Genomic DNA, 115,343 nt, shown 5'->3' with positions numbered 1-115,343 from the left:
CTCGATCGATGCGCAGTTGTACACGGTGCTGCACTCGCAGTACGCGGTGCCCGGCGTCGGCGCCAAGTGGGACAACGCTTCCGACTACGTCAATGCGGACGTTGATGCCGCACTGGATGCCGCGCGGGTCGAGTCCGACGCGGCCGTTCGGGACGGGCACTACCGCGACTTCCAGAAGGCCTACGCGGCCGATCCAGGCATGCTGCAGCTCGCCTACCTCGATCACGTGTACGTCTCGCGCAATCAGGGCTGGGATGAGCCCGGTTCGGTGCTCGAGCCGCACTCCCACGGCGTGGAGTTCGGCCCGTGGTACACGATCGCCGAGTGGACGCGCAAGTGACATCGATCACCCGGGCGAATCGGCGGGCGCCGATCGCCCGGGTGATCACCAGGCGGCTGACGTTCATGCTGCCGATCCTCGTGATCGTCAGCATGGGCGTCTTCGCCCTCGCCGCGCTGAGCCCGCTCGATCCACTCGACGCGTATCTGAATGGGCAGTCCGCGAGCCTGACCCCCGAGCAGCGCGAGCAGATGCGCGCTCACCTGGGGCTCGATCAGCCCTGGTGGGGCACATGGTGGTCCTGGGCCAGCGGGACGCTGCACGGCGACTTCGGCCAGTCCCTCGTCTACCGGCAGAGCGTCAGCCAGGTGTTCCTGGAGCGGCTCCCCTGGACCCTGCTGCTCGGCGCCGCGGGCGTCGGCGTCGGCGTGCTCGCCTCGATGGTCATGGGCGTCGCAGCGGCGTTGCGGCCGGGTTCTGCGCTGGATCGGGGGATCTCAATGATCGCGACGCTCCTGCAGGCGCTGCCGCCGTTCGTGATCGGGATGGGTGTCATCGCCGTGTTCGCCGTCACACTGCACCTGAGCCCCACGGGCGGACTGACACGACCGGGCGAGCCCATCACTCCGGGCGGCGTCCTCTCCCACCTCGCGCTCCCCACGATCGTGCTGGCGCTGTCGCAGATGCCGTGGCTGATTCTCGGGCTCAGGCAGACGCTGCGCGACACCCTGCGCGACGATGCGATCGCCTTCGCGCGGCTGCGCGGGATCCGGCGGATCACCGTCATCCTGCACCACCTCCTGCCGCTCGCGCTTCCGCCGTTCATCGCCCTGGTCGCGATGCGACTGCCCGAGCTGGTGGCCGGATCGGCGATCGTTGAGGCGGTGTTCGCCTGGCCCGGCCTCGGATCCGCCATCGTCCAGGCCGCGCAGCGACTCGACTTGGCGCTGCTCGCCACCCTGACCCTCGCGACTACCGCGCTGGTGCTGACCTCCATGCTCATCGCCGACGTACTCTACGTGCGGCTCGACCCGCGGGTGGATGGCGATGTCTGAGCCCCGGATCGCACGGCCCCGGATCGCACGGCCCCGGATCGCACGGCGCGGGATCCCCCGGCCCCGGATCCGCCGCCGCGGCGCGAGCGTGCGCTTGGCTGCGGTGACGCTCGCCCTTCTCGGTGCCTTCGCGCTGCTGACTCCCCTGCTCATCCCGCACGACTCGCGAATCGTCGACTTCGCCGTTGCCGGCCACGCGCCCAGCTGGGAGCATCTCTTCGGCACCGACTCTCAGGGCCGCGACCTCTTCGTTCGCGTGGCGATCGCCCTCCGACTATCGATCGCGATCGCCCTCGTGGTGGCCCTCGTCGCCTCGGCGGCGGGCGTGATCGTCGGGGTCGTCGCCGGATACCTCGGCGGCGCCGTCGACCAGCTCCTCATGCGATTCGCCGACACCGTGAACGCGCTTCCGCACCTCGTGCTGGGCCTCGTGATCGTGGCGATGTTCCGCGGCGAGGTCCTTGCCATCGTGGTCGCCATGGTGATCACCCACTGGGTGACGATCGCCCGCATCGTCCGCGCCCAAACGCTCGCGCTGCGCCACTCCAATCTCGTTGCGTCCGCCTGGCTCAGCGGCATGTCACGTCCCAGGATCATCGCGATCCACCTGCTCCCAGCGGTCGCGGGGCAGGCGGTGATCTCGGCGTTGCTGACCGTGCCACACATCGTCTGGCACGAGTCGACGTTCTCGTTCCTCGGAATCGGATTGCCGCCGCACGAGCCGAGCCTCGGCACGCTGCTCTCGGACGCGCAGGCCGGCATCCTGCTCGGCCAGTGGTGGCTGCTGGTGTTCCCGGCAGGCGCGCTCGTGCTGGTGACGCTCGCCATCGGCGTCCTGGGCCAGGGCTTCGCCCGCCGAATCAACGGAGAAACGCTTTGAATGAGCATCCAGAAATTCCCGCCCGGCGCTCAATCGCGGGCCGGATCGCCGACGGTGTGCGCGTCGATCGCCTTGCCGTGAGCGTGCAGGATGGCGGCGCACTCGTGCCGGTGCTGACCGGGGTCGATCTTCGCCTGGAGCGCGGCCAGGTACACGCCCTGATCGGGGATTCTGGCTCGGGCAAGAGCACCCTCGTGCGCGCCCTGAGCCGCTCGCTGCCCCCGGCGTCCGTGACGTCCGGGCAGGCCCGCCTCTCGACGGGGCGCGAGGACGTCTCGCTGGTGCAGCCCCACGCGTCATCCCCGTTCGCGGCGCTCCCGCCGACCTCTGCGCTCGCGGGGAGAACCGTTGCCGTGGTGCCGCAGTCAGCGGCCACCGCGCTGACGGCTGTGCGCACCCTCGGGTCGCAGCTGGTCGAAACCTGCGACGCCGTGGGCGCCACGCGAGCGCCCGCCGAGTTGCTCGCCGAGGTCGGGCTGGGTCCTGCGACGATGTCCCTGTATCCCCACCAGCTCTCGGGCGGGATGGCCCAGCGCGCCACGCTCGCATTCGCGTTGGCGGGCGATCCGGAGCTGATCCTCGCCGACGAGCCAACGTCAGCGCTGGACTCCGCGCTGAGCGACACGATCCTGCGCCTGCTGCGTGACCACGCGGACTGCGGTCGCACGGTGCTGCTGGTCACGCACGACCTGGCGCAACTGCGCCGGACCGAGCTGGTCGACACCATCACCGTCATGCGCGACGGCGAGGTCGTGGAAAGCGGCAGCGCGCGGGTGATCCTGGACTCCCCCGCGCACGAGCACACGCGCCGCCTCGTCGCCCCGCCGGCCGAAGATCTCCGGCGCGAGGGCGCGGGGCGGATCCCGGTCGCGAGCGACGACCTCCCGCGCGGGCCGGGATCGGGGCTGCGCGCGGAGCATCTTGAGTGCGCAGTCGTCGAGGCGGGTGCGAGCCGACGCGTCATCCTCGAAGACGTCAACCTCACCGTTCGACCGGGCGAGATCGTGGGCATCACTGGCCCCTCGGGATCGGGGAAGACCACGCTCCTGCGGACGCTGAGCGGCCTGCAGCGCCCCAGCGCGGGGAGGGTGCTGCTCGAGAAGGAGCCCGTCGGCAGCTCGACGCGCGGGCGGATCGGCCTGGTGTTCCAATCGCCGCGGACCGCCATGGACCCGCGCATTCGCCTGGAGCGGGCCATTCGGCTCGCGGAGCGGGAGGCTGCGAGGGCCGGGCGCCTGACCGGGGACGACCGTGCGGACGACCGGCTCGAAGCCTTCAGCCTCGAGATCGGTCTCGACGAGAAGCTCCTGACGAGGCGGCCTCAAGCGGTCTCCGACGGGCAGCTGCAGCGCGCGGCTCTCGTCCGGGTGCTGGCGCAGCGACCCGACGTCATCCTCTGCGACGAGCCCACCGCGGCGCTCGATGCTCCCACCGCGCTCGCGGTCATGCGCGGATTGCGGGAGGCCGCCCTGAACTGGGGATGCGGCATCGTGATCGTGAGTCACGACGTCGCAATGCTGACCAGGATCGCCGATCGCATCGAGGACGTCCGGCAGTGGGCCAGGGACAGGGTCGCAGCGGAGTAGCGGGGCGCGGATCGGTGCGCCGATGGGCCGAGCCATCGGCGCACCGATACTCAACGAAAGACCAAGGTCACTTGTCGAGCGCAGTCACGTACGCTGCGTGAATGCCGCCGTCCACCTTGAAATCCGTCGCGTTGATGTACGAAGCACGATCCGACGAGAGGAACGCCACGGCTTCGGCAATTTCGTGTGGCGCTCCGAACCTGCCCCGCGGCACGTGAACGAGCCGGCGCGATTTCTCAGAGGGATCGAACAGGTCGGCCAGAAGCGGGGTCTCCACCGGCCCAGGGCTGACCGCGTTCACGCGCACACCGTGCTTCGCGAACTCCACGCCGAGTTCACGGGAGAGGGCGAGCACGCCACCCTTCGAAGCGGTGTAGGCGATCTGAGATGCCGCCGAGCCGACGCTAGCAACTAGTGAGGCGGTGTTCACGACGCTGCCCCCGCCGCTCTCGATGAGATAGGGGATGCCGTGCTTGCAGCAAAGAAACACACTCGTCATGTTTACTTCAACGACCTTGTTCCACACACCGAGGTCGGTGTCGAGCACGGACTGATCCGCTGGAAGGGCAATTCCCGCGTTGTTGAAGAGAATGTCGATCTTGCCACTGCGCTCTGCGACCGTGCGATACAGTTGCGCAACCTCTTCTTCATTCGTCAGATCGCATTCAATGAAATAGTCAACCGGCGCGTCACTGGCTCTCAGGTCGGTGCCGACAACGGTCGCCCCCTCACGCGAGAACACCTCGCACGCTGCTGTCCCGATCGAGCCGCTGGCTCCGGTGATGACCGCTACTTTTCCATCAAGCATTCCCATTCGCGGGCTCCTTCTCTGTTACTTGCTGATGTTGGTTCGATACGTTCGCTTCGCGCGAGACACGCGCCCGGCATTCGTCGAGAAACACCCGGAAGAGCCCATCGATGTCGGCTGCCTCCGGATGCCATTGCACACCGAGGGCAAACCCTCGTTCGCTCCACTCGACCGCCTCTACGACCCCGTCTTCGGGGCTGACTGCCGTCACCCTTCCGCCCGATCCGACCCGTTTCACCGCCTGGTGATGATGACTATTCACGGTCGTCAGCCCGGCACCGAGTGCGTCGGCCACAAACGAGTTCGCCGCAACATCGGCTTCATGAAAGGTAGGCCCGTCGAGTCGCCCCGGCGCCTTCCTGTGCCGCGCATCGCCCAGCACACCGATGTCTTGCACGAGGGTGCCGCCGGTCGCGACGTTCATGACATGGAGCCCGCGGCACACACCGAACACCGGTACGCCTTGGGCCATTGCCGCGCGTACCAGCGCGATCTCGCTCCGGTCGCGAAGCGGGACCGTCGCCTCGAGCAGCTCATCGGGAGCCTCCCCGTACATCGCCGGATCAACGTCGGCTCCACCGAGCAGCAGTAGCCCGTCGACGGTGCCGACCAGGCGCTCAGCGCTGTCGATCGTGGCTTCGGAGGGAATGAACGCAACGGGGGTCGCCCCGTCATGCGCAAGGTGACTCAGGTACGTGCTCGCAACGATTGCGGCGGGCATATCCCAGAAGCTCCACCGGGCGCGCTCGTACGCTGCGCACACCCCGATCACGAGAGATGTCTTCACCTGTTACTCCTTAGTGCATCTCGTGGCCGCCGGCCACGTTGAGCGATTGGCCGGTGAGAAACTGTGATCCCTCGCCTGCGAAAAAGGTCACGGCGTTCGTGACATCGTTGGGCAGGCAGGCCCGACCCGCGGGCACCTCGGCGACGAATCGCCGCCGCCATTCCTGAACGTCGGCTTCACCGGTCGCGTCAGCCATCTGCCGAGCGAGTTGATCCATCATCGGAGTGTCGACGATGCTTGGGCAGATGGCGTTGACGGTCACGCCGTGCCCCACGAGTTCAAGCGCGAGTGACTGCACCAGCCCGATCACGCCGAACTTCGAAGCCGAGTAATGCGAGAGCCACGGCTCACCCGTTTTCCCGGCGTCGGAAGAGATCGCGATCAGGCGACCCGTCTCGGCCTCCCTCGCTGCCGCAATCATCGAGCGCAGCGTCACGAATGTGCCGGTGAGATTCACCTCGATGACCCGACTCCACTCGGCAAGCGACAGATTCTCGGCGCGTCCGACCGAAATCACTCCTGCAGCGGCCACCACGAGAAAGCGATCGCGAGGCATACGCAAACTTTCGCCGAGTTGCGCGAACCCGGCATCGTCGCGCACGTCAAGCGGCAGGAACACGGTCGGCTGAGCGTAACCAGCGTCCACATCTGCCTCAGGCGAGCGCACGTCGACACGAATCGTGGCCCACCCCTGCTTGTCCAGGTCGGCGGCAATCGCTGCCCCGAGGCCACCGGCCGCGCCAGTGATGACCGCGAGGCGCGGTGCGGCGCGTACCTCGTCAGGCAGATTCAAAGTACAGCCCCACTTCCCAGTCTGAGACGTGCTTCTTCCACTGCGCGATCTCGGCACGTAGCGTGACCACGTAGTGATTCACAAAGTCATCTCCGAACAATTCGCGTGCGACCTGACTGCCGTGAAGCAAGTCGACCGCCTCCTCAAGCGACCCCGGCAGTTTGACGAGCGAAGGATCGGCATATGCGTCTCCCTCTACCGGTCGCGGCAATTCAAGCTTTTGCTCAATGCCGTACGCTCCGCCCGCCAAGGTCGCTGCGATCGCGAGATACGGATTGACATCAGCACCTGGCATCCGGTTCTCAAGGCGCATCGACTGGGGATCTTCGCCGACGACCCTGAGCGCGGTCGAACGGTTGTCCCATCCCCAGCTCACCGTCGTCGCAGACCAGGAGTAGTCACGAGCGCGACGATACGAGTTAATGGTCGGCCAGTAGAGCGCGGCGAACTCCCGAAGCGTCGCCAGCACACCTGCGACATACTGCTGCCCGACTTGTGAGAGCTCGGCAGATGCACCGTGTGCTCCCTTTGCCATGAAGACAGGTTCGCCAGTATCCGTCGAACGCAGTGATTGGTGAATGTGGCAAGAGGATCCGGCCCATTCGCCATTGGGCAGCGCCATGAAGGAGGCGGTGCGGCCCTCAAGGGCTGCGATCTCCTTGATCCCGTTCTTGTAGATGAACGCGTCGTCCGCGGCACGCAGCGCATCGGTGTAGCGGGCGTTCAGCTCGTACTGCCCTGGTCCGGTTTCGGGGTTCAGCGCCTCAATGTGGACACCTGCATCCTGCAGATACCCCCACCACCGGGCCAGAAAGTCCTGATCGAGAGATGAGCGGAATACCTGATATGTATAGGCGCGCGAGGACAGCGGCTTGAGCTCCCATCCGGACTGCCTGAGCGTCTCGGGAGTGCCCTCGCTGACGTAGAACTCGAACTCGCTCGCAACATAGGGTTCGTAGCCGAGTGCGCGAAGGCGGTCCCTCGCCTGCAGCAGCACGCGGCGCGGCGTGAGCGGCACCTCGGCGCTATCCGGCAGATGATAGATGCCGTTCACCATCACAGTGTTCCGATGCCAGGACAGCACGCGAACGCTCGAAAGATCCGGCCTGAAGAAGATGTCCGGGTAGCCGTTTCTGTGGGTCGGGAAATACGTCTCCAGCCCCTCAGGGGCGAACACGTTCTCGTTGCCGTCGCGAGTAATTGCGAAGAGCACATTGCAGTACGGGACGCCCTCGCCCCCGGCCATTCTCACGAAGTCGACAAGCGGCACACGCTTGCCGATCCATGCGCCGTTCGTGTCTGAGGTTCCGGGGATTACGGTGTCAAAACCGTGCTCCTCGCACCAGTCACTGAATACCTCGAGGCTTTCGAAGCCTCCAGCCGGAACTTGTGCAGTCATGCGTTCCATACCTTTCACCACTTGCTCTCGTCTTCGAGCATGCGCTCGAGCACCTTCGGCCGTCGTTTCATCGTCACTACGAGGAGGATCACCCCGACGAGCACCCAGCCGAGGTACACGAACGGGAGCACACCATACTCACCGGGTGGAATCGGCCAGAGCGAGCTGTAGAGGGGGTACGCAAAGATGACCGCGGCCAGGCCCGGGAGCACGCCGTGTCGAATCGGCCTGAAGAATCCCTCGCGCTTCGCGAACACGATGAGCGCCACGTTAGTGATGATGTACGAGACCAGGAAGAAGATGCCCACCAAGAATCCGAAGTATCCCCAGACGTTGAAGGGCCCGACGATAAGTCCAAGCGGAATGCCGAGGATCACGCAGACGAGTCCCATGACCAGTGACGCATTCGCGGGAGTATGCCGCTTCGAGCTGAGACCGACCCACTTCGGCAGAATGTGATCTCGTCCGAGCGTGAAAAGGACCCTTGTGCCTGCCAGGAACCCCGCCTGACTGAACCCCAAGATGCTGATGATCGCAGCAATGACCACCACTCCGAGGCCGAACTCACCCCAGTAGTGGAGGGCGACGGTCTGCAGCGGGGCCGGATCTTGTCCGAACTCCTCGATCCGCGCGATACCGTAGCCATGCACCATCGCGTAGCTCACGAAGATGTAGAACGCCGGCAGGATGATGGCGACTGCCCAGAGCCCGCGGCTGACATTCCGATTGGCATCACGCACCTCCTCCGAGAGCGTTGTTCCTTCCTCGATCCCAGCGTGCGAGAGCACGCCGTAGGTCATCGCGAGCCCGATTCCTGCCCAGCCGAGTGAACCCGCTCCCGCCGGAACCAACGGCTGCGCTGAGAACCCCGCGCCCTGGCTATCGCCGCCGGTGAATACGATCCAGATTGCCAAGACGAGGATCACCGCGACGGAAGCTCCAACGAGAATCAATGAAGTGCGCATGCTCTCGGTGATACCGAACATCGAGAGCGCGGTGACTGCGCCAAGTGCCACGCCGGTCAACAACCACCAGGGGATGAAGATCGAGAACTGGCTACCGAGCCACTCGGACAACCACCCTCCGAACACGGCAAACCCCGCAGCGGCGAGCACCATGTATGCCCCCATGAAGGTCCAGCCATACACGAACCCGAACTTGGCGCCCCAGGTACGAAGGTTGTAGGCGTACAGGCCTCCCGCGCTTTGAATGTGACGGGAGAACTCCGCGAGCGAGTTCATGAACAGCAGGATCGCCGGCCAGACGAGCACGAACGCGAACACGAGTGCGAGACCAGCGAACTGGCCCATGAACTGGAGGTTGAGAGCCACACTGGCGGCAGGCCCGCAACCAGCGAGTGAGAGCAGCGTCACATGCCGCCAGCTCAGCGAATTACGTTGCAGACTCGATCTGTCGGGATCGGCCAGCGGGGCCGTGTGCTGACTTTCGGCCGGTTGGCCATTCGATGGTTGTCTCATTGGAGTTTCCTTTCGTCGCCGTTGACGGAGAAATGGTTTGACGGAGAAATGGAGGGAGGGTCAGATGATGCTGAAGCCCGGGTAAGACGCCGCAGACTCTCGTTCGGCGATCTCGCGATACTTGCCGACGCCCGCGACGTAGGGCATGAACACTCGCGGCTTGCCCGGAATATTCGCCCCCAGGTACCAGGAGTTCCCACTCATGTAGAGCGTGGCGGCGGCCTCGTCATGCACGGTGCGCATCCAGTCGGTCTGCGATTCTCTGTGCGGCTGCACCTCGCGCCGCTGGTTCGCCCTGGCGTACGAGATGAGGTCGCTCACCCACTCCACGTGTTGCTCAATCGAAACGATCATGTTCGAGAGCACGGAGGGGCTGCCCGGTCCGGTGAGGAAGAAGAGGTTTGGGAACCCATGCGAGGCGACTCCGAGGTACGTGTACGGCCCGGCACTCCATGCCTCGCTGAGCGGGATGCCATCAACCCCGACAGGATCGATCGCAAGGATCGACCCGGTCATCGCGTCGAAACCCGTCGCAAGGATGAGATCGTCGAGCTCGTGCACGTCGGCGCCAATCTGAACGCCCTTCGGCACGATCCGGGTGAGGGGGTTCCGCGCAAGATCGTGCAGCACAACGTTCGGCCTGTTGAACATCTCGTAGTACCGGCTGTCGAGGCAGCTGCGTTTCGTGCCGAAATAGTTCCCTCTGGGCTCGACCACGTCAGCAATCTCAGGATCCTGAACAATTGCGCGAACCTTCCGACGGATGAACTCCGCCGCCAGATCGTTCGCAGCGGCGTCGGTGGAGAGGTCGGTGTATGAGGCGAGCAGAGCGCCATAGCGGCCCGAATCCCACGCGGCCTGGAATACCTGCTCACGTTCTTCTTCGGTCACCTCGAACACGCTTTGCGTCGGCACTGGCACGGGCACTCCGGTGAAGGAGTACTTTGCACGCTCTCGGTACTGGGCATACTCGCTCTTGCGTTCGAGCACTTCTGCCGGGTCAAGCGGTCGGTTGTTCGCTGGCAGACTGAAGTTCGGCGTTCGATGGAACACGTGAAGCGTCTCGGCCTCCTCGGCGACCAGGGGAACAATCTGGATGCCTGAGGATCCCGTACCGATCACGCCGACCCGGCGTCCCGTGAAGTCGATGCGCTCCTTCGGCCACTCTGCGCTGTGCAACAAGCGCCCCTCGAAGCTCTCAAGCCCCTCGATCCGGGGCGTGTGAGCGGAAGAAAGGTTGCCCACCGCAAAGATGAGATAGGTGGCGCTGAATGAGACGGGATCGGTGTCCTGACGGGGCCGGCCTGAATCGTCCGAGGTGACGACATCGACGCTCCACCGAGCCGCAGCCTCATCCCACTGCGCGCCAATGACCGCGCTGCCGAAACGAATGTCGTCGCGCAAGGAGAAACGGTCGGCAACGTGCTTGGCGTATTCAAGAATCTCGGGCTGCGTCGCGAACTTCTCGCTCCACTCCCACTCCTGCTGCAGCTGCTCATCGAACGAGTAGGAGTAGTCGAGAGAGGTGATGTCGCAGCGTGCGCCAGGGTATCGATTCCAGTACCACGTGCCGCCGACCTCTGGGCCACGCTCAAACACGAGGGCGTTCAGCCCCATTTCCCGGAGTCTGTGCAGTTGATACATGCCCGCGAATCCGGCACCGATGATGATTGCGTCGAACTCACCTGCGCTTCTTGCTGCGCTCATCTGGATGTTCCTTTCGTGTCTTGTCCCTCGCTCGGGGCCTCGAGTGTGTGCAACGCCGCTGCGATCCAATCGACCGCGTGCGCCGATGCTGCCATGACGTTGTGCAGTTGGAAAAAGCCATGCATCTGGCCGGGGAGCTCAAGGTGCCGTACCGGGATCCCGGCTTCGTCGAGCTTGGCGAGGTACTCCTCGATCTCGCTCTTGAGCACGTCGCTTCCGGCCGATACGACGAAGGTCTGCGGCAGCCCGGCGAACGATTCTGCGCGAACCGGTGAGACTCGGGGGTCTGCCCGATCCTCGTCGGAAGGAACATATTGGTCGAAGAACCACCGCATATGGTCGCGGGTCAACGAAAGCTGACGCTCCGGGTCGAGGTAGCTCGGCCGATCGAAGTCGGAGTCGAGCACCGGGGTGATGAGGATCTGCGCGGCGATGCTTCCGGGTGCCGCCACGCTCAGCCGAGCGGCGATCGCAGCGACAAGATTTCCTCCTGCTGAATCGCCCGCGAGCACGAACTTCTGGTGCGCCGATTCTTCGCCAGAGTTCTCCCCCTGGGCCCCGAGCAGCGATACTGCGAGTGCCAAACATTCGTCGAATCCGATAGGAAACGGGCGCTCGGGCGCCTTGGCATAGTCCGCGACGATGACCCTCCATCCGCTGGCCTTTGCAAGCGACCTGCACACGGCGAGGTAGTCCTCAGGTTCTCCCATAACCCAACCGCCGCCGTGCAAGTACAGCACGGTACCGTCGGGTTGCTCGACCGGCTCGAGAACGAAGTGCCGAGGGCGCCCCTCGGAGGCATCAACCAGGCGTTCGTGCAACATCTGCGGCCCGTGTCCGTAGCGCTCGCGAAGGGAACGCTCTTCACTCCGCAGCGCGCGCGGAGTGAGAGCCTGCGACATGCGACTCGTGCGGCGGCGAAGCGCAAGATACTCTCGCGCGTCCCTATCCAGTGAAACCACGTTCCCCTACCCCGATCAAGGTTCTCCTTCGAACCCGAACTTAATGGTAGGGCATTGCAACCTTTAAAGCAATAGACTCCCGCACTGCTTGAGGGTCAATCATCTCCTCCGGAGAACGTCGTGGTCGCCCAGTATCCGCGCAGAAGCGCCTCCGAGCCGTGCAGGTGCTCGGTCATCGCCCGCACCGCGGCATCGGGCCGCCCCGCAAGGATCGCCGCGACGATCGCGTGATGCTGCTCATCAGAGTTCATAAGGTTCGGCATCAGGTCGGGTACCACCTCAAAGGCAGAGTTGAGACGCGTGCGAAGGTCGGCCACCTGCTCCATGAGGCTCGGCGATCCCGAGAGTTCGGCGATCCGCACATGCAGTCGCGAATCGAGCCTCCTGGCGTCCTCACCTACGACACCGTCACACGCATCTAGAGCCTCGACGAGACCCGCTCGCTCGGCAGCACGCAGTTCGCGCCCCGCGGCCTCTTTGACGGCACCCAGCTCGAGCACTCGGCGCAAGATGATGATGTCGTTGATCTCATGCTCGGTCAGATCCCCCTGAGAAGAATGAGCACGATCCGGGAGGCGCTCGACAACGAACGTCCCCCCGTATCGCCCTCGCTTAGACACGACAAAACCCTGCTCAGTGAGCGTGGATATCGCCTCACGCACCGTATCGCGACTGACCTTGAGCATGCTTGCGAGGTCACGCTCCGGGGGCAGCCGCTCACCAAGCGGGATCATGCCGAGACGAATGGACTGCAGCAGTCGCTGCATTGTCTCCTCGTAAGCGTTGGTAGGCCGCATCGCGCGAAACAAGAGCTGTGACTGGCCTTCAATCGCTACCATTCCACTCCTCCCACCGCGCCTCACAGTTGAGACACCACGCCGCGGCACTCAACGTCCGTTTCCCCGAATGCTACTCCGTGGCCGCGAAGAACACGGTCTTCGTCTCAGTGAACTTCAGCGGCGCGTCAGGGCCCAACTCCCGCCCAAGCCCGGACTGCTTCATGCCGCCGAATGGAGCCGTGTGCCTGACCGACGAGTGCGAGTTCACTGACAGCGTGCCGGACTCAACCGCCCGCGACACCCGAATAGCGCGTGCGAGACTCTCGGTCCAGATAGAGCCGCTCAGGCCGTATTCGGAGTCATTTGCGAGCGCGATCGCCTCCTCCTCAGTGTCAAATGGCAGCACCGAAACGATCGGACCGAAGATCTCTTCGTTCGACGCCCGAGCATCGCGCTCCGGCAGCAACACCGTCGGCGCGAACCAGGCTCCGGGACCATCTGGGCAGCTGCCCCTGAACGCGACAGGATCCCCATCGCTGAGAAACTCGTTGACCCGGTCCCGGTGAGCCAACGTGGTGAGCGGCCCCATCTCCGTCGCGGGGTCCATCGGATCTCCCACCCGCATCGTCCCAACCGCCTGCTCGAATCTCTCGAGAAAACGGTCAAGCACCGAGCGCTGCACAAGTAGGCGGCTTCGGGCGCAGCAGTCCTGCCCGGCATTGTCGAACACCGAGGCGGGCGCCGCCGCCGCCGCGCTCTCGAGATCAGCATCGGCGAAAACGATGTTCGCGCTCTTGCCGCCGAGTTCAAGCGTGACACGCTTCACCTGTTCCGACGCACCCGCCATGATGCGCTTGCCCACTTCAGTGGAGCCCGTAAAGACCAGCTTGCGCACTCCCGGATGCGAAATGAATCGTTTACCCACCACCGAACCGCGACCCGGCAGAACCTGAAATAGCCCCTCCGGCAACCCGGCTTCCAAAGCCAGCTCGCCCAGCCGCAGGCTAGTAAGCGGAGTCCACTCGGCCGGCTTCAGCACCACGGCATTCCCTGCCGCGAGCGCAGGAGCGAAACCCCACGCTCCGATGGTCATCGGAAAATTCCACGGCGTGATCACGCCCACCACGCCGATCGGCTCATGGAAGGTCACGTTCAACCCACCCGGCGCAGGGATCTGCTGCCCGATCAATCGCTCCGGAGCCGCGGCATAGTATTCCAGCACGTCGCGAACGATTGTCGCCTCGCCCCGAGCCTGGCTAATCGGGTGACCTGAGTTCCTTGTCTCGAGCAGCGCCAACTCCTCGGAATGCGCGTCCACGATAGCGGCAAAGCTTCTCATCAGCTTTGCCCGATCCTTCGGCGCCACCCGAGCCCAGTCACTCTGCGCACTGACCGCGCGAGCTATCGCCTCATCTGTCTCTTCGACGCCGATGTGCTCGACCGTGGCGACAAAGGTGTGGTCGGCTGGATTCATGATCGTGTAACTCACGAGGCCTCATCTCTGCATGAAACAGTGTCCTCGTGGGTGCAGCGCTGCCCCCACGAACTCTCCTCAGGCTCAATGCAACGCGGCATTCCATTGGCAGAGTCATCTCAATGGTAGCAGAACCCAACCTTTAAGGCTAGTGACGAATATTGCATTCAACGCCCCAGCGCGCAGCGTCAGCAGCTCCCGCAGTGTCTCGATCTGCGCGCGCGACGTCGCATGATTGGAAAGGCTCGATCGCCCCAACTTCGAGACCAGAACTGTCCCGCAGCTCGGAGCCCGCAGAGGTGACGCGGCCTTTCCCGCCAGAGTTCTGCGCAGGTGCGTTCGCGCATGTCAGCGAGGGCCGGCAAGTCAATCACACCACCGATGATCCCGGCATCATCGAGATCGCTCTGCTTTTGTGGATTCGGCAAGACGATATCAATAGTGGGCGCAGGCTCGGCTGACTAATCAGCGAAGACGCGCACCTCCGAGTTGCCCGGAGCCGAATCAGACCGCTCGAGATGGAACGTGAGGGTGTGAAACGGGCCTCGAGTTGAATCTGCGAGGACGAACACGTCGACCCAACACGGCATACCCGGCGTTCGATCACCTCGTCGGATCCGGGGCACCCGTCGAGACCTCCTGTCGAGTCCTGGGCGTGCCCCACCAGGACTACTTCCAATTTCGGGGACGACCCACGAACGCGACGCAGTTGCGATGCCAGTAGCTCCCCGGGCTGATCTTTGAAGTGCACATCGCCTCCCACAGCGCGTCCAGATACCGAGGTAACCCCGCCGAGCTCTCCACCGGGATGAAGATCCCGTGTTCGAGCCGGCAGGACACGGTACTCAAGTTGAAGCGTGGAATGTATCGGCTTCCTGGCCCGACTCGGGTGAAGCGGGCGAAAGGCTCGGCGCCTGCTGACGATCTGGTGAATCGGGAGTTCGATCGCGAGTCCATGAACGAGCGCTAGGTGATAGCAATCACGGGGCAACCGACGCGGGAAGGAAAAGAGCTCTGAAATTCTGTGATGGACACGTTCAGGAGAAAGAATGTTGGTTAGTTGATTGACGCGCTGCAGTATTCGAACATTGTCGTGAGCGCGCTCGCTCTGGCCTTGGCAAATCGACAGCTTTCCCCTGGCGAGGTGCTGCGCGTAGACGATGACGTGCAATTCAACGCAGGGGCATTCACGAACCAGATTCGTGAGGCGGGGCAGAGGTCCTCGTTCTGGGCTGACGGCAACTGGCTTGATCAAGCGCTGATGGAGTCGATCTAGCTGGCGATGCAGATCGGGCAGCTGGACCGTCGCCGGCAGCTGACGAGGATCGATCGGGCGAACGCGATGTTCGCGTACGTGGAGGGTCCCATACCCGCAAACGCCGCCACTCAAGGCTCGGCTATCGCGCCACGATGGGGCCCGAGGCAGCCCACGAAAGGACACTAGCCCGAGCATGGTCCTCGCCAACAGCAGAGTGCAACGAAATTGTGGGACAGGTCAAAGCATCACTGAAACGTGCGGCAGATCTAGGAGCCCGACGACGCCGCTGGCGACAACTAATGCAAAGACGACGACGGCGATGAGCGCGTAGCGAGCCTGGGACTGGCGGACAAAGTGCTCGGCCATCATCACCAGTCGGATTGCGGGCAATAGGACAAGCAGAGCGCACCCGCCCGCCAGGAACGTCGTGGCGACAACACCCGGCCTCAGCAGGGTGACGACAGAGCCGATCGAGAGCAGGACGCAAGCCACAGACGTTCCGATGCGCATAAGGATGGCGATCCTCCGGTTCAGCGACTGGTCACCCCGTGCAGATTCGGTGGTAGTGCGTTGCGTCATACTGCTCAGATCCCCCAGTTCAGCCCAAATGCGTTCGCGGACATGGGCACGGCCAGCGCCAGCAGCACGATCGTAAACACGACGCGCAGCGAAGAGGCAGAGGCCCGGACGAGGATTTTTGCTCCCAGTATCGACCCGGCCAACGAGCCCAGCACGACGGGCGCGGACAACACCAAGTCGAGCGCCCCGGACAGCAGGTACGCGGCAGCCGCCCCGCAGGCCGTCACACCGATCATGAGGTTCGCGGTACCCGAGGAGACCTTGATCGGAAGCCGCATTGCCGCATCCATGGCCGGGATCTTGAGCACACCGGACCCGATGCCCAGCAAAGCCGAGAGCGTTCCGGCTCCGAACATCAGCGCCGATCCGAGCGGCAGCCGCGACACCACGTAGGAGACGGTGGTGCCGTCGCGCTCCGTAAACTCGCCAGCCAGGCTCGGGTAGCGAGGAGAGGATCCTGCGTGGCGTGCATCGCGCTCGCTGCGGCCGGAAATAATCTGGACCGCCGAAACCAGCAGAATCAGGGCGAAGATCCCGTACAGGACCCCGTCTGGTACGGCACCGACCATCAGGACGCCGACGAGCGCGCCCAGCGTTGTGGCCACCTCTAGAACGATCGCCAGACGCAGGTTCGGCAGGCCGGCGGCCAGAAAGGATGGGGCGCTGGCGCAGGAGCAGGCGATGACCGAGACCAGACTCACCGCCACCGCGGTCGGGAATGGCACGCCTGCCACCAGCGTCAGCAGGGGGACGACGAAAATCCCACCGGCCATCCCGAGCGCGCCGCCCAGCGCAGCCGCAATGAGTGAACCGCCGAACAACACGACGAACAGGGCGGCTGTCACGGCTTCCGTTCCGACGCGGCGCCGGATCGAGGAAGGCGGGTGGTGAAGGTGATGGCGTCACCACGGTAGTGCAGCACCTCGTAATCGACCGGCAGTTGGCCCGTCGTGAAGGAGGTCCGCTCGATGCGGAAGACTGCGCTCCCTTCCGGAACTTCCAGAGCTGCGGCGACGGCGGCGTCGGCGGTGCTCGCCGTCAGCGCGTAGTCGGCTTCGATCAGCGGCGTCCTGTGGCGGGTCTCAAGCAGGGTGAAGATCTGCTCGTTCTCCAAGTCATCTTGGGCGACAAGGCTACCTAAGTGGACGGGCAGGTAGGTGACATCAAAGGAGACCGGCTGTCCGGCCGCCAGGCGCACCCGCTGAATGAGGGTGACCGAGGAACCGAGCGGCAGATCCAGAGCGGCGCGCGCCTCCGGCGGCGCGGAGACCTCCTCGACCCGGAGTACGCGGGCACGTGATTGCAAGCCCTGAGCTTCCATATCCTCAACGAAACCAGTGAGCGCAGTCAAAGGCTGTCGCAGGCGTGGAGCGGTGACGAAGGTGCCCTGACCACGCCGGGTGACAACCAGACCTCGCGCCGCCAATTCCTGGACCGCCCGCCGGACCGTGATCCGGCTGACGCCGAACTCGGCGATCAGCTCGCCCTCAGTGGGCAGCCGGTCGCCTGGACGTAGCTCGTCGCTGATTCGCGCCGCGAGAGCCTGCTCGACCTGCATGTAGAGGGGTGCGCCGGTGGTCATGCGTCCAGTTTACATTATGTTGTTATAATATCAGCGGTTCTGTTTGTCGCTGCGGCGGGACTATCAGCGTCTTCCCCGGCGTATGCATTGCGGTCGCCGCGGCAAGGGGGGCTTTAGCCCTGCCCGTGGAAACCCAGAAGGCGGCGCCGAGTCTCGTCAGCAACTGCTTGAGGCTGCCATCCGGCGAGAGCTCGCTCAGAGGAAAGCCTGCATTGCGCACGCAGCACAGCTCGAGGCCGCGTTCGATAAATGACTCGCCCCCCCTCCACGCCCACACCACGATCCACCGCAATCAGGTGTTCTAGTCCGTCTGAATTGGTGGATCCGCGCGATCCCCGAAGATCAGAAAAGCCCCGCGTTGCGGGGCTTTTCATCAGTGGATCTGAGGGGCGCGGATCTCTCAGAGCGGAAGCGCAGCTTCCGCGAGATCCGCGCGATCCCCGAAGATCAGAAAAGCCCCGCGTTGCGGGGCTTTTCATTGGTGGATCTGAGGGGAATCGCGCGGATGCTCCGCATCCGCACCGCTCGGCACCCCTCCGGGGCACCTCGCGTCGCGGCCGGTTCGAACGCTCCGCGTTCTCTCGCCGCCCGCGCCCTCACGGGTTCGATTCACTCCGCACGCAGAAATGACAGTGGGACCCCGCCGAAGCGGGGTCCCACTGTCATTGGTGGATCTGAGGGGAATCGAACCCCTGACCTTCTCATTGCGAACGAGACGCGCTACCAACTGCGCCACAGACCCTTACAGCGATCCACTGTAGCGCACGATAAACGCACGCGCGAAATCGGGACGCTATCCGGCGTTGCGGCGGCGGCGGAGGACCTCGTCGAGGTTCACCATGTCGTCGCTCGTGTCGCCGATGACGCCCATTCGGCGGAGCCGCTCCTGGGCCGCGAGTCGCGGATCGCGCGGCGCCGGCGCTGGCGCTGGCGCGGGCTTCTTCGCGGCGGGGGCGGCTGGTGCTGCAGGGGCCGCAGGAGCCGCAGATCCGGCAGCCACCGCCCGCTCCGCCGCCAGCGTCTCCCGGCTCACGGCCGAGTCGCGGGCCTGCTGCACCTGCTCGCGCGCCTCGCGCAGCAGCATCGACTCCGGCTGGTTCTCGCGCGCGGGGCGCTCGGCGCGGGCGCGGGCCCTGGCGAGCGCGCGCGCCCGCTCGATCCGCTCAGCCGCTGCGCGCTGCGCCGCGGCGTGTGCCTCTGCGGCCTGCGCGGATCCGTCGACCGAGGTGACGTCCTCGACTGACGGTTCCACCGCCGCAACGATGGGCGCGGAGCTGACCTGCTCGGCGGGGATCGCCTGCACCCGGGCGCGACCGGGGGCGAGGAGCACGAGCAGCGCGGCCGAAGCTGCGAAGACGAGCGAGGAGATTCCGAGCACCGCAAGCCCGGCGCCGGTCATGGCGACGCCGACGCCCACGAGCGCACCCAGGAGGCCGCCGAACGCGGCGAGCGCGGCCACTGCGCGCGTGCGGCGCACGATCGGCCTGCGAAGCTTCGCTGCGCGCTGTGCGGCTGCCTGCTTGCGGCTCATCTCCTGGGCCCGGATCTCGGCCTTCACCTGCTCGGCGCGCGCCTCTGCGAGCCTCGCCGTGCGCTCCGCCTCCTGCCGCTTCTGCGCCGTGCGCAGGAGTTTTTCCTGGGCGAGCGCCTCGCGCGCGGTCGCCTCGTAGCGCACCTCGTCGGGCACCTCAGAGGTCTCCGCGAGCACGCGAAGCGTGCGCTGCAGGCGCAGCGCGTTGCGCTCGGCCGCCTTGAACTCGCGCCGGCGCATCCACACGGGCACCAGCACGGCGGCCCACAGCACGGCCGCAACCACAAAGATCACACCGCCGCCGAGAGTTCCGCCTGTCATGCTGATCACTGTACGGGCTACGCCAGGGGCGAAGGCCCCGGCGCGCCGCTCCGCCTTCGCATTCACCCTGCGAAGTCCATGAGCGCCGGATCCCGACCCCTCGGAGGCAGCAAGTTGTGCACGCGGCCTGAGGGAGCGCGCAGCGCTCACCCAGACTTCTGCACTCAACTTCAGGAACTTCGGCAGACAGTGCCGCTGAGTGCAGAAGTCTCGGCGGGCGCAGAAGAAACACCGCCGCAGCTACGGCAGCTGCGGCAGCCGCGCGAGCAGGCCCTGCGGCGCCTCGTCCCGCGTCACGGCGAAGCACTCGTGATCCCGCCACGCGCCGTCGATGTGGATGTACGCGCTGCGGCGGCCCTCGTAGCGCATCCCGAGCTTCTCGACGACCCGCAGCGACGCGGTGTTCTCTGGCCGGATGCAGATCTCGGCCCGATGCAGCCCGATGCCGAAGAAGAGGTGGTCGATCGCGAGCGCGACGGCGGCGGGCGTGATCCCGCGGCCGGCGACGTGCTCGGAGACCCAGTAGCCGAGCTGCGCCGACTGCAGCGCTCCCCCGCTGATCTCGGAGACGCTGAGCTGCCCGACGAGTTCACCGGCGTACCTGATCACGAACGGGATCCCGGTGCCCGCGCGGAGCTGACGGCGGAGCAGCCGGATCGTCGGCTTCATCGACACCGATCCGGGCACGATCCCGAGCCCGGAGGGGTGCGTCGCCTCCCACCGCGTGAGCCAGCTGCGGTTCGCGGTGAGGAGCTGCCGCAGCGGCTCGGCGTCGCCGCGCTGGATGACTCGCAGCCCCACTCGGCCGGCCCCGAGCTCCCCCGGGTCCGCGATCTCCTGGCCGAGCGGCACGGCGCGTCAGCCTTAGGCGCGCTGCGCGCGGAGCTTCTCCGCGAAGTCGATCACCCAGTCGGAGATCTCGGCGCCAAGCTCGGCGTGGTCGACACCGAGGAGCACGTTCGCCTTGATCCAGTCGGCACGGTCACCTGTGTCGTAGCGGCGGCCGCGGAAGATCACGCCGTAGACGGGCCCCTCGCCCTTGCCCTCGGCGAGGTAGTTGAGCGCGTCGGTGAGCTGGATCTCGCCGCCTCGGCCGGGCTCGAGGTCGTCAATCACGTCGAAGATCTCGGGGCGCAGCACGTAGCGCCCGATCACCGCGAGGTTCGAGGGAGCCTCCTCGGCGGAGGGCTTCTCGACGAGGCCCGTGATGCGGACGACGTCCGGATCCTCGGTCGGCTCGACGGCTGCGCAGCCGTAGAGGTGGATCGACTCGGTGGGCACCTCCATGAGCGCGATCACGGTCGCGTTGCGGGCGTCGTGCTCGGCGACCATGCGATCGAGCAGCGGGTCGCGCGCGTCGATGAGGTCGTCGCCGAGCAGCACGGCGAAGGACTCGTTGCCGACGTGGCGGCGCGCCCGGCCGACGGCGTGGCCGAGGCCGAGGGGCTGCCCCTGGCGCAGGAAGTGCACCTCGGCAACCTCGCTCGATTCATTTACCTTGCCGAGCTTGCCCTCGTCGCCCTTGCGCTCGAGCGTGTACTCGAGCTCCGGCACGCTGTCGAAGTGGTTGAGCAGGTTGTCCTTGTTGCGGCCCGTAATGATGAGCACGTCTCCGAGCCCCGCCCCCGCAGCCTCCTCGACCACGTACTGGATCGCAGGCTTGTCAACGATCGGCAGCATCTCCTTCGGCATGGCCTTCGTCGCGGGAAGGAACCTCGTGCCCAGCCCGGCCGCGGGGATGACCGCCTTCGTAACCGTGCGAGCAGACTGCCGTTGCGTTTCCGTCATAAGGGTCAGCATATCCCCGCCTTTCTGAGCGGTCCAAGCGAGGGCGCCCTGGAGGGCGAAAAGTTCGATGAGGGAACCCGCCCCGTGGCGTGCGGCAATAGGCTATTCCGCATGAACTCAGAGGCCGCGGCACTCAAGTCCGCCGTTCGAGCGGAGGTGCGCGCACGCCGTCGCGCCATGACCCAGGAGGCCAGGGCGGCCGCCCGCACGGCCCTCACCGAGCGGCTGCGCGATCTCGTCACCGAGTCCGGCGCCAGGCGCGTCGCCTGCTATTCGCCCCGCGGCGACGAGCCGGACACCTCGGGCTTCCTCGACTGGGCGCTCGAGAGCGACGTCGAGGTGCTGCTCCCGATCTCCCGCGCGGACCGCCAGCTGGAGTGGGCCCTCGCGGACGGCCGCGCGACCGTCGTCGGCCGCCACGGCATCGCGGAACCCGATGGTGAGCGGCTTCCGCCACAGGCGATCGAGACGGCGGAACTCCTGTTCATCCCGGCCTGCGCGGTCGCCCCCGACGGAACGCGACTCGGCTGGGGCCTCGGCTACTTCGACCGCGCGCTCGCGAACGTCGACCCGGATACCGGAGTCTTCGCCGTGGTGTTCTCGGAGGACGTGCTCCCCGCGCTCCCGTCCGAGCGCCACGACGCTCCGATCACGGGCGCCGTGACCCCGGAGCGGGTCATCACCTTCCCCGCCGGGACCGGGTAAAATCGGAGCGATGCCTACTTACGCCTATCGCTGCGCCGACTGCGGCCACGCCTTCGATATCTACCAGTCCTTCTCGGACGACGCGCTGACCGAGTGCCCCGAGTGCGGCGGCAAGCTGCGCAAGGTGTTCGGCTCCCTCGGCGTCACGTTCAACGGCTCCGGCTTCTACCGCACCGACTCGCGCGCGGCCTCGGGTTCAGCCGGCTCCGGCTCCGGCTCCGGATCGAGCTCCTCGGGATCCGGATCCGGATCGGGCTCCTCGGGATCCGGCTCCGGATCGAGCTCCGGTTCCGGATCCGGCTCCTCCTCAGGCGGCTCGAGCTCCTAGCCCGCCTCCCGGGCTACCCCCAGTGCGGCGGGCGATCGCTCTGCAGCCGCTCGTCGTTCGCGCCACGGCCCTCGCCGGTCTTGGCGCCGGATCCCCAACCCTCTGGTCGGTCCTCAGCCGCGCGCGCGTCGAGCGGGTGCTCCGAGGGTCGCGGATCGACGCCCTCGGGCGCGTTCCGCGTCACCCGGCGGTGCTTGCGGCGAGGTCGCCCGGGCGTCTCCCCTGATCCGACCTCGCCCGTCACTGGCGGTCCGAGTCGGCGGCGCCCTCCTCGGCCTCGTAGCCGACGATCCGCGCGATCCTGAGCGCGACCTCGTCGGGGTTCGCGAAGAGGTCGAAGCTCTGCACCCGGTGGTAGTGCCAGCCGAGCCTGCGGAGCACCGCGGGCCGCAGCCGGAGCGACTCGCGCAGGCTGTCGCCGCTGTCCCCGAGATCGAGGTCGATCGCGATGGCGCGCTCCCCGTAGGAGGCCGCGAGCGGGATCGCGCCGCGGTAGTCGAGGGCGACCGTGAGACCGAGCTCCTCCAGCCGATCGGCGAGCTCCCCGATCATGGGGTCGCGCTCCGCGGGAAGCGAGGGCGGAGCGGGCTCCGGGTGCTCGAGCGAGAGCATCTCGGAGAGCCCGATCACACCGTGCTTGATGCGGGCTGCGTCGAGATCCTCCGGCTTGAAGCAGCTCACGATCGTCATCGCGCGGCGTGCGCGGGTCATCGCGACCGCGAGCAGCCGCTCGCCGCCGGGCCTGCCGAGCGCGCCGAAGTTCGAGAGCACGCGCCCGTGGGGCGTGCGGCCGTAGCCGATCGAGAAGATCACGCGGTCGCGGCTCTGCGCGGTCGCCTGCTCGAGCGTGAGCACGGCGAAGGGCTCGGCCCGCTCGCCGAGCAGGAAGTCACGGTACTGGGGCAGCTTCGAGAACGCCTGCAGCACGGCCTGGTACACCCGCACGGCGTGCCGCTCGCTCGCGGTGATGACCATGAGCGACTCGGCGGAGCGCTCGCTGGCGTGCTCGAGCACGAGCTGCACGACGCGCTCCACCTCGGCGTCGGTGCTCTCGACGGCGCCCGTGTGCTGATCCGGCAGCCCCTGCCCGCCGCGCACGAACTCGTACGTGAGACTCGAGTGGCCGAGGAAGCTTCCGGCCCAGGGCAGCGAGTGGATCGCACCGCCGTAGAAGCGCGTGTTCACGAGCTGCGTGAGATCCTCGCCGCCCGCGCGGTAGCTGCGGGTGAGCGTGAGCGTGGGGAGCACCTCGCTCAATTTGGCAAACGCCGACTGCGCGTAGAGGTCGTCAGAGTCGGTGTCGTCGTGGCTCGTGGCCCCGACGGCGATCTCGAAGCGCGAGGGCGTCTGGGTCATGGTGTCGCCGAAGGCCACGACCTGCTCGGCGCGGCGGATCGCGCCGAGGTTCTCCACGAGCGTCGTCGCGCCGGCGTCGACGAGGATCACCGTGTCGAAGCGCATGGCGTCGGGCAGCTGCGCAACCTCGTAGGGCGACATGGTCCAGACGGGCGCGAGCGTCGAGAGCAGGGTTGGCGCGCGGCGGGCGAGCGTGACCGCCGAGGCGTAGCCACTCCGCAGCGCCTCGCGCAGCGCGAGCGCCTCCTGCTTGTTGTCGAGCACGGCGACGCGCCAGGCGTCGGCGAGCTTCGCCGCGAGGAGGGATCCGTTCGCGCCGGCGTGCGCGTCGTCCACGAGCCGGAAGTCGGCCTCGAGCCGCTCGATCACGCTCGTGCTCGCGCTCAGCAGCGCCGGGTTCGTCTGCAGCATGCGCTCGAGCGCCGATTGCCACCAGGCGAGCTCGAGCTCGCCCGAGACGTCCTCCGCGGGCACGTGGCGCACGGAGAGGTCGGCGAGCAGGGGCTCCAGGTGCGCGGCGCGCATGCGCTCGACGATCGTCGTGCGCTCCTGGATGTTCTGCAGTACCTCGGACTCGCGCGCGAGATCCGAGATCCGTGTCGCGAGGGCCCCGAGCGAGAGGTTCTTCATGCGGTTCGCATCGCCCGAGGTGCCGAGCACCCGATCGAGCTCGTCGAGATCCTGATAGGCCGACTGGTACGCGACGACGACGTCGGCGATCCCGAGCGGCGGAGTCGGCCTGGTGCCCGCGACGGTCGTGTAGCGCTGCCACAGCACCCGCTGCTGCTGAATCTGCACGAGCCGCGCGTACATGTCGGTGATGTGCACGCCGGGGCGCACGTACTCGCGGGCGAGCTTACGCAGGCGGCGCTTGTTGGCCGACGACATCTCGTCGCCGCCGCGGGGCGCGTGCGCCGCGATGACCTCCGTGAGGGAGCGGTCGTAGACCTCGTCCTTGAAGCGGTCGAGCGTCTCGCGGATCCCCATGAGGAGCCGGAGGTAGACGCCGAGCTCCGCGATCGTCTCGTAGGGGCGCATGGGCGTCTGCCCGATGACCTCGTTCGACATCGAGATGAGGCGGGGAAGTTGCGATTCGGCGAGGTCGACGGCGAGCCCGTAGGCCGAGCGCGCCTCCTCCGTCGTCGAGAAGTCGACGCCGTACCAGGGCGAGTCCTCGGGGCCGTACTGGAACTGGCCGAGGCGCGCGACCTCCGTGAGATCCTCGGCGACGGCCGAGCGATCGAGGGTGAGCTGGCCGAGCGCCTGATCGTCGAGGCGGACGGTCGTCGAGGGCGGCCGCTCGCCGAGGGAAAGCACCGTGAGTCTGCGGAGCGCGTCGAGCGGCGAGACGCCAAAGCGCTTGTCGGGCTCGGAGAGCGCCTCCTGGTAGTCGAGCAGCACGCCGCGCAGGCGCGTGAGCGCCTCGTCCACGTCGCGCAGCTGCTCGGGCCGGGCGTTCTCGTTGCGGCTGATCGACTCGACGAGATTGCGGCGGAGCCTGCGCGGGCTCACCGAAAGGCCTGCGAGGCCGGCGCGCGTGAGCCTGTGAGTGATGCCGTCGAGGGTCGCGCGGCGCGGCGACACGACGAGCACGCGCTTGTCGGCGCGCACGAGGCTGCCGATCGCGTTCACCACGGTCTGCGTCCCACCCGTGCCGGGGAGCGCGTGGACCACGACCGAGTGGCCCGCGTCGATCTGGGCGAGCACGTCGTCCTGCTCCGCGTCGGCGTCGTAGAGGTACCGGTCGGTGTCGGGCGAGCGGTCGTCAGGCGGCGTCGCGCTGACGGGTCGATACGCCTGCTCGAGCGCCTTCTTCGCGGGCTCGTTGCCGCAGATCGCGGCGAGGATCGGAGCGTTCAGGTCTTTCGCGTCGGCGACCATGCGCTGCGACACGTTGTGGAACGAGGAGACGACGAGCCGCGGCTGCACCACGAACTCCGGCACCCCGGCGACCATCTGGCGGAGCCGGTCGATCACGGGCTGCGGCTTGAACACGCCCTCGGACTGCGAGAGTTCGATGAGCGAGCGCGCGTCGAGCGTGATCCCGAACTGCTCGCGCAGCACGCGGATCAGCTCGGAGTTCACGACGGGGAACTGCTTGAGCTTGAGCTCGAAGTCGCGGCCGTAGCGGCGGATCGCGAGCGGGCGGAGCAGCACGGGCGCGCAGAACGACTCGCCCTCGAAGCTCCACTTCGCGATCCCGACGCCGAGGTTGACGGTCTCGAGGCCGCGCACGGTCCGCATCTCGATGGCCTTGTCGGTGACGCGGGCCGCGGCCGCGCGCGCGTGGCGCAGCGCGAGATCATCGCGGATCAGCGCCGAGAGCAGGATCTTGTTCCCCGTGATGAACTGCGGCAGGCCGCCGGGGTGGGTGGTCGAGAGCTCGATCCGGTTCGGGGTGCGGTCGTCGAAGTGGAGCAGCGGGTTCGATCCGCCGATCGTGGCGAGCTCACGGCGCCAGTCGGCGTGCTCGTCCGCATAGGCGTCGACGAGCGCGACGGGGCCCGCGATCCGGGACGCGAGGTCCTTCTCCGGGCTGGGCTTCTGCTCCGCCTGCGGGCGCGGTGCGGTCGCGAGCGAGCCCTCGCTGCGGGGCGCACCGCCCGGCTCCGCGGGCTCCTGGGCCTTTGCGGCGCGCTCGGTCGCGGCGTCGGCCGCGCTCGGCCGCGCGGCCGTCGTTTCCGCACCGTTCTCGTCGCGTCCCTTATCCGGACGCCGACGCCGATCTACACTCCACACACCGACACCTTACGTCGCGATCTCAAGAAAAACGGGAATCCGCGCGGCGATTCACGCCGCGCGGATTCCCTGGGATTTTCAGCGCAAGTGCGCTTTTCCGGTTCGGGTTAGTGCCGCTCCCCCGCGGAGACGGCCTCGTTCGTGCCCGTGACGACCGGATCCGCGACGTCCATCTCGCCGCCGCGCAGCTTCGCGAGCACCCGCATGAGGTGGTACACGCAGATGGCCGCGATCGTGCCGAGAGCGATGCCGTTGAACACGACGGCGCCCAGCTGCACCGTGAAGTCTGCGATGCCCACGATGAGCGGGACCGCCGCCGAGAACTGGTTGATCGGCTTCGAGAAGTCGACCTTGTTGTCGATCCAGATCTTCACGCCGATCAGGCCGATGAGTCCGTAGAGTGCGACCGTGACGCCCGCGAGCACGCCGGAGGGCACGGAGAAGATAATCGCGCCGACCTTCGGTGAGAAGCTCAGCAGCATGGCGATGATGCCGGCAACCCAGTAGGCCGCCGTCGAGTAGACGCGGGTCGCGGCCATGACGCCGATGTTCTCGCCGTAGGTCGTCGTGCCGGATCCGCCGCCGAAGCCGGCGAGCATCGTCGAGATGCCGTCGGCGAGCAGGGCGCGGCCCGTCACGGGGTCGAGGTCGCGGCCGACCATGAGGCCGACGCTCTTCACGTGGCCCACGTTCTCAGCGATGAGCACGAGCACGACCGGGAGGAACGCGGGGAGCAGACCCCAGAGCGTCGGGTCGGCGAACGGATTGCCGACCGTGTGGAACGCCGGCAGCCCGACCCAGGCGGCCGACTCGACGGCCGAGAAGTCGACCTCGCCCATGAACACCGCGGCGACGTAGCCGACGACCATGCCGAGCACGATCGAGAGGCGGCCGATGAGACCACGGAAGAGCACCGTGATGAGCAGCACCGCGACGATCGTGATGAGCGCGACCCAGCCGGAGAGCTCCGTCGCGTTCCAGTTGTTCTTCACCGCGGGCGCCAGGTTGAAGCCGATCAGCGCGACGATCGCGCCCATGACCACGGGCGGCATGAGGGCGTTGATCCAGCCCGTGCCGAAGCGGGCGACGATGAGGCCGACGATCGCCATGAGCACGCCGATCGCGAGGATCCCGAACGAGGCGCGGCCGAGGTCGTCACCGCCCGCGAGCGCCGCCATGATGGGCGCGATGAAGGCGAAGGAGGAGCCCAGGTAGCTCGGCAGGCGGTTGCCCGTGAGCACGAGGAACAGCATGGTGCCGAGGCCCGAGAAGAACAGGGTCGCGGTGGGCGGGAAGCCCGTGAGCAGGGGCACGAGGAAGGTCGCGCCGAACATCGCGACGACGTGCTGGGCGCCGAACCCGATCGTGCGGGTCCAGCCCATCCGCTCCTCGGGCAGGACGATCGCGTCGGGTGAGACGTGCTTGCCGTCTCCGTGCAGCTTCCAGGGCAGCGCCATCGTGGCTCCTTCGGGGTGTACCGAGTGTCACCTCGCGTTCACCCCCTCAAGCGCGCGGCCAATCAGCCATTGTAGCGCTCAGCGGGCTCTCAGGAAGCAGCTTTGGAGACGACGACGGCGCGGGATCCGGATCCGGATCCCGCGCCGTGCGTATTCGAGAGGAGTGATCGGGTCGCCCCGGATCAGGACTCCGCGATGTAGACCTTGCGAATGTGGTCCTCGACGGTCCAGCGCGTGCGGGATCCTGCGACGAGCCGCACGACGTCGCCCGGGCCGACCTCGATCGTGCGGTCCTCCTCGACGAACTCGATGAGGGCGCTGCCCGAGAGCACGACGAAGATCTCGTCGATCTCCGTGTCGGTCACGGTGCCGCCGCGCAGCTCCCAGATGCCGACCTCTGCCCCGGCGATTGAGCCGAGCTCGAGCGTGCCGTGGCTCGGGGCGCCCGTGACGACGTCGTCCTCGGTCACGGCCTCCAGCTCGACCTCGACGTTCGTTCCGGTGATCATTCCGTTCGCGTCCGAGGGAAGCGATGCCTGCGTGCTCATGAGTCGAACCCCAATCCGAGTGCGTCGAGTGTCTTCAGCAGCGCGTTGCGCTTGCCGCCGTTGTGATCCGCGCGGTCGAGGGCCCAGCGGGTGAGGTTGATCCCGATCGACGCCGCGGGCTCGGGCGGGAACGGGAGCGGGATGTCCTGCACCATCTCGAGTTCCGTGCGCTCGGTGACGCGGCCCTCGAAGCGGTCGACGAGCACGTCTGCGGCGAAGTGGGTCGCCCCGACGCCGAGGCCGGTGAAGCCCGCGACGTACTGGACGCGGCCGCCGTAGGCCTGCCCGAAGAAGGCGCAGAAGCGGGTGCTCGTGTCGATGACGCCGGCCCAGCGGTGCGTGAACTTCAGGCCCGCGAGCTGCGGGAACGTCGTGAAGAAGTGGCTCGCGAGCTTGCGGTGGCTCTCCATCCGGTCCTCGTACTCCGGCTTGATCTTGCCGCCCGAGAAGTAGACCGCGTCGTAGCCGCCCCACAGGATCCGGTTGTCCTTCGTGAGGCGCGAGTAGTGGAACTGGTTCGCCATGTCGGCGAGCCCCTCGCGGCCGTCCCAGCCGATCGAAGCGAGCTGCTCGTCCGTCAGCGGCTCGGTCATGAGCACGTAGTCGTACACGGGCACCGTGTGGAAGCGGTAGCGCTTGAGCAGCGACGGGAAGACGTTCGTGCAGAGCGCGACGCGCTCAGCCGTGACCGCGCCGTGGTCGGTCTCGAGGCGGATCGGCGCATCCGCGCCGCCCTCGAGCCGCTTCACGGGCGTGCGCTCGTGGATTTCGACGCCGATCTCGGCCGCGTGCCGCGCGAGCTCGGCCGCGAGCTTCGCCGGGTGCAGGTTCGCGTTCTCCTTCGGCGAGAACCCGCCGCCGAGGAACGTGGGTGATTTGATGCGCGCCTGCACCTCGGCCTGGTCGAGGGTCACGACGTGCGGATCCGCGCTCTCCCCCAGCCACTCGACCTGGTACGGCTCGTTCGCGACCGACAGCTGGCCCGTGCGTTCGAAGTCGACGTCGAGCTTGTGCTCCTCGAAGAAGGCCTCCATGGCGTCGAGGTTCTCGTAGCCGAGCCTGCGCAGCGTGCCGGTCTGATCGGGCCAGCGGGACTCGGCGTTGGGCTCGCCGTGGGTGATGCTGGCCTCGCAGAAGCCGCCGTTGCGGCCGGAGGCCGCCCAGCCGATGCGCACGGCCTCGAGCAGCACGACGCGGCGCTCGGGGTGCTCCGTCTTCAGCTTGATCGCGGTCCAGAGCCCGGCGAAGCCGCCGCCGACGACGGCGTCGTCAACGCGGGTGTCGCCCGCGAGCGGGGGGTACTTCGCCGCGGAGTCTGCGACGTCGTCGATCCAGAAGCAGCCGAGCTTCGTGCCGGCGAGCGACTCGTCGACGATCTTCGCGGCGGGTCGGTTCGTTTCAAAAATGGTGGAGTGCATGTGGTCCTCGTCCTCGGTTTCCACTTCGATCTTCGCACACGAGCGTCGGAATGTAAATGTCAATGTCAATGCCGTTGACACGCGCGGAAGCCCCCGATCCGGCGATGGATCCGGAGCGAAGCCGGTGCCAGCAGCTACTCCGCGGGCGGCTTCATGATGGCGCCGGTTCCGAGGCCCATCGCGAGCCCTGCGGGCACCCACAGCCAGAACTGCGTGAGCGCACCGAGGATGACGCCCATCACGAGGCCGATCACGAGCGCGACGATCATCTGCTTGCGGCGCGCCTCGGGCGAGACCTCGTCGCCCTTGCCGCGGTTGGCGCCGTTTGAGTTCTTTCCGCCGCCTGCGCCGTTCCCGCCGCCGGTCTTGCGCACGTTCCCCGGCCCCGAACCCTTGCTCATGAGTCCAGCCTACGCGCCCTCGCCTGATCAGCGCGTTCGAGTTCACCGAGCTCGGAGACGAGCGCGGCGTCCGCGCCCTTCGCACGCGCGAGCCCCGCGAGCTGGCCCGTGGCGCGCGCGATCTTCGCGATGCTCGGCGACGGGGACGCCCCCGCGGCGAGCAGCACGGGCTCGAGCCGGTCGAGCCAGGCGCGATCCGCTCCCCCGAGCATCTCCGCCTCCCACTCGCGCCAGGCGCGGCGCACCTCATCGGCCGCGCTTTCGGCCTGGCGATCGATCGCGAAGACCTCGTCGTCGGCGATCTCGATGAGGCCGCCCGATTCGGCGCCGGATCCGGATCCGGGCTCCCGGTCGCGCAGCACGACGACGGTGCGGGTCGTGCGGAGCTCTGCAACGGCGCGGAGACGCGCGAGCCCCTCCTCACCGATGCGATCCCGGATCTCCGCGGCGAGCGCCTCCGGCATCTCGGGCGAGGATGGCCAGCCCGTCTCATGCACGCCGTCGGCGCCGCGGCGCTTCAGGTGCCAGCCGGCGTCCGTGCCTCCTGCGCGCGAGCGCACGGCAAGCCCCTGCGCGGCGAGCGCGCGATCCGGAGTGTCGAAATAGCTCGCGACCAGGTGATGCACCTCGGGGGCTTCGGCCGAGAGGCCGATCGCCGCGAAGGCCTCAGCGCCGGGAAGCGTCGCCCCCTCGCGCACCTCGTACTTGCGCTCGACCTCTTCGGACTCGATCCCCGTCTGCTGTGCCACGGGACCAGCATACGGCCGCGGCCCCGGATCGCCGCGCCTGCCCGCGAGCCACACGATCCCCGCGCCGGCGACGACCACGAGCAGCACGCCGAGGAACGCGGCCGGCGTGAGCACCTGGCCCAGCACGAGCGCCCCGACGATCGTGCCGAGCGCCGGGTCGAAGGCGAAGAACACGCCCAGCACGCGGGCGGTCGTGAAGCGGCCGGCGAGCGTGTCGACCGAGAAGGCGAGCGCCGTGCCGAGGAGCGCCGAGGCCACGAGCGGGAGCAGGTGCTCCACTCGGATGTGCGGCACCGTGGGCGCCGAGAACGGGAGGGTCAGGATCGCGGCGACGGCGACGGAGAGCGCGATGCTCGGCAGGCCGCCCTCCGACTGGCCGATCCGGGCCGCGAGCAGGGTGTAGAGCCCGAAGCCCGCGCCGGCGAGCGCCGCGAAGAGCACGCCGAGCGGGTCGAGCGGGCCGCCGAACCCCGCGATCAGCACGACGCCGCCGAGTGCGACGAGCGCGAGCAAGCCCTCGCGGATCCGACGCGAGGCGGCGAGCGCCACGGCGCACGGGCCGAGGAAGTCGATCGTCGTCGCGATCCCGAGCGGCAGCCGGTCGACCGCGAGGAACAGGAAGGCGTTCATCGCGGCCATCGCGACGCCGTAGAGCACGATCCCGGCCCACTCGCGGCCAGTGCGGCCGCGCAGCCGCGGCCGGAAGATCGCGAGTAGGAAGATCGCGGCGATGGCCATGCGCGTCGCGCTCGTGCCGAGCACGCCGAGTTCGGGGAAGAGCCCGAGCGCGAGCACCGCGGAGAACTGCATGCCGGCCGAGCCGACGAGCACGAGCAGCATCGCCCTGATGGTGTTCGCCCGCGTCGACGGAAGAGTGCTCATCAGGCCCATGGTAGCCCGGACTAGACTTGCCGCATGACCGGGCAGGAGGGGCGCGAGGCTGCGCGCGAGGCCGCCGTTGCTCGAGCCGCCGCCGCCTGCTCCTCCGCGGCCGCTTGGCTCGCGTCGGCCGGGGTGCCGAGCGAGGCGCTCGCGCAGTACGTTCCCGCGCGGCGGAAGCTCCTCGTGACCCGCAAGCCGACCATGCAGCCGCTCGGCAGGGTGTGGCGGATCGGGACCCTGCTGCTCGCCGAGGACGGGCGGCTCTTCGCGCACGGCCGCTCGACGCGGGCGGCGGAGCGCGGGCGGCCGGGGTATCAGTCGCTGTCGCGCGAGGAGCGGCGCGAGATCGCAGCGGCGGCGCTGCGCGGCGGCTTCGCGGAGGGCGAGCCCGTGAACTTCGACGCGGTGCCGCTCGGCTTCCCGCCTGCACCTGCCCCCACGGACGACGACCCCGCGCTCCCGGTCGGCTACGCCGACGGCGACTTCCGGGTGCGCTGGCGCGCGGGCGCTCCGCTCGCGGGCGCCCCGCCGCTCGCCGCCTTCTTCAACGACCGCCTCCCCCTCCTCGCTCCGTAACCTCGGGTACAGCGGGCGCGATCGGGGCGGCGAGGTGCGCTAGACTTCCAGGGTCGCGGCAGCGCCGCGTCCCCGCCTTGGTAGCTCAGTGGATAGAGCACTTCTCTCCTAAAGAAGGTGTCGGAGGTTCGATTCCTCTCCAGGGCACTCACTCTTCTACTCGCAGGGCCTCAGGGCCTCCGGGTCGCCGGGCCGCCGCAAGGCGCCCGATCGGCGCACCCTCTTCTGCGCGCCCGATCGCGAGCGCCCTCGGCGACTCCGGATCCGGGCCACGCAGTCATGTCAGCGCGCATTCGACATACTGCACTTGAAAGTTCGACAGGGCGAACATTAGTATCTTGGTACTCGAACCAGCGCCACACCCACGGAAATGAGGACCGCCCATGTCTCCAAGCGTCCGCACGATCAGCCCGCGCCCGCACCCGCACTTCGCCCGCGCCGCCTCCCTGGTCGCGATCGCGGCCCTCGGCCTCGGGCTTTCGGCCTGCTCAGGCTCCGCGCCGGAGTCACCGCAGGGGTCCGTGCAGGCCGACGACCGGCCGGTGGTGCTGACCACTTTCACGGTGCTCGAGGACATCGCGGAGAACGTGGCGGGCGACAAGCTGCGCGTCGAGTCGATCACGAAGCCCGGCGCCGAGATCCACGGCTACGAGCCCACGCCGGGCGACATCAAGCGGGCGGCCGACGCCGACCTGATCCTCGACAACGGCATGAACCTCGAGGCGTGGTTCGAGAAGTTCGTGCAGGATCTCGACGTGCCGCACGTCGTGGTCAGCGAGGGCGTCGAGACCATAGACATCGCTGAGGATGCCTATCAGGGGCTCCCGAATCCGCACGCCTGGATGAGCCCGCTCAACGTGCAGCAGTACGCAGACAACATGGCGAAGGCCTTCGCGAAGCTCGCTCCCGAGCACGCCGACGAGTTCACGGCGAACGCCGAGGCATACAACGCCGGGCTCCAGCAGGTCCAGGATGAGCTCGTATCCGAACTCTCCGCGCTTCCCGCGAGCCAGCGGGCGCTCGTCACCTGCGAGGGGGCCTTCTCCTACCTCGCGCGCGACGCCGGGCTCTCGGAGAAGTACATCTGGGCGGTCAACGCCGAGCAGCAGGCCACCCCGCAACAGATCGCGTCGGCCATCGAGTTCGTCAAGCAGAACGAGGTTCCGGCCGTCTTCTGCGAGTCGACCGTGTCCGACGCGCCGATGCAGCAGGTCGTTGACGCAACCAGCGCGAAGTTCGGCGGCACGCTCTACGTCGACTCGCTCTCGGAGGCCGGCGGTCCGGTCCCAAGCTATCTCGAGCTCATTCGGCACGACGCACACACGATCATCGAAGGGCTGACGGAGAAGTAAGAATGAATAGCGCAGCAATCCGCGTCGACGGGATCACCGTGCGATACGGAGCAGTCACGGCACTCGACCGGGCGAGCCTTACGGTTCGCCCGGCTCGGGTGTGCGGACTCATCGGGATGAACGGCTCCGGCAAGTCGACGCTCTTCAAGTCGATCATGGGGATGCTCCGCCCCGAGTGCGGGCGGATCCTGCTCGACGGGGTGGATCCCGCGGTCGCGCGGAAGGCGGGCTCGATCGGCTACGTCCCCCAGAGCGAGGACGTCGACTGGACCTTCCCACTCTCAGTCCGCGACGTGGTGATGACCGGTCGATACGGGCGGATGGGCCCGGCTCGCAGGCCGCGTCGGGAGGATCGCGCCGCCGTCGCCGGCGCGCTGGAACGCGTCGAGCTCGAGTCTTTCGCTGATCGCCAGATCGGCGAGCTCTCAGGCGGCCAGCGCAAGCGGGCCTTCGTAGCCCGCGGGATCGCGCAGGGCGCAGACATCCTCCTGCTTGACGAGCCGTTCGCCGGGGTCGACAAGCGCTCAGAATCGACCATCACGCGGCTGCTGCGCGAACTGGCGGACGGCGGTGCCACCGTTCTCGTCTCCACGCACGACCTCCACGCACTGCCCGGCCTCGCGGACGAGGCCGTCCTGCTCCGCCGGACCGTGCTGCTGCATGACACCCCGCAGGAGGTGCTGCGGCCCGAAAACCTCGCGCGGGCCTTCGGCCTGGATCCCGTCGCGCAGGAGGCCGCCGCATGAACCCGCTCGACCTCGTCTTCGACCCCCTCGCCTATGACTTCATGACCCGCGCGCTCGCGACCGCCGCGGTCGCGTCGATCGTCTGCGCCGTCCTCTCCTGCTGGCTCGTGCTCGTCGGCTGGTCGCTCATGGGGGACGCCGTGTCGCACGCGGTGCTCCCCGGGGTAGTACTGGCCTACGTTGTGGGCGCCCCCTTCGCTCTCGGCGCGCTCGTCTTCGGGATCCTCGCCGTCGCACTCATCGGGACCGTGCGCGACCGCAGCCGGGTGAAGGAGGACGCCGCGATCGGCATCGTCTTCACGACGCTCTTCGCGCTCGGACTCGTCCTGATCTCGGTCACCCCGTCGCAGACGGACCTCAACCACATCATCTTCGGCAACCTCCTCGGCGTCTCCTGGGGTGATTTCCTGCAGGTCGCGATCCTCGCGGCCGTCGCCTTCACGATCCTCATCGCGAAGCGCCACGACTTCACGCTCTACGCCTTTGACCCCGCACACGCGCACGCCATCGGCCTCAACCCGCGACTTCTCGGCGCGGCGCTGCTCGGGATCCTGGCGCTCACGGCGGTCGTCGCGCTCCAGGCCGTCGGCGTGATCCTCGTCGTCGCGATGCTCATCATCCCTGGTGCCACGGCGTACCTGCTGACCGACCGCTTCGGCCGGATGCTCGTGATCTCCCCCACGATCGCCGTGACCTGCGCCGTCGCGGGCGTGTACCTGAGCTACTACCTCGACACCGCCACGGGCGGCACGATCGTGCTCGCCCAGGGCGCTGCGTTCGCCCTCGCGTTCCTGTTCGCGCCTCGGCGCGGGATCGTGACCCAGCTCGTCGCCGCGAGGCGCAGGTCCGCTGAGGCTATGGCCTCCGCACCCTCCGCCGGCTCCGCCGAGCCGCGGAACGCCTCGACGGTGGTCTGACTCCCCGCGCGGCCGAGATGCGGGCAGCCCTCGGCCGCGCGGGCGGGAAACGCAAGAGCGGGTGGGACCGAAGTCCCACCCGCTCTTGTCGTCTGCGGAGCGTCAGAGGATCCGACGCTCCGAGCACGTCTTCATCGAAGTCTTAGCCGAAGCGAACAACGCCGCTGGGCTGCCCGTCGAGGAACGCGCTCGCGACGACGGTCTGGTTTCCACCGTATCCGCCGTGCACGGCCTGTCCGTTGCCGATGTACACGGCAACGTGGCGACCCGACCAGACGAGGATGTCGCCCGGGGCGTAAGCGCCGTTGGTCACCTGCGTGCCGCCGAGAGCGGTGTACTCACCGATCTGGGTGCCGAGGTCACCGGCGGGAACGCCGATCGCGCGGAGCGAGCGCTCGACGAGCGCCGTGCAGTCCTGGAACTGGCCGAGCTGAGCGAGCGCAGCGCTCACGATGCCCTGCGCGCCCGAGCCGGCGGGAACGTCAGCGCCCTGCTGCTGCGACTGGGTGTTCGCCTGCCCGTTGTTCTGCTGGTTGGTCTCGGTGTTGGCGTTGCGCTGCGCCTCGGCGGCCTTCTTCTCGGCCTCGGCGGCAGCCTTCGCTGCGGCCTCCTCAGCGAGGATGTCCTCGCCGACCGCCCCATCAGGAGCGGAGAGCGGCAGCACCTCAGCGTCGACGTTGACCGTCTTGAGGGTCTGAGTCTGGGTGAAGCCGTCGGGAGCGCCCTCGGGATCCGGGGTCACCGCGTAAGCGGGGAGACCGAAGGTGCCAACCATGCCGAGGCTGAGAGCCGCGGCCCCTGCCATCTGAGCGAAACGCTTCGTCTTCGTGGATGCCGGCTTGGCGGCGTCCTCCGCCAGTGCGATATCCGTGGTGGGGTTCTGAGTCACGTGACTAATCTGCCTAACCTTTGATTGCCTGGTTTTCTTCATGCTCGAGGATGGTCCTCGGCCACAACGCGTTCAAGGCTAACCGAAGATCACGGGAATGTCACGCTCAGGTCACGAAACCCTCAATGCGACTTGAAACTTCGCGCATTCCAGGCCCCGGATCGGGCCCTCCGACAGTACAACTGTCTCGACGCCGAGCGATCCGCCCCGCCCCGCTCTGCCCCGCCCCGCTCCGCCCCGCCCCGCTCCCGGCTGAGTTGACCCAAAGTATCCCCTGGAACGCAGAAGCGCACAGTTTGGGTCAACTCAGCGGGAGGTGCGGGCCGATCCCGCCCCAGCTCCCGGTTGAGTTGACCCAAACTCTCTCCTGGAACGCAGAAGCGCACAGTTTGGGTCAACTCAGCGGGAAGTGCGGGCCGATCCCGCCCCAGCTCCAGGTTGAGTTGACCCAAACTCTCTCCTGGAACGCAGAAGCGCACAGTTTGGGTCAACTCAAGCCGCCAAGCCGCCGAGCCGCCGAGCCGCCAAGCCGCCAAGCCGCCGGATCAGATGACGCCCTGCTCCAGCACCGCCTGGGCGACCGTCACGAAGGCGGCAGAGTTCGCCCCAACGACATAGTCGCCGGGCCGGCCGTAGCGTTCCGACGCCTGGTACGTCGCCTCGTGCACGTCGCGCATGATGCCGTGCAACCGCGACTCGCTCTTGTCGCGGTCCCACCGGGAGCGGGCCGCGTTCTGGCTCATCTCGAGCGCGGAGGTCGCGACGCCGCCGGCGTTCGCCGCCTTGCCCGGCGCAAACAGCACCCCGGCTTCCTGGAAGATCTCGACGGCCTCGGGGGTCGTCGGCATGTTGGCGCCCTCGGTGACGGCGCGCACCCCGTTCTTGACGAGCGAGCGCGCGGCGTCGGCGTCGAGCTCGTTCTGGGTCGCGCACGGGAAGGCCAGTTCACCCGGCACGTCCCAGACCGATCCCCCGGCGACGTATCGCGCGCCGGGCCGGCGGGCGGCGTACTCGGAGATGCGGGCGCGCTCGACGCCCTTCACCTGCTTCAGGAGGTCGAGGTCGATCCCGGCCTCGTCCACGATGTATCCGGCCGAGTCGGAGGCCGTGATGGCGCGGCCGCCGAGCTGCCCGATCTTCTCGATCGCATAGGTCGCCACGTTTCCGGATCCGGAGACGACCGCGCTGCGGCCCTCGATGCCCTGGCCCGCGCGCTGCAGCATCTCGTCGGCGAAGAACACGGCGCCGTATCCGGTCGCCTCGGTGCGCACCTCCGCACCGCCCCAGCCGACGCCCTTGCCCGTGAGCACGCCAGCCTCGTAGCGCTGCGTGATCCGGCGGTACTGCCCGAAGAGGTAGCCGATCTCGCGGGCGCCGACGCCGATGTCGCCCGCGGGAATGTCGGTGTGCTCGCCGATGTGGTGCACGAGCTCGGTCATGAAGGACTGGCAGAAGCGCATGACCTCCGCGTCGCTCTTGCCCGTCGGGTCGAAGTCGGATCCGCCCTTGCCGCCGCCGATCCGCTGCGACGTGAGCGCGTTCTTGAAGATCTGCTCGAAGCCGAGGAACTTGATGACCGACAGGTTCACGGTGGGGTGGAACCGCAGTCCCCCCTTATAGGGGCCGAGCGCCGAGTTGAACTGCACGCGGAAGCCACGGTTCACCTGCACCCGGTTCTGATCGTCGGTCCACGGGACGCGGAAGATCAGCTGGCGCTCCGGCTCGACGAGCCGCTCGAGAATGCCGGCCTCGATGAAGGCCGGGTGCTCCGCGAGCACGGGCTCGAGCGACTCGAGCACCTCCTGTACGGCCTGCAGAAACTCCGGCTCACCCGCACTCCTCCGCGCGACGACTTCTGCGACGGCGGCGAGGTGGGCTTCAGGTGTGGGCAGTGTCAACGTGCAACTCCTCGGTGTATCAACTCCATTGGGATAGCCCGGGATCGGGCGGGTGATTCGAAACGCGACCGCGCGGAACCCCGCGCAGCCGCGGGAACCCGCGGGTGCTACTGCGAAACGAAGATGTGCAGGGCGACCTCGACCGGCAGGTCGAGCGCCTCGCTGGAACCCTCGACCTCAACATGGACCATGTCACCGCGCTTGGTGAACGTGGCCCTACCACCGGGGAGCACCCCGGCTGAGGCGAGCTGTTCAAGAAGTTCAGGATCCGTCTGGACTGGCTCCGCAAGCCTGCGGATCCGCGCCGTGACGGGCTCATCGGGGTCGGTGAGCAGTTCACCGAGGCCGACGACGCCGGCCTGGAAGGAGCCGGCGCGCTGCGCGCCGAGCTCATCGAGGCCCGGGATCGGGTTGCCGTACGGGGACTCCGTGGGGTGGCCCAGGATCCCGAGCAGCTTGCGCTCGACGCGCTCGCTCATGACGTGCTCCCAGCGGCAGGCCTCCTCGTGGACGTAGGCCCACTCGAGCCCGATCACGTCGGCGAGGAGTCGCTCGGCGAGGCGGTGCTTGCGCATGACGTGCACGGCCTTGGTGCGACCCGCGGTCGTGAGTTCGAGCCTGCGGTCGTCCGTGACGACGACGAGACCGTCGCGCTCCATCCGGCCGACCGTCTGCGAGACCGTGGGACCGGAGTGGCTGAGGCGCTCGGAAATGCGCGCACGCAGAGGAACGATGCCCTCCTCCTCGAGCTCGAGGATCGTGCGCAGGTACATCTCCGTCGTGTCGATCAGGTCCGTCATCGCCGTCCTCTCTCGCGTCCAACGTCCAGCTTAGAGCATGCGGGGCCACGGCTGTCGCTTGCCGTCACGCTCACGGCGGACTGTCAAGCGCCGGTAGAATCGAGCCATGGCCGACATTACGATCCCCACCGAACTCCTGCCCGCCGACGGTCGCTTCGGTTGCGGCCCCTCGAAGGTGCGCAGCGAGCAGCTCGCGTTCCTGTCCACACTGCAGCCCGGCGTGCTCGGCACCTCGCACCGCCAGGCCCCCGTGAAGGACCTCGTCGGCAGCGTCCGCGAGGGGCTCGCGGAGCTGTTCCGCGCCCCCGAGGGCTACGAGATCCTCCTCGCCAATGGCGGCGCGACCACGTTCTGGGATTCGGCCGTCCACTCGCTCATCGAGCGCCGCAGCCAGCACCTCGCGTTCGGCGAGTTCGGGGCGAAGTTCGGCAAGGCGGCGGCCGCCGCCCCGTTCCTCGAGGCGCCGGATGTGCGCCAGGCGGATCCGGGATCCCGCTCCGCGACGGAGCCCGTCGAGGGCGTCGACGTCTACGCCTACCCGCACAACGAGACCTCGACCGGTGTCATGGCGCCGGTGCGGCGCGTCACCGGTGATCCGGGCGCGCTCACGGTCGTCGACGCGACGAGCGGCGCGGGCGGCATCGACTTCGACGCGAGCGAGGCCGACGTCTACTACTTCTCGCCGCAGAAGAACTTCGCCTCCGACGGCGGGATCTGGTTCGCGCTCGTCTCGCCCGCGGCGATCGAGCGCATCGAGCGGGTGACGGCCTCGGGCCGGTACATCCCCGAGACGCTGAATCTCGCTGGCGCGATCGAGAACTCGCGCAAGAACCAGACGCTCAACACCCCCGCGCTCGCGACGCTCGGGATGATGGATGAGCAGGTGCGCTGGATCAACGCGCAGGGCGGGCTCGCGTGGGCCGCGGCCCGCACGGCCGAGTCGTCTGGCGTGCTCTACGACTGGGCCGAGAATACCCAGGTCGCGACCCCATTCGTCGCGGATCCGGATCACCGCTCGCAGGTCGTCGTCACGATCGACTTCGACGACAGCATCGATGCGGCTGCGATCTCGCAGGCGCTCCGCGCGAACGGGATCGTCGACACGGAGCCCTACCGCAAGCTCGGCCGCAACCAGCTCCGCATCGCGACGTTCACCGCGATCGATCCGGACGACGTGCGGGCGCTCACGGCCTCGATCGACTACGTCCTGGAGCGCCTGGCCTAACGCCCCACCTCGCCGGTTCTGCGCTGCATGTGCGAATTATCACGGATAAATCACACATCGGGCGCAGAACCGGCAAGGGGCGTTGGGGGGCGGCCCGCCCAGGCGACGTAGGAACCGAGGCCGACGAGCGCGCCCCCGAGCGCGACCGCCCACCAGGGGAAGCCCGGGATGTCCGGCGCCTTCCCTGCGTTGTCGATGTCGGCCTGTGGCGTCGGCAGGATACGCTCCCCGGTGACGAGGATCCGGTGGCTATTGATGCCGAGCGGCGTGCAGGTCACGAGCGTCACGAGGTCCTCGCCCGCGACCGGGAACAGCGTCTCTGTGTCCTCGGGCTCAACCACGCGGGTGTCGGTGACCTGGTAGCTCAGCACCTCGCCGAACACCTCGATGGAGAAGCGGTCCCCGACGCGCACGCGGTCGAGGTTCGAGAACAGCTCGGCGCTCGCGAGACCCCGGTGGGCGGTCAGCACGGAGTGCTGCGATCCGCCCCCGACGGGAAGCGAGGTGCCCTTGAGGTGCCCGACGCCCTTTTCAAGCGTCGCGTCCGACGTGCCGTGATAGATCGGCAGGTCCAGCTGGATCCCGGGCACGCGGAGCCGCCCCATCGCCCCAGCCGCGTCTCCCCGCAGCAGCCCCTCGTACTCTGCGTCGGCGCTCGAGGCGCCCTCCGAGGTGGGCGCGTTCGCCCCCGCCTTCAGCTGCGCACCGCTCACGAGCTGATCGTTGTAGGCGCGCGCCCTGGCGAGCTCGGCCTGCCGGTCGCCACCCGGCTCGGCTGAGACGGCGCTCGAGACCTCACGGATCACCCTCGACTGGTGGTACTGCGACCACCAGGACGCGGTTGCCGGGTAGAGGAAGAGCAGCAGACCGATGAGCGCCACGAGCGCCGTGATGAACGCCGCCCAGGGAAAACGCCACCGGCGCCCGTCCCCCGCCTGCTGCGACGGGGGGCGAACGCCGGTGAGCGTGTCCATTCCTGAGGCGTCCCTCTGATTACAGCTGCGCTGCTGCGCGGCGCTTGCGTGCCACGAGCGCGCCGCCGCCTGCGACCAGGATCAGCGCGAGGCCGCCAGCGAGGAACATCGCGGTGCCGGTCGAGCCGGTGAGCGGCAGCTCAGGGCCGTCGGCCTGCGTGTTCGTGATGGAGACCGAGACGGCCGTGCCCTCGGCGTTCGACGTGACGTCGACACAGGTCCACGGATCCGTCGGCAGGACGTACCCGGCGGGCGCCTTCGTCTCCTTGAGGCAGTAGTTCTCGGTCTTGTCCGTGCCGTCACCGACCCAGACCGCGTCAAAGTTGATCTCGCCGTTCGCGTTGGTCGCAACCGCCGGGTACACGAGCGTGGTCTTGTCCGCCTTGTAGAGCTCGAACTCCGCGCCCGCGAGGGTCGCGTCGTTCTTCGCGCTCGTCTTCACGACCGTGATCTTGCCCCAGTTGGTCTGCACGGGGCCGACCTCGGTGTTTACGCCGTTCGTGTTGCGGAGCGCGGTGTTGACGATCTCTCCCGCGCCGTTCACCTTGGTGACGAGCTCGATCGTGTAGGTCTGGCCGACCGCGACATCCGCGAGCGTCGGCGTGACCGTGACCGTGTTGTTGTTCGCGGTCGTCGGCGGATCGAGCACGTAGTCGGTGCCCGCGGTCAACGTGACGCCGTTCCGCTTCACCGTCGTCGTGGTCAGCTCGAGCCGGGGATCCAGCTGGTCGGTGATAGTGAAGGCGGTGATGACGTTGCCGACGGCCGGGCGCGGCACGACCGCGTTGATCGTCCACTTCACGGTGTCGCCCTGCTTCACTGCACCGTTCGAGTCCAGCGTCTTCGTTGGCTCATCCTTCAGCTGGTTCTTCGGGTAGACGTGGACGTCGTAGATCCACTCGCCCGTCGTTGCGTTCGGGTACGGCACGGAGACGAGGAACGGCTGCGCCGCCGCAGCGATGTTGTTCGGCCCCGGGGCGGTCTCCGTTACGAGGTACAGCCCGAAGGGCAGGCTCGGGATCGCGATCTGACCGTTCGCGTCGGTCGTGAACGGCGAACCTGCGATCGGCACGCCCGTGTAGTCGCCGCCGAGCGCGGGGGTCGCGCCCGCCGCCTGATCCCAGCCGGCCGAGGTCGTGAGGTCGATCGGCGTGCCGGCGAACGACACGCGCTGGACCGAGAACTCTACCCCGGCAAGCGTGGCGCCGAGCGCGGAGGTATCGGCGATCTGGGTGCCGTCTCCCGCGGTGCCCGCGTTACCCGCGTGCTTGTGGATGGTGAGCGTCCCGCTTGTGCCCTCGATGTTGCCGACCACGGGGGTCGGTTCGGCGGCGTTCGCGGTGCTCGCGAACGACCCCGCGCCGAACAAAGCCAGCGCTGTGGCGGCGAGTGCCGCGAGGGCTCTGCGCCCGGGTCCTCTGCGCTCGTTTCGAATCATGTTCTCGTTCCTCCTCGTTCGGGCTGATCCGTGGATCGCCCGGGTTGGCCTTTCGATAGGTGCGTTGTGTTCTTTCCCTGGACGGAGCTGCCGGTTTCCTCCCCGATTCACAGCAGCATCCGAGCTCTCTGCATCCTGCGACGCTGCAGGATGAAGCCTCCGCCGACGGCGAGCACGGCTACGATCCCGCCGCCGATCCAGAGCGCCTCGGCGCTCACCCCTCCCGTGAGGGGAAGTGTCGGACCCGTCGCCGGGGTGTTCACGAAGCGGTAGAAGTCGTGCTCCCCCGCGCCGACCTGCACGTTGAGCGTGCCGTCCGAGGCGAAGCCGACGTCCTCCCAGGAGGTCCCGTTCCACTTCTGCACCGAGGTCAGGAAGTAGGCGAGGGAGGTCCCGCCGGCCACGGACTCCGACAGCTTGTAGCTGTGACCTGGGCGGACCTCAACGACGGTCTGCGCGCCCGTGCTCGGGTTCCCGGAGGCGGATCCGGCCCACGTCGCGGTCGTCAGGCCGGCGATCCCGCTCGCTGGGGCGCCCGTGAGCGTCCACTGCGACGGCGCCTGGGTGCCGCCCTCGACGTCCTTGAACACCGTGAGCTTTGCCGTCTCGTTGTGTACGACACAGGTCACGTTCTGGCCGATCGGGACTGCGATCTTGGCATCACCGTCGAGGGCGATGGGAACGTCGCTGCCGCCGCGACGCGTACTGCACTCCCAGTCGCCGCTCTGCGTGTAGGTGTTGAAGCTCGCCGCGGCGGACTCCCCGAGGCCGTAGGCCGCGCCCGCGGTCACGCTCTTCTTCACCGAGCCCGTTCCGGTGTAGTTGCCCTGCGGGCCCGTCGCGGCGCCGGAGGGCGCGGTCGCCGTGAGCTGCCAGGACGACGCGGGGGCGGATCCGAAGTCCACGACCTTCTTCAGTTCGAGCGTCTGATCGCACGTGACGGTGTTCGTGATCTCGAAGGTGTTCGCGCCGACCTGCAGCGTGGAGGTGGCGGGCACGTCCTGCGACACCGTCTGCCCGTTCTGCTTCGTGAGCTTCTTCGACACGAGCATGCAGCCGGGCAGCTTGGCGCTGTCGACGGCGGCCGTCTCGCCGATCTTCACGGAGTCGACGGACTTGTAGTCCGAGCGGGCGATCCCCCACGCCTGGCTGGTGTCGCCTGCGCCGTTCGGTCCGCTCAGTGTGAGTTGCGAGGTCAGGCCGTCCGGCAGCTGCCCCTCGTCCCCCGGCAGGTGATACGTGCCGGTCACCGTGCCGCCCGCGTCCTTCACCACCCAGGTCTTCGTCACCTCGACTGTGGCGCTCTGGTCGGGCGCCCGGTTGTACACCGTGCAGTTCACCGTCTCCGTGCTGGGGGCCTGGATCCTGAAGCCGTTCGCAGGATCACCGATCGGCACGACGTTCGCGCCAGTGTTCAGGTTCGTGCATACGGCGTTGTGTCCGTTGACCGGCACGATCGTGTACCCCGCTTGCTGGGTCTCTGTGATCGTGAGCGGCGCGCTCGTCGTGCCGCCGATGAAGCCGAGCGGGAAGGCGACGGTGCCGGTGTGGTCGCCGGTCGTGGTCTGCGCTGGCGGTGTGGGCAGCGTCAGTCCGGGACCCGCGTCCGAGGCCGTGAAGGTCCAGCCTTCCCCAGCGGGCTGCGCCCCCGCGATCGAACCGGCGGGGGCCGTGTTCGGAACGATCATCTTCGTGACCGTGACCTGGCCAGCGCAGGCACCGAGCGCAAGATTGCGCAGCGTCTGCCCGACGGCGGCGTAGTCGGTCGTCTGATAGTAGTCGGATCCGGCCGCCTGGCCCGAGATCGCCCGAAGATTGAGTGCGTTCGCCGCCCCCGTTGCGCCGTCGCCGACGCCGAAGGCGATGACGCGGGTCCCCGAGGACTTCAGGAGATTCGCCGAGAAGATGCCGTTCTCGGTGTGGATGAAGCTCGTGGAGCTCCCGCTGCCGCCGGCCCCGAAGGTCGTCGGGTTGCCGTCGGTGATGACGACAGCAATCTCATAGTGGTTCGCCGCCGTGTTGGCGGCCGCGGGAACCGAAAGTCCCAGATCCCAGTTGGTGCTGCCGCCCGTGGCCCAGCCCGAGTACTGTGCCATGAACGCGTCAGCCTGCGCCTGCGTCGACACGGAGGTGAGCGCCGGGAAGTTCGCGGTGGCGCCGGAGGCCGGGCTCGTGCTCGCGAAGGAAAAGAGCGACATGCGTGAGGGGGTGCCCACGAGCGCGTTCGTGAAGGCGTTCGCCGCCTGCTTCAGTTGCGGGAGCGAATCCGCGACCGAGCCGGAGAGGTCCATGATGAGCGCGACGTCGACCCCGCAGCCCTGCACGAGCGAGGGGTTGGTGCGCGACTGCTGCCACGTGCCGCCGGAGGTCGTGTAGTTGCTCCCCGACGCCATGAAACTGCTGCCCGAGGTGTAGGTCGCCCCGGAACGGAGCTGCGAACCCGTGAGGAAGCGGTAGTTGCTCGCGGATCCAGCGCCGCCGGACCCGCCCGTGCGCAGTTGCGGGTTCATGAACCAGCCGGCCGGCACGGACTGCTGGACGACCCAGAATCGCTGGTCGTAGTTCGCGCCGCCCGCGCGAGTGTCCGGGACGCTGAAGGTGCAGAGTCCCGTCGCGTCGGAGACGCAGCGTGCCCACCCCGCGCCGTCGCCCGCGACACCGTCCGGCCTGGTGCCGCTCGGCGCGCTGTTGGCGTTCGTGTTCAGATGGAGGACGACGCCGGCGAGGCTCGTCAGCCCGGAGGTGCCGACCCGGTCGCCGCCCGTGCGCACCACGATCTGCGCGGGCGGTGGGACCGAGAAGTCGAAGGCGCCGAAGTCGTGCGTCTGCGGGCCAGCGCCGTTGTTCCACGCGCCGCCGCTCGGGATCTCGCGGGAGTCGGTCGAGACCGGAACGTAGCCTGCGGGGCCGGTCGCTGCGGACACCCGGTACCGCGTTCCCGGGGCGACCGGAGTGCCGGACGGAACGTCCAGGTACTTCACTTTGAACGTGCCGGGAGCCGGATCGATGTCAAGACCCGCGCAGGGCCCGGACGTGCAGTCGGCGACCTCTCTGATCGTCCCCCAGCCCACCATGCTCCTGGGTTGCACGTTGAATGTCGCCCCGCCGAGCGGCGCACCCGCGTCGTCGGTCGCGGTCCAGACGAGCCACGGCGGCGTGGGACTCGCGAGGGCGAAGTCTCCGAAGTTGAAGCCGTTGTTCGCCCATGCGCCCGGTGCGGGAACGCGGATGTTCGAGCTCTGCGCGGGGATGGCCCGCCAGTCCACGTCGGTGAAGGTGTACCCACTCGGCGCTGCGGTCAGCCGCAGTTGGTAGCGGCTGCTGGTGGAGAGCGATGTCGCCGTGGCGGTCCGCTGAACGACGAACTCCCCCGGGTCGGGGTCCAGGTCGGCAGCGGTGTACCCGGGCTGCCCGGTGTTGTCGGGAACGGTGAGTGTGCTCCCGCTCGTCCAGCTGTTGGTATTGCTGTCGCTCTGGCCCGAAGACTTCGGCCCCCGGAACTCGAAGGTCGTGCCGGGCACGAGCGCCCCGTTCTCGTCCTTCGCGGACCAGGAGACGTAGGCGCCGCTCGGCGGCACGTCAGGCCCGACCGCGAAAAGTGACACTCCGGGGCCAGCGACGCTCGAATCGCCCGTAGGATCCTGCGTCGTTGCGTGCCCGGCACCCTCAGAACCGCCAGAACCGTCGGCGCCGCTCTCCCCGGCTCCAGTTTTCCCGCGGCCGGGATCCTCGGTCACCGGATCCGTGGCCTCGCCGGCCGGATCCTGCACCGGCTCCGTCACGAGCGACTCGATCGGATCGGAGTCCGCGCCGGCGACCGGGAGCGACCTCGGCCCGACCCCCTCGACCGGGGAGCCGTCGCCGAGCGCGACCGTCGTGACGCGGAAGACCTGCGCGGCAGCCACATCGTGCTCGGTTGCGCCGTCGGCGGCATCGAGCAGCTGCTTCACAACGATCGATCCGGCCGCCGGATCGAGATCCGCGCCCGCGTAGTCCGCCTGGCCGACGTTGTCGACGACGAGCGCCGTGAAGGCCCCGGCCCACTCGACGTCGCTCCCGACCGCCGACTCGTCGCGCGGCCCCTCCACCCGGAAGGTCGCGCCGGGCGCGACCCCTCCGTCGGCTGACAGGGCACTCCACCGCAGCACTGGCGGCTCGGGCGCTCCGTCCGCGGTCGCGGCAGGAGCCGGCGCGGGATCCACATCCGGAGCAGCTGGTGAGACAGGATCCGGGGTCCCAGACGCGGCCTCGGCGTCAGCCGAGGCACCTGCGGCAACCTGTCCCGGAGCGACGGGCTCTGGGGCGGCCGACTGCGCTGCGGGAGTGGGCTGCGTTACGGGCGTCTCGGCAGCGGGACTCTGTGCCCCGGCCGTCGACCCCGGATCCTGAATCGTGGGCGCCTCCGCGAGCGCGGGAGGCGATCCGAGGAGCACCAGCACGCAGGCGGCGAGGCCCGCGACGAGCTGCTTCGCTCCTCGCAGTCGCTCTCCCCCGGGTGTGTTCCCCATCCGGGATCGCCGAGGCACGCCGTGCGCCCCATCGCCCGATCCACCTGCAGACCTCTTCGCCAGCCCCATGGCGTTTCCCCTCGCGTCGCGGGGCCCTCAATAGCGAAATCACGAGAATCACTTGAACTCTCGAGTTCCCCCGCCCCACGGATGAACCTAGGGATCCGAGGCCTGGCGCGGGATCCGGGAAAACTACCTATTTTGAACGGAGTGCAAGTTCCGTTTTCGCCCGAAAATACGAAAACGCCCGCGCACTCGATGTGCGCGGGCGTCCTCCAGGAGGTTATTCCTCCTCGTCAGCGGCCCGTTCCGGATCCGACTCGGCGTCGTCGTCTTCGTCGTCTTCGTCCTCGTCTTCGTCGTCCGAGTCATCGAGGTCGAACTCGTCGTCACCGGCGAGGTCATCCTCGTCGTCCTCGTCCTCGTCCTCGTCGTCTTCGACGTCCTCTTCGTCGCCGTCGAGATCGTCGACGTCATCGTCGTCGACGTCTTCGTCGTCCGAGTCATCGTCGTCCGAATCGTCGTCGTCATCGTCGTCGTCGTCGCTCTCGATGTCGACTCCGTCGAGCTCGTCGTCGTAGTCGCTGAAGTCGTTCTCCATGAGGTCATCCTCGGGATCGACCTCGTCCTCATCGCTCAGCTCCTCCGCGGCGGCTTCCGCGGCCGCGGCCTCCTCCGCGGCCTGCCGCGCCTGGGCCTCGCGATACTGCGCGAGACGCTCCGACCACGGCACCCAGTCGGGGGCGACGACCGCACCCTCGCCCGGCAGCAGCTCGACCTCGAGCACCGTCACCGGCGCGTCCTCGTCCACCTTCGCGAGCGTCGCGGCCCAACGCCAGCCGGGGTATCCGCGCAGCCTGCACTCGAAGAACAGTGTGACCACGCGCTCCTCGTGCGCCTCGAACCCGTCATCCGAGCCGATCGACTGTGCGTCGGTGATCTCGGCGAGCGCGGCGCGGGCCTGATCCCGGGCCGCAAGCAGCGCCGGGTCGGGATCCGGGGCCACGATCGGCTCGGCGGCCTCAGTGGCCTCAGCAACCTCGGCATCCTCAGTGACTTCCGTCACAGCACCCTCCTCGGGCTCAGTGGCCTCGGACTCAGTCGCCTCGGGCTCAGTCGCCTCGGGCATCGTCGGATCAGACATCGAAGTCGTCCGCAACGCGGCGGAGCATCGTCGCGACCTGGCGCGACTGGTTCCGCTCGGGGTACTGGCCGTTCTTCAGGCGTCCGCCGAGCCCGTCGAGGAGCTTCACCAGGTCCTCGATGATGATCGACATCTCATCCGCCGACTTGCGGTTGCGCTTGGCGAGCCGCGGCGTGTCGATGATCCTGACCGACAGCGCCTGCGGGCCCTTGCGCCCGTCGGCGACGCTGTACTCCAGCCGCGTCCCCGTCTGCACATCGGCGCCCTCGGGAATCACCGAGGCGTGCAGGTACACCTGAGCACCGTCATCACCCTGGATGAAGCCGAAGCCCTTCGCCTCGTCATAGAACCTGACCTTGCCGTTCGGCATGCCTCGTCCCTCTCCGTTCCGGCGGCGCGCTGGCCGCCCGCGCGTGCCGGCGGTACAGATGTCCCGCCTATCTCGCCAAGTCTAGTGGCTGGGCCTCCGTGGCCGGGCAGGCACGAACGCGGTAAAATGGAGAGGATGTCCACAGAACCCAGCACCCCATCGCTCCTCGAGCGGATCCTCGCCTACGCGTCGTTGTCCATCATCGTCGTGGCGCTCCTCTCGTTCTTTGCGACGCTGATCATCGGGCTGAACGATCGCGAGGCCATGGCCGAGGGGCTGTGGCCTTTCGTCTACGGCATCTCCCTCATCGGCCTCCCGATCGGGTTTGTCCTCTTGATCACCCTGCTGATCGTCAGCCAGGCCCGCCGTCGCGCCGAGTTCAGGCGGAACTCGGGCGACTGAGCCCAGGCCCATGATGAGCGGCACGCTCGCACTCGCCTCCGCCATCGCCGAGATGGATCGGAGCGAGCTGCGCGCCCTGGTGCTCGCCCGACTCACGCAGGCGCCGGCCTCGGTGCAGGACCCAATCGGGCTCGCAACCGAGCTGCTGCGCGCCGAGTCGATCCAGCGCGCTATCGCACGCCTCGACAGCGACGATCTGCTCGCGCTCGCCAGCCCGGCGTCCGCGGCATCGCGCCTCCCTTCGCTGCGCAACCTCGGCCTCGTCGGGCTCGCCGACGGGGGTGCGGTCGCGCTCCCGGAGGTCGTCGCGGCGATCACCGAGGGGCTCGGGCGAGCGGGCCGCGATCTCGATTCCCTGCGCACCCGGCGCGGCCCGCTGCCCGGCAGGTCCGTCGCCCGGGATCCCGGCACCTGGTACGACACGGCGCTCACGGCCGTCGGGCAGTGCGCCGAGTGCCTGCGGGCCGCCCTCGCCCAGCCCGTGAGACTCAACCGCTCCGGCGCGATCGCCGTCGCGGGTGCGCGCATCGTCGCGGAGGCCACCGGCATCGACCCTGAGCGGGTACCCGAGGCCTTCTCCGCACTCGGCGCCGCCGGTCTCACTGTCAAGATCCCGGATCAGCAACTGCTCGTTCCGTCGGCGACGGCGCACGAGTGGCTCAATGCCGGTCGCGTGGAGCGCTGGGTCGCCCTCGCGCACGGCCTGCTCCAGCGCCTGCATGGCCCCGTCATGGCGGCCCTCGAGGAGACTTCCGCGCGAGGGGCCGCTGGCGATCCGGCGTTCGACCTGCGACTCGCGGTCGAGCTGCTGCCGAGCAGGTTTCCCCTGCTCCCGGAGGAAGAACTCACGGCGGCGGCGGCGCTCGAGGCCGAGGCCGAGACCCTCGGCCTCACGGTCGACGGGATGCTCGCAGAGCCCGCCCGCCTGCTCCTCGAAGGCCGGGAACCTGAGGCCCGCGCGGCGGCGGAGCGGGACATGCCCGGCCTCGCGCCCGGAGTCTACGTGCAGCCCGACCTCAGCGTGATCGTGCCCGGCCCGCTCGCCCCCGCAGATGAGGCGGCACTCGCCGCGCTCACGAGCCCCGAGCACATCGGGATCGCCTCGACGCTCCGCGTCACGGAGGGCGCGGTTGCCGACGCATTCGAGCGCGGGATCTCGCTCGACGAGGCCCGCGCGACCTTCGAACGGCTCTCCCTCACGGGCATCCCGCAGCCGCTCGAATACCTGCTCGGCAACCTCGCGGAGCGAGTCGGCAGCATCGTCGTGAGCGAGCATCACGGCGAGGCGGGACGCACCCGCATCGCCGTCTCGCGGCCGGCGCTCGCGCAGACCCTGCTCGTCGACCGGGCGCTGCAGCACCTGCAGTTGCACCTCGTCCCCGAGCTCGACGACGCGATCTACACCCGGCTGCGGGCCGACCACGTGCTCGCGGCGCTCGCGGACGCGAGATACCACGCCTCGGCAGCACTCTCCCCGGCGCTCTCCGCGGCGACCGCGGGCGGATCCGAGTCGGGATCCGGGTCGGGATCAGGATCCGGCACCGGATCAGGCGCCGTCGCCACGGGCAGCATCGACCCAGCCGTCTCCGACACGGCCCCCGTCGCGGCGGACACGATCCCGCTCACGAGCCTCAGCGGCGCGCGTGAGCCGCGCCGCCGCACCGCGGCGCAACTCGAGGCGCTCGAGCAGCTCGCAGACCGGGTGCACACGGCAGCCCGCTCCGAGCCGGGCACCGGCGACTTCACCCGCCGGATCGAGCTCGCGATCCGAGAGCGCAGGCCCATCCTCGTGACGGCCGAGGCCGCGGGGCAGACCCGAGAATTCACCCTCCTGCCGCTTTCGGTGACCGCAGGCAGGCTTCGGGCCTCGGATCAGGCGGCCGGGGTCGAGCGCACGCTTCCCATCGGGATGATCACGGCGGTCGAGGCCGTCTGAGCGCGCGCGCCCGGGGGCGACCTCACCCCCTCCACGCAGGGATGCGACGGTAGAATTGGCAGTTATGACTCTCGGCCCGCTTATCGTCCAGAGCGACCACACTGTCCTCCTCGAGGTCGCGCACCCCGAGGCGGAGGAGGCGCGCCACGCGCTCGCCGTGTTCGCGGAGCTCGAGCGCGCCCCCGAGCACATCCACACCTACCGCGTGACGCGGCTCGGCCTGTGGAACGCGCGGGCCGCAGGGCACACCTCCGAGGAGATCCTCGACACCCTGAACCGCTACGCGAAGTTCCCGGTCCCCTCGGGTGTCGCGAGCGAGATCGAAGACACCATGCGACGCTACGGGCGCCTCACCATCGAGCGGGACGACGAGGGTGCGCTCGTGCTCCGCTCCGATGATCCCGCGGTGCTCCGCGAGGTGTCGAGCGCGAAGAAGATCGCGCCGCTCCTCGGCAACCGGAGCGACGAGCGCAGCTACCCCGTCGAGGCGTGGGCCCGTGGCGAGCTCAAGCAGCAGCTCGTCGCGCGCGGCTGGCCGGCCGAGGACCTCGCGGGCTACACCCCCGGCGAGCCCTACGAGATCGCGCTCGAGGAGAAGGGCTGGAGTCTCCGCGACTACCAGGCGAAGGCGGTCGAGGCGTTCGAGCGCAGCGGATCCGGGGTCGTCGTGCTCCCCTGCGGAGCGGGCAAGACGATCGTCGGCGCGGCCTCGATGGCGGCGGTCGGGGCGAAGGCCCTGATCCTGGTCACGAACGCGGTCTCCGCGCGGCAGTGGCGCGACGAGTTGCTCCGGCGCACGAACCTCACCGAGGAGGAGATCGGCGAGTACTCGGGCCAGGTCAAGGAGATCAAGCCGGTCACGATCGCGACCTACCAGATCCTCACGAGCCGCAGGAAGGGCGAGTACGCGCACCTGTCGCTGCTCGACGCGCAGGACTGGGGCGTCATCGTCTACGACGAGGTGCACCTGCTGCCGGCGCCCGTGTTCAAGCTCACCGCGGACCTGCAGGCGCGCAGGCGCCTCGGGCTGACGGCAACCCTCGTGCGCGAGGACGGCCGCGAGGGCGACGTCTTTAGCCTCATCGGGCCGAAGCGCTACGACGCTGCGTGGAAGGACCTCGAGACGCAGGGCTTCATCGCGCCAGCGAGCTGCTTCGAGGTCCGCATCGACCTCACGGAGTCGGAGCGCATGGACTACGCGGTCGCCGAGGATCAGGATCGATACCGGATCGCCTCCTCCACGATCGTGAAGCAGCCCATCGCGAAGCGGATCATCGAGAAGCATCCCGACGAGAGCGTGCTCGTGATCGGCCAGTACATCGACCAGCTCGAGTCGATGGCGGAGGCGCTCGGCGCCCCGCTCATCACGGGCCAGACCCCGGTCGACGAGCGCGAGCAGCTCTTCCAGGCGTTCCGCGAGGGCACTGAGCGCATCCTCGTCGTCTCGAAGGTGGCAAACTTCTCGGTCGACCTGCCGGACGCCTCCGTCGCGATCCAGATCTCGGGCTCCTTCGGCTCGCGCCAGGAGGAGGCGCAGCGCCTCGGCCGCCTGCTCCGCCCGAAGTCGAACGGCCAGACCGCTTCGTTCTACACCCTCATCGCGCGCGACACCGTCGACCAGGACTTCGCCCAGAACCGCCAGCGCTTCCTCGCCGAGCAGGGCTACTCCTACTCGATCCTCGACGCCGACGAGATCTGAGCTGGGCCGCTGGGGGTTCCTGCCACGCGCTGGAAACGCGACCCAACACACCCCTCACATTTCCAGCAGGTTCATAGCAAACGATCAGAGACTGAGGACATGAACACACAGCACAAGGGACCCAGGATCCTCATCGTCGACGACGAGCCCAGCATCCGCGAGCTGCTCAGCACGAGCCTGCGTTTCGCGGGCTTCGGTGTTCGTGCCGTCGCGAATGGGGCGCAGACCATTTCGGCCGTCCTCGAGGAGGAGCCCGACCTCATCATCCTCGACGTCATGCTTCCCGACATGAACGGGTTCAGCGTGACGAAGCGGCTACGCACGGCGGGCTACACGGCGCCCATCATCTTCCTCACCGCAAAAGACGATACCGAGGACAAGGTCGAGGGCCTGACAGTCGGCGGCGACGACTACGTGACGAAGCCGTTCAGCCTCGACGAGATCATTGCCCGGATCAAGGCGGTCCTGCGGCGCACCATCCAGGAGGACGAGGACTCGGTCCTCACAGTCGGCCCCATCACGATGGATCAGGACACCCACGAGGTGACGGTCGACAACACCTCGGTCGAGCTTTCGCCCACCGAGTTCAAGCTGCTCCGCTACCTCATGCAGAACGCCAACCGGGTGCTCTCAAAGGCGCAGATCCTGGATCACGTGTGGGAGTACGACTTCAACGGGGACGCCGGCATCGTCGAGTCCTACATCTCCTACCTGCGCCGCAAGCTGGACCCACTGACCGAGGAATCGCTGATCCAGACGAAGCGCGGCTTTGGCTACATGCTGAAGACTGAAGCGAAGTAGGGTGGCTCGCTTCGCGGATCGCTGGGCCGACGTCTCGCTCCGCACCAAGATCACCGGGGTTACCGTATTCATCCTGTTCCTCGGCTTGGTCGTAGCGGGCGTCGGCACGCTCTCCGTGCTGCGCCCCACGCTCGTCCAAAACCTCGACACCACGCTCAACCAGCTGCGGAAGAACCCCTCGCCCGCGCTCGCCTCCGACGTGTCGAACGGCACGCTGACCAGGGACGCAGTGCTCTACGCGAGCTCGCAATACTACGTGGCGATGCTCGACGCGGACGGCAACCTCCTCTACGACAACTTCGACAACGCCGCCGACCGCGCAAACCTCGCGCTCCCCGTGGTCCCGAAGCTCGCGCTCGACGGCAGCGCGACGCGATCCCAACCGTTCAGCCTCCGCGGATCCGACGGGGTCGAGTGGCGCGCGGCAACGACCCTCGTCGTCATCGAGGGCCAGCCGAGCGGCTCGCTGCTCATCGCAACCACAACGGCCGGCGTGAACCTCGTGGTCGCACGCTATGTGATCATCTTCACCGGGTTCGGGATCGCCGTGATCCTGCTCGGCGCAGCCCTCACGCGACTCCTGGTCACCGCCACGTTCCTTCCGCTCGCAGAGGTCGAGAAAACCGCACTCGAGATCTCGCGTGGCGACTACTCGAAGCGCATCCTCGTTTCGAGCCCACACACGGAGGTGGGCCACCTCGGCGAGTCGCTCAACGTCATGCTCGACCGCCTCGACAGTTCGCTCGAGGACCGGGCCCGCACGATCGAGCGCATGCGACGCTTCATCGGCGACGCAAGTCATGAACTGCGCACCCCTCTCGTCTCAGTCCGCGGCTATGCGGAGCTCTACCGTATGGGTGCGCTCCGCGAGGACGAACAGGTCGGCCAGGCCATGGAACGCATCGAGAAGGAGGCCATACGGATGACCTCGCTCGTCGAGGACCTCCTCGCGCTCGCCAGGCTCGACGAACGCCGACCGATCGAACTCAAGTCACTCCCACTCAACCGTCTCGCCGAAGACGCTGCCCTCGACGCCCGCGCCCAGGCCCCCGACCGGGTCGTCACCGTCGTGGAGGACCCGCGCGCGCCACGCGTTCTGGGCGACGAGCACAAGGTGCGCCAGCTCATGACCAACCTTCTCGGCAACGCGATGCGGCACACCCCCGAGGGTTCCCCGATCGAGATCGTCGTCTCCACCCCGCCCCAGAATCCGGACGCAACGCCCGGCACCGCGGCACGGCCCGCCGGGGAACGACGCTCCGCTCCCGCGAACACCGATGCCGCGCCTCCGTCTTCGCCCGACGACCCCCCGGTCGCCTCCACGAGCGCCACAGCGGGCGCTGCCGAGGCCGCAGCCCCGCAGACAAGCCCACTTCCCGCCGTGCGGCTCGCCGACGGAGTGCCGTTCGCGCGGTTCGAGATCGTCGACCACGGCGAGGGCGTGCCCGAGCAGATCAGAGACAAGATCTTCGGCCGGTTCTGGCGGGCGGACTCCTCCCGCAACCGGGAGACTGGCGGCTCCGGTCTCGGTCTCGCGATCGTGAAGTCGATTGTCGACGCTCACGGAGGCAAGGTGAGCGTGCACGAGACGCCAGGCGGTGGGGCGACCTTCCGCATCGATCTGCCAGCGGCGTTCTCAGAGCCCGCCGGACAGACCACGCACGAATCATGACGCGCCCCGCTCTCGCGGGCGAGCGGCCGGGCCGCGCGCGAGAGCGTTCATGATGAGCTCCTGAGCTCTCTGCCAGTCGTGCACGAGCTGGCGGTAACCGAGCCGAATGACACTCATCCCCCGTGCGAGCAGCTCGGCATCATGGGTCACATCTGATTCGCGCTGCGCACCGACGTGGTGCGACCCATCAACCTGCAGCACGAGCCACCCGTCGATCAGGAAATCCACGCGCCGACCGTGCACCCAGGCCTGCGCGACGACCGGAAGCTGGAGCCACCTGAGCCGAGCCCGCAGCATCGACTCGAGCCCCGAGTCCGAGTACGGGTGAGCCTCGTGCAACAGCCGTCGCGCGGCGGGCTTCAGCGGAAGCTGCCTCAGAAATTCGATATCGACGAGCCCCTTGTTGAGCGCCGACTCCCACACGGCGAGGGCGGCCTCGAAGGGCTGACACGCCGCCACATAGCCCAACACGTTTTCGATGGGGTCGACGAGCTGATCCGGGACTCTCTGCACGAGCGGCTCGCCCCAGTGCACCCTGCAGGCAGCGGCCGTCGCGTTTGCGCTCCACGCGCGGGCCCCGACGTGGGGCTCAGTCTCCTCGAGCACCCACAGGCCGAGACGCCTCGCCTGGGTGATGCAGCTCAGAACGTAGCCGTCTCGCGCCGCGGCGACGAGCTCGGGATCCGCCTGGGGCAGGGCCACCCAGCCTCGCGCCGGCCGCACGAGTGATCCCGCCGCGACCGCGCGCGAGACGAAGTATCTGCTGTATCCACGATCCGACAGCGTGCTCGTGCGGGCAACCCCGCCGAGTCGTGCGACCTCAAGTTCTGGATTCATGCACTCAGTGTGCGCTCCGATCCGGCCCCGTGGGGAGGCCATGGCCAGAATGTGGAGAACTCTTCCGAACGGGCCGGATCGGCAGGGCTGTGGACAAAAATCGGCGTCGCGCTCGCCGGCATTTCTGCGTTCAAAGGCAAGAATTTGGGCATCCAGGCGCGCTGAGCGCAGAATTCCCTCGGAGTGCAGCACCGCCGCGGCGGCACCCACAGACGACAAGGGGGCCGCGCCCGAAGGCGCGACCCCCTGCACTGCGCAGCGGACTTAGAAGTCCATGCCGCCCGTCGGGTCAGCCGGAGCGGCGGAAGCCGGCTCGGGCTTGTCGGCGACGACGGCCTCGGTGGTGAGGAAGAGGCCGGCAATCGACGCGGCGTTCTGCAGCGCCGAGCGGGTCACCTTGGCGGGATCCAGGATGCCCTGGGCCGCGAGGTCGCCGTACTCCCCGGTCGCGGCGTTGAGGCCGTGGCCGAGCGGGAGGCCCGCGACGCGATCCGCGACGACGCCGGGCTCGAGGCCGGCGTTGAGCGCGATCTGGCGCAGCGGCGCCTCGATGGCTGCCTGGACGATCTTGGCGCCGACTGCCTCGTCACCCTTGAGGTCGAGGCCGTCGAAGACGTCCTTGCCCGCCTGGATGAGCGCGACGCCGCCGCCGGGCAGCACGCCCTCTTCGACGGCCGCCTTCGCGTTGCGAACGGCGTCCTCGATGCGGTGCTTGCGCTCCTTGAGCTCGACCTCGGTCGCGGCGCCAGCCTTGATGACGGCCACGCCACCCGCGAGCTTCGCGAGGCGCTCCTGGAGCTTCTCGCGGTCGTAGTCGCTGTCGGTGTTCTCGATCTCGCGGCGGATCTGGGTCACGCGGCCCTGGATCGCCTCCTCTTCGCCACCGCCCTGGACGATGGTGGTCTCGTCCTTGGTGATGATGACCTTGCGCGCGGTGCCGAGCATGTCGAGCGTCGCGTTCTCGAGCTTGAGGCCGACCTCCTCGGAGATGACCTGGCCGCCGGTGAGGATCGCGATGTCCTGCAGCATGGCCTTGCGGCGATCGCCGAAGCCGGGAGCCTTGACGGCGGCCGACTTGAAGATGCCACGGATCTTGTTGAGCACGAGAGTGGCGAGCGCCTCTCCCTCGACGTCCTCAGCGATGATGAGGAGCTGCTTGCCCGACTGGATCACGGGGTCGACGACGGGGAGCAGGTCCTTGATGTTCGAGACCTTGCTGTTGACGATGAGGATGTAGGGATCCTCGAAGACCGCCTCCTGGCGATCCGCGTCGGTGACGAAGTAGGCCGAGAGGTAGCCCTTGTCGAAGCGCATGCCCTCGGTGAGCTCGAGCTCGGTGCCGAAGGTGTTCGACTCCTCGACGGTGACGACGCCCTCCTTGCCGACCTTGTCGATCGCCTCGGCGATGAGCTTGCCGATCTGCTCGTCGGCTGCCGAGATGGACGCGGTTGCCGCGATCTCGTCGGTGGTCTCGATCTCCTTGGCGTTCTCGAGGAGCTTGGCCGAGACAGCCGCGACGGCCTTCTCGATGCCCTTCTTGATCGCGATGGGGTCGCTGCCGGCTGCGACGTTGCGCAGGCCCTCGCGCACGAGCGCCTGGGCGAGAACGGTTGCGGTGGTGGTGCCGTCGCCAGCGACGTCGTCGGTCTTCTTCGCGACCTCCTTGACGAGCTCAGCGCCGATCTTCTCGTAGGGATCGTCGAGCTCGATCTCCTTCGCGATGGAGACACCATCGTTGGTGATCGTGGGGGCGCCCCACTTCTTCTCCAGAACGACGTTGCGGCCGCGCGGGCCGAGCGTCACCTTGACAGCGTCGGCGAGCGTGTTCAGACCCCGCTCAAGCCCACGACGTGCTTCCTCGTCAAACGCAATGATCTTTGCCATGTAATTCGCCCCTCCCGGACGGTCTCAGTGTGATGGGCACCGCGCCCGGGCCGTGGCTCGAACGCGGAGGTTTAGCACTCAGTCGGATCGACTGCTAAGAACAATCTTGGCACTCCCCCACCCCGAGTGCAAGCGATCTCGCTCGCGCTCAGCGAACAGTCGGTGACGCCCCCCGGAACGGGAAGGGCAACCGGTCGCCCCTCCCCCGCGCGCGGACCCGGGCTCCGGAGCTACTGCCCCTCGGTCCCGGATCCCTGCGAGCCTCCTGGGCTCGTTCCCGCGGTGATCTCATTCGCCAGATCAACGCCGGGCCCGGCGTAGTCGACCCCAATCAGCACGATAAGGCGAGCCTGGTAGTCGCCGTAGTCGGTGGTCGCAAACGTCGAAATTCCGCCGAGTTTCGCCGCGAGCCCCTCGGCCGCGGCCGCGTCGGCCTCATCGCGATAGAAGACTGCTGAAATCTGGACATCCGACACTTCAGCACTGCCGGAGAAGAGGATCTGCCCCCACTGCTCCGCCGTGATCGTCTGGTCCAGTGCGGCCGCGAGATTCGGAATCTCGGTGCCATTCAGCACCGCGATGGTCGCCGTCGGGTCGAGCTCTGGCACCTCCTTCGTCGCCGCACTGCTCCGCGTCGGCGACGGCACCTTACCCGTGCTTCCGATGCTCTGGACAGCCAGGATGCCAATGCCGGTGAGCAGGGCAAATCCCAGGAGAGCCGCGATGAGGTACTGCCAGATATAGCGCGGTCTCGGGGTCACGCGGTGCGCCCCCACCCTGCGGGATCGCTCGACCCGGTCGAAGCGGTCCTCCGGGTACTGCTGGCGAGACTGGCGACGTGCCGTCACGTCTTCGCTTTGTCGCGCCACGCGTTTCCCCTCGATCGATTCACAGTGCGGCCACCCCAAGGCCATCCGGCACTAGCGTACAGGCGGTTTCCTGCGGGGGCGATGTGGGCCCGCCGCGTCTGGTTCGCCGCGATCCCTACTTCAGCGAGTCAGGTGCATAGATGGCGCGCGCGAGGCCGTCGATCACGTCGGGGATGCGCGTGCCGCCCGCGAACAGGATCGTATCGTCCACATCCACGATGCGACGGTGCTTCCCCGCCTCAGTCAGAGCGATGCTCGGCTGTGCGGCGAGCAGCCCGTCGACCCCTCCCGCGCTCTCGAGCCCCTTGGTCATGACCAGGATCACGTCGGGGTTCATGCCGATCAGCGCTTCCTCGGTCATGGGCTTCTCCCCGACCCAGCCGACCTCCTTGGCAACATCGACTGCCCCGATCGAACGGATCAGGCTGTCGACCCCGCTCCCCTCACCGAACAGGTAGAAGATGCCCGCGGTGCCGCGAACGTACAGGAAGGCGACGCGGGGCTTCTTCTCCGCATCGGCGGGGACCAGCGCACTGATTTCCTTCTCCTTATCGGCGATCGCCTGCTTCATCGTCGCGATCACATCCTCGGCCGCGGGCCCGACGCCGAGGGCATCGGCGACCTGCTGCGCCGTGCGGAAGCTCGTCTCGGGGTCGATCGCACGATCGACCGTCACGACGGGGATTCCCGCATCTCGCAGCTGCAGCACAACGTCAACGGGACCGATGCTGCCGTCGGTAATGATGAGCGACGGGTTGTGCGAGAGCACGGCCTCCGCGTCGACCGAGTGGCCGTCCTTCGTAACGATCGGGATGTCCTCGGAGCCCGCGAAATTCGTCGAAATGTCTCGGCCCACGATGTTGTCGCTCATCCCAAAGGCGTTCACCAGCTCGCCCACGGATCCGCTCAGCGAGAGCGGGATGATTCGCGTGTTGTCCTCGACCGTGACCTCGGTGTCGCCCGAGTTGTCATGGGAGGTGACCGTGACGGGGAGTTTGGCCTTCGGGGCCTTGGCGAGCGGCGGGATGCTCGGGCCGCCGATCACCGCCGTGGTCGGCCCCTCGTAGGCCGTCGGATCCTCGAGCGGCGTGAGCTCGGCGAGGGGCGGCAGCGCAACCGCCTCAGCACCGTGCACACCGCCGCCGCTATCGACCCCGGTCTGGCACGCTGCCAGCCCGAACCCGAGAACTGCAACGACCCCCACGACAACTGCCCCGCGAACCCGCGCCCACTTCATGTCGTAACCCTTCGTCTGATGAATAACTGTTTAAGCCTAACCCAACGAAGGTATGATGTTCCTCGGGCTTCTCCCATGTTCATCCCGTCGCGCCGGCATGCCCCGGTCCGACCTAGAAAGCGGCCAGCAACGCGAATGACTCCCTCTCCCAAGGCTACGGCCTCGCGGCACGTAGCCGCGAAGACCGTGCTCTACACCTCACTGGCGCTTGCTCTCGCGCTCGCGATCCTCGTATCGGCCGGGACCGGCCAGCTCGCGATCCCGCCGCAGGAGGTGCTCGGATCGCTCCTGCACCGGATCGGGATCGACGTGCTGCCGCTTCCCGCGCACCCCGCAGGCGATCAGACACTGTGGGCGATTCGGTTCCCGCGCGTCGCCATGGCCGCCCTCGTCGGCGCGGCGCTCGCCGTGGCCGGCCTGCTGATGCAGGCGATCTTCGGGAACCCGCTTGCCGAGCCCGGCGTCATCGGTATTTCCTCCGGCGCCGCCGTGGGCGCCGGCCTCGCGATCGTGTTCGGTCTCACCGTCTTTGGCGAATGGACGACCGCGGTCTTCGCGTTCGTCGCCGGCCTGGGCGCGACGATGCTCGTGTACTTCATGAGCCGCGCCGACGGGCGAACCGAGGTCGTCACCCTCGTACTCACGGGCATCGCGGTGAACGCCATCGCGGGCGCCGGGATCGCGCTCCTCACCTTTCTCGGCGACACCCAGTCGCGGGAGCAGATCGTCTTCTGGCAGCTCGGCAGCCTCGCGGGCAGCCGCTGGTCGCAGGTCATGATCATCGCTCCCGTGGTCGCGGTTGGCCTGCTCGCCGCATACTTTGCCGCGCGCAAGCTCGACCTGCTCTCACTCGGCGAGCGCAACGCGCGGCACCTCGGCGTCAATGTCGAGGTGCTCAGGATCACGATGATCTTCATCGTCGCCCTGCTCACGGGAGCCGCCGTCGCGTTCGCCGGCATCATCTCCTTCGTCGGTCTCGTGATCCCGCACCTCATGCGCATGATCCTGGGGCCCGCTCACCTCCCGCTTGTGACGGCTTCGGTGCTCGGCGGCGCGCTGCTCCTCACGCTCGCAGATCTCGCGGCCCGCACTCTCGTGCCGATGGCGGACATGCCGATCGGCATGCTCACCGCGCTCGTTGGCGGGCCCTTCTTCTTCTGGCTGCTGCGACGCACCCGGAAGCGGAGCGGGGGCTGGGGATGAGCGCGCGACACATTGCCATGCCCGAGGCGACGCCGCTCGGTTCGGTCGTCTGCGGCGCGGAGGCCGTCACACTCCGGCGCGGCGGCCGAACGCTGCTCGACCGCGTCTCGCTGGAGCTTCGGGCCGGCGAGGTACTCGCCCTGCTCGGGCCGAACGGCGCGGGCAAGTCGACGCTCCTGAGCCTCCTTTCCGGCGACGTCGCCCCCGACGGCGGCGTCGTGAAGTTCGCGGGCAAACCCATCGCGGAGTGGTCGCTCGTCGACCTCTCGCGCCGGCGCAGCGTGCTGCTCCAGGACAACCAGCTGCTCTTCCCGTTCACGGTGCACCAGGTCGTGGAAATGGGGCGCGCGCCGTGGCGCCGCACCGAGCGCGAGGACGAGGACAACGAGGCCATCGCCGAGGCCATCCACGCCTCCGACATCGGGCACCTCGGCAACCGGCGGGTGCCGTCGCTCTCGGGCGGAGAGCGGGCCCGCACCGCATTCGCGCGCGTCATGGCCGGTCGCACGGGGATACTGATGCTCGACGAGCCGACCGCCGCGCTCGACCTCGGTCACCAGGAGGCCGTGCTCGGCCTCGCCCGGGATCGCGCCCGCGCCGGAGACGCGGTGCTCGTGGTGCTGCACGACCTCAACCTGGCCAGCGCCTACGCCGACCGCATCGCGCTTCTGCGCGACGGCGCGATCTTCGCGTGCGACACCCCAGAGCGGGTGCTGACGGCAGAAACCGTGAGCGAGGTCTACCGCACGCCCGTCGAGGTCATCCCGCACCCGGTCACGGGCCAGGGCATCGTCATGCCGCGCCGCGGCTAGCGTTGCTGCTCCGGATCCCCCGCGGGATCCTGCTCCGGATCGTTCTCGCCGGCTGCCGCCTCTGCATCGCCCCCGGGCCCGCGCTTGCGGCCCGCGAGCAGCATGCCGCCCGTGACCCCGATGACGAGGATCGCGACACCACCGAGGATGATCGGCAACCATGGGATCTGCGGCTCGGGCTGGATGAGCACGCCCTGGTCGCCACCTGGCACTTCGGTCTGCTCGTCGGTGGGCTCGCTCGGGGCCGTGGCCTCATGGGTCGTGAGTTCGCAGCCCGTGACCGCCGCGGTCATCGAAATCGGATCGAGCTCTTCGCCCGAGACGTAGCTACCGTACTCCCCGTTCAGGGCTTTCGCGCCGTCCGCGGTGAGGCGCACCGCTGCGTCCGTGAGTGCAATCTTGCCGTCGCCTGCGCTGAGCGCGGCCGCGTCGATCTTCGCCGCTCGCACCTGGGTCGCCTCGACCGTACCCTCAGCGCCCGCGGTCAGGTCCGACGACCCCACGCGGAGGAGCAGCGAGACGTCGTCGCCCGCGATGTCGATCACGGGATCCGAGACGTCCAGCTTCATCGCACCATCGTGCCCGGTGAATCGGATCGCACCCGCGAAGGCGAAGCTGCCCGAGTCGAGGGAGGGGTCCACAGTCGCGGTGACCTTGCTCCAGATGAAGCTCGGGGTCTCGTACCTCATGTCATCGCTCACCTCCCAAGTGCCGTTCGCGATGCTGCCGCTGATGTAGGACCGGAAGCTCTCCTTCACCCCCCAGGTCAGTTGCGCGTTCTCGACGATGCAGCCGGCCGTGTCCTGCATTTGGGCGGGAACCGTGGCGAGCGCGGGGGTCGGCACGAGCAGCGCCCCGGCCGCGACGATTGCGGCCGCGGCGATCCGGGACGCCCCGCGAGAAGTGTGAATGCCCTGGGCCATGATCCTGCTCTCCCTGCGAGTCCGTCGTGCGAACTCATCGTTCCTGATGCGTCTGGCCGTCGCCGGCGGCCGGGGCTGTCGCGGCCCCCGGCAACCGAGCCTAGCCGTTACGCCGCTGCCTCACGACGAGCCCCGAGAGAACGCCAGCGACGAGGAGCAGTGCCGCGGCGCCGCCCCAGAGGAGGAGCTGCGCGCCGTCTCCCGCGATCCCGGCCGCACTGACCCCTCGCACGTTGTCGGCGGTGAGCAGCTTGGCCTTCGCATCTCGCGAAGCTGCCTGCTTCTCCCCCGCGGGGGCCACGACCGTGAGCGGCGCACCGGTATCAGTGCTGCCCTGGATCGTGATCGTGTGGTCGCCGAGAGCGATGTCATCCGGTAGGTTCCCGATCCAGCGCACCGTGCCGCTCGCGTCGGCACCCGCCGCCTCGTCGAGGACGATCGGCTCGGAATAGAGGACCACGAGAATGTCCCGTTCCCCCGGCTCGTAACCGGATGCCGCGATCTCGATCTCGCCGCCGGGAACGAGCTCGTCGCTCGGGGTCAGCACCGTGACGCCCGTCGTCGCGGGCGGCGCGGGCGCGGGCGTGCGCTTCTTCGCGTCGGCCCCGACCGAGGTCGCGCCGAAGCGCGCGCCGTTTGCGGCGCCGACCGTGAAGGTCACGGGATCTGCGCCGAAGGATCCACCGCCGGATCCAGCCGCACCGCTCCCGCCTCCCGTGATGCCGCCGCTGAGCGGGACCCCGCTCCAGGTGACCTCTCCGTTCGGTCCGACGGACTTCGCCCCGGACGCCAGGTCCAGGCCGAAGGTGCGGCCGCCGGCCGAGATCGTGCCGCTCGTCGCGCTCGTCACCGAGATCACGGGGTTGCCGAAGCTCTCCGACAGGAGACCCTTGTGTCCCGTGAACGTGACGACGCCCGAGAACTGCACGGTGCCGGTCTGCGTCGCCGCGTTCCACGAGCTCCCGGACTGCGGGAAGACGTAGCCGCCCGGGCCGCCGCCGACGCCGTTCGTCGTCACGCCGCCCTTCGCGATCGGCCCGGTCGCGTACGAGGCGAAGGCGGAAGAGACACCCCAGGTGAGCGAGCCCGCCAGCTGTCCGCCGCCCGCGACGGGCGCGGGATCCGGGTTCGGCCGAGGCTTGGGCTTCTCCTGCTCTGGCTTCTTCGGCGGGTTCACGGGCTTCTCGTCACTCGCCTGGCCGATCGTGAACGCGGCGCGGTCCATCGTCGCCGCCGCGTCGAAGTACTCCTCGAAGTACTGCTTCGCACCCGCCTCGGTAAGTCGCACCGGCACCGACTCGTAGCGGACCGCTCCGCCCTCGAGCTCGCCTCGCTTCGCGCTCGAGAGATCGAGCTTCGCGATCTCGAGCAACGCACCCGAGGCGCCGTGTGGTGCGAGCAGGGAGGCGCTCCTCGCGCTCGTCACCTTGATGACGGGGTTCGCGAGGTTCAGGTTCAGCGCACCGTGGTGGCCCGAGAAGTTCACGAGTCCCGCGTAGCGCACCGTCCCGGTGCCCTTCGCAGCGTCCCAATCCCCGCCCGCGATCTGCGGGAACTCGAACACGTCCGTCCCCGTCGCCGGGCTCTGCACCGTGATCTTGCCGCCCGCGATCGGGCCGCGCACGTACTCGCGGAACGCCTGGCGCACACCCCAGGAGAAGCTGCCGTCCGCAGCCTCGACCACGGGCGGAAACACCCGATCCCAGGTCGCTGCTGAGATCTCGAGCGGGAGCACGAGCACGTTGTTCGTCGCGCTGGGCAGCGATTGCCCCTTCCACACGAGCACCTCGTAGCGCTTCGAGCGGTCCAGCTGGTCACTCGACACCTTGAACGCGTGCGAGAAGGCCCCGTTCTCAGGGATCGTGCGGATCCAGCCTGCGCCGAGCACCGTCTGCTTCGTTGCAGTCTCTGCCGTCCCGGCCTCGATGAGGCCGACGTAGACGCCGTTCGGGAACTCCTGCGGTGCGAGCCCGCGCAGTGCGGCGCTGAGGCCGAGCCCCGCCTCGGTCGCGGACATCACCTTCGCCTCACCCTCTGGCGCATCGGGGCCGCCGAGCACGGCGTCCCACTGCTCGTCCGTGACGACGACTTCGCCGCGGCCCAGGATCCGCTCAGGAGACGCGTTCCCGTGGGCTCGCCACACGATCACCTCGTACTGCTTCGCTCGATCGAGACTCCCCGCGGCGGCGGAAAGCTTCGCCGCGACCGCACCGTCGGTGATCGTGCCGCGAGGGAGGAAGTTGGAGTCGAGCCCCATGTTGCCCTGCGTGAGCTCGGCCTCGGTGCCGCGCTCGATGAGTGCGAGGTAGACTCCGGCGTCGCCCGGCTGGAGCGCGATCCTGGAAATCTGCACACCGAGGTCGAGGCCCTGCTCGCTCGCCGCGGAGACGTCGACCTCGACGTGGGCGCCCTGCGCGCTCGTTCCGTGGATGCGGTCCCAGTCGGCCGGGGTGAGCGTAAGACGTTCCCGGAGATACGTCGACCCCGCGTTTGCGACGCCGTGCGCCTTCCAGACCAGGACTTCGTAGCTCTTCGCACGATCAAGCTTGGCTGGCGCGGCCGTGATGTCTGCGTCGAGCACGCCCTCGGTGAGGGAGCCGGCCGGCACGTAAGTGACCGCGGCCACCTCGGGCTGGCGCGCGCTCGTGATCTCGGCATCCGCCTCGACGATCGCGACGTAGACGCCCATCGGCGCCACCTCGGCTGTGAACCCGGATCCCGACACGCTCGCCGTGAGGCCCGTGGCGGCGGCCTCGAAGCCGTCGAGCTGAGCCGCACCCACGGGACGTGGGGTGTCCGAGTAGTTCAGCGGGACGCCGATTTCCTGGGCGGCGTTCGTCACGCCGCCCGCGCCGTAGGAGTAGATTCCGTAGCGTCCGCCCTCGACCTCGCCTGTGGTGCCGAGCGTCACCGTCCAGCTGAACGCGCCGTCGTCGCCGAGCGATACCCACTGCTGCTCGATCGTCGGGCGGAATCGATCCGGCACCTGATCCAGCACCGATTTCGCGAGCACCCAACCCTGCGGGCCTGCCTTCCGCGACGAGGACGGCGCGCCCTGCGACGGCTGCCACTTCTCAGCGAAGTTGCCGAACACCACGTAGCTGCCCTGCGGGAGGGTGTTCGGGATCGGAACCCCGCGCCCACCGACGTTAGCCGCAGGATCGAAGCCTGCGCCCGTCACGACGAGCTTGTCGCCGCGGTAGAGCTTCGTTTCCGAGGTCACGGGCGTGCCGCCCTCGAGTGTGACCTCGAGCTTGGGTGCCCAGCTCTGCTCCGGGGGCACGGGGGCTGCAGGCGTTGAGAGGGTGAAGGGGTCCGTCGCCTGACCCGCGTAGCGGGCGATACCGCTGGGGGCCAGCGCGGGCGAAAATGTGCCCGCCGCGCTCGTCCAGCTCAGTTGGCCGTCGGCCGAGGTCGGGGCCCCGAGCGCCGCGATCGTGGCGACGGGGATCCTGGCGACGCCGCTTGCGCCGGCCGTGTCGCTCGTGCTGGTCTCAGCGGTGACGGTGGCGCTGCCGTCCGCGGCGACCTCGACCCTCGGGTTTTGCAGCACGATCGCGAAGCCGTGGGCCTCGCTCTGCCAGAGCACGCCGCCGGTGTAGGCGATGACACCGGTGCCTGCAGCGGGGTCGTAGCTGCTTTCAATCGACTCGGGGAAGCTGACGGTGCCGTCCGCGTTCGGCGAGGCGCCGCCGAAGGTGCGCTGCGTGCCGGCCGCCCACTTCGAGACGTAGCTGCGCCACCCCTCCTTGAATCCCCAGTTCAACGTGCCGCCTTGCTCGCGCACCGACTCGAGCGTCGCGGGAAGCTCGGCCGTGAGCGGTGGTGCCGCCGGCTCCGCAGCGGAGATCGCGCGTGGCGCGTCCGAGCCTACGCTTGGCGTCTCGGCGTCCACGGGCGTCTCGGCGTCCACGGGCGTCTCGGTCGGTTCCGCGTTCGAGCCGTCGCCCGGGGCCGCGGAGGGGCCCGTCTCGGCACCTGCATCCGGTGCGGCCCCGGCGTTCGACCCCTGGCCCGCAGCCGTACCGTCCGGATCCCCTGCCCCGCCCGCGATGGCGCCAGTGGATGCTGCGCTCGCCTCGCTCGCGGGGTCCACGGCCGAGGCTGCTGGAGCCGTGAGTGTGAGCCCCCCGAATGCGAGTGCGGCGGCGAGCGATGCGGCGAGCGCACCCCGGATCCTTCGAGTGGCGAGCATGCGCGGACTCCTCATTGCGAACGGCTCTGACCGTACGCATCTTGAGGGGCGTCGAGCAGGGCACAGACCAGAACTGACGGGAAAACCCGATCAGGAACTAAGTCTGATGAATTTCATCTGATGTTGCAAATCGAGGATCCCTCAGGGGCCACGCCTGGGCGCCCTGCTCAGCTCCGCACGCTTCCGGCGCGCGCTCGCGCTCCGCGCTACTCGAGCGACTCGGAGAGCTCAGCGCTCGGCGGAGTCTGCCGCTGGCGAGCGCCGACGAGCACTCCCACGGTGAAGCCGATCGCGAGCAGGGCGACGCCGCCGATCGAGATGGGCAGCCACGGCACCTGGCTCCCCTCGGCTGGCGTGGTCTCGGGGGCGACGTCCGCCTCCTGGTCTCCGCTCGATGAGTCGGCGTCGCCCGCATCGGCCGCGCTGGCGCCGTCGCAGTCGGCGAGCGTGAGGTCGAGGGAGACGGGGTCGAGTTTGACCCCGGCCTCGTAGAAACCGGCGAACGCCTTGGCGCCGGAGTTCGTGAGGGTCGTCTCGGCCCGTTCAAGCTTCAGCGCACCGTCGGCAACCTTGAGTGGGTCTGCGAGCGCGATATCGGCGACCCATTCCTGGGTCGCGTCGATGGCCAGCTCTCCCTGCGCGTTGGTGCTCTTTGTGTCGAGGAGGAGCACCGACTTTCCCTCGCCGTCGAACTCAATGGTGGGGTTGGCGAGAGTCAGGTCGAGGACCCCGCCGTGCCCCGTGAAGTGCACAACCCCGGTGAACGAGACGCTCCCCTCACCGGTTTCCGGATCAAACTCACCCGAGGCGTCGCTCCAAGTGAAGTCCGGCGTCTCATACACCGCGCCCCCGCTCGGTTCCCACGCACCGTTGGCGATGGAGCCGCTGATGTACGCACGGAAGCTCTCCTTGACTCCCCACTTGAACGTGCCCCCGGTCACCTCGCATCCGCCGCCCTCGCTTTCGGCGCGCAGCGGAGCGGCCTGAGCCGCCGTCGGCGCGAGGAAGATTGCCGCCATCAGTGCGAGTGCTGCCGCTCCCGCGCCCGTGCGGATACTCGTGCGAGTGTTCAAGGTGTGGCCTCCTAGGAATGGGTGTTCGGTGTCAACTGCGGTGGTGGGCCCGGCTGTCCGAGCCTCAGACTCAGCGGGAGTGAGGAACTCAGCGGGAGTGAAGAAGTCGGCCGTCGCGGCAGTCAGGCTGCACCAGCCGTGGGGCTGGCGATCGGCCGCTCAGTCCCTCAGCGGTTCGGCGGACTCAGGCTGAAGAGCGTTCCGCCCGCCAGGCGGCGCTGGCGCTCTGCCAGGAGCGTCGAGCAGGCCGCGATTACGACGAGTCCCGCGGCGCTTGCCCACCACTGCCAGTCTCCGATCCCGCCCTGCGCCAGGGCCCCGGCTGCGGCGAGCTTCTCTGCCTCGATCTCGGCCCGCTCCTGGGCGGCCTTCTTCTTCGCCTTCGCTGACTCCTCTTTCGACTTCTTCTCGTCGAGGATGTCGATGACCGCACCAGCGTTGACGCTTCCTTGGAACGTAATCGTGTGTTTGCCGCTCATGTCCTTCGGAAGACTGCCCGACCAGGTCACCTTGCCACTCTTGTCCGCGCTTGCCTCGCGGTCGAGCACGACCGGGTCGGAGTACAGGACGACAAGGACGCCCGTGTCTTCTTTGTCGAAGCCCGACGCTTCGAGCTCGATACGGCCGCCCGCGGTGATTTTCTCGGCGGGTGTCAGCACGGTGATTCCCGTCGTCGCGGGGGGCGATGCCGCGGGCTCACGCTTCTTCTTCGTGGCTGCGCCGGCGCTCGTGTTGCCGTAGCTGACCGCGCTCACCGAACCAACGGTGAAGGTGAGCGGGTCAAAGCCGATCGTCTGCCCGCCACCGCCACCGCTTGTCATGACCCCGGAGACGGGGACGCCCGACCAGGTCACCTCACCACCCGGCCCAACCTCCTTGTGCGCTGAGCCGAGGTCGAGCGCGTAGCTCGCCGCCCCGTACGAGGTGCTGTTCCCGGTGTTCAGGGTCGCCGAGCTGGGCCCGGTGACGGTGATCGATGGGTTGGTGACGTTGAACATGGTCTGCCCGTATCCGTGGAAGGCGACCGAGCCGGAGAACTGCACGGTGCCCGTCTGGGCAGCCTGATCCCAGGAGGAGCCGTCCGACTGCGGGAAGAGGTACCCGGCACCGACCCCCTGGGTCACGATGCTGCCCTTTGCACAGTGGGACATGCCGAAGCGCTCTTTCCCTTCGCAGGTCGTGTAGGCGACGAACTGCGATGAGACCGGCCAGCTCAGTGAGCCCGCGCGCGCGCCACCAGCGGACGCCGCGGGAGCGGGCGCGGGCGGCTTGGACTGCGACATCACCGTGACTTGCGTCGATGCGTAGGACGAACCGTACGCCGGATCCTCAGGCGTGAAAGTCGCCGTGACGGAGTGGATGCCAACGGGAAGGGTCGACGTCGAGAGACTTGCCTGGCCGCCTCGCAGCGTCACTGGAGCGCCGAGACTCGTGCCACCAGCACTGAAGACGACCTCGCCCGCGATCCTCGGCGTCACCTTCGCCGTCGCGGTCACTCGCTGCCCCTGCTCGATTTTCTCGGGCGTAACGCTGATCTCGGTCTGGGTCGGCTTCTTCGCGGTGACGTCGAGTTCCGTGGTGAGCGAGAACGTGACCGGGTCGAGCTCGATTCCGGCCTCATAAAACCCGCCGAATGCTCGCGCACCCTCGGAGGTCAGGGTTGCCTGCGCCTCCGACCAGACCATCGTCACGGCTGTGCCGGTTCCTTCCTTCGTCGTGAAGGCGGGAAGGCGCAGGTCCGCGAGCAGGACGTCTTCAATGTGGAACTCTTCGCCGACGGTTCCCATGTCCTTGAATTCACGGCCGGAGACGTCGAAAAACAGCTGGCCGGTCGTGACCGATGTCAGTGAGACCCGTGGATTCGTGAAGGTCAGGTCGAGCGCGTAGGCCTTTCCAGCGGGGGTCTGCATCGGGTGCGATTCGAAGTGGATGCCGTTGCCTTCGCCGAAGGCGATCTCCCCCTTCGCGCCATCGCTCATGATCTTCCCGCGCCCCTCGGGCCACTCGTAGACGCCCTTCAGCGCGGGCTGCACCGCGTTTCCGAGCATTGTGGTGCGCCCTTCGAACGCGGCAAAGTTGTAGATGTAGTTTCGGAATGAGGCCTTAACGCCCCAGCTGAGCTTGGCACCGGTGATGGTGCCCTCGGTGACGGCATCGCCGCCCACCGTGACCGCGTGTGTGGCCTCAGCACCGGCGTAGGCGACTGCATCCTTCGGAGCAAACACCGCAGTGAACTCATGCGCCCCTTCCGTGATGGCCGGAACTCGGTATCGCGCGACGCCGTCGGCGTCAACGGCGCTTTCGCCAAGGAGCCGGTCGCCCGCGTGGAAGGCGACGTTCCCCTCGACCCCGGCCGGGCTGACGGTGGCAGCGAGGTCGAGCGGCTCCCCGGCCTTCGGCGCAGCGGGCGTCGAGGTCAGTTCGAGACGAGTGACGACCGCGGTCTCGGCACGAGTCGCCGAGACCGCACCGCCCTCGTGGACCCGGTAGCGGAGCTCAAGCGCGTCGAGGGCGCTGCCCGGCTCGAGCACCCCTCCCAGTGCGCGTGCCCCCTCCTCCGTGAGGCGCGCGTCGGCGAGCACGACCCGCCGCCCGTCTGCCTCGGGCGTTGAAGCAGCGAACGTCACATCGGCGAGGGGAACCTCCGCCGGAGCAGCGTCCTCCGCGAGGCCGGGGCCGCTCACATCAAAGACGAGGCGTCCTGACCCGTGTGCCCCGTTGTCGATCCGTGGCGACATCAGGGTGCGTTCGAGGCCAAAGCCGCCGTCCGCAGGAAGCGCACGCAACCGGATGCCGGAGTCCCGCGCGAAAGCCAGTTCGCCCGGCATCGCGTCAGCGCGTGCGGTGCCGGCGCCGGCATCCCACACGGCGGCGCCGTCGACGATCGCCGGCGCCGTCTCGCCGAGCGGTTCGAGGACAAGCCCGTCAATGCCGCCAGCGGCGCGTTCGGGGGCCGCGACCGCCCAGCTGAGTTCGGCATCCGTGATCGCAGCCGAGCCGGGTGCCGTAGCCTCCGCCGCGGGAGGCCTCACCTGCACCAGCATCACTCCGAAGACCACCATGAGCCAAGCGAGCCCCACACTCATCAGCCGCGGCAGTACCCTGCGGGTGTCACGAATCATGGTTCGGGCTCCAAACTTCAGAATGTCACAGTGGTCTTGACCGTCCGGTCGACGGTCTCCCCCGGTGCGACGCCTGCGCCCCGACGAGTGCGGGGCGCAGGCTCGCTACTCAGCGCCCCTCGTGGCGGTGCGCAGTGGTACGGTGCGCGCTTTCGCGGCGACGGAGCATCAGGACCGCTCCCGCGAGCAGAGCGACTGCGCCGACCGCCATCGCGCCGAACAGCTCCTCACCGCCGGTTTTTGCGAGCGTGGATCCGGTGTTGTCCTTCTTGGCCGCCGACTTCGCAGGCTCGGGCTTCTTCGTATCCGTCACGCTCGGGGCCGTGGGCGCAGGCTTGGGCTCCGGCTTGACGGGGACGACGACCTCCGGCTTCGCCTCCGTTACGGTGATCTGGGTCTCGACCTTCGCGGCCCCGGAGGTGAACACCGCCGTGTGCTTGCCCGGCTCGAACCCGCTCGGCACGGTCCACTCGAAGGTAGCCATCCCGTCCTCGCCCGCCGTGGCCTTGCCGATGCTGACCGGGGCAGAGTGCACCTCGCCCGTAACCTCCGAGCCGCGCTTGAAGGGCCCGGCTGTGAACACGACCTTCTGGCCCTGCGCCGCTGTAGCGCCGGACGCCCCCTCGACGGAGACGTCGACCCTCTGTCCGACCGGCGCCCACTCCCGCTGGATCCTGATGGGCTCGGGGACCTTCTGTGCGTCGCTCTTCGCATCCGAGGCAAAGTAGAACGCGCGGATCGCGCTCGGCACCTTGAGGATGAAGGCGTTGCCCCACGCCGCGTCTTTCGCCTCTGCCCACGTTCCCGTAGCGACGCTGCCCGCGTAATCGAGGGAGACCCGCGCATCGACCGTGTCCACCGCGAAGTTCGGCACGGTCGCACCCGTGACGGTCGCCACGACAACGCGTTCAGCCGCGCTCTGGTTGAGCTCGCCCGTGCCCGATCGAACGTCAGCACTCCAGGAGCCCGACCCCTGTGCATCCAGCGTAAGCACCGGGTCGATCAGCTCAACCCACTGGCCATGGGTGGGGAAGTACGACTGGTATGCCTCGACGCGCATACTTCCCGTGAAGCTCACGGTCGTGCAGCCCTGAGAAACCCTCGCTACTCCATTCTTCAACGCGAAGTCCTTGTCCGCGACGGAGATATTCCCGCTCGCGAACTTCGGCATCTGGTAGCCCTCGGCACCGTGTGCAGCCGCGTTCGTGTAGGCGCTGTAAGCCCACTGGGCCGAAACGCCGCGGTACTCGGTCGCGTTGGGTGCGGGCGCGCAGACCGTTGGTTCACTCGCATCGACCACACCGAAGTTCTTCGTTGCCTCGCTCTCGCTGCCCGCGAAACCCTCCGCGCCGGTGAACACCGCCTTGAAGCTGTGACCGCCCGCCGCGAGCGACGTCGTGGTGCTCTGTGCGGCCCCGTCCTTCACCGCGACGGGCTCACCGATCGCTGTCGGGCCGTCGAAGAAGGTCACCGCGCCGGCGGCATTCGCCGGAGCGACCTTCGCGCTCAGCACGACCTCCGTGCCGGTGACCACGGGGGAAGCGGGCGACACCGAGAGTTCGACCGTCGTCTTCTCGGCCGGAATGACGCGGGCCACGTCCATCGAGAAGGTCACTGGATCAAGGACCTCTCCTGCAGGATAGAACCCTCCGAAGGCCTTTGCCCCGTCGACGGTAAGCTTGGCCGGCGCACTCGCGAAGGTCACATTCTGACCCTTCACCACCGGATCGGGGAGCGTCAGATCCAGCATCTGCACGTTGGTGAGCTCAAACGGCTCCCCGACCGACGCCATGCTCTCGAACTTGCGCGCGACCACGTCGAAGTGCACCTTGGCGCTCTTCGGCCCGTCGATGACGACGCGCGGGTTCGTAAATTTCATGTCGAGCGCGTAGGCCGCACCCTCGCCAGCACTCATGGGGTGGGACTGGAAGTGCACCCCGTTGCCCGCGCCAAAGCTCACGTTCGCGGCGCTGCCGTCGGCCTTGCCCGTGCCACTGCCGCCAGACCAGGTGAAGGGGCCGCCCGCGGTCTTCTGGACGACCGTGCCGAGCAGCGTGGTCTTGCCCTTGAACACCGGGTTCGCGATGTACCCACGGAAAGAGGTTTTGACTCCCCACTCGAATGTCGACGACGACACCTTGTCCGAGGTGTCCGCGTGAGCGGCGGGCGGCATGACCACCATCATTCCGAGGGCGACGAGCGTCGCGGTCAGTATTCCCATCGGCGTGTGCTTGCGAGATCGCGTACTGGCCTTCCGGCCCGGCTTCGAGAGTTGTCGCATGTGACTCTGTTCCTTCGTCAGGTAGAATCAGCGCGGCCGCAGGGCCTCGCTGTGTACAGGCGCGCCAGAGGCGCGTGCAGCTCGAGGTCTCCGGCCGGGAGCGGGCGTGCTTCTTGGTAGGGAGAGCGCCCGCTCCGTCTTCTCGCTCTGGCGTGAAACGGCCGCGATAGTCGAGAGCAGCCGGTCACGGTGCGACATCCGTCCGAGAACTCCGGAGTCGCACCGCGACCGTACCAAAAGTAAACCTAACCTACATCTGATGATTTTGACAAGCACCGTTTGCTCACCGGCGACAGTCAACATGTTCACCGCTCGGGCGTTGCACCCGTTCAGGGCCTACACTGGGCACGTCAACCGAGCGAAGGAGGCCACATGGGCAAGCCAATCGACTCCCCCGATTACCCGCTGCAGCGCTCCGAGAGCGAGTGGCGCGAGCGACTCGACCCCGAGGAGTACGCCGTTCTTCGCCAGGCCGGCACCGAGCGCGCCGGCACCGGGGAGCTTCTGCACGAGGAGCGCGACGGCCTGTACCGCTGCCGTGCCTGCGGAAACGAGCTGTTCATTGCAGGGACGAAGTTCGACTCGGGATGCGGCTGGCCGAGCTTCTACGAAAGCGTCCGGCCCGGTGCCGTGGAGCTCCTCGAAGATCGCAGCCTCGGAATGGTGCGCACGGAGGTGCGCTGCGCAGCATGCGGATCGCACCTCGGCCACGTGTTCCCAGACGGCTTCGGCACCCCGACCGGTGACCGCTACTGCATGAACTCGCTCTCCCTCACGTTCGAGGCGGGGGCCGTTCCGGAGGCAGGAAGCGGCGCGGAGCCCGGAGCGTGAGCCGCACGCGAGCAGCACTCGACGCCGTCAGACGCAGACGGTCCTATTCCCGGGTGACCGATGCCGCTCCGAGCGACGCCGAGCTTGCAGAGTACGTCTCGGCGCTCTCCGCGATTGCGGATCACTCCGGGCTTCGGCCCTGGCGCCTCATCGCCCTGCGCGGCGACGCCCGCGACCGCCTCGGAGACGGCCTCGCGCAGGCCGCCGGCGGCGATGCCGCGAAGTACCGCGCGAAGGCGCGACGCGCTCCGCTTGTCCTCGCGATCGTGGTTTCTCCGCGGAAGAGCGGGAAGGTGCCGATCTGGGAGCAGGAAGCCGTCGCGAGCGGAGTCGCCCACACGCTCGGGCTCCTCCTGCACGAGGGCGGCTGGGGCACGATCTGGCGCACGGGCGAATTGACGAGGAAGAAGTCAGTGCGGAAGGCGCTCGGCGTCGCGAAGCCGGAGTACCTTCTCGGCTGGCTCTACGTTGGCGGGATCCCGGATCGCAACAAGAAACCGAAGCCGAGGAAGCCCCTCGACCTCACACGCCATCTCAGCGCGCTCTGACGCTCCGAGCGGGGAGCGCCGCAACGACGACGGCGAGCAGCGCGACAGCGGATCCCGCGATCATCCCCTGGGTGAGGCCGCCTGCGAGCGGCAGACCCGCCTCGAAAGCGACCGCTGCAAGCAGTTGCCCCGCAACGTTCGACATGCTGAGCAGCAGCACCCCGGCAGCGCGCACGAGCATCGCCGCGATCGCGATGAAGACGGTGCCCACCGCGCCACCGAGGTAGAACAGCGGATTCGCCGGCCAGTTCGTCGGCCAGCCGTCGAACCACACCGACACCCCCGCAATCACGACGAGAAGCCCGGTGCCGACAACGAAATTCACGAACGTCGACGTGATCGCGCTTCGAGCCGACGCGCGCACGAGCCCGTTCACCATCGACTGCCCCGCGACGCACACGCCCACGAGGATGGGGATCAGGACGAGCAGCGTCGCCCGTCCCGCCCCGCTTCCGAGGCCCGCCGAGAGCACCACGGCGAGGACCGCGAGGCCCGTTCCGATGAGCCGGGTGGGCGTGGGGTCCATCCGGCCGCCGGGCCCGAGTCCCACGCGGTCGAGCACGAGCCCTCCGAGCACCTGCCCTGCCACGATCCCGACAGTGAAGAGCGCAAGACCGGTCAGCGGGGCCACGAGTCCCTGACAGAGCACGAAAAACGCGCCCCCGGCACCCCCGAGAAGGGTCCACGCCGGAAGTTTGCGCGAACGCACGTCCGCAAGCACCGACCTGATCCCGTCGCGCCCGCGGCGCGAGACGAGCATCGCGACACACATGATGACGAGCCCGAAGGAAAAGGAGAAGGCCGCCGCGACGAAGCCGTTGCCGAGTTCCTGGCTCAGCCCACCATTGATCCTGGACTGAGCGGCCACGAGCACCCCGGCGAGGCCGGATCCGATGAGGGCCGCCCACACGGGGACGCTGGTACTGCGATTCACTCGTCTACCCTACCGGCATGGCACCGACCCGGCACGGAACGCAGGAGAGGGTCCCGCTCACGCGGGACCCTCGCTGGAGCCGCCTGTCGGACTCGAACCGACCACCTGCGCTTTACAAGGGCGCTGCTCTACCAGATGAGCTAAGGCGGCGTGCGGGGCGGCCAGCGGCCGCCCCATGAAGTCTACTCGGACTTCGTTGCCGTCTCGGACTTCTTGTCCTTGTTCGAGTTCTGCTCGATCTCGCCCTTGACCTTGAGGAGGTAGGCCTCGAGGTCCCCGTCGCGGTTCGACACCCACTGCTGACCGTTCACGATCACGGTCGGCGTGCTGCGGAGCAGCTGCGGACCGCCGGCAGCCTGGAGCTCGCCCGTCTGCGGGTTGTTGACGACCTGCGCGCCCTTCGCGAGGCCCTGGATCCCCACCTCGCTCACGGTCTTGTAGTTCGCCGAGATGAAGCTGCCGAAGCGCACGTCCTTGACGCACTGCTTGATCTCGTCGTTCACGTCGACGCCGGAGTCCTTGGCCTGCTCGAGCAGCTGCTCGTTCGAGAGCCCCGAGGTTCCCTCCTGCGGCTGGACCTCCTTGCTCAGGAGCCGGTTATGCAGGGTGAAGGCCTTGTCGGGCTGGTCCTCAACGACGCACGCGAAGAGATTCGCCGCGCGGGTCGAGTACTTCGAGCCGAGCGACTGCCCGTCGAGGAAGTTCAGGGGGTAGACCTGGAGGTCGACGTCACCGGAGCCGACGTAGTTCTCGAGCATGGATCCGTACTGCTGCTCGAAAGCGCCGCACGCGGGGCACATGTAGTCGACGTATACGGTGACGTCGAGCGGCAGCGACTTGCGGTCCACCTCCGGGGCGACGCGATCGGCGCCCGACTCCAGCGCGGGCGTCGGGATGACCTGAAGGTCCTTCGTGAAGATAGCGCCGCCCGACGCCATATTCTCCGGCCCAGGGCCGGCCGGCTTCATCGTCTGGGTCAGGATCAGTGCGATCACCGCGAGGACCGCGAGGACGCCGACGGCGATGCCGCCTTGCAGGAACAGGCGGTTGCGCTTCTCGCGCTTCTTCTCCTGCTCGCGCGCGAGTCGCGCCTGTTCACGGGCGAGGTTGCGGCGCTCGTTCTTCGACGGGCGGCCTGTCGTCTCGTTTGCCATTGAGTCTTGTCTCCCATTCCATCTCGCGGTCCGAGATGGGTCTGTCTGCGGGGGCTACTACTTCTTCTTGTTCGCGCGGCGCTCCGCACGGTTGGCCGCGGCACCGTCTGCTGGCACCGACTGGCCGAATGCACCGCGCTGCTCAGCAGCCGGCGCCTGGGAGCCCTGCTGGGCCCGCTGCGGTGCAACGCGCGCGCCCGGCTTCTGATTCCCGCCAGGGGCCCCACTCACAGCTGGCGCGCCGTCCTCGTCAGGCGCGCTGTAGCTCAGCTTCGAGGCGTCCGGAGCCTCCTTGTCCTCGAGCCCGCCACCCTCGAGGTGCACGTGATCCTGCGGGCCCTCGGCCGGGCGGACCTTCACCTCGAGGTTGTAGAGCAGCCCCATGGACTCCTCCTTGATCTGCCCCATCATGCCCTCGAACATGTTGAAGCCCTCGCGCTGGTACTCAACGAGCGGGTCACGCTGGGCCATCGCGCGAAGCCCGATGCCCTCCTTGAGGTACTCCATCTCGTAGAGGTGATCGCGCCAGCGGCGGTCGATGGTCGCGAGCACGACGCGGCGCTCGAGCTCGCGCATGCCCTCCTCGCCGAGCAGCTTCTCGCGGTTCTTGTAGGCGACCTCCGCGTCGGAGAGGATCTCGCGGCGCAGGAAGGCCTGATCGACCTTCTTGCTCCCGGCCTCGGACAGCAGCTCGTCCACCGTGATGCCGACGGGATAGACCTGGCGCAGATCGTTCCACAGCGCGTCGAAGTCCCAGTCGCCGTCCAGGCCGTGCGAGGACAGGATGGCGTCGATCGTCTGCTCGCGGAAGGCCTCGATCCGGGGCTCGATCTCCTCGCCGTCCAGGATCTGCTGACGGTCGCTGTAGATCGCCTTACGCTGGCGATCCAGCACGTCGTCGTACTTCAGCACGTTCTTGCGGATCTCGGCGTTGCGCTGCTCGACCTGGCTCTGCGCGCTCTGGATCGCGCGGCTCACGACCTTCGACTCGATCGCGAGATCGTCGGGGAAGCTGTCGCGGTTCATGAGCGCGGCTGCCGCGCCCGAGTTGAAGAGGCGCATGAGGTCGTCCGCCAGGGAGAGGTAGAAGCGGCTCTCGCCGGGATCGCCCTGACGGCCGGAGCGACCGCGCAGCTGGTTGTCGATGCGGCGGGACTCGTGGCGCTCCGTGCCGAGCACGTAGAGGCCGCCGGCGGCGATCACCTTCTCGGCTTCCCCGGACACCGCCTCCTTGACGGCGGCGAAGACGTCGTCCCACGCCTCCTCGTACTCGTCGGGGGTCTCGCTGGTCGACAGCCCGCGCGACGCCATCTCCTGCACGGCCAGGAACTCGGCGTTGCCGCCGAGCATGATGTCGGTGCCGCGACCGGCCATGTTCGTCGCAACCGTCACCGCGCCCAGGCGACCGGCCTGCGCGATGATCGCCGCCTCACGAGCGTGGTTCTTCGCGTTCAGCACCTCGTGGCGGACGCCGGCCTTCGCGAGCAGGCGAGATAGGTACTCGCTCTTCTCGACGCTCGTGGTGCCGACGAGGACGGGCTGGCCCTTCTCGTGGCGGGCGGCGATATCCTTCACGACCTCGGCGAACTTGGCCTCCTCGTTCTTGTAGACGAGGTCAGGCTGATCCTTGCGCTGCATCGGCTTGTTCGTCGGGATCGGCACGACGCCAAGCTTGTAGGTCGACATGAACTCGCCGGCCTCGGTCTCGGCGGTGCCGGTCATGCCGGACAGCTTCTCGTAGAGACGGAAGTAGTTCTGCAGGGTGACCGTGGCGAGCATCTGGTTCTCGGCCTTGACCTGCACGCCCTCCTTCGCCTCGATCGCCTGGTGCATGCCCTCGTTGTAGCGGCGGCCGGCGAGGATACGACCGGTGTGCTCGTCGACGATGAGCACCTCCCCGTTCAGCACGACGTAGTCCTTGTCGCGCGTGAACAGTGCGTTCGCCTTGATCGAGTTGTTCAGGAACGAGATCAGCGGGGTGTTCACCGACTCGTAGAGGTTCGTGATGCCGAGGTGATCCTCGACCTTCTCGATGCCGGGCTCCAGCACGCCGATCGTGCGCTTCTTCTCGTCGACCTCGTAGTCGATGCCCGCCTTGAGCTTGCGGGCGATCCGCGCGAACTCGGCGAACCAGCGGTTCGCCTCGCCCGAGGACGGGCCCGAGATGATGAGCGGGGTGCGCGCCTCGTCGATGAGGATCGAGTCGACCTCGTCGATGATGGCGAAGAAGTGGCCGCGCTGCACGCGCTCCGAGGCGTCGGATGCCATGTTGTCGCGCAGGTAGTCGAAGCCGAACTCGTTGTTCGTGCCGTAGGTGATGTCAGCGTTGTACTGCTCGCGGCGGACGGAGGGCTCCTGGCCCGACACGATGCAGCCGGTCGTCATGCCGAGCGCGCGGAAGACGCGCCCCATGAGGTCGCTCTGGTAGCTCGCGAGGAAGTCGTTGACCGTGACGATGTGCACGCCCTTGCCCGCGAGCGCGTTGAGGTAGGCGGGGAGTGTCGCGACGAGGGTCTTGCCCTCACCGGTCTTCATCTCGGAGATGTTGCCGAGGTGGAGGTTCGCGCCGCCCATGACCTGCACGTCGAAGGGGCGGAGGCCGATCGTGCGCTTCGCGGCCTCGCGAACGGCCGCGAACGCCTCGGGCAGCAGGTCGTCGAGCGTCTCGCCCTTCTCGAGCCTGGCGCGGAACTCGTCGGTCTCGCCGCGGAGCTCCTCGTCAGTCAGATCTGAGAACGAGTCCTCAAGGTCAGCGACGAGCTTCGCCTGCCGCTCGAGCTTCTTGAGGGTGCGTCCCTCGCCGACGCGAAGGAGCTTTTCGAGAACTGTCGCCACGTTGTCTCTCCTGTAGGGTTCTGCACGGTGGGCCGAGCCGCCAAGCCGGGTCACCGGCGTTGCCAAATTGTGACAACTCCTCAGCTTAGCAAGGCCTTGCCATGGCCCACCTGGATACGAGCCAAGTAGCTGCCAACGCGGAAAGGGGCGCGATGCGGGATCGCGAGCGCAAGATCCTCGTGGTGCTGCCCACGTACAACGAGCGAGCGACCCTCCCCCGCGTCATTGCCGACATCCATGCAGCGCTCCCCGAGGCCGACATCCTCGTCGTCGACGACGGCAGCCCTGACGGCACGGGCCCCCTCGCGGACACCCTCGCGGACACCCGTCCGTGGCTTACCGTGCACCACCGCGCCGGCAAGCTCGGGCTCGGCACCGCATACGTCCACGGCTTCCGGATCGCGATCGCCGGTGGCTACCGCTTCGTCGCCGAGATGGACTCGGACGGCTCGCACCTCGCCCGCGAGCTTCCCACCCTGCTCGCGGCGGCCGAGGGCGGCGCGGGCCTCGCCATCGGCACGCGCTGGATCCCGGGCGGCAGTATCGAAAACTGGCCATGGATCCGCCGCGCGATCTCGCGCACGGGCACCGCGATCGCACGGATCGCGCTGCGCTCGTCGCTCCGCGACCTCACGAGCGGCTTCCGCGTGCTCGACACGGACTGGCTGCGGCGACTCGACCTCGGCGGCCTCGACTCGCACGGCTACGCGTTCCAGGTGGAGACCGCCTGGCAGCTCGAGCGGCTCGGCTGCCCCGTCGCCGAGGTGCCCATCCGCTTCGTCGAGCGCGCCGGCGGCCACTCGAAGATGTCGCTCGGGATCGTGCTCGAGGCGCTCGCCAACGTGATCCGCTGGGGCGTCGAACTGCGGCTGGGCCGTGGCGGCGCGCCTGCACACCAAGGGCGGGCCCCGAAGGACCCGCCCACTCAGCGTTCCTAGCTCTCGGCCAGCGAGATCACGCCGTAATTCCAGCCCTTGCGCCGGTAGACGACGCTCGGTCGGTCGGATCCCGCTTCGACGAACAGGAAGAAGTCATGGCCGACGAGTTCCATCTGGTCGACCGCGTCCTCCACCGAGAACCGCTCGGCCGGGAACTCCTTCGAGCGGATGACGACGGGCGAGTACTGCTCCTCAGCGTCCTCACCCATGACCGGGACGCTCCCCGTCGCCACCGATTCGAGCACCTCGAGCGGGGCGGGCGTGATGTCGACCGAGTCGAAATCGTTCGCTGCAGCGTCTCCGAGCGACACGCGCCCGCGGCCGCGGCGATCCTTGCGCCGGTCCTTCATTCGCCTGATGCGCTCGAGCACCCGGCCGTACGCGATGTCGAATGCCGTGTACTTGTCTCCACCCGCGGACTCCGCGCGAATCACGGGCCCCGGGCCGATGATCGTGATCTCGACGAGATCGCCGTTCTTCGGGCTGCGGTCGCTCTGCCGAGCGACCCTGACCTCGAAGGACTGGGCCCTCGGAAGCAGCCCCGCCACCTTTTCCGTCTTCGATTCGACATAGCTCTCGAACCGATCGGTGATCCCGACGTTCTTGCCGCGGATGTTCACATCCATGGTGACCTCCCAGGTGGTGACTCAGGCGGGTGGGCCAGTGTGGCGCACCGTCACGCCTTTCCGGCACTCTACTCCACACGCGGAAGCGGTTTCCACTCTCTCGTGCCGGTCAGACGAGAACTCTGCCGCTGCACCACACAGAGCGCCGCGATGCCGACAACCTGTGCACCCGCGGCCCGCAGCGCGGCCTGGGCCGCGGACACCGTCGCCCCGGTGGTGACGACGTCGTCGACCAGAATCACGCGCCGACCCGCGAGCACATTCCTGCGAGTTCGCCGGGTTTCCACGAGCCCGGCGTTGCTGACCCGTTCGGCGCCCCCGAGGCCCTGCTGCGAGCGCCGCCCGCGCACGGCCCTCAGCGCGTCGACTCTGAGTGCGGCGATCCGGCGCTCCCGCATCGCGCGCGAGATGAGCACCTCGATGTGGTGAAACCCCCGCTCGCGCACGCGAGCCGGGCGCGAAGGCGCCGACACGACGATGGGCGGATCTCGGGCAATGCCGGCCGGGTCGGCCGCGGCGATCGCTCCCGCGAGGGAGTCGCCCAGGAGCGCGGAAAGCTCGCCGGCGAACCCCGTTCGTCCCCCGTGTTTGAAGGCGACGAGCACGGCGCGCAGCGGCCCGTCATAGTCGCCGCACGCGACCACGGGCACCCCTCCGATCTCGCCGCGTGGCGCAGCGGCGTGGGAGCGCAGTTCGACTCGGCACGGCATGCAGCAGTCGCGATCCGGCAGCCCGCAGCTCACGCACTGCGTCGGCCAAACCAGCGCGCAGAGATCGAGCCAGAATTCGCGGATGCTCGTGACGAGTGGCATGGTTGCAGCGTGCCAGCCCAGTGCCGTCGCCGTGCTGGCGCCGGGGCGATCTGTGGATATCTCGGCTCACCCGGCACATCTTCGCGGCCTGTGGACGAGCCTCCCTATCCGCGCTTCGCGAGCAGTTGGATGTCCCCCTTGCTCCGCTGCCATGCGCTCGTGAGCTGGGAGAACAGCCCGCCGTTCTCGCCGAGCACGCGCAGCTGCGCGCGCACGCCTCCGCCCGAGAGGCTGAGCCCGCCCGGCACCGAGCCCTGCTCCACGGCGAAGTAGCCGGGTCCGCCCGCCGTGATGGCGGCCACCGAGTCGGCCTTCGTGAGCGTTCCGATCCGGAGCGTGCCGATCCAGTCGAAGTCGATGGGGTGCCCGTCCGCCCACATGACGACGTTCGCCTCCGGGCTCGTGCGCAGCGGCACCCCGGCGTCGTCGCGGACGATGCCCGCGAGGTAGACGGCGCTCCTGCCGTCCTCGGCGACCAGAGCGGCGATCCGGCTCCCCTCCGGCGAGACGCGGATCCCGATGACGCTGCGTCCCTTCAACCACGGCGCGGCGACGGCGATGGCCGTCCCGTCCGGGGCGTAGGCCGCGAGCACCTGGGGCGCGTCGGTCTGCGCGGTCCAGACGTAGCCGAAGATGTCGAAGCTCGGCGCGACGAGCCCCGGGCGCGCGTCGAGCAGCGCGGTCCCGTTGGCGTCAGTGAGGCTGATCCCGGAGGCATTCTGCACGGCCGCGGCGTGCTCGTCGGGCGCGAGGGTGACCGCGGTCGGGTGTAGCGCGGCGATCCCCTGCGCGAACCCCTCCATCTCACGGAACTCCCCTGAGACGACCGTCCCGAATCTGCCGCCGGAGATCACGGCCGGGTTCGTCGCCTCGCCCGGCACCCTCACCTCGGGCGACGCGCTGGAGCCCTCCCTGATCGGCGTGCCCGAAGCGAGGAGATCGAACCCCCGGACCTCATCGATGTACTGGAGGCTGTTCTTGAGCTGCTGGCGCACCTGCTCGATGTCCTGAGGGCCAGCGTTCAGCATCTCGTTGGACAGGTCGATCTGGGCGCGCCCGTCGACGATCGGCACCGAGCTTCCGACGAGCGTCGTGCCCGAGGGGAACGCGGTGTGCACGGAGTCGCGCAGCAGCTCGCTCGGCCCGGCGATCAGCGCGCCAACGATCTCCGTTGCGAGCGCCGTGCGCTTCAGGAACCATCTCGTTTCGGGCACGAGCGTGGAGTCGGGGCCGATGAAGTAGAGCTGGAAGGGCGACCAGATCGTCGAGAACGTCGAGGAGTCGAGCACGATCCCGCTCGGCGCCGACGCGATCCGCCACTCGTTGTCGATGCGCTCGAACTCGAAGCGGAGCTGGATCTTCGGCCCCGGCTCCACCGGGAGCATCGTGCCGTCGGCGGACACCTTCGCCGTCGCGTCGATTTCGAGCACCCCGAGCCCGTCACCGCTCGCCGTGTACGGGCGGGCGCCCTCGTACACGAGCACTCCAGCACGCGGATCCCACTGCTTCGCGTAGTCGGGCGTCAGGAACTCACGGGCGACCGAGTAGTCCTCCGCGCTCGAACTCCCCGCGCGCAGGAACGCCCGCACCAGGTCCTCCTGGCTCGCGCCTGCGGTTGGACCGTTCGGGTTGAACTGGTAGGTCTGCTCCGACTGTTCGAGATCCGTGAGCCCGACCTGCACGTCGCCTGAGCTCGGGATCGTGGTGCACCCGGCGAGCAGAACGAGGGCGGCGGCGGCGAGCGCCGTGCTGAGCCTGCGAAGCCTCATTTGCGGCCCTCCTTCCGGATCCGGCGCCCGGGCCTGCGCAGCCAGCCGCCCGTCGCCTTCGGGTCACCCTCGGTGGTGACGCCCTCCGGCACGAGCGGGAGCGGGGACATGTAGCTCGTCACGCCGTCTCCGCGCGGCAGCGTGAGGCGGAAGTTGGATCCCTCCCCCGGTCGTGACCACGCCTCCAGGATGCCGCCGTGCACCGCCGCGTCCTCCTGGGCGATGGCGAGCCCGAGGCCCGTGCCGCCGAGCGTGCGCTTGCGCGAGGGGTCCGCGCGCCAGAAGCGGTCGAACACGTGCTCGACGTTCTCCTCCTCCATGCCGACACCCCAGTCGCGCACGGACAGTGCTATGGCGGCGGCGTTCGAGTCGATCGTGACGACAATGGCCTGCCCCTCCCCGTGCTCGATCGCGTTGCCCACCAGATTCGAGACGATCCGCCTGATCCGGCGCGCATCGACGTCGACGGGAACGTAACCTCCGAGGGCGCGCACCTCGATGAGCCCCTTCGAGAGCGGCTGGAGACTCGCGACCACCTCGTTCGCCAGACTCACGAGGTTCGTCGGCTCGGTCTCGAGCGTGACCCGCCCGGCGTCATAACGGGAAATCTCGAGCAGATCGGTGAGCAGCGACTCGAATCGCTCCACCTGCGCCCCGAGCACCTCGACCGCGCGCTGCTTGCCAGGGTCGAGTCCCGTCGGCGACGCCTGCAGCACCTCGCTCGCGAGCCGGATCGTGGTGAGTGGGGTGCGGAGCTCGTGCGAGACGTCGGATACGAATCGCTGCTGCATCTCCGAGAGCTGGTCCAGCTCGTCGATCCGGGCCTGCAGCGTGTCGGCCATGTCGTTGAAGCCATCGGAGAGCACGTCGAAGTGTTCATCGTTCATGCGCGGCATGCGGGCCTCCGCCTGTCCTGCCGCGATCCTGCGGCTCGTGTCGGCCGCGGCACGGATCGGGTGGAACGCGATCCGGGACATAATCCAGACGAGGATCCCGATGAACGCCATCATGGCCGCCGCCGTGATGAGCAGGGTGCGCTGCACGAACGACAGCGAGTCCTGCGTGTCTGCGAGGTCGTAGCCGATGAAGAGGTCGTAGGTGCCAGCGTCGGTCGGGAAGGTGAGGCGGGAGGCGACGATGATCCCGGGCGACGGAGTGCCGTCCTCGGAGGTGAAGGAGACGGCCTGCCAGTGCTGGGGGTTCTCGGCCGCCGCGACGGCGTCTGAGAGCTCGGTGCTCACGGCGTCCGCGAGCATCGGGTTCGTCGTCGTCGACTCCGGCGCCTCCGAGAAGGGCGCCTGGCCCGGCTGCCGCCTGAGGTACACGAGCTGGCTCGACGAGGTGTCCTGCACCGTCCGTCGTACGGAGGCCGCGAGCGAGGAGAGACCGCCGCGATTCGTGACGTCGCTCGCATCGATCTGCCGCTGGGCGGCGTTCGTCGCGCGCGCCGAGTCCAGCAGGGCCTGATCCTTGCGAGAGGAATACAGGTCATCGCCGATGCTCGTCAGGATGAAGACCCCGGCGACGAGCACGATGAAGCCGGTCACAAGGCCCGTGATCGTCATGGTGCGCACCATGAGCGAGCGCCGCCAGCGGGCGCGGAACGGGCCGAGCACCGGCTGCGTCAGGCGCAGCCAGCGCAGGCGGAGTCGACGCAGCGTCGTGATGAGGCGCGATCGACCCCGTGTGGGAGACATCCCCTACTCGACCGGCGCGCCGGCCCGATAGCCGACGCCCCGGACCGTCGTCACGATCGTCGGATGGTCGGGATCCTTCTCGATCTTCGCCCGCAGGCGCTGGACGTGGACGTTGACGAGGCGGGTGTCGGCCTTGTACTGGTAGCCCCAAACCTTCTCGAGCAGCACCTCGCGCGTGAACACCTGCTGGGGCTTCCTGGCGAGAAGGGCCAGGAGGTCGAACTCGAGCGGCGTGAGCCCGATCGCCTGCGTGCCCCGGCGCACCTCGTGCGCGGCGACGTCGATCGTGAGGTCGCCGATCCGGAGCGTCTCGCTCACCTCCTGCTGCGGCTCGCGCAACCGGGCCCGCACACGGGCGATGAGCTCAGCGGGGTTGAACGGCTTCACCACGTAGTCGTCGGCGCCGGCCTCGAGGCCGCGAACCACGTCACGCGTGTCGGTGCGCGCCGTCAGCATGATGATCGGGACGCCGGACTCCGCGCGGATCCGCTCGCACACCTCGATGCCGTCGAGGCCGGGGAGCATGACGTCGAGCAGCACGAGATCCGGCCGGAACTCGCGAAACTTCTCCAGTGCCTCTGCGCCGTCTGCGGAGGTCTCCGTGGCGAAGCCCTCGCCCTGGAGCACCATTCCCAACATCTCAGCCAGGGCCCTGTCGTCGTCAACTACCAGGATGCTCGCGCTCATGTGTCCCATTATGGCCGCAACGACGGAGAACTTGGCGTGTCGCGCCTCCGTGAACTCACCTCACGCCTTTGCCATAATGGCCGCAGCTGAGAAATTCCCCAATGATCCTAGAAAGAGGACTGACATGACTGGTACCGTCCGCAATGCGGTGACAGAACTCATCGCCACATTCCTGTTTGTGTTCGGCATTATCGCCGCCGTCAACTCCGAGGTGAACGCGGCGTTCGCCATCGGGTTCATGCTCATGGTGCTCGTCTATGCGACCGGCCACATCTCGGGCGGCCACCTGAACCCCGCCGTCTCGCTCGGCGCCCTCATCCGCGGCGCGATGACGCCCGGCGACTTCATCGCGTACGTCATCGCGCAGATCGTCGGCGGCGTGCTCGGCGCCCTCGCGAGCTTCTCCGTGTTCGGGCCGGCTGACGCCCCCGCGAAGATCGAGACCGGGCCCGCGTTCATCGTCGAGGCCTTCTTCACCTTCGTCCTCGTCTTCGTCGTGCTGAACGTCGCGACCTCGAAGGATCACCCGAACAACTCGTTCTACGGCCTCGCGATCGGCGCGACCGTGTTCGTCGGCGCGACCACCGTCGGCGGCATCTCGGGCGGCGGCTTCAACCCCGCCGTCGCGATCGGCCTGGGCGTGAGCGGCCAGTTCGACTGGGCCAACATGTGGCTCTACGTCGTCGCCCCGCTCGTCGGCGCGGCCATCGCGGCACTCGTGTTCCGCCTGCTCAACGCGCACGACCTGGAGAAGGCCGAGGCCTAAGCCAGTCGCGCGAGGGGCCCGGGCGGAGTGATCCGTCCGGGCCCCTCGTCGTTCCGCGCGGCAGCGGAATCAGAAGTGGTCGAAGCGGCCAGGGAGCAGCTCCCACGGCTCGCGCCCGAGATACTCGCACACGGCGAGATACACGCAGTGCTCGACGAAGTAGCGGCGGTGCTCGTCGTCGTTCACGTGCAGCCCGCGGGCACGCTGGATCGGCATCCTGAAGAGCTGGATCGAGCGGGCCCTCCGGTCGATCGTGTAGAGCAGCGGGAGGGAAGACTGCCCGCGCCCCGTTGGCGCGGTCTGGAAGCCGATCCGCACACCCTTCAGCTCCTCGGGGAACTCCGCCTGCAGCACCTCTACGGCGCCGCGCGCGTCCGCTTCGAAGCGCGCGATCCTGCTGTGGGGATCGGGCAGCGTCGGCCCAGCGAGCGAGGAGCGGATCGGGCGCCGCGCGTGCCTGCGTGCGACCCGCTCGGGGGCGCGCCTCGAGGCGCGTTGACGACCGAACATGCGCCCAGTCTACGCGGGCCGGCGCACTGTCGCTCCGGCCCGGCAGGCTAGCGGGTGTGGACCGTCAGCTCGCCGTCGCGCGGGTCTGCCGGCAGCACCGGGTATCCGGCGAGCCCACCGTCGTCGAGCACCCGAACGCCCGCGTACACGGGCTGGTCGCTCTTCAGCAGGGCGCGCGCCGGCGCGGAGACCACGACCGAGGAGCCCGGGCCGACCGTGACCTTCTTCGGGTCCTTATCGTCGTCCTGATCGGCGACCGTGATGACCGCGCTCGCCTCGCCCGGGTTCGCGACGACGAGCTTGCCGCCGGCCACGAGCGGGACCGCGGTCGCCGCTCCCGGAAGGATCTCGGGCGCCGGCGAGAACCACTGGTTATCGTGGTGCTTGCCCTGCTGCACCGAGCCGAGCACGCCGCCGATGATCGGCGCGTCAGACTCGATCACCACCGTGCTCGCGCCCTTCGGCCACTTCTGCACGAGGAGTTCCCCGACAGCACCGGCGAGCAGGTCGATCTGGCCGAGGTCGGTGCTGCGGCCCTCCGCGTCAAGCGCACGCACGGTGGCGACACCGATCTCGCCGCCCGGCGCGAGCGCGCGAACGGTCACGGGGTACTGGTCACCCTCGCCCGCGTCGCTCGGACCGGCCTCGCGGTCGCTCTCGTTCGTGACACCGGGGATGAGGAGCTGGGTCTTCGGCTCCGCCTGTCGCGTGACCGAGCTCACCGCGAACGGGTTGATACCCTCCACCTGCGCCACGCCGAGCGATGCCGTGACGGGGGCGCCCGTGCTCACGACGCGCACGCCGAGGCGGCCCCGCTCGGTGGCGTAGCCATTCACCGACACAATCTGCTCTGCGCCAGGCGGTACGATCACGCCCGCGGACTGGACGGCTTCGATCGGGCCCTTCTCGTCAAACAGGGAGATCTGCACCGTGGCGGCGACCGAGCCCGGGTTGCCGAGCGACAGCGTTGTCGAGGTGCCGACCGCGGTCGCGCCTCCGAGCAGCCACTGCTCGTTCAGCGGTTCGGCGCAGGAACTCGCCGCGAGCCCCTTGAGGTCGGTCGTCTCGACGCGCTGCGCCTGCGCAACGCCCAGGGTCTGCTGCGCCGGAGCGCGGTGCACGGAGGCTGCCCCGTCGCCGATCCCCATCCTCGCGAGCACGCCGCTTTCGGACGGCTCCCCGGCGATCGTGAGCGAGGGCGAGCCGACGGGGATCGCGACGGACGGCCGATCCGGATCGAGGCCGAGCTCCGCGAACGATCCCGCGCAGACGAGGGTGCGTGCCGTGTCCTGCGTCGTGTCGACGGTGATCGCCGTCGGCCGGGTCTTGACCGCGGGAACGTCGACCGTGGCGAGCGCCACGACGCCGGCAGCGGCCGCCGCGATCACGACGAGGCCGGTGAGCGCACGGGCACCGCCCGTCAGCATGCGGTTTCGTTCGCTCATCGCTCGCCTCCCTCGCGCTCGGTGGTCGTGTCCTCCGTGGGAGCAGCGTCAGTCGGCTGCTCGGGGGCGGGATCCGGTTCCGGATCAGGATCCGGTGCCGGTTTCGGCTCTGGATCAGGATCCGGGCCCGGTGCGGGCTCGAGCTCGCTCGCCGCGTGACCGTCGACGGCGATCGGGGCGACGACGGTCGAGCGCGGCGCCGCCTTCCTGCGACGTGAGGGGCGCTTGCGCCGCTCGGGCCGGTAGGTGACCTCGCCGGTCGGCAGCGCGAGCAGCAGGACCCCGAGGAGCACCGCGAGCTGGATGATCCAGATCGTGCTGCCCGTGAGGGAGATGCCGTCGACCTCGCGGTTCGCGTCGCCGGGGGTCTCCTTGTTGCCCTGCGGCTCAGCGACCCGCCAGAGCAGGCCCTGGTCGGTCTGGCCCGTCGCGACGAGCGCGACGTGCTGGTCGAACAGCCGCTGGAGATCCGCGCGCTCGCGGTCGTCCCCACCGGCCGGAAGCAGCACGAATCCGATGCGCTCTGCGCTGAGCTTCTCGGCAACGTCCTCGCCACCGGTGCTCGCGAGGCCGCCGACGAGCTGCGCGAGCGCCTCGTCGTCGCCCGTCGCGACGGGCGAGTCGAGCGAGGTGCGCAGCTGGTCGAGGCGCAGTCCGGTGCCCGTGACGAGCGTGGCGCGCACGCTGTGCGCCTGCTCTGCGGTCACCACGAGGGTCCGCACGCCGGGGTCTGACTCGCCGGCGGCGCGCACGAGCGCCGGCATCTGCGTCTTCCCCGACTGGAACGGCACCTGCCCGAGCACGAGCCGCGCGCCCAGCGGCGCGATCGCGACGATCGCCGTGATGAGCGCAACGGCGACGACGGGAGCCGCACCGCGCCGCAGCGCGCCGGCGCCGGTGGCAGCGAGCCCGAGGACCGCGATCCAATACACCGCGAGGCCAGAGCCCGTCCACAGCGCGACGCTCTGATCGCCGATTGCGGTGAGCTGGAGCTGGGCGGCACCGACAGCGCTCGCCATGCCCAGGCCGCCGATGAGCGACAAGAGCAGGGTCCTGCCGACGCGGCCGGTGAAGAGCCCGAGCAGCGCGAGCAGCGCGATCGGAAGCATCAGGATCCCGACGAGGAGGGTCGCGGGGGGACCGCCGAGTCCGATTCCGTCAAGGATCCCGGCCCAGCCCTCGAGCCCGAACTCGGGGAAGCCCAGCAGCATATGCCAGGCGTTGCCCGGCGCGTACGGCGTCACGACACCCGGATCCATCAGGATCTCCAGGGGACGCCCAGCCGCGAAGCTGGTGACGATCTTGGGCGCGAAGAGCACGACCGTGACGAGCCCGGTGGTGAGCACCCTGGCCGATCCACGCAGCGTGGTGAACAGGCCGACCACGAGGAGGATCACCGCCGCGGGAAGCAGAATGGGCGCCGCGGCGAGCGCGATCGCCGCGAGGATCGAGGCGGTTCCCGCCCAGCTCCAGGACTCGCGGCAGCGGGAGGCGGCGAGCAGGAGCCACGGCAGCACGACCGCGAGCACGAGCGTCGGCAGCCGCCCGCTGTCGAGCGAGCCGAGGAGCACCGGGCTGAGCGCGAAGCCCACGCCCGTGAGCGCGCGGCCGGCCCGCGAGTCGGTGAGCTGCGCCGCCCAGATCCAGCCGCCGAGCGCGGCGAGCGGGATCGACAGCACCATGAAGAGGACGACCGCGTGCGACGGGTTCCAGAACGTGAGCGTACCGAGGAGCGCGAGCACCCAGGCGAAGGGGTCGGCGGGCACGCCGTCGAGGCTGCGCGTGTTCCACCACAGCTCGCCGATCGGGCTGAGCGGCGCGAGGCCGCCGCCCGCGAGGCTGGTCTGCGGGAGCGCCCACCACGTGAACGCGATCGCGGCGACCACCGTGCCGACGAGCACGGCGAGGCCGCCCGTCGAGATGAAGTGCAGTTCCGCGCGCTGCTGGCCGGTGGAGGCGAGGATCGCCTCGCGGTCGATCATCCGGGCGGTCCGCACGGTCTTTGGATCGATCCGGAGCGGCCGGATCGCAGCCCACCCGGCGGTCGAGTTGCGCCTGATCCGGCGACGAGAGGCGAGAATCGCGTGCGGCCGGAAGAACACGGTGAACGCCGAAACGAACTCGCCGAGCATGTTGCCCGGCTGCTCACGAATGAGGGCCCAGAGCACCCGGCCAACGGCGTAGAGGGGAAGCCCGAGCCACTCGAAGAACGCGATCAGTGCGGGCGCGTAGGAGATCCGCCGGTGCAGGTGCGCGGTGCGCGCCTGGCGGTGCGCCGTACGCAACACAGAGCGCCTGCGGTCGATCCGCGGACCCGCGACGCCGCTCTGCGCGAAGCGCACCCGCGACTGCGGCGCGACCTCGACCCGGTGCCCCGCGAGGCGGGCGCGCACGCAGAAGTCGAGTCCGTCGTCGTAGACGGGCAGCGCGGGGTCAAACCCGCCGAGCTGCTCCCACACGTCGCGGCGCACGAGCATGCCGACGGGGCCGACGCCCAGCACGTCCTGCATGTGGTCGTACTGCTGCTGATCCAGTTCCTGCCGGCGGAGCGCCCAGCGTGCCCCGTAGCGCGTGAGGCTCTGGCCGAGCTCAATGATCCGCTCGGGATGATCCCAGTCGACGAGCTTCGGGCCGGCCACGGCGACCGAGGGCGCGCGGCGCACCGTGCCGACGATGCGCTCGAGCGCCTGGGGCTCGGGGCACGAGTCCTCGCTGAGCAGCCAGATCCAGTCCTCGGCAGGCTCCTCGGGCGCTGGAATCGCCTGCAGGGCCTGGTCGACGGCGCGGCCGAAGGGCACGCGCGTCTGCAGGCCGACGATGCGCTCGGCCCCGCTCTCGAGGAGCTGGTCGCCGACGCCGTCTGGGCCGCCGTTGTTCACGGCAATGATCGCGGAGGGTGCGAGCGACTGCGCCGCGATCCCCGCGATCGTCTGGTCGAGCCATTCGCCGCCGCGCTCGGCGACCAGAATGGCTGTTATTCTCGTGCGCATATGGCGCTCAGTCTAGGGTCGGAAGCTGCGCTCAGACCGCAGCCGTGCGGCGAGGCGCGGACTTGCGAACGGCTACATCGCCTCGCGGCGCAGCTTGCGGCGCTCACGCTCGGAGAGCCCGCCCCAGATGCCGAACCGCTCGTCGTTCTCGAGCGCGTAATCGAGGCACTCCGACCGGACCTCACAGCCCTCGCAGATGCGCTTGGCCTCGCGGGTCGAGCCGCCCTTCTCCGGAAAGAAGGCCTCGGGGTCGGTCTGCGCGCAGAGCGCGTCGGCCTGCCACGAGAGCGCCTCATTTTCCTGGCGAACGCCCGGAACTCCGAGGAATACGGGATCGACGAACCAGTTACCGGGTACCGGAGTCTGCGTCGAATCATTCACGTCCGCGCTCCTTCCTCGTACTCCTCGTGCCGCTTGTGGCGGCGATACCTCACAATTACACCGTTGTGATTCGTTCAAGTCAAGCCGGGAAGTCTAAACCCTCAAGTGGCGCTTGAGGGTCTAAGACACGCTGGCGTGTCGGAATCGCGATGCTCAGCCCCAGATGACGAGCATGCGGTACGTCATCACTGCGGCGGAAAGGTGCACCACAGCAAGTACCAAGTTCGCCCATCGGGTTCGATCCACGAGCGCCCAGAAACCCGCGCCGAATGGCAGCAGGGTTGCGACGATGAGATACATCCAGAACTCCAGTGGATCCCCCGTCGCCGGGTTACCGGCCAGCGGCTGCACGATCGCAATCACGATCTGCGCCACGAGCAGGAGGCCGACCAGGAGCGTCGCGCCCATCGTGAAGTCGTCCGGCCCGCGCTTTCGGAGCGCCCACACGAGACACAGCACGGCAGCCGCGAGCGCGATCGCGATGAGGCCGAACGCGAACCAGGTGATCATGCTGCGCCTCCGTCGGGGGTCGGGAAGTTCGTGACGACGCGGCTCCGGCCCCGCCGCACCTCGATGAGGCCGATGAGCATGCCGTCAGGCGCGATCGCCGCGACGAGCGGGGCATCCGGCACGAGATCCTGATCGAACTCGAGGCGCTTGCCGTGGCCGAGATCGACCGTCTGCTGCGCGCTCAGCTCGACCGCGGGAAAGAGCGCGGTGGCGACCGATGCCGGGGTCAGGAGCTCGCCCGGCCCACCGTCCACAAGCTCAGCGAGCGGGGTCGCGTCGCCGACCGCAAACGGGCCGACCTCGGTGCGGCGGAGCGCGGTCAGGTGCCCGCCGACGCCGAGCGCTGCCCCGAGATCCCGCGCCAGCGCGCGCACGTAAGTGCCCGTCGAGCAGCGGATCGTGGCGTCGATATCGAGCGCGGGCGCGCCGTCGGCCTCCCTCGCCTCGCGCGGCTCGGCACTCTCGAAGGCGTGGATCGTGACCGGTCGCCGCTTCAGCTCCACCTGCTCGCCGGCGCGGACCCGATCGTAGGCGCGCTTCCCGTCGACCTTGATCGCGCTCACGGCGCTCGGCGCCTGCTCGATGGGGCCCGTGAGGTCGCGCACGGCCGCGGCGATCCTCGCGGGGTCTGCGGCGAGCGCGGCGAGCGCCGCCGGATCCGCCGCCGCGACGCGGTCTCCCTCGCGGTCATCCGTCACGGTCGAGGTCCCGAGCCGGATCGTGGTGGTGTAGGTCTTGTCGAGCCCGACGAGGTGCGTGAGCAGCCGGGTGGCCGGGCCCGCGCCGAGCACGAGCAGGCCGGTGGCCATCGGGTCGAGGGTGCCGGCGTGACCGACCTTGCGGGTGCCGAGCGCCCGCCTCGACTTCGCGACCACGTCGTGGCTGGTCCAGCCTTCCGCTTTGTCGACCAGGAGGATTCCACCCTGCGGAGGCAGGGGCACGGGCGCGTTCGTCACCCCACAAGGATAGCGGCGGGCCGCCTGACCGGCCGCACCCGCCGCGACCGCGGGGGTCCATAGACTGGCCTGATGGATCAGCGGGAGATGGCGCGGGCCCTCGCGGAGTGGTTCGGCCGGGAGGCCAGGGATCTTCCCTGGCGCGACCCCGCCGCGACACCCTGGGCGGTGCTGGTTTCGGAGTTCATGCTGCAGCAGACCCAGGTCGAGCGGGTGATCCCACGCTGGAGCGCGTGGCTCGAGCGGTGGCCGACCCCCGCGGCGCTCGCCGCGGCCGAGCCGGGCGACGCCGTGCGCGCCTGGGATCGGCTCGGCTACCCGCGGCGCGCCCTCTGGCTGCACCGCGCGGCGGCGGAGATCACCGCGCGGCACGGCGGCGAGGTGCCGCGCGCCGTCGAGGACCTGCTCGCGCTCACCGGGATCGGCCCCTACACGGCGCGGGCCGTCGCGGCCTTCGCCTACGGGGAGCGGCACCCCGTCGTCGACACGAACACCAGGCGCGTTATCGCGCGGGCCGTGCACGGGCGCGCGGCCGCCGGGATGCCCGCGGCACGGGATCTCGACGACATGGCCGCGCTGCTGCCCGCGGATCCGGGCGCCGCCGCCGTCTTCAACGCGGCGGCCATGGAGCTCGGCGCCACCGTCTGCACGGCGCGCGCGCCGCGCTGCGACGACTGCCCCATCGCGGGGCTCTGCGAGTGGCGCGGCGCCGGCTATCCGGCGAACGCCCCCGAGAAGCGACCGCGGCAGGCGCGCTTCGAGGGCAGCGACCGGCAGGCGCGCGGCAGGATCATGGCCGTGCTGCGGGCAGCGCACGCCGCCGTGCCCGTCGCGCGGGCGGTCGCGGCCGCCGAGGGCGGCGCGGATCCGGAGCAGGCCAGGCGCGCGTTCGACTCGCTCGTCGCGGACGGGCTCGTCGTGCTGCGCGACGACGCGGCCTCGCTCCCCTAACGGGGGCCGTGCCGGACCCTACTCGGCGTCTTCCTCGCGGGGCTTCACGTAGGGATCCTCATCCCCCGCATACCGGGCGTTCGCGGCGAGCTTTGCCGATTCCTCGTCGCGGCGCTGCGCCTCAGCGAGGAGCTCGTTCATGTGCTGCGCCGTCTCGGGGAGCTCGTCGTGGATGAACTCGAGCGTCGGCGTGAGCCTGGTGCCGAGCTGCTTGCCCACCTCGCTGCGGAGCATGCCGGTCGCCGCGCGGAGCGCGTCGGCCGTGTCCGACTGCGACTGCTCGTCGCCGTAGACCGTGTAGAAGACGCTCGCATGCTGCAAATCCCCCGTGACCCGCACGTCCGTGATCGTCACGAACCCGAGCCGGGGATCGCGCAGGCCCTTCTCGAGCCGCCGCGCGATGATCTGCTGAATTCGCTCGGCAACCTTGCCTGCCCGTGGATTACTCATGCCATCAGAATAGCGCTCCCCCGGGTGGAGCGGCCCACCCGGCGCGCTGTCCTCCCCGCGGCCGGACGGGGCTGGCAAGTCGTCATGTAAGCGCCGAGAATCGCCCTCTCGTAGTTCGGGATCATGCTATGCAACTACGATGAGTGAGGATAGATCAATCGTGGCAGGAGCCATGGAGGAGGAATAGCCCATGACGAACCCGCCGTTCCCGGAAGAGCCCCGGAACACCGAAGGAACCCCCGGTCAGGACGACGCCACCGCGGACGCCCCGGCCACACCGGAGGCCCCCGCCGCGCCGGACGCCCCTGCCGCGCCACCGAGCGCGCCGCGCTACGCTCCTCCGGCCGCGCCGCAGACGCCCCAGTCCCCCCAGGCTCCGCAGGCTCCCCAGGCCTCGCAGCAGCCGAGCTACGGCCCGCCGCAGACGCCCGGCTACGGGCAGCCGAGCTACGGGCAGCCCGGCTACGGGCAGCCGAGCTACGGGCAGCAGGCCCCCGGCGGCTACCAGAACCCGCAGTACGTGGCGCCGCAGGGCCAGCCGGGCGCCTACGCCTCGCCCGCGGGCCCGTACCCGCCCGCCGGTCCCGGCGAGCCGTTCAACGGCGCGAGCGATCCTGAGGATCTGACGCGGCCGCTCTACGGCGCGACCTTCTCGCAGGCCGTCAAGCGCTTCTTCAAGTCCTACGCACGCTTCTCGGGCCGCGCCTCTCGCAGCGAGTACTGGTGGGTCGCGCTCTTCTCGTTCCTCGTGATGCTGCTGCCGCTCATCCTCTACATCGCGGGGGCCATCGTGATGGGCGTGACCTCCTCGCCGTCGAGCTACGACTACGCGACCGATAGCTACAGCTATTCGTCAGGCCCGAGCCCGGCCGGCATCGCGCTCCTCCTCATCGGTGCCGGGCTCTTGCTCCTGATCACTCTCGGGATCCTGGTGCCGAGCATCGCGATCACGTGGCGCCGACTGCACGACGCGAACTTCGCAGGGCCCTTCTATTTCCTGTCGCTCATCCCCTACGTTGGCGGGCTGATCCTGATCGTCTTCACGGTGATGTCGTCGAATCCCGCGGGGCGTCGCTTCGACGTCTGACGCGCTGGCGGCGATCCGGCCCCGTGTCTCCTCACCCGAGATGCGGGGCCTTTTCGTTTCCGAGGAGTACCGTGGCGCCATGAGTATCCAGATCACCACCTCGTTCCTCCCGCACATCGACGCCGATGCGTCGCTCGCCTTCTACCGCGACGCCCTCGGCTTCGAGCTCCGGCTCGACGTCGGGGAGGGCCGCATGCGCTGGCTCACCCTCGGCGCGCCCGGCCAGGACGACACGAGCATCGTGCTCGAGCCGTCCGCCCTCGACCCGAACCTCAGCGACGAGGAGAAGGCGGTCATCGCCGGTCTCATCGCGAAGGGCGCATGGGCCCGGATCCTGCTCACGAGCGACGACGTCGAGGGGGTGCTCGAGCGCGCTCGTGCTGCTGGCGCAGAGATCGTGCAGGAGGTCGTCGAGCAGCCCTGGGGCGCCCGCGACTGCGCGTTCCGGGATCCTGCGCAGAATCTCATTCGCGTGCAGCAGGGCTAGCCGCCCGCCGTCGGGGAGCGCACAGAAAACGGGCCGGAAGCTTCTGCTCCCGGCCCGTTTCTCTGCCTATCCGCTAGTCGCGGGGCTTCTCGACCATCTCGGTCGTCTCGATCTCGTCACCGATCTGGATGTCGTTGAACTTGCCGAGGCCGATGCCACACTCGAAGTCGGTCTTGACTTCGGTGACGTCGTCCTTGAACCGGCGCAGCGACTCGATCGCGAGCCCGTCGGCGAGCACCACACCCTCGCGGATGACGCGCGCCTTGGCGTTGCGCGTGATCGTGCCGCTGCGGACGATGACACCGGCGATGTTGCCGAACTTGGAGGAACGGAACACCTCGCGGATCTCCGCCACACCCGACTGGACCTCCTCGTACTCGGGCTTGAGCATGCCCTTGAGCGAGTTCTCGATGTCGTCGAGCGCGTTGTAGATGACGTTGTAGAAGCGGATGTCGATTCCCTCGCGGGCGGCGCGCTCGCGCGCCTTGACATCGGGGCGCACGTTGAAGCCGATGACGATCGCGTTGTCGATCGTCGCGAGATCCACGTCGCTCTCCGTGATCGCGCCGACGCCGCGGTGCAGGATCCGGAGCTGGACCGAGTCGTCGACCTCGATCTTCATCAGCGACTCCTCGAGCGCCTCAACGGCACCCGACACGTCACCCTTGATGATGAGGTTGAGCGACTCGACCTTGCCATCCTCGAGCGCCTTCGTGAACTCCTCCAGGCTGATGCGCTTGCGAGCCTTGGCGAGCTGAGCGTTGCGCTCCGCCGCCTCGCGCTTCTCGGCGATCTGGCGGGCCGTGCGGTCCTCGGTGGTGACGATGAAGTTGTCGCCCGCGCGCGGAACGCTCGAGAGACCCTGCACCTGCACCGGACGCGAGGGCAGCGCCTCGGCGACCGCATCACCGTTCTCGTCGCTCATCGCACGCACGCGGCCATAGGCCGTGCCCGCGACGATCGCGTCACCGACGCGGAGCGTACCCGACTGGATGAGCACGGTCGCGACCGAGCCGCGACCCTTGTCGAGCTTCGCCTCGATGGCGACGCCACGAGCCTCCTTGTCGGGGTTCGCACGCAGGTCCAGACCCGCGTCCGCCGTGAGGAGCACCGCGTCGAGCAGATCGTTGATGCCGATGTTGTTCTTCGCGGAGACGTCGACAAACATGACGTCGCCGCCCCACTCCTCGGCGACCAGGCCGAACTCGGTGAGCTGCTGACGCACCTTCTCCGGGTTCGCGCCCTCCTTGTCGATCTTGTTGACCGCGACCACGATCGGCACGTTCGCCGACTGCGCGTGGTTCAGCGCCTCAATCGTCTGCGGCATGATGCCGTCGTCGGCCGCGACCACGAGGATCGCGATGTCGGTCACCTGCGCACCACGGGCACGCATCGCGGTGAACGCCTCGTGACCCGGGGTATCGATGAAGGTCAGCGCGCGCTCGACGCCGTCGTGCTCGGTGTGCACCTGGTACGCACCGATGTGCTGCGTGATGCCACCGGCCTCGCCGCCGCCCACGTTCGCCTGGCGGATCGCGTCGAGCAGCCGGGTCTTACCGTGGTCGACGTGGCCCATGACCGTGACGACGGGCGGACGGGCCTGGAGCACGTCGTCGCCCTCTGCCTCGAGCTCGGCATCGATGTCGATGTCGAAGCCCTCGAGCAGCTCGCGGTCCTCGTCCTCCGGCGAAACGACCTGGATCTTGTAGCCCAGCTCCTCGCCGAGGATCTCGAACGTCGCCTCGTCGAGCGACTCCGTCGCCGTCGCCATTTCACCGAGGTGGAACAGGATGGTGACGAGGTTCGAAGCGCTCGTGTTGATCTTGTCCGCGAAGTCGGAGAGCGATGCGCCGCGGCGCAGACGGATCGGGGTTGAGCCGTTTCCGCGGGGTACGCTCACGCCGCCGAGCGACGGGGCCTCCCGCATCTCGAACTCTTGCCGCTTCGCCCGCTTCGACTTGCGCGCCTTGCTCTTGGAGCCGCCGCGGCCGAACGCGCCGGCCGTGCCAGCGCCGCGGCCACCGCGGCCACGGCCCGCGAAGCCGCCACCGGGGCGGGGACCGAAGCCAGTGCCCGCTCCGCCTGCGCCACCGCCGGGGCCGCCGCCGGGACGGTTGAAGCCGCCGCCACCACCCGGACGACCGCCGCCACCCGGACGACCGGGGCCGCCGGGACGACCTGCGCCTGCGCCTGCGCCCTGGGGGCGCGGAGCGGGCCGCGGGATGTTGCCGGGGTTCGGGCGGTTGCCGCCACGCCCCATGCCCTGGTTCGGGGCGAACGGGTTGTTGCCCGGGCGAGGGGGACGGGGAATGCCCATGCCCTGGCTCGAGGCGAACGGGTTGTTGCCCGGGCGGGGCCCGGAGGGCTTGGGGGCGCCGGGCTTCGGCGCGCCGGGCTTGCTGCCTGGCTTCGCCTGATCCGCGGGCTTGCCTGCCGCTGGCTTCGCGGCGGGAGCACCGGGCTTCGCGCCGGCGGGCTTCGCCGCGGGAGCACCGGGCTTCGACGCGGCCGGCTTCGCCGGCGCGGGCTTCGAGTCGGCGGCGGGCTTCTGCTCCGCCTGCGCGGGCTCTGCTGCCTTCGGCGCTGCCGGCTTGGGCCCGGGCTTCGGGCCGGGCTTCGAGCCCGCTGCCTTCGGGGCGGAATCGCCCTGCGCCTTGGCCACGCCCTCGGACTCGAGGGCCGCCTTGACCTTGCGCGCCACCGGGGGCGCGACGCTGGACGAGGACGCCTTGACGAACTCGCCCATTTCCTTCAGCTTGGCCAGGACGACCTTGCTATCGACACCGATCTCCGCAGCGATCTCGTGTACGCGTGGGTTTGCCACTTTTCTCCTGTCTGGGTTCACGCCAGACAGGCGAGAACCATAATTATCGGACGGGCCTCATCGTGAGCCGCTCATTAGATGTCCATGAGTAATTTCAGCCTGTTCTCTAGGGGGCTGGTATCGGGCTTCCCCGATACCTTCAGTGCGCGCAGAAATGCTCTGCGCGACACCGCAAGATCCAGACAGCGAGCCGTGGGATGAACCCAGGCTCCCCGCCCCGGAAGAATCGCGCGATCATCGACAACAAGCCGGTCTCCGTGCAACACGATCCGAAGCAGATCTGCGCGCGAGGCACGTGTGCGACACGCAACACAGGTCCGAACCGCATCCATCCTACCAGCTTCCGCCTTCCTGTTCCTCTTCAGGGGAATCCTCACAGCCGGATTCCCGGGAGGCGGGCTGGCGCGCTGCGCTTCCCGCGTCCCGGGCCGGCCGGGTGTGTCAGTCGTTCGCGATCAATCGTTCATGATCGAGTCGGGCTGAATGTCGATCTTTGCGCCGGTGAGTTTCGCCGCGAGGCGCGCGTTCTGGCCCTCCTTGCCGATCGCGAGGGAGAGCTGGAAGTCCGGCACGAGGGCCCGCACCTGCTTGAGCGAGGCGTTGAGCATGAAAACGTCGGTCACCTTCGCCGGCGAGAGCGCGTTCGCCACAAACGTCGGCAGCTCGGGCGAGTAATCGACGATGTCGATCTTCTCCTCGCCCAGCTCGCTCATGACGGCGCGGACGCGGCTTCCCATCTCGCCGATGCAGGTGCCCTTGGCGTTGATTCCGGCCTGCTTCGCGCGGACGGCGACCTTGGTGCGGTGGCCGGCCTCGCGCGCGAGCGACACGATTTCGACGAGTCCTTCGGCGAGCTCGGGCACCTCCCGCTCGAAGAGCTTACGGACGAGGCCCGGGTGGGTGCGCGAGACCACGACCTGCGGGCCCTTCGTGCCCTTCGAGACGCTCGTCACGTAGACGCGCATGCGCGTGCCGTGGGCGTACTTCTCGCCGGGTACCTGCTCTTCGGGGGGCAGGATCGCCTCGAGTTCGCCGAGGTCGACGTGCACCATGCGGGGGTTCGGGCCCTGCTGCACGACGCCGGAGACGATTTGGCCCTCCTTGTCCTTGAAGGTGCCGAGCACGGCGTCGTCGGTCAGGTCGCGCAGGCGCTGGTTGATGACCTGCTTCGCGGCGCTGGAGGCGACGCGGCCGAACTCGTCGGTCGTGATGTAGGCCTCGCCGATCACGCGGCCCTCGTCGTCGACCTCGGGCACGAGCACGGAGATCTCGCCGGACTTCCGGTCGAGCGTGACGCGGACCTCGTCCTCCTTGGGCACCGGGATGTTCTGGTTCTCTGCGTGGCGCAGGTAGGCAGACTGGATCGCCTGCTCAATGATTTCCACCAGTTCGTCGAAGGGGATCTCCTTCTCGCGCTCAATCTGTCGCAGCGTGACGAGCTCGATCTTCACAGCGGGCCTCCTCGGGTATTGAGATGTCTATTCAGCTATGCATCCGCACACGGATGAAGCGTTGAGTCTACCTCAGTCGGCTCGACTCGGCCCCAGCTCCTGGTGCTGGAGGCGCGGGCCAACCGCCTGCGCGCCGTCCTCGTCGGGCGGGGTCCCCGGCAGAAACACGATGGGGTCCTCCCAATCGGGGAAGCGCATGTAGACGCCGGGCCGTGAGTGCTCGACCGCGAGCTGTTCGTCCGGCAGCCTGCCGACGATGTCGCGCAGCAGGCGAGGCGCATCGCCCCAGTAGGTCTCGCTCATGATTTCCACGAGCAGGCCCCCGTCAGGAAACATCTCGCACCGCAGGCGAACCCCCTCCCCGGTGTCGATGTGCAGCGTGTGGAGTGACCGGCCGTCGCCCTCAGCGTCGCTGCGCCATCCCTCGGCCTCCGCGAGTTCCAGCACCGGCCCGAGACTGCGGCGCTGCACCGGCGCTTCGGCCGGGATCCCGGCCGGGAGCATCCGCTGCATCATGAGGAAGTAGCTGTTCTCCTCCGTCATTTCCGGGAACGCGTATGCGTTCCGGCCACCGATCGGCCCCACCCCTTTCTGCCCCCACTCCCACTCGACGTCCTTCCCTGAGAGCGCGAGCTGCACGTCGCGGAGGATTTCGCGCATGCGCTCGTCGCGCTGCCGCACGAGCTCGAACTGCTCGCGGAGTGGCCGCCCGAGCGCCTCACCCCGGGGCATCCCACCCGCGTCCACCTCAGCCGTGGCGGGACCGGAGCAGGCGTTGAGGAGGAGGGCCGCGATCGCCGCGACGGCGATCGCGAGGGTGCCGGCGGTGATGGCGCGGCGATCCCGCGCCCGAATCATCGCGGCACCCCATCCAGGAGAATGCCACCCATGGCGGCTGCGGAGCGCGTGCCCTGGGTGAGGTATCCGGTCTTACCGCCCCAGTTGAGCGGGCTCGGCGCGACGCCCTCCGTGTGCATGTCGTGCGACGATACACGCAGGAAGCCGTCACCGCCCTCGGCAGAGAGCACGGTCACCCCCTCAAGTCGTCTCGGATCGATCGGGTGAGATCCGAGGCGCCCGAACCCGGCGGTCTGATCCCCCGGGGCGTGCGTGGCAAAGACCCGGTCCGCGTGCAGCGCGCCGGGCGCGACCCCCGTGGGGAACCCCGCTGAGCCGTAGGTGACGAACGCGTCGACGCGGGATCCGGAGTGCTGAAGCGCGACTGCGGCGGTCGTGGAACCGTAGGAGTGCGCGAATACGCTGAGTCGCTCGATCGGCGGTTCTCCCGGCCCACGGCTTGCGCGCAGGCCGTCGAGAAACGCGGCAAGCTCCCGCCCGCCCGCCTCCGCTCTCGCCATGCCGTTCACCTCCGTCGCGTCGGGCGCGCGGTAGCCGATCCACGTGACGGTCGCGACCCCCGATGCTCCCGGGTGCGCCTGCGCCGCACGAAAGAGCGCGGCCCCGCCCCCCGCGTCGGAGCCGATGCTCGACGCGCCGGAGTTCATTCCTGAGACGTTGACCCCGACGCGCGTCGCGCGATCGAGGTCGCCGAAGACGATTGCGGCAGTAAGCGCGCCGTCGTGGTTGCCGAGGCCGACGAGCTGGACCGGCGGCCGCCCTTTCAGGAGGCGCGCCTCGTCGTGCGCGGCGCGCCAGGCTTCGTGGACCCGCAGGGCGTCAGCGCGGAGCTCTGCGACACCGATTCCGCTGCCGACGAATCCCAGCTCACCGTGCACGGCAGCCGGTGAGGAGATCGCCAGGTGCAGCAGTTCGAGCGATGCCGCCTCGCGCGCCCACGCGGGCAGCGCGGTGGCGCGCGCGATCGCGACCATTTGCCGCACCGGGAGCGTCGCGACGTCGGCCGCCCCCAGTCCGAGCTGCCTCCACGCCTGCGCGCGCCCGGCCGCCGACAACGCTCCGGGCCCGAGCACGGCGTTCAGCCCCGCGGGCGCCGCGCGCCGAGAAGCTGGTCCTCGTCCGTGGTGAGTGCCCGTCAGGGCGAACGCCAGGAACGGGGCGGCGCCCGCAGCCGCCGTCTCCGCCGCACCGAGCAGCCTGCCGAGCGAGGTCACGGCGAGGGCCGAGAGCACCCTGCGTTCCGCCTCCGCACGGACCTCCTGCAGCCGCCGCCACTCGGCAGCATCGGCGGCGAGCCCGTCCAACGCCCGCTGCCAGGCCACGGCTGCGAGCGCCCAAGCGGCCTCCCAGCGGGCAGCCATGGCGCCTCCCATTCCCTCGGACCCCCAACTGCCGGCACCCGGCGCGGGCAGTCGGGCCTGCGGCGCCTCTCGCCAGGTGCTGGGGCCGGTGACCCCGATCGCGTCCGCCATCGCGCACACGCGCGATGCCGTCGCGCCGATCGTCCGGAGTCGCCCGTCTGCCCGCAGCAGAATCCCGCGCCCGCGTCTGCCCCAGCCTTCGGCAGCTTCGGCGAAGACCCGGACCGCGCGCTCCGCCTCGCCGACGCTTCCCGACACCAGTGCGGCCCCCGGCAGCAGGTCCGAATCGAGCCCCCGCCCGATCCGCTCGACCGCGCGCCCGCTCAGCCCGCTCAGCGTGCGGAGCGCGAACTGGACCTGCCAGGTGTAATCGAGCAGGTGGCCGCCCACCGAGCGGAGGTGATCGGCCCAGGCTGCCGCTTCGGCGGGGTCGCCCTGCAGCGGAGAGGGAGGCGGGAAGTCGCCGGTACTTTCGGCTGAGGCGGGCGGCCAGATCACCGCTGGCCGCCGCGGCTGCCGCCACCGAGTGCTGCCGCAGCACGCGCATCCAGCTCCGAGCTCTCCCCCGCCAGGTCGAGCAGCGCCGAGCGGCCGGTGTGTGCCCCGGCTGCGAGCGCGCGCAGCGCGATCCCGAGCCCATTCAGGTAGTCCGCAACTCCGGAGCCCAGTGCGGCGCCACCCAGCAGCGGCCCTGGTCTCGGCGGATTCCCGCAGTGCCCGAGCGCGGAAGCCGCGTCCCCGAGCGCCGCTCCCACCGCGAGCAGTTCTTGGTCTTCCCAGCGCAGTCGGTCCACCACATGCATCCCTCACGCCGAGCTCATGCGATCCGCGCGGCGATCTGCGCGTCCATGTCACGCATCGCGTTCGCCGTCTGCAGCAGGAAGTCCTGGATCTCCGCGAGCCTCGCGATCACGGTGTTCGCGCTCGCCGTGTACTCCAGAAACGCGGAACTGAACCTCCCCGAGGCCTGGTCCGTTACGAAGCCGCCCGAGACGAGGGCTTCGATCTGCGAACGCAGCGAGCTGAGCTGATCCGTGATCTCGTCCCGACCGACCCCCAGCCGGGCAGCAGACTCCTCCATTTCGGCATAGGAGATCCTGATGTTTGCCATGTTTCGCTCCTTCGATCCGCGCGAAGCGCCCCCACGGTTCGCGATCCTGTCGGTGAATGCGACGGGAACCCGCCGACGCCTCGAAGCTATGTCGCGCGGCCGAGCCCTGGGGCCGCGCGGCCCAAAGTGTGGATTACTCGGGCGGCGCCCCGGCGATCCGGCCTCCTGTGAGCGAGCATCCTCGCCAGCGTCCCTCGCGGTCAGCGGCACCCGGCCAGAACGAGAAAACGGGGCGCCGCCCGAAGGCGGCACCCCGTTCACAGACGCTCAGGACGCGATCGACCGCGTCAGCGCCGCACCCCGAACAGCTCGGGAACGTCGACAATCGCGACCTTCTCCTTCGTGCCAGCGGCGCGGTCCCACACCTCGGCGAAGCCCTCGGCGGCGTCGCGACCGATCACGACGACCTTGGGCACCCCGAGGAGCTCGGCGTCACCGAACTTCACGCCGGGAGACACCTTCGGACGGTCGTCGAAGATGACCTCGACACCTGCCTCGTCAAGCGTCGACGCCAGGAGGCCGGCGATCTCGTAGACCGCCTCGTCCTTGCCGGTCGCAACGACGTGCACGTCGAACGGCGCGATCGCCGCGGGCCAGATCAGCCCCCGATCGTCGTGGTGCAGCTCGGCGAGGATGGCCATGATCCGGGTCACGCCGATCCCGTAGGAGCCCATCGTCACCGTCACAAGCTTGCCGTTCTCGTCGAGCACCTTGAGCCCGAGCGCCTCGGCATACTTGCGACCAAGCTGGAAGACGTGGCCGATCTCCATGCCGCGGGCGGTCTCGATCGGGCCCGATCCGTCGGGCGCCGGATCCCCATCGCGCACCGAAGCAATGTCGGCGATGCCGTCACCGACGAAGTCGCGACCGGCGACGAGGTGCGCGACGTGCTTCTCGTCGATGTTCGCCCCGGTCACCCACTCGGTGCCCGCGACGACTCGCGGGTCGAGGAGGTACCGGATCCCGGTCGATCCCGCCTCGCCCAGCACGACCTCATCGCCCTTCACCGGGCCGATGTAGCCCTTGACCAGGCCGGGATGCTTTGCGAAGTCGGCGGCCGTCGCGGCCTCGACCTCGAAGCCACCGAACGCGACCTCGGCGCGCTTCATGTCGGCGTCGCGGTCGCCGGGGATGCCAACGACGACGATCTCGCGCTCCCCCGCGGGCGACGTAATGGCGAGCACGACGTTCTTGAGCGTGTCGGCTGCCTCCCATGAGCGGCCGTCCGCACGGGGCAGCGTGGCGTTCGCGTGCGCCACGAGCGTCTCGATCGTGGGGGTGTCGGGAGAGTCGAACACGACGGCCTCGGGCAGCCCCTCGATCGGGAGCGCCTCGGGGATCGGGGTCTGGTAGGCCTCGACGTTCGCGGCGTACCCGCCAGCGGAGCGCACGAAGGTGTCCTCGCCGATCGCGGTGGGCAGCAGGAACTCCTCACTGCGCGAGCCGCCCATGGCGCCGGCATCCGCCGACACGATGACGTACTCGAGACCGAGCCGCGTGAAGATCCGCTCGTAGGCGTCGCGCTGCTTCTCGTAGCTCTCCGCGAGCCCCGCATCAGTCGCGTCGAAGGAGTAGGCGTCCTTCATCGTGAACTCGCGACCGCGCAGCAGCCCGGCGCGCGGCCTGGCCTCGTCGCGGTACTTGTCCTGGATCTGGAACAGCGACAGCGGAAGATCCTTGTACGACGACACGATGTCCTTCACCATCAGGGTGAAGGCCTCCTCGTGCGTGGGCGCGAGGAGGTAGTCGGCGCCGTGGCGATCCTGCAGCCGGAAGAGCGCGTCGCCGTACTCATCCCAGCGGCCGGTGGCCTCGTAGGGCTCGCGCGGCAGCAGCGCGGGGAAGTGCACCTCGTGGGCACCGGCGGCCTGCATCTCCTCGCGGATGATCTGCTCGAGCTTGCCCTTGACCTTGAGACCGAGCGGCATCCAGCCGAACACTCCCGGCGCCTGTCGGCGAATATATCCCGCCCGGACCAGCAGCTTGTGGCTGGCGACCTCGGCGTCTGCGGGATCCTCACGGAGGGTCTTCAGGAAGTAGTTGCTGAGCCGTGTAATCACCCCACTATCGTAGCCTCCTCCGCAGCAGGCCTCGGTAGCCTGGGATCATGCTCGCGAGCAGGCACCTGCGCTGGATCGGGCCGACCCTCGTGCTCGGCATCGCCGTGCTGCTCCGTTTCTGGGCGCTCGACCGCCCGAACACGCTCGTGTTCGACGAGCTCTTCTACGTGCGCGACGCGATCAGCCAGCTCGCGCACGGATTCCCGACGACCTGGCCTGACGACGAGCCGTCACTGGCGGGCGAGCGCGCCTCGGCCTTCTCCGCGATCGCATCGCAGGCGGTGCACCCGCCCCTCGGCAAGTGGCTGATTGGGCTCGGGATCCTGGTGTTCGGACCCGACAACGGCTGGGGCTGGCGCAGCGCCTCGGCGCTGTGTGGGGTGCTCACGGTAGGGATCGTGATGCGCCTCGGCTGGCTCCTCTCGCGAAGCATGATCATTGCCTGCTTCGCCGGCCTCATCCTGGCGCTCGATGGCGTCCATGTCACTCTCTCCCGAGTGAGCATCCTCGACGGCTTCCTCGCGTTCTTCGTCGCGCTCGGGGCGCTGCTCGTGTGGAAGGATCTCGAGTGGACTGCGGAGCGCGCCGTGGCCGAGCCGGTGAGCGACCGGATCCCGATCCTGTGGGGCCGCCCTTGGCTGTTCGTCGCAGGGGCCGTCTTCGGCTTGGCGGCCGCCGTCAAGTGGTCGGGTCTGTATCCGCTCGCAGCCTTCCTGATCCTCGTGACCGCCGCCGACCTGGCCCGCAGACTCCGGGTGGGTGAGCGCCTCGCGGCGCTCCGGGCGCTCGCGCAGGCCTGCGTCGCGGGCGCCGTCGCGCTGCCCGCCGCCGCCATCGCCTACCTCGCCTCGTGGACCGGCTGGATCGTCTCCCCCGGCGCGTGGGGCAGGTCGGACAGCGACTCCTGGTTCACGCAGCTGCTCGCGTATCACTCGAGCATGTTCACCTGGCACAGCACGCTGAGCGCGCCCCACCCGTATCAGGCGAGCCCGTTCGGCTGGCCTCTCGGGCTCAGGCCGACCGGCATGTACGAGGCGCGGTGGTCTGAGGGGTGCCCCTGGTCCGCGTGTATCTCGGCGGTGTCTCCGTTCCCGAACCTGCTCATCACCTGGGGCGGTCTCCTCGCGCTCATCGCGTTGGCCTGGCTCGCCGCGCGCGCGGCGTCGCTCAGGCGGCGGGATCCCGTCGTGCTCGTCGCCTCGTTCCTCGCGGTCGGCTTCCTGTCGGGCTGGCTGCCGTGGGTCCTCACCGTCTCCCGCTCCGCGGTCTTCCAGTTCTACGCGGTCGTGCTCACCCCGTTCACGGCGCTCGCGCTCGCGATCGCGCTCGGCATGCTGTGCGGGATCCGGATCGCGCCGCGGCTCGGGATCCAGGACTCGGCCTCGACTGCGTCGCTTCGGCCCGTCGACTCCGACACCCTGCTCGGCCGGCGTGCGGCCGTCGGCCTGTTCCTCGCCTTCGCGCTTGCACTCTCCATCTGGTTCTTCCCGGTGTGGTCGGGTGCGCCCGTCGCGGAGTGGTTCTGGCGCATGCACCTGTGGCTGCCCGGGTGGGACTGAGCCGGGTTGCAGCCCGGCCGGGTCTCCCGCCTGCTAGAGGAGCCTTCGCGAGAGTGCCCAGGCCGTCAGCTCGTGCCGGTTGGAGAGCTGGAGCTTGCGCAGCACCTTCGAGACGTGGGTCTCGACCGTCTTGACCGAGAGGAACAGCTCCGCGGCGACCTCCTTGTAGGCGTAGCCGCGGGCGATCATCCGCATGACCTCCTGCTCGCGCTCGGTGAGGCGGTCGAGCTCGTCGTCGTCGCCCGCGGTTTCTCCGCTGCCCGTGCCGAACGCGTCGAGCACGAAGCCCGCGAGGCGGGGCGAGAACACGGCATCGCCGGAGTGCACGCTCGCGACGGCCGCCGTCACCTCGGCTCCCGAGCTGGCCTTGGTGAGGTAGCCCCTGGCGCCCGCGCGAATCACGCTCACCACGTCGTCCGCGGCGTCGGAGACGCTGAGGGCGAGGAACCGCGTGACGCCCGGGTCGCTGCGACCCGACACGCGCCGGATCACCTCGGCGCCTCCGCCCCCGTCCCCGCCTGGCAGGTGGACATCGAGGAGGACGACCTCAGGCCGCTCCCGCAGGATCGTCTCGACGGCCTCGTCGACGGTCGCGGCCTCGCCCACCACCTCGAGCTCCGGGCCGAGCTCGGCCCGGAGTCCGGTCCTGAAGATCTGGTGGTCGTCCACGATCACGACGCTGATCGTCTTTCCCTCAGTCATGTCATCCGCTCCCCTCGGGTCCAGCCGACGCCGGCACCGACGCAATACTGAGCCGGACTGAGGTGCCGCCGCCCGGTCCAGGCACAATTCTGGCGCTGCCGCCCGCACGCTCCATTCTGCCGAGGATTGACTCCCGGACCCCCATCCGACCCTCCTCGATGCGGTCGAGGACGAGGCCGGGGCCGCGATCGGTCACGTCGATCGCGCACTTTTCTCCCGCGATCTCGATGTAGACGGTGACGGTGCCGCCCGCGTGCCGAGCCGCGTTGAGCATCGCCTCCTTCGCGGCGGCCACGATCGGCTCAGGCACCTGCTCGCGCTCGCCCCCACCCACGGAGATCACGTCAAATCGCACCTCGTGCTGCTCCTCGAGTGCCGCGGCGTGGGCCCTGAGCTCGGTCGCCACCGCCTCGCGCGGCGGCGCAGCCGCGCCGTCCGCAGTGCGGAACAGCCAGTCACGCAGCTCACGCTCCTGGCCCCTCGCGATGCGCGCGACCTCGCTTCCCGGGTCCGAGCGCTGCTGGATGAGCGCGAGGGTTTGGAGCACCGAGTCGTGCAGGTGCGCAGCGATGTCGGAGCGCTCGGCCTCCCTCGCGCGCGCGGCCCGCTCCGCCATCAGCTCGCGGTTCAGCCGCAGCAGCCAGGGCGCGATCGCAAGGGCGACGCCCGCGAGCACCGCGACCGCGGCCGACACCACGGTCCAGGCGTTCGGCTCGTCCGAGGTGATGAAGAACATGAGCACGCCGACCGCCACGAGCGCGAGCGCGCCCAGCACGCGGGGCAGCGGGTTGCGCTCGGGGCGCCCGCGATCTGCGATCTGCCACCAGGTCAGGGCGACCCCGACGAGCACCGCGAGCGTCGGCAGGATCACCTCGAGGTTGAGGTGCAGGCCGAGACGATCCAGCACGAGCGCGAGCCCGACCAGAAGCAGCACTGCACCGAGGAGGAGCTCGGCGACGGGCCACCTGCGCGGTTGACGTGGGGCCGGGATCCCGGGCGGATCCGGGTCTCCGCCCGCGGCACGGGCCGCATCCCCCGCGAACGCCGAGGGCGGACCCTGCGCGGTGGCAAGATCCGGATCCCGATCCGGATCCCGATCCGGATTCGCAGGTCGCGTAAGCGCCTCCCTGAGATGCAGGACCGGCGCCGTCTCGCCCTCTCGCGGCACCAGCATCCACAACCACGCATACAGCATGGCCCCCGCACCGCCCAGCAGTGTCAGCGCAAGCATGCCGATCCTGACCGACGTGACCGGGATGCCGAGATGCGCCGAAAGCCCAGCACAGACGCCGGCGAGCGAGTTCTCCTCGCGGGGGCGTACGAGCGGCGGCCGGGTCATGCCTCAATCAAAGCAGCAACCACCGACATCGGGGTCGACGGACGCCACATCTCAGGGGCGAATGAGGGGAAACCCCGATAGCCCGGCGTGGCGCTGAAAGCCACACTGGAAGCATGAACGAACAGTCTCCCCCTCAGGAATCCCCCGCCCACGGCGGCGACGGATTCTTCGCATGGATCCGGGGCCTCGGCATCATCCGCAGCTCGGATCGCTGGTTCGCGGGCGTGGCAGGCGGGATCGCGGCGCGCGCCGGAATCGACCCGCTCATCGTCCGCGGGCTCTTCGTCGTGCTCGCACTTCTCGGCGGGCCAGGCATTCTGCTCTACATCGCCGGCTGGCTCCTCCTGCCAGACGCCTCCGGCAGGATCCACGTGCAGGAGGTCCTCAGGGGGCGAGCGGAGACCGGGGTCGTCGTCGCGACTGTGATCGGGGCAATCGTCCTGGTCGGCGCGATTCTGACCCCGGTCACCCTCGGGTTCTCGGGGCCACGCTTGGGCCTGCCCTGGTTCGGCGATTGGCCCGGCGGGCTCTTCGCCCTGCTCGGCTTCCCGACCTGGCTCTCCTCCACGCTCACCTGGCTGTTCTGGGTCGCCGTCGTCGTTGCGGGGTTCATCGTCGTGCGCCGCGCGATCATTCGCCGCGGCCGCGAGCGGGGCGCAGGCAGCACGGCTGCCGACCCGAACCCTGTGGACGAGCCGGCGACGGGCGCCGCGACCACGGCGAGCTACGCGGCGGATCGGCCGCAATCGCAGCCGCAGCCTGGACCGATGCCGCAGCCGCAGCCTGACGCGCCGCCGCACCCTCCGAGCTGCGCCGAGCAAGCGGACGACTGGGGCCGCCGCGCCGGCGAGAAGGCCAGCGAATGGGGCGCCGACGCGGGGCGGAAGGCCGACGAGTGGAGCGCACGCTACGCGGAGCACCACGACGCGCGCAGGCTCGGTGCCGCGCACGTCATCCTGACCCTCGCAGGCGCGCTGCTTGCGGCGGCCGCCGGCGCGGCCTGGGCGCTCGGCCCCGGCGGCACTGATCCCGCGCTCCCAGCGCTGCTCGCGGCCGTCGCCGCGCTCGCCGTGTCCCTCATCATCGTTGGGATCCGGGGCAAGAACAGTGGCTGGATCGGGTTCCTCTCGGCGTGCGGTGTGATTGCGATCGCGGTCACGGCGGTCTTCCCGTGGGGCTCGTCCTACCGGCTCTTCGGCAATGTGAGCACGACGGACACGAGCACGCCAGGAATCGTCATGGTCGCGGGGAACATCTCGCTCGACCTGCGCGACCTCGACACTCCCCGGATCGGGGAGAACGCCGAGGGCACCTCAGTCTGGCAGTTCGCGGGCAACGTGCGGATCACCCTGCCGGAGGAGCATCCCACCGTGGTGCAGGTGCGGATCCTCGCGGGTCGTGTCGGCGAGCGGGTTTCTGGGCCGTTCATCTCGGAGACGTTCTCGAACCTTCCCCGGGGTGCGAGCGAGAAGGAGAAGTCGGGCGCCACGCGGATCACCATCTTTCAGTTCGCGGGCAACACGACCGTGCGGACGGCCGATCCCGAATCATCCGGCCGGTCGAGCACGGATTCACTCGAGCGCCAGAGCTCCGAGGCCCAACTCAGTGACGCGAAAGAGGAACTCGAGCGCGTCCAATGGCAGCTGACCGAGCCGGGCATCGATTCGGCCGACCGGAAGGACCTGCGCTCCGAACGGGATGACCTCCGCGACGAGATCGCACAGCTGGAAAAGGAGCTCGCACGATGAACACGACGCCGCTCACACCGGACCCCGCAGAACCGAGGCCCGCAGCTCCGGATCCGGGGCTCACTCCCCCGGACGCACCCACGACGCCGCTTCCCGGTGCCGCGGAGACACCGGCACCTCGGCCGCCTGCGCCCGACGAGCACGCTCGGGAATCCGAGGTCAGCGACCGCACCGGGCCGCGGACGAGCCCCATCGTCTGGGGCGCGCTGATCCTCGCGTTCTGCGCGTTCATCGCGCAGTTGCGCTTCAGCGGGTCGACCCTCGACGCCAACACCTGGCTGATCCTCACGACGATCGGGCTCGGCGTGCTGCTCCTCGTCGTGGGCGCCGTGGTCCTGATCCGGAACCGCTCGCCGCGCCCCTGACCCACCTTGCCGGTTCTGCCCCACCCGAGCCATTTATCAGGGAGAAACCGCACATCGAGCGCAGAACCGGCAAGGCACAGCCAGAACGAACCCCGCGGCCGCGCGGCTCAGGGCTGGATGCGGGGGATCTCGCGTGTCTGGGCCGAGATCCAGTGCAGCGGGATCTGAACGGCCACGCGGGTGCCCCCGCGTTCGTCCGGCCCCCAGGTGATGCTGCCGCCGAGCTCGCCCTCGATGAGCGTGCGCACGATCTGCGTGCCGAGCCCGTCGCCCACGGTGCCGCCGGGGAGCCCCGTGCCCGTGTCGATGACCTCTACGCTCAGTCGCTCATCGGTGCGGTCGGCGCGGATGAAGACCTCGCCCTCCCGCCCCGCAAGCCCGTGCTCGACGGCGTTCGTCACGATCTCCGTGAGCGCGAGCGCGAGCGGCGTCGCGTACTCCGAGGGCAGCTCGCCGAACTCGCCCTCCTTGCGCGGGTGCACGGTCGTGCTGTGGAGGCTCGCGACCTCGGCCGCGAGCCCGAGCACGCGGTCGAATACCACGTCGAAGTCGACGATCTGCGACAGCCCGGTCGAGAGCGTGTCGTGCACGACCGCGATCGCTGCCACGCGGCGCATCGCCTGCCCGAGCACCTGCTTCGCCTCTTCGCTGCGCGCGCGGCGAGCCTGCACGCGCAGGAGGGAGGCGACCGTCTGCAGGTTGTTCTTCACACGGTGGTGGATCTCGCGGATCGTCGCGTCCTTGGTAATGAGCTCCTGGGCCTGCTGCCTGAGCTCGGTGACGTCGCGCGTGAGCACGATCCCGCCGACCCGCGCGCCGTCGCGCACGACCGGGATCGAGCGGAGGGCGACCGTGCGGCCGCGCGCGTCGATCTCGGTACGCTTCGCGATCTTGCCCTGCGCGACGAGCGGAAGCGACTCGTCGGTGTCGAACTGCCCCTTCACGACCTCGGCGATGACCTCGGCGAAGTTCTCGCCCTCGATCTCGTCGCGGTAGCCCAGCGAGTTGAAGATGCTCTGCGTGTTGGGGCTCGCGAACGTCGCGATCCCGTCGAGGTTGATCCGGACCAGCCCGTCCGAGGCGCGCGGCGATCCCTGCTCACCGCCGCGACCGTTGCTCGGCGAGGGGAAGAGCCCGCACTGGATCATGGAGAGCAGGTCGACGGCGACCTCGCGGAACGCCGCGCCCATGCGCGACGCGTTCTGCGTGTCGGCGATGCTCGTGTGCACCGTGACGACCGCGAACGGCCCCCGCAGTTCGCCGTTCGCCTCGCACTTGCTCACCGAGAACGCCGAGAGCCGCATCGGGTTCTCCTCGTACCAGGCGGGCGAGGTCGACACGGCCGGCTGCCCCGTCGCCATGGCCTCGTCGACGAGCTCGCGCCAGTCCGGGCGCAGATACTCCCCGATCACGTCACGGTAGAAGAGCGTGACTGAGCCAGCGGGTCGGGCGTGCGCGACCGCGAGGTAGCCGCCCTCATCGGTCGGCACCCACAGCACGACGTCGCTCAGCGCGAGGTCCGCGATCAGCTGCCAGTCGAGGGCGAGCAGCTCGAGCCACTCGATCTCCTCTTCGTCGAGGGATGAGTATTTCGTCGCGAGGTTCCGCAGAGTTGCCACCCGTCAAGCCTAGGGCACTCCGGTGAGGCGAGCGGCCCAAACCGTCGCCCGGGTCACCTCAGACGCCTTGTGCGAGCACGCACTGGGTGCAGGCGCCACTTGACCCGGCAGAGTGTTTGCTTTCTAAATTGAAAACGGAAACCATTTCCCGCGGGACGATCCGCGGGCACGCCGGGGGGATCGGGCCGGAGTGCCCGGTTTCTCGAAGGGAACCCGCAGTGTCGCCAGCCTCCCTCCCCGCTCCCAGCAGTATTCTCGACGACCTCGAGGAGGAGCGCGACGACGGCCGCTTCACTCCGCGCCGGGATCTCCGCGTTGTCTCCGACGCTGGGCCGCGTCGGGCGGAGCCGAAGTTGCCGCCGCTCCTCGACACCCAGACCATCCGCTGTCTGGCGCTCGCGGCCTTCGAGGTGCTCGAGGGCGTGCGGGCCGTGGCCCAGCTCGGCGCCTGGATCACGCCGCCCGTCGCCGAGGTGCTTTCCGAGCGCCGGGCGCTCCGCACCGAGCGTCGTTCGATCCTGCACGACGATCGGCGCGTCGTCGCGCAGCCCGGCCCGGTGCACGCGCAGATGCCGCGGCCCGGCATCATCGAGGCGACGGTGATCCTGCACGCGAAGCCGCGCGCAGTGGCCGTGTCGATCCGGTTCGAGCACTCGGGCGGGCGCTGGCGCGCGACCGAGCTGGTCGTCTTGTAGTCCGCGGGAACGGCTCGGGATCAGGACCGCTCCCGCGGGTCCGCAGACTACTCGCCGCGCTCGGCGCGCAGCTTTGACACCTCATAGAGCGCGACGCTTGCCGCGATGCCCGCGTTCAGCGACTCGGTCGCGGTGTGGATCGGGATCGACACGATCGCGTCGCAGTGCTCCGTGACGAGACGGGACAGGCCCTTGCCCTCGCTCCCGATCACGAGCACGAGCGGCCGGTCGGCGAGTTCGAGGCCTGGGAGCTCCTGGTCGCCGCCCCCGTCGAGGCCGATCACGAAGACGCCCTGCTTCTTCAGCTCCTTGAGCGTCTGGGTCAGGTTCGAGGCCATCGCGACGGGGATGCGCGCTGCGGCGCCAGCCGACGTCTTCCACGCAGCCGAGTTGAGCGCGGCCGAGCGGCGCTGCGGCACGATGACGCCCTGCCCGCCGAAGGCGGCCACCGAGCGGATGATCGCGCCGAGGTTGCGCGGATCCGTGACGCCGTCGAGGGCCACGAACAGCGGGGTCTGGTCGCGGTCGATCACCTCGTCGAGCATCTCGAGCGGGTGCGCGTACTCCATGGGCGGCACCTTGAGCACGATGCCCTGGTGCACGGTGTCCCGATCCGTCATGCGGTCGAGCTCGGGGCGCATGACCTCGAGCACCGCGATGCCGCGATTCGTCGCGAGACGCAGGATCTCGCGTACCCGGTCGTCCATCTCGATCTTTGCCGCGATGTAGAGCACGGTCGCGGGGATCTTCGCGCGCAGCGCCTCGAGCACCGCGTTCCGCCCGGTCACGAGCTCGTGCTCGTCCTGCTTCTTCCCCTTCTGCCCGCCGCGGGCGCCGCCGCGCTCGGGGGCGCGCCCCGTGCGGGCGGCGTGGC

96 protein-coding genes and 3 tRNA genes (2 of these 99 only partly in view) are annotated in these 115,343 nt (G+C 68.8%); 31 read left to right on the top strand and 68 right to left on the bottom strand.

The window, feature by feature from the left end; all coding sequences use genetic code 11:
• The 4 genes in view from ACOPJ3_RS04915 to ACOPJ3_RS04900 are tightly spaced (each overlapping or abutting the next) and all read left to right on the top strand, a layout consistent with a single transcriptional unit that may run on beyond the window.
• On the top strand, positions 1-340 hold the 3' portion of the coding sequence (locus tag ACOPJ3_RS04915; RefSeq protein WP_427870719.1) for an ABC transporter substrate-binding protein. 1,361 nt of this gene lie to the left of the window's left edge; the window shows 340 of its 1,701 coding nt (coding positions 1,362-1,701); its start codon lies beyond the left edge, outside the window; it ends in the stop codon at positions 338-340.
• Entirely contained in the window at positions 325-1,335 is a 1,011-nt protein-coding gene (locus ACOPJ3_RS04910; RefSeq protein ID WP_427870718.1) for an ABC transporter permease, read from the top strand. Before ACOPJ3_RS04915 ends, ACOPJ3_RS04910 begins: the two co-directional genes overlap by 16 nt.
• Positions 1,328-2,215: an ABC transporter permease gene (locus ACOPJ3_RS04905; protein WP_427870717.1), complete on the top strand. Its 888-nt coding sequence runs from the start codon at positions 1,328-1,330 to the stop codon at positions 2,213-2,215. Before ACOPJ3_RS04910 ends, ACOPJ3_RS04905 begins: the two co-directional genes overlap by 8 nt.
• On the top strand, positions 2,212-3,801 hold the full coding sequence (locus ACOPJ3_RS04900) for an ABC transporter ATP-binding protein (RefSeq protein ID WP_427870716.1): 1,590 nt from the start codon (positions 2,212-2,214) through the stop codon (positions 3,799-3,801). The genes ACOPJ3_RS04905 and ACOPJ3_RS04900 overlap by 4 nt, the downstream gene beginning before the upstream one ends.
• Positions 3,802-3,868: 67 nt before the next feature.
• Here ACOPJ3_RS04900 and ACOPJ3_RS04895 read toward each other — a convergent pair whose 3' ends face one another.
• The 9 genes from ACOPJ3_RS04895 to ACOPJ3_RS04855 all read right to left on the bottom strand — a co-directional run bounded on the left by ACOPJ3_RS04895 (position 3,869) and on the right by ACOPJ3_RS04855 (position 13,988).
• Positions 3,869-4,615, bottom strand: a complete 747-nt coding sequence (locus ACOPJ3_RS04895; protein WP_427870715.1) for an SDR family oxidoreductase — start codon at positions 4,613-4,615, stop codon at positions 3,869-3,871.
• A complete protein-coding gene (locus ACOPJ3_RS04890) occupies positions 4,602-5,396 on the bottom strand; it encodes a gamma-glutamyl-gamma-aminobutyrate hydrolase family protein (protein ID WP_427870714.1) in 795 nt (264 codons plus the stop codon). The genes ACOPJ3_RS04895 and ACOPJ3_RS04890 overlap by 14 nt, the downstream gene beginning before the upstream one ends.
• A gap of 10 nt (positions 5,397-5,406) precedes the next feature.
• Positions 5,407-6,189 (bottom strand): SDR family NAD(P)-dependent oxidoreductase, encoded by a 783-nt coding sequence (locus ACOPJ3_RS04885; protein ID WP_427870713.1) that lies wholly within the window; start codon positions 6,187-6,189, stop codon positions 5,407-5,409.
• A complete protein-coding gene (locus ACOPJ3_RS04880; RefSeq protein WP_427870712.1) occupies positions 6,176-7,588 on the bottom strand; it encodes a glutamine synthetase family protein in 1,413 nt (470 codons plus the stop codon). Before ACOPJ3_RS04880 ends, ACOPJ3_RS04885 begins: the two co-directional genes overlap by 14 nt.
• 14 nt (positions 7,589-7,602) lie before the next feature.
• Complete coding sequence (locus ACOPJ3_RS04875) at positions 7,603-9,066, bottom strand: APC family permease (RefSeq protein ID WP_427870711.1); 1,464 nt, start codon at positions 9,064-9,066, stop codon at positions 7,603-7,605.
• A gap of 60 nt (positions 9,067-9,126) precedes the next feature.
• On the bottom strand, positions 9,127-10,842 hold the full coding sequence (locus ACOPJ3_RS04870; protein WP_427870710.1) for a flavin-containing monooxygenase: 1,716 nt from the start codon (positions 10,840-10,842) through the stop codon (positions 9,127-9,129).
• Positions 10,770-11,675, bottom strand: a complete 906-nt coding sequence (locus ACOPJ3_RS04865) for an alpha/beta hydrolase (RefSeq protein WP_427870709.1) — start codon at positions 11,673-11,675, stop codon at positions 10,770-10,772. The genes ACOPJ3_RS04870 and ACOPJ3_RS04865 overlap by 73 nt, the downstream gene beginning before the upstream one ends.
• 155 nt (positions 11,676-11,830) lie before the next feature.
• The gene (locus tag ACOPJ3_RS04860) at positions 11,831-12,574 is read right to left on the bottom strand and encodes a FadR/GntR family transcriptional regulator (RefSeq protein ID WP_427870708.1); all 744 of its coding nucleotides are present in this window, start codon (positions 12,572-12,574) and stop codon (positions 11,831-11,833) included.
• 70 nt (positions 12,575-12,644) lie between these two features.
• Positions 12,645-13,988 (bottom strand): aldehyde dehydrogenase family protein, encoded by a 1,344-nt coding sequence (locus ACOPJ3_RS04855; protein ID WP_427871172.1) that lies wholly within the window; start codon positions 13,986-13,988, stop codon positions 12,645-12,647.
• Positions 13,989-15,048: 1,060 nt separating this feature from the next.
• On the opposite strand from ACOPJ3_RS04855, the gene ACOPJ3_RS04850 reads away from it, so the two are divergent.
• Positions 15,049-15,264, top strand: coding sequence for a hypothetical protein (locus ACOPJ3_RS04850; RefSeq protein ID WP_427870707.1), 216 nt, complete (start codon positions 15,049-15,051; stop codon positions 15,262-15,264).
• Positions 15,265-15,483: 219 nt separating this feature from the next.
• Here the strand turns inward: ACOPJ3_RS04850 and ACOPJ3_RS04845 are convergent, their stop codons facing one another.
• From ACOPJ3_RS04845 to ACOPJ3_RS04815, 7 genes are all read right to left on the bottom strand, one after another.
• Entirely contained in the window at positions 15,484-15,825 is a 342-nt protein-coding gene (locus ACOPJ3_RS04845) for a hypothetical protein (protein WP_427870706.1), read from the bottom strand.
• A gap of 5 nt (positions 15,826-15,830) precedes the next feature.
• Entirely contained in the window at positions 15,831-16,670 is an 840-nt protein-coding gene (locus ACOPJ3_RS04840) for a sulfite exporter TauE/SafE family protein (protein WP_427870705.1), read from the bottom strand.
• Positions 16,667-17,407, bottom strand: a complete 741-nt coding sequence (locus ACOPJ3_RS04835; protein ID WP_427870704.1) for a GntR family transcriptional regulator — start codon at positions 17,405-17,407, stop codon at positions 16,667-16,669. The genes ACOPJ3_RS04840 and ACOPJ3_RS04835 overlap by 4 nt, the downstream gene beginning before the upstream one ends.
• A 666-nt stretch (positions 17,408-18,073) precedes the next feature.
• Positions 18,074-18,149 (bottom strand) — tRNA-Ala (locus ACOPJ3_RS04830).
• Between the two features lie 51 nt (positions 18,150-18,200).
• Positions 18,201-19,259: a hypothetical protein gene (locus tag ACOPJ3_RS04825; RefSeq protein ID WP_427870703.1), complete on the bottom strand. Its 1,059-nt coding sequence runs from the start codon at positions 19,257-19,259 to the stop codon at positions 18,201-18,203.
• A 240-nt stretch (positions 19,260-19,499) separates the two neighbouring features.
• Complete coding sequence (locus ACOPJ3_RS04820; RefSeq protein WP_427870702.1) at positions 19,500-20,111, bottom strand: GNAT family N-acetyltransferase; 612 nt, start codon at positions 20,109-20,111, stop codon at positions 19,500-19,502.
• Between the two features lie 12 nt (positions 20,112-20,123).
• Complete coding sequence (locus ACOPJ3_RS04815) at positions 20,124-21,047, bottom strand: UTP--glucose-1-phosphate uridylyltransferase (protein WP_427870701.1); 924 nt, start codon at positions 21,045-21,047, stop codon at positions 20,124-20,126.
• A gap of 111 nt (positions 21,048-21,158) precedes the next feature.
• Between ACOPJ3_RS04815 and ACOPJ3_RS04810 the strand changes: the two genes are divergently transcribed.
• Complete coding sequence (locus ACOPJ3_RS04810) at positions 21,159-21,752, top strand: 5-formyltetrahydrofolate cyclo-ligase (protein ID WP_427870700.1); 594 nt, start codon at positions 21,159-21,161, stop codon at positions 21,750-21,752.
• 10 nt (positions 21,753-21,762) lie between these two features.
• The gene (locus tag ACOPJ3_RS04805) at positions 21,763-22,080 is read left to right on the top strand and encodes an FmdB family zinc ribbon protein (protein ID WP_427870699.1); all 318 of its coding nucleotides are present in this window, start codon (positions 21,763-21,765) and stop codon (positions 22,078-22,080) included.
• A 13-nt stretch (positions 22,081-22,093) separates the two neighbouring features.
• Here the strand turns inward: ACOPJ3_RS04805 and ACOPJ3_RS04800 are convergent, their stop codons facing one another.
• The 7 genes from ACOPJ3_RS04800 to ACOPJ3_RS04770 all read right to left on the bottom strand — a co-directional run bounded on the left by ACOPJ3_RS04800 (position 22,094) and on the right by ACOPJ3_RS04770 (position 31,630).
• Positions 22,094-22,264 carry a hypothetical protein gene (locus tag ACOPJ3_RS04800; RefSeq protein ID WP_427870698.1) on the bottom strand — a complete coding sequence of 57 codons (171 nt, stop codon included), beginning with the start codon at positions 22,262-22,264 and terminating at the stop codon, positions 22,094-22,096.
• 56 nt (positions 22,265-22,320) lie between these two features.
• Positions 22,321-26,175: an AAA family ATPase gene (locus ACOPJ3_RS04795; RefSeq protein ID WP_427870697.1), complete on the bottom strand. Its 3,855-nt coding sequence runs from the start codon at positions 26,173-26,175 to the stop codon at positions 22,321-22,323.
• 107 nt (positions 26,176-26,282) lie between these two features.
• Positions 26,283-27,632 (bottom strand): uracil-xanthine permease family protein, encoded by a 1,350-nt coding sequence (locus tag ACOPJ3_RS04790; RefSeq protein ID WP_427870696.1) that lies wholly within the window; start codon positions 27,630-27,632, stop codon positions 26,283-26,285.
• A 182-nt stretch (positions 27,633-27,814) separates the two neighbouring features.
• A complete protein-coding gene (locus ACOPJ3_RS04785) occupies positions 27,815-28,180 on the bottom strand; it encodes a cupin domain-containing protein (RefSeq protein ID WP_427870695.1) in 366 nt (121 codons plus the stop codon).
• Positions 28,177-29,598, bottom strand: a complete 1,422-nt coding sequence (locus ACOPJ3_RS04780) for an NAD(P)/FAD-dependent oxidoreductase (RefSeq protein ID WP_427870694.1) — start codon at positions 29,596-29,598, stop codon at positions 28,177-28,179. The genes ACOPJ3_RS04785 and ACOPJ3_RS04780 overlap by 4 nt, the downstream gene beginning before the upstream one ends.
• Positions 29,599-29,732: 134 nt before the next feature.
• Positions 29,733-29,999, bottom strand: coding sequence for a hypothetical protein (locus ACOPJ3_RS04775; protein ID WP_427870693.1), 267 nt, complete (start codon positions 29,997-29,999; stop codon positions 29,733-29,735).
• Positions 29,996-31,630: an EamA family transporter gene (locus tag ACOPJ3_RS04770; RefSeq protein ID WP_427870692.1), complete on the bottom strand. Its 1,635-nt coding sequence runs from the start codon at positions 31,628-31,630 to the stop codon at positions 29,996-29,998. Before ACOPJ3_RS04770 ends, ACOPJ3_RS04775 begins: the two co-directional genes overlap by 4 nt.
• Positions 31,631-31,663: 33 nt before the next feature.
• On the opposite strand from ACOPJ3_RS04770, the gene ACOPJ3_RS04765 reads away from it, so the two are divergent.
• The 5 genes from ACOPJ3_RS04765 to ACOPJ3_RS04745 all read left to right on the top strand — a co-directional run bounded on the left by ACOPJ3_RS04765 (position 31,664) and on the right by ACOPJ3_RS04745 (position 35,221).
• Complete coding sequence (locus ACOPJ3_RS04765; protein ID WP_427870691.1) at positions 31,664-32,206, top strand: hypothetical protein; 543 nt, start codon at positions 31,664-31,666, stop codon at positions 32,204-32,206.
• A gap of 74 nt (positions 32,207-32,280) precedes the next feature.
• A tRNA-Arg gene (locus tag ACOPJ3_RS04760) sits at positions 32,281-32,353 on the top strand.
• Between the two features lie 236 nt (positions 32,354-32,589).
• Entirely contained in the window at positions 32,590-33,558 is a 969-nt protein-coding gene (locus tag ACOPJ3_RS04755; RefSeq protein WP_427870690.1) for a metal ABC transporter substrate-binding protein, read from the top strand.
• 2 nt (positions 33,559-33,560) lie between these two features.
• A complete protein-coding gene (locus ACOPJ3_RS04750) occupies positions 33,561-34,304 on the top strand; it encodes a metal ABC transporter ATP-binding protein (RefSeq protein WP_427870689.1) in 744 nt (247 codons plus the stop codon).
• Positions 34,301-35,221, top strand: a complete 921-nt coding sequence (locus ACOPJ3_RS04745; protein WP_427870688.1) for a metal ABC transporter permease — start codon at positions 34,301-34,303, stop codon at positions 35,219-35,221. Before ACOPJ3_RS04750 ends, ACOPJ3_RS04745 begins: the two co-directional genes overlap by 4 nt.
• A gap of 142 nt (positions 35,222-35,363) precedes the next feature.
• Here ACOPJ3_RS04745 and ACOPJ3_RS04740 read toward each other — a convergent pair whose 3' ends face one another.
• From ACOPJ3_RS04740 to ACOPJ3_RS04730, 3 genes are all read right to left on the bottom strand, one after another.
• Positions 35,364-36,110 carry an NlpC/P60 family protein gene (locus ACOPJ3_RS04740; RefSeq protein ID WP_427870687.1) on the bottom strand — a complete coding sequence of 249 codons (747 nt, stop codon included), beginning with the start codon at positions 36,108-36,110 and terminating at the stop codon, positions 35,364-35,366.
• Between the two features lie 545 nt (positions 36,111-36,655).
• Positions 36,656-38,008, bottom strand: coding sequence for an NADP-specific glutamate dehydrogenase (gene gdhA / locus ACOPJ3_RS04735; RefSeq protein WP_427870686.1), 1,353 nt, complete (start codon positions 38,006-38,008; stop codon positions 36,656-36,658).
• 107 nt (positions 38,009-38,115) lie between these two features.
• Entirely contained in the window at positions 38,116-38,808 is a 693-nt protein-coding gene (locus ACOPJ3_RS04730) for a metal-dependent transcriptional regulator (protein ID WP_427870685.1), read from the bottom strand.
• Between the two features lie 106 nt (positions 38,809-38,914).
• On the opposite strand from ACOPJ3_RS04730, the gene serC reads away from it, so the two are divergent.
• The gene (serC, locus tag ACOPJ3_RS04725) at positions 38,915-40,033 is read left to right on the top strand and encodes a phosphoserine transaminase (protein WP_427870684.1); all 1,119 of its coding nucleotides are present in this window, start codon (positions 38,915-38,917) and stop codon (positions 40,031-40,033) included.
• A 50-nt stretch (positions 40,034-40,083) separates the two neighbouring features.
• Here serC and ACOPJ3_RS04720 read toward each other — a convergent pair whose 3' ends face one another.
• The 5 genes from ACOPJ3_RS04720 to ACOPJ3_RS04700 all read right to left on the bottom strand — a co-directional run bounded on the left by ACOPJ3_RS04720 (position 40,084) and on the right by ACOPJ3_RS04700 (position 48,467).
• Complete coding sequence (locus ACOPJ3_RS04720) at positions 40,084-41,007, bottom strand: class C sortase (protein ID WP_427870683.1); 924 nt, start codon at positions 41,005-41,007, stop codon at positions 40,084-40,086.
• 19 nt (positions 41,008-41,026) lie between these two features.
• Positions 41,027-42,445 carry a SpaH/EbpB family LPXTG-anchored major pilin gene (locus ACOPJ3_RS04715; protein ID WP_427870682.1) on the bottom strand — a complete coding sequence of 473 codons (1,419 nt, stop codon included), beginning with the start codon at positions 42,443-42,445 and terminating at the stop codon, positions 41,027-41,029.
• Between the two features lie 107 nt (positions 42,446-42,552).
• Positions 42,553-46,953 carry a VWA domain-containing protein gene (locus ACOPJ3_RS04710; protein WP_427870681.1) on the bottom strand — a complete coding sequence of 1,467 codons (4,401 nt, stop codon included), beginning with the start codon at positions 46,951-46,953 and terminating at the stop codon, positions 42,553-42,555.
• 283 nt (positions 46,954-47,236) lie between these two features.
• On the bottom strand, positions 47,237-48,097 hold the full coding sequence (locus tag ACOPJ3_RS04705) for a DUF3027 domain-containing protein (RefSeq protein WP_427870680.1): 861 nt from the start codon (positions 48,095-48,097) through the stop codon (positions 47,237-47,239).
• The gene (locus ACOPJ3_RS04700) at positions 48,090-48,467 is read right to left on the bottom strand and encodes a cold-shock protein (RefSeq protein ID WP_427870679.1); all 378 of its coding nucleotides are present in this window, start codon (positions 48,465-48,467) and stop codon (positions 48,090-48,092) included. Before ACOPJ3_RS04700 ends, ACOPJ3_RS04705 begins: the two co-directional genes overlap by 8 nt.
• A 135-nt stretch (positions 48,468-48,602) precedes the next feature.
• Between ACOPJ3_RS04700 and ACOPJ3_RS04695 the strand changes: the two genes are divergently transcribed.
• The 5 genes from ACOPJ3_RS04695 (at position 48,603) to ACOPJ3_RS04675 (ending at position 54,977) form a co-directional block, all read left to right on the top strand.
• On the top strand, positions 48,603-48,869 hold the full coding sequence (locus tag ACOPJ3_RS04695; RefSeq protein WP_427870678.1) for a hypothetical protein: 267 nt from the start codon (positions 48,603-48,605) through the stop codon (positions 48,867-48,869).
• A 10-nt stretch (positions 48,870-48,879) separates the two neighbouring features.
• Positions 48,880-50,805, top strand: a complete 1,926-nt coding sequence (locus tag ACOPJ3_RS04690) for a helicase-associated domain-containing protein (RefSeq protein ID WP_427870677.1) — start codon at positions 48,880-48,882, stop codon at positions 50,803-50,805.
• Between the two features lie 64 nt (positions 50,806-50,869).
• Positions 50,870-52,504 carry a DNA repair helicase XPB gene (locus tag ACOPJ3_RS04685; protein WP_427870676.1) on the top strand — a complete coding sequence of 545 codons (1,635 nt, stop codon included), beginning with the start codon at positions 50,870-50,872 and terminating at the stop codon, positions 52,502-52,504.
• A gap of 99 nt (positions 52,505-52,603) precedes the next feature.
• The gene (locus ACOPJ3_RS04680; RefSeq protein WP_427870675.1) at positions 52,604-53,305 is read left to right on the top strand and encodes a response regulator transcription factor; all 702 of its coding nucleotides are present in this window, start codon (positions 52,604-52,606) and stop codon (positions 53,303-53,305) included.
• A 1-nt stretch (position 53,306) separates the two neighbouring features.
• Complete coding sequence (locus tag ACOPJ3_RS04675) at positions 53,307-54,977, top strand: ATP-binding protein (RefSeq protein WP_427870674.1); 1,671 nt, start codon at positions 53,307-53,309, stop codon at positions 54,975-54,977.
• Here ACOPJ3_RS04675 and ACOPJ3_RS04670 read toward each other — a convergent pair.
• From ACOPJ3_RS04670 to ACOPJ3_RS04655, 4 genes are all read right to left on the bottom strand, one after another.
• The gene (locus tag ACOPJ3_RS04670; protein WP_427870673.1) at positions 54,972-55,814 is read right to left on the bottom strand and encodes a type IV toxin-antitoxin system AbiEi family antitoxin domain-containing protein; all 843 of its coding nucleotides are present in this window, start codon (positions 55,812-55,814) and stop codon (positions 54,972-54,974) included. The two genes, ACOPJ3_RS04675 and ACOPJ3_RS04670, sit on opposite strands and share 6 nt — an antisense overlap.
• A 264-nt stretch (positions 55,815-56,078) precedes the next feature.
• Positions 56,079-57,698 (bottom strand): chaperonin GroEL, encoded by a 1,620-nt coding sequence (gene groL / locus ACOPJ3_RS04665; RefSeq protein ID WP_427870672.1) that lies wholly within the window; start codon positions 57,696-57,698, stop codon positions 56,079-56,081.
• A 230-nt stretch (positions 57,699-57,928) separates the two neighbouring features.
• Positions 57,929-58,546, bottom strand: a complete 618-nt coding sequence (locus ACOPJ3_RS04660) for a LytR C-terminal domain-containing protein (RefSeq protein WP_427870671.1) — start codon at positions 58,544-58,546, stop codon at positions 57,929-57,931.
• 136 nt (positions 58,547-58,682) lie between these two features.
• Complete coding sequence (locus ACOPJ3_RS04655) at positions 58,683-59,804, bottom strand: heme/hemin ABC transporter substrate-binding protein (RefSeq protein ID WP_427870670.1); 1,122 nt, start codon at positions 59,802-59,804, stop codon at positions 58,683-58,685.
• A gap of 135 nt (positions 59,805-59,939) precedes the next feature.
• On the opposite strand from ACOPJ3_RS04655, the gene ACOPJ3_RS04650 reads away from it, so the two are divergent.
• Together ACOPJ3_RS04650 and ACOPJ3_RS04645 are read left to right on the top strand one after the other, a co-directional pair.
• Positions 59,940-61,007: a FecCD family ABC transporter permease gene (locus ACOPJ3_RS04650; RefSeq protein WP_427870669.1), complete on the top strand. Its 1,068-nt coding sequence runs from the start codon at positions 59,940-59,942 to the stop codon at positions 61,005-61,007.
• Positions 61,004-61,819, top strand: coding sequence for a heme ABC transporter ATP-binding protein (locus tag ACOPJ3_RS04645; RefSeq protein ID WP_427870668.1), 816 nt, complete (start codon positions 61,004-61,006; stop codon positions 61,817-61,819). The genes ACOPJ3_RS04650 and ACOPJ3_RS04645 overlap by 4 nt, the downstream gene beginning before the upstream one ends.
• On the opposite strand, the gene ACOPJ3_RS04640 is transcribed toward ACOPJ3_RS04645, so the two are convergent.
• The 5 genes from ACOPJ3_RS04640 to ACOPJ3_RS04620 form a co-directional block, all read right to left on the bottom strand.
• Positions 61,816-62,742: an HtaA domain-containing protein gene (locus ACOPJ3_RS04640; RefSeq protein ID WP_427870667.1), complete on the bottom strand. Its 927-nt coding sequence runs from the start codon at positions 62,740-62,742 to the stop codon at positions 61,816-61,818. The genes ACOPJ3_RS04645 and ACOPJ3_RS04640 overlap by 4 nt on opposite strands.
• A gap of 100 nt (positions 62,743-62,842) precedes the next feature.
• Positions 62,843-66,937 carry an HtaA domain-containing protein gene (locus tag ACOPJ3_RS04635; RefSeq protein WP_427870666.1) on the bottom strand — a complete coding sequence of 1,365 codons (4,095 nt, stop codon included), beginning with the start codon at positions 66,935-66,937 and terminating at the stop codon, positions 62,843-62,845.
• Positions 66,938-67,143: 206 nt separating this feature from the next.
• Positions 67,144-68,010, bottom strand: coding sequence for an HtaA domain-containing protein (locus ACOPJ3_RS04630; protein ID WP_427870665.1), 867 nt, complete (start codon positions 68,008-68,010; stop codon positions 67,144-67,146).
• 167 nt (positions 68,011-68,177) lie between these two features.
• On the bottom strand, positions 68,178-71,132 hold the full coding sequence (locus tag ACOPJ3_RS04625; protein ID WP_427870664.1) for an HtaA domain-containing protein: 2,955 nt from the start codon (positions 71,130-71,132) through the stop codon (positions 68,178-68,180).
• Between the two features lie 109 nt (positions 71,133-71,241).
• Positions 71,242-73,353 (bottom strand): HtaA domain-containing protein, encoded by a 2,112-nt coding sequence (locus ACOPJ3_RS04620; protein WP_427870663.1) that lies wholly within the window; start codon positions 73,351-73,353, stop codon positions 71,242-71,244.
• 432 nt (positions 73,354-73,785) lie between these two features.
• Here ACOPJ3_RS04620 and msrB point away from each other — a divergent pair, with 432 nt between their 5' ends.
• Complete coding sequence (gene msrB, locus ACOPJ3_RS04615; RefSeq protein ID WP_427870662.1) at positions 73,786-74,244, top strand: peptide-methionine (R)-S-oxide reductase MsrB; 459 nt, start codon at positions 73,786-73,788, stop codon at positions 74,242-74,244.
• Complete coding sequence (locus ACOPJ3_RS04610; RefSeq protein ID WP_427870661.1) at positions 74,241-74,792, top strand: nitroreductase family protein; 552 nt, start codon at positions 74,241-74,243, stop codon at positions 74,790-74,792. Before msrB ends, ACOPJ3_RS04610 begins: the two co-directional genes overlap by 4 nt.
• Here ACOPJ3_RS04610 and ACOPJ3_RS04605 read toward each other — a convergent pair.
• The 4 genes from ACOPJ3_RS04605 to secA all read right to left on the bottom strand — a co-directional run bounded on the left by ACOPJ3_RS04605 (position 74,779) and on the right by secA (position 79,715).
• Entirely contained in the window at positions 74,779-75,726 is a 948-nt protein-coding gene (locus ACOPJ3_RS04605) for a DMT family transporter (protein WP_427870660.1), read from the bottom strand. The two genes, ACOPJ3_RS04610 and ACOPJ3_RS04605, sit on opposite strands and share 14 nt — an antisense overlap.
• A gap of 74 nt (positions 75,727-75,800) precedes the next feature.
• Positions 75,801-75,876: transfer RNA gene (locus tag ACOPJ3_RS04600), tRNA-Thr, on the bottom strand.
• A gap of 32 nt (positions 75,877-75,908) precedes the next feature.
• Entirely contained in the window at positions 75,909-76,880 is a 972-nt protein-coding gene (locus ACOPJ3_RS04595; RefSeq protein WP_427870659.1) for a DsbA family protein, read from the bottom strand.
• A gap of 57 nt (positions 76,881-76,937) precedes the next feature.
• Complete coding sequence (gene secA / locus ACOPJ3_RS04590) at positions 76,938-79,715, bottom strand: preprotein translocase subunit SecA (protein ID WP_427870658.1); 2,778 nt, start codon at positions 79,713-79,715, stop codon at positions 76,938-76,940.
• Between the two features lie 152 nt (positions 79,716-79,867).
• Here secA and ACOPJ3_RS04585 point away from each other — a divergent pair, with 152 nt between their 5' ends.
• The gene (locus tag ACOPJ3_RS04585; RefSeq protein WP_427870657.1) at positions 79,868-80,653 is read left to right on the top strand and encodes a polyprenol monophosphomannose synthase; all 786 of its coding nucleotides are present in this window, start codon (positions 79,868-79,870) and stop codon (positions 80,651-80,653) included.
• Here ACOPJ3_RS04585 and hpf read toward each other — a convergent pair.
• The 5 genes from hpf to mtrA form a co-directional block, all read right to left on the bottom strand.
• Entirely contained in the window at positions 80,650-81,279 is a 630-nt protein-coding gene (gene hpf, locus ACOPJ3_RS04580) for a ribosome hibernation-promoting factor, HPF/YfiA family (protein WP_427870656.1), read from the bottom strand. The genes ACOPJ3_RS04585 and hpf overlap by 4 nt on opposite strands.
• A gap of 68 nt (positions 81,280-81,347) precedes the next feature.
• Complete coding sequence (locus ACOPJ3_RS04575) at positions 81,348-82,091, bottom strand: ComF family protein (protein ID WP_427870655.1); 744 nt, start codon at positions 82,089-82,091, stop codon at positions 81,348-81,350.
• Between the two features lie 104 nt (positions 82,092-82,195).
• The gene (locus tag ACOPJ3_RS04570) at positions 82,196-83,860 is read right to left on the bottom strand and encodes an LpqB family beta-propeller domain-containing protein (protein WP_427870654.1); all 1,665 of its coding nucleotides are present in this window, start codon (positions 83,858-83,860) and stop codon (positions 82,196-82,198) included.
• Complete coding sequence (gene mtrB / locus ACOPJ3_RS04565) at positions 83,857-85,557, bottom strand: MtrAB system histidine kinase MtrB (RefSeq protein ID WP_427870653.1); 1,701 nt, start codon at positions 85,555-85,557, stop codon at positions 83,857-83,859. The genes ACOPJ3_RS04570 and mtrB overlap by 4 nt, the downstream gene beginning before the upstream one ends.
• Positions 85,558-85,560: 3 nt before the next feature.
• A complete protein-coding gene (mtrA, locus tag ACOPJ3_RS04560; RefSeq protein ID WP_427870652.1) occupies positions 85,561-86,244 on the bottom strand; it encodes an MtrAB system response regulator MtrA in 684 nt (227 codons plus the stop codon).
• Between the two features lie 124 nt (positions 86,245-86,368).
• On the opposite strand from mtrA, the gene ACOPJ3_RS04555 reads away from it, so the two are divergent.
• Positions 86,369-87,010 (top strand): MIP/aquaporin family protein, encoded by a 642-nt coding sequence (locus ACOPJ3_RS04555; RefSeq protein ID WP_427870651.1) that lies wholly within the window; start codon positions 86,369-86,371, stop codon positions 87,008-87,010.
• Positions 87,011-87,079: 69 nt separating this feature from the next.
• On the opposite strand, the gene ACOPJ3_RS04550 is transcribed toward ACOPJ3_RS04555, so the two are convergent.
• The 6 genes from ACOPJ3_RS04550 to truB all read right to left on the bottom strand — a co-directional run bounded on the left by ACOPJ3_RS04550 (position 87,080) and on the right by truB (position 93,802).
• Positions 87,080-87,520 (bottom strand): hypothetical protein, encoded by a 441-nt coding sequence (locus tag ACOPJ3_RS04550; RefSeq protein WP_427870650.1) that lies wholly within the window; start codon positions 87,518-87,520, stop codon positions 87,080-87,082.
• A 47-nt stretch (positions 87,521-87,567) separates the two neighbouring features.
• A complete protein-coding gene (locus tag ACOPJ3_RS04545; protein WP_427870649.1) occupies positions 87,568-88,965 on the bottom strand; it encodes a DUF5719 family protein in 1,398 nt (465 codons plus the stop codon).
• Positions 88,962-91,955 carry a glycosyltransferase gene (locus ACOPJ3_RS04540; protein WP_427870648.1) on the bottom strand — a complete coding sequence of 998 codons (2,994 nt, stop codon included), beginning with the start codon at positions 91,953-91,955 and terminating at the stop codon, positions 88,962-88,964. Before ACOPJ3_RS04540 ends, ACOPJ3_RS04545 begins: the two co-directional genes overlap by 4 nt.
• A gap of 72 nt (positions 91,956-92,027) precedes the next feature.
• Positions 92,028-92,336 (bottom strand): WhiB family transcriptional regulator, encoded by a 309-nt coding sequence (locus tag ACOPJ3_RS04535; protein WP_427870647.1) that lies wholly within the window; start codon positions 92,334-92,336, stop codon positions 92,028-92,030.
• A 153-nt stretch (positions 92,337-92,489) separates the two neighbouring features.
• Positions 92,490-92,846 (bottom strand): hypothetical protein, encoded by a 357-nt coding sequence (locus tag ACOPJ3_RS04530; protein WP_427870646.1) that lies wholly within the window; start codon positions 92,844-92,846, stop codon positions 92,490-92,492.
• On the bottom strand, positions 92,843-93,802 hold the full coding sequence (gene truB / locus ACOPJ3_RS04525; RefSeq protein ID WP_427870645.1) for a tRNA pseudouridine(55) synthase TruB: 960 nt from the start codon (positions 93,800-93,802) through the stop codon (positions 92,843-92,845). Before truB ends, ACOPJ3_RS04530 begins: the two co-directional genes overlap by 4 nt.
• A gap of 72 nt (positions 93,803-93,874) precedes the next feature.
• Between truB and ACOPJ3_RS04520 the strand changes: the two genes are divergently transcribed.
• The gene (locus ACOPJ3_RS04520; protein ID WP_427870644.1) at positions 93,875-94,753 is read left to right on the top strand and encodes an A/G-specific adenine glycosylase; all 879 of its coding nucleotides are present in this window, start codon (positions 93,875-93,877) and stop codon (positions 94,751-94,753) included.
• An 18-nt stretch (positions 94,754-94,771) separates the two neighbouring features.
• Here the strand turns inward: ACOPJ3_RS04520 and rbfA are convergent, their stop codons facing one another.
• A complete protein-coding gene (gene rbfA, locus ACOPJ3_RS04515) occupies positions 94,772-95,203 on the bottom strand; it encodes a 30S ribosome-binding factor RbfA (RefSeq protein WP_427870643.1) in 432 nt (143 codons plus the stop codon).
• Positions 95,204-95,393: 190 nt separating this feature from the next.
• Here rbfA and ACOPJ3_RS04510 point away from each other — a divergent pair, with 190 nt between their 5' ends.
• Together ACOPJ3_RS04510 and ACOPJ3_RS04505 are read left to right on the top strand one after the other, a co-directional pair.
• Complete coding sequence (locus ACOPJ3_RS04510; RefSeq protein ID WP_427870642.1) at positions 95,394-96,290, top strand: DUF805 domain-containing protein; 897 nt, start codon at positions 95,394-95,396, stop codon at positions 96,288-96,290.
• 79 nt (positions 96,291-96,369) lie between these two features.
• Positions 96,370-96,777: a VOC family protein gene (locus ACOPJ3_RS04505; RefSeq protein WP_427870641.1), complete on the top strand. Its 408-nt coding sequence runs from the start codon at positions 96,370-96,372 to the stop codon at positions 96,775-96,777.
• A gap of 73 nt (positions 96,778-96,850) precedes the next feature.
• Here the strand turns inward: ACOPJ3_RS04505 and infB are convergent, their stop codons facing one another.
• The 8 genes from infB to ACOPJ3_RS04465 all read right to left on the bottom strand — a co-directional run bounded on the left by infB (position 96,851) and on the right by ACOPJ3_RS04465 (position 106,442).
• Positions 96,851-99,601, bottom strand: coding sequence for a translation initiation factor IF-2 (gene infB, locus ACOPJ3_RS04500; RefSeq protein WP_427870640.1), 2,751 nt, complete (start codon positions 99,599-99,601; stop codon positions 96,851-96,853).
• 74 nt (positions 99,602-99,675) lie between these two features.
• Complete coding sequence (locus ACOPJ3_RS04495; protein WP_427871171.1) at positions 99,676-99,933, bottom strand: YlxR family protein; 258 nt, start codon at positions 99,931-99,933, stop codon at positions 99,676-99,678.
• 123 nt (positions 99,934-100,056) lie between these two features.
• A complete protein-coding gene (gene nusA, locus ACOPJ3_RS04490) occupies positions 100,057-101,052 on the bottom strand; it encodes a transcription termination factor NusA (protein WP_427870639.1) in 996 nt (331 codons plus the stop codon).
• Between the two features lie 72 nt (positions 101,053-101,124).
• Positions 101,125-101,910 carry a hypothetical protein gene (locus tag ACOPJ3_RS04485; protein ID WP_427870638.1) on the bottom strand — a complete coding sequence of 262 codons (786 nt, stop codon included), beginning with the start codon at positions 101,908-101,910 and terminating at the stop codon, positions 101,125-101,127.
• The gene (locus ACOPJ3_RS04480) at positions 101,907-103,769 is read right to left on the bottom strand and encodes an alpha/beta hydrolase (RefSeq protein WP_427870637.1); all 1,863 of its coding nucleotides are present in this window, start codon (positions 103,767-103,769) and stop codon (positions 101,907-101,909) included. The genes ACOPJ3_RS04485 and ACOPJ3_RS04480 overlap by 4 nt, the downstream gene beginning before the upstream one ends.
• Positions 103,766-104,065: a hypothetical protein gene (locus ACOPJ3_RS04475; RefSeq protein WP_427870636.1), complete on the bottom strand. Its 300-nt coding sequence runs from the start codon at positions 104,063-104,065 to the stop codon at positions 103,766-103,768. Before ACOPJ3_RS04475 ends, ACOPJ3_RS04480 begins: the two co-directional genes overlap by 4 nt.
• A gap of 23 nt (positions 104,066-104,088) precedes the next feature.
• A complete protein-coding gene (locus tag ACOPJ3_RS04470) occupies positions 104,089-104,382 on the bottom strand; it encodes a WXG100 family type VII secretion target (RefSeq protein WP_427870635.1) in 294 nt (97 codons plus the stop codon).
• Between the two features lie 287 nt (positions 104,383-104,669).
• Positions 104,670-106,442 carry a proline--tRNA ligase gene (locus ACOPJ3_RS04465; RefSeq protein ID WP_427870634.1) on the bottom strand — a complete coding sequence of 591 codons (1,773 nt, stop codon included), beginning with the start codon at positions 106,440-106,442 and terminating at the stop codon, positions 104,670-104,672.
• 47 nt (positions 106,443-106,489) lie between these two features.
• Between ACOPJ3_RS04465 and ACOPJ3_RS04460 the strand changes: the two genes are divergently transcribed.
• Positions 106,490-108,001, top strand: coding sequence for a dolichyl-phosphate-mannose--protein mannosyltransferase (locus ACOPJ3_RS04460; RefSeq protein ID WP_427870633.1), 1,512 nt, complete (start codon positions 106,490-106,492; stop codon positions 107,999-108,001).
• Positions 108,002-108,034: 33 nt separating this feature from the next.
• Here the strand turns inward: ACOPJ3_RS04460 and ACOPJ3_RS04455 are convergent, their stop codons facing one another.
• Positions 108,035-108,703, bottom strand: coding sequence for a LuxR C-terminal-related transcriptional regulator (locus ACOPJ3_RS04455; RefSeq protein ID WP_427870632.1), 669 nt, complete (start codon positions 108,701-108,703; stop codon positions 108,035-108,037).
• Between the two features lies 1 nt (position 108,704).
• Complete coding sequence (locus tag ACOPJ3_RS04450; protein ID WP_427870631.1) at positions 108,705-110,042, bottom strand: PspC domain-containing protein; 1,338 nt, start codon at positions 110,040-110,042, stop codon at positions 108,705-108,707.
• 113 nt (positions 110,043-110,155) lie between these two features.
• Here ACOPJ3_RS04450 and ACOPJ3_RS04445 point away from each other — a divergent pair, with 113 nt between their 5' ends.
• Positions 110,156-111,790, top strand: a complete 1,635-nt coding sequence (locus tag ACOPJ3_RS04445) for a PspC domain-containing protein (protein ID WP_427870630.1) — start codon at positions 110,156-110,158, stop codon at positions 111,788-111,790.
• Positions 111,787-112,155 carry a hypothetical protein gene (locus ACOPJ3_RS04440; RefSeq protein ID WP_427870629.1) on the top strand — a complete coding sequence of 123 codons (369 nt, stop codon included), beginning with the start codon at positions 111,787-111,789 and terminating at the stop codon, positions 112,153-112,155. The genes ACOPJ3_RS04445 and ACOPJ3_RS04440 overlap by 4 nt, the downstream gene beginning before the upstream one ends.
• 107 nt (positions 112,156-112,262) lie before the next feature.
• Here ACOPJ3_RS04440 and ACOPJ3_RS04435 read toward each other — a convergent pair whose 3' ends face one another.
• Complete coding sequence (locus ACOPJ3_RS04435) at positions 112,263-113,774, bottom strand: sensor histidine kinase (RefSeq protein WP_427870628.1); 1,512 nt, start codon at positions 113,772-113,774, stop codon at positions 112,263-112,265.
• Between the two features lie 218 nt (positions 113,775-113,992).
• Between ACOPJ3_RS04435 and ACOPJ3_RS04430 the strand changes: the two genes are divergently transcribed.
• A complete protein-coding gene (locus ACOPJ3_RS04430) occupies positions 113,993-114,469 on the top strand; it encodes an Rv3235 family protein (protein WP_427870627.1) in 477 nt (158 codons plus the stop codon).
• Between the two features lie 47 nt (positions 114,470-114,516).
• On the opposite strand, the gene rlmB is transcribed toward ACOPJ3_RS04430, so the two are convergent.
• A protein-coding gene (gene rlmB / locus ACOPJ3_RS04425; RefSeq protein ID WP_427870626.1) for a 23S rRNA (guanosine(2251)-2'-O)-methyltransferase RlmB crosses the window boundary here: on the bottom strand, positions 114,517-115,343 show its 3' portion. 187 nt of this gene lie beyond the right edge of the window; the window shows 827 of its 1,014 coding nt (coding positions 188-1,014); its start codon lies beyond the right edge, outside the window — the gene reads right to left on this strand; its stop codon occupies positions 114,517-114,519.

The sequence above is a fragment of the Leucobacter luti genome, from assembly GCF_050310065.1.
Classification (GTDB): domain Bacteria; phylum Actinomycetota; class Actinomycetes; order Actinomycetales; family Microbacteriaceae; genus Leucobacter; species Leucobacter luti_B.
Note: the sequence above shows the minus strand (reverse complement) of the source record. Positions and strands in the feature narration are given on the sequence as shown.

Coding starts and splice junctions, on each gene's coding strand:
- ACOPJ3_RS04905 (WP_427870717.1), top strand. CDS start 1,328: ATGTCTGAGCCCCGGATCGCACGGCCCCGGATCGCACGGCCCCGGATC.
- ACOPJ3_RS04895 (WP_427870715.1), bottom strand. CDS start 4,615: ATGGGAATGCTTGATGGAAAAGTAGCGGTCATCACCGGAGCCAGCGGC.
- ACOPJ3_RS04880 (WP_427870712.1), bottom strand. CDS start 7,588: ATGACTGCACAAGTTCCGGCTGGAGGCTTCGAAAGCCTCGAGGTATTC.
- ACOPJ3_RS04875 (WP_427870711.1), bottom strand. CDS start 9,066: ATGAGACAACCATCGAATGGCCAACCGGCCGAAAGTCAGCACACGGCC.
- ACOPJ3_RS04865 (WP_427870709.1), bottom strand. CDS start 11,675: ATGTCGCAGGCTCTCACTCCGCGCGCGCTGCGGAGTGAAGAGCGTTCC.
- ACOPJ3_RS04860 (WP_427870708.1), bottom strand. CDS start 12,574: ATGGTAGCGATTGAAGGCCAGTCACAGCTCTTGTTTCGCGCGATGCGG.
- ACOPJ3_RS04855 (WP_427871172.1), bottom strand. CDS start 13,988: ATGAATCCAGCCGACCACACCTTTGTCGCCACGGTCGAGCACATCGGC.
- ACOPJ3_RS04845 (WP_427870706.1), bottom strand. CDS start 15,825: ATGACGCAACGCACTACCACCGAATCTGCACGGGGTGACCAGTCGCTG.
- ACOPJ3_RS04835 (WP_427870704.1), bottom strand. CDS start 17,407: ATGACCACCGGCGCACCCCTCTACATGCAGGTCGAGCAGGCTCTCGCG.
- ACOPJ3_RS04825 (WP_427870703.1), bottom strand. CDS start 19,259: ATGACAGGCGGAACTCTCGGCGGCGGTGTGATCTTTGTGGTTGCGGCC.
- ACOPJ3_RS04815 (WP_427870701.1), bottom strand. CDS start 21,047: ATGACGGAAACGCAACGGCAGTCTGCTCGCACGGTTACGAAGGCGGTC.
- ACOPJ3_RS04810 (WP_427870700.1), top strand. CDS start 21,159: ATGAACTCAGAGGCCGCGGCACTCAAGTCCGCCGTTCGAGCGGAGGTG.
- ACOPJ3_RS04805 (WP_427870699.1), top strand. CDS start 21,763: ATGCCTACTTACGCCTATCGCTGCGCCGACTGCGGCCACGCCTTCGAT.
- ACOPJ3_RS04790 (WP_427870696.1), bottom strand. CDS start 27,632: ATGGCGCTGCCCTGGAAGCTGCACGGAGACGGCAAGCACGTCTCACCC.
- ACOPJ3_RS04785 (WP_427870695.1), bottom strand. CDS start 28,180: ATGAGCACGCAGGCATCGCTTCCCTCGGACGCGAACGGAATGATCACC.
- ACOPJ3_RS04780 (WP_427870694.1), bottom strand. CDS start 29,598: ATGCACTCCACCATTTTTGAAACGAACCGACCCGCCGCGAAGATCGTC.
- ACOPJ3_RS04775 (WP_427870693.1), bottom strand. CDS start 29,999: ATGAGCAAGGGTTCGGGGCCGGGGAACGTGCGCAAGACCGGCGGCGGG.
- ACOPJ3_RS04770 (WP_427870692.1), bottom strand. CDS start 31,630: ATGAGCACTCTTCCGTCGACGCGGGCGAACACCATCAGGGCGATGCTG.
- ACOPJ3_RS04765 (WP_427870691.1), top strand. CDS start 31,664: ATGACCGGGCAGGAGGGGCGCGAGGCTGCGCGCGAGGCCGCCGTTGCT.
- ACOPJ3_RS04755 (WP_427870690.1), top strand. CDS start 32,590: ATGTCTCCAAGCGTCCGCACGATCAGCCCGCGCCCGCACCCGCACTTC.
- ACOPJ3_RS04750 (WP_427870689.1), top strand. CDS start 33,561: ATGAATAGCGCAGCAATCCGCGTCGACGGGATCACCGTGCGATACGGA.
- ACOPJ3_RS04745 (WP_427870688.1), top strand. CDS start 34,301: ATGAACCCGCTCGACCTCGTCTTCGACCCCCTCGCCTATGACTTCATG.
- ACOPJ3_RS04730 (WP_427870685.1), bottom strand. CDS start 38,808: ATGACGGACCTGATCGACACGACGGAGATGTACCTGCGCACGATCCTC.
- serC (WP_427870684.1), top strand. CDS start 38,915: ATGGCCGACATTACGATCCCCACCGAACTCCTGCCCGCCGACGGTCGC.
- ACOPJ3_RS04720 (WP_427870683.1), bottom strand. CDS start 41,007: ATGGACACGCTCACCGGCGTTCGCCCCCCGTCGCAGCAGGCGGGGGAC.
- ACOPJ3_RS04715 (WP_427870682.1), bottom strand. CDS start 42,445: ATGATTCGAAACGAGCGCAGAGGACCCGGGCGCAGAGCCCTCGCGGCA.
- ACOPJ3_RS04710 (WP_427870681.1), bottom strand. CDS start 46,953: ATGGGGAACACACCCGGGGGAGAGCGACTGCGAGGAGCGAAGCAGCTC.
- ACOPJ3_RS04705 (WP_427870680.1), bottom strand. CDS start 48,097: ATGTCTGATCCGACGATGCCCGAGGCGACTGAGCCCGAGGCGACTGAG.
- ACOPJ3_RS04700 (WP_427870679.1), bottom strand. CDS start 48,467: ATGCCGAACGGCAAGGTCAGGTTCTATGACGAGGCGAAGGGCTTCGGC.
- ACOPJ3_RS04695 (WP_427870678.1), top strand. CDS start 48,603: ATGTCCACAGAACCCAGCACCCCATCGCTCCTCGAGCGGATCCTCGCC.
- ACOPJ3_RS04690 (WP_427870677.1), top strand. CDS start 48,880: ATGATGAGCGGCACGCTCGCACTCGCCTCCGCCATCGCCGAGATGGAT.
- ACOPJ3_RS04685 (WP_427870676.1), top strand. CDS start 50,870: ATGACTCTCGGCCCGCTTATCGTCCAGAGCGACCACACTGTCCTCCTC.
- ACOPJ3_RS04680 (WP_427870675.1), top strand. CDS start 52,604: ATGAACACACAGCACAAGGGACCCAGGATCCTCATCGTCGACGACGAG.
- ACOPJ3_RS04670 (WP_427870673.1), bottom strand. CDS start 55,814: ATGAATCCAGAACTTGAGGTCGCACGACTCGGCGGGGTTGCCCGCACG.
- groL (WP_427870672.1), bottom strand. CDS start 57,698: ATGGCAAAGATCATTGCGTTTGACGAGGAAGCACGTCGTGGGCTTGAG.
- ACOPJ3_RS04655 (WP_427870670.1), bottom strand. CDS start 59,804: ATGAAGTGGGCGCGGGTTCGCGGGGCAGTTGTCGTGGGGGTCGTTGCA.
- ACOPJ3_RS04650 (WP_427870669.1), top strand. CDS start 59,940: ATGACTCCCTCTCCCAAGGCTACGGCCTCGCGGCACGTAGCCGCGAAG.
- ACOPJ3_RS04645 (WP_427870668.1), top strand. CDS start 61,004: ATGAGCGCGCGACACATTGCCATGCCCGAGGCGACGCCGCTCGGTTCG.
- ACOPJ3_RS04640 (WP_427870667.1), bottom strand. CDS start 62,742: ATGGCCCAGGGCATTCACACTTCTCGCGGGGCGTCCCGGATCGCCGCG.
- ACOPJ3_RS04635 (WP_427870666.1), bottom strand. CDS start 66,937: ATGCTCGCCACTCGAAGGATCCGGGGTGCGCTCGCCGCATCGCTCGCC.
- ACOPJ3_RS04625 (WP_427870664.1), bottom strand. CDS start 71,132: ATGATTCGTGACACCCGCAGGGTACTGCCGCGGCTGATGAGTGTGGGG.
- ACOPJ3_RS04620 (WP_427870663.1), bottom strand. CDS start 73,353: ATGGGAATACTGACCGCGACGCTCGTCGCCCTCGGAATGATGGTGGTC.
- msrB (WP_427870662.1), top strand. CDS start 73,786: ATGGGCAAGCCAATCGACTCCCCCGATTACCCGCTGCAGCGCTCCGAG.
- ACOPJ3_RS04595 (WP_427870659.1), bottom strand. CDS start 76,880: ATGGCAAACGAGACGACAGGCCGCCCGTCGAAGAACGAGCGCCGCAAC.
- ACOPJ3_RS04585 (WP_427870657.1), top strand. CDS start 79,868: ATGCGGGATCGCGAGCGCAAGATCCTCGTGGTGCTGCCCACGTACAAC.
- hpf (WP_427870656.1), bottom strand. CDS start 81,279: ATGGATGTGAACATCCGCGGCAAGAACGTCGGGATCACCGATCGGTTC.
- ACOPJ3_RS04575 (WP_427870655.1), bottom strand. CDS start 82,091: ATGCCACTCGTCACGAGCATCCGCGAATTCTGGCTCGATCTCTGCGCG.
- ACOPJ3_RS04570 (WP_427870654.1), bottom strand. CDS start 83,860: ATGAGGCTTCGCAGGCTCAGCACGGCGCTCGCCGCCGCCGCCCTCGTT.
- mtrB (WP_427870653.1), bottom strand. CDS start 85,557: ATGTCTCCCACACGGGGTCGATCGCGCCTCATCACGACGCTGCGTCGA.
- mtrA (WP_427870652.1), bottom strand. CDS start 86,244: ATGAGCGCGAGCATCCTGGTAGTTGACGACGACAGGGCCCTGGCTGAG.
- ACOPJ3_RS04555 (WP_427870651.1), top strand. CDS start 86,369: ATGACTGGTACCGTCCGCAATGCGGTGACAGAACTCATCGCCACATTC.
- ACOPJ3_RS04550 (WP_427870650.1), bottom strand. CDS start 87,520: ATGTTCGGTCGTCAACGCGCCTCGAGGCGCGCCCCCGAGCGGGTCGCA.
- ACOPJ3_RS04545 (WP_427870649.1), bottom strand. CDS start 88,965: ATGAGCGAACGAAACCGCATGCTGACGGGCGGTGCCCGTGCGCTCACC.
- ACOPJ3_RS04540 (WP_427870648.1), bottom strand. CDS start 91,955: ATGCGCACGAGAATAACAGCCATTCTGGTCGCCGAGCGCGGCGGCGAA.
- ACOPJ3_RS04530 (WP_427870646.1), bottom strand. CDS start 92,846: ATGATCACCTGGTTCGCGTTCGGCCTCATCGCGATCGCGCTCGCGGCT.
- ACOPJ3_RS04520 (WP_427870644.1), top strand. CDS start 93,875: ATGGATCAGCGGGAGATGGCGCGGGCCCTCGCGGAGTGGTTCGGCCGG.
- rbfA (WP_427870643.1), bottom strand. CDS start 95,203: ATGAGTAATCCACGGGCAGGCAAGGTTGCCGAGCGAATTCAGCAGATC.
- ACOPJ3_RS04510 (WP_427870642.1), top strand. CDS start 95,394: ATGACGAACCCGCCGTTCCCGGAAGAGCCCCGGAACACCGAAGGAACC.
- ACOPJ3_RS04505 (WP_427870641.1), top strand. CDS start 96,370: ATGAGTATCCAGATCACCACCTCGTTCCTCCCGCACATCGACGCCGAT.
- ACOPJ3_RS04495 (WP_427871171.1), bottom strand. CDS start 99,933: ATGGATGCGGTTCGGACCTGTGTTGCGTGTCGCACACGTGCCTCGCGC.
- ACOPJ3_RS04485 (WP_427870638.1), bottom strand. CDS start 101,910: ATGATTCGGGCGCGGGATCGCCGCGCCATCACCGCCGGCACCCTCGCG.
- ACOPJ3_RS04470 (WP_427870635.1), bottom strand. CDS start 104,382: ATGGCAAACATCAGGATCTCCTATGCCGAAATGGAGGAGTCTGCTGCC.
- ACOPJ3_RS04460 (WP_427870633.1), top strand. CDS start 106,490: ATGCTCGCGAGCAGGCACCTGCGCTGGATCGGGCCGACCCTCGTGCTC.
- ACOPJ3_RS04455 (WP_427870632.1), bottom strand. CDS start 108,703: ATGACTGAGGGAAAGACGATCAGCGTCGTGATCGTGGACGACCACCAG.
- ACOPJ3_RS04450 (WP_427870631.1), bottom strand. CDS start 110,042: ATGACCCGGCCGCCGCTCGTACGCCCCCGCGAGGAGAACTCGCTCGCC.
- ACOPJ3_RS04445 (WP_427870630.1), top strand. CDS start 110,156: ATGAACGAACAGTCTCCCCCTCAGGAATCCCCCGCCCACGGCGGCGAC.
- ACOPJ3_RS04440 (WP_427870629.1), top strand. CDS start 111,787: ATGAACACGACGCCGCTCACACCGGACCCCGCAGAACCGAGGCCCGCA.